The 110,956-nt window shown below is 65.7% G+C and carries 110 protein-coding genes and 2 pseudogenes (1 of these 112 cut by a window edge); 69 read left to right on the top strand and 43 right to left on the bottom strand.

The window, feature by feature from the left end; translation table 11 throughout:
- Positions 1-13, bottom strand: partial view of a polyamine export protein PaeA gene (paeA, locus tag ACYVH8_RS17445; RefSeq protein WP_460490087.1) — the start only. The gene continues 1,310 nt to the left of window position 1, outside the view; the window shows 13 of its 1,323 coding nt (coding positions 1-13); the start codon lies at positions 11-13; the stop codon falls past the left edge of the window.
- A 139-nt stretch (positions 14-152) separates the two neighbouring features.
- On the bottom strand, positions 153-476 hold the full coding sequence (grxD, locus tag ACYVH8_RS17440; protein WP_460490086.1) for a Grx4 family monothiol glutaredoxin: 324 nt from the start codon (positions 474-476) through the stop codon (positions 153-155).
- Between the two features lie 73 nt (positions 477-549).
- On the opposite strand from grxD, the gene ACYVH8_RS17435 reads away from it, so the two are divergent.
- The gene (locus ACYVH8_RS17435; protein ID WP_460490085.1) at positions 550-1,026 is read left to right on the top strand and encodes an FKBP-type peptidyl-prolyl cis-trans isomerase; all 477 of its coding nucleotides are present in this window, start codon (positions 550-552) and stop codon (positions 1,024-1,026) included.
- 94 nt (positions 1,027-1,120) lie between these two features.
- Here ACYVH8_RS17435 and ACYVH8_RS17430 read toward each other — a convergent pair whose 3' ends face one another.
- On the bottom strand, positions 1,121-1,498 hold the full coding sequence (locus ACYVH8_RS17430) for a homoserine dehydrogenase (RefSeq protein ID WP_460490084.1): 378 nt from the start codon (positions 1,496-1,498) through the stop codon (positions 1,121-1,123).
- Positions 1,499-1,614: 116 nt separating this feature from the next.
- Here ACYVH8_RS17430 and ACYVH8_RS17425 point away from each other — a divergent pair, with 116 nt between their 5' ends.
- On the top strand, positions 1,615-2,802 hold the full coding sequence (locus ACYVH8_RS17425) for an alkane 1-monooxygenase (protein ID WP_460490083.1): 1,188 nt from the start codon (positions 1,615-1,617) through the stop codon (positions 2,800-2,802).
- A gap of 22 nt (positions 2,803-2,824) precedes the next feature.
- Positions 2,825-3,346, top strand: coding sequence for a GNAT family N-acetyltransferase (locus ACYVH8_RS17420; protein ID WP_460490082.1), 522 nt, complete (start codon positions 2,825-2,827; stop codon positions 3,344-3,346).
- A gap of 29 nt (positions 3,347-3,375) precedes the next feature.
- Here ACYVH8_RS17420 and ureG read toward each other — a convergent pair whose 3' ends face one another.
- The 3 genes from ureG to ureE are packed head-to-tail and all read right to left on the bottom strand — an operon-like array spanning position 3,376 to position 5,423.
- Entirely contained in the window at positions 3,376-4,038 is a 663-nt protein-coding gene (ureG, locus tag ACYVH8_RS17415) for an urease accessory protein UreG (RefSeq protein WP_460490081.1), read from the bottom strand.
- A 58-nt stretch (positions 4,039-4,096) separates the two neighbouring features.
- On the bottom strand, positions 4,097-4,831 hold the full coding sequence (locus tag ACYVH8_RS17410) for an urease accessory protein UreF (protein WP_460490080.1): 735 nt from the start codon (positions 4,829-4,831) through the stop codon (positions 4,097-4,099).
- Positions 4,803-5,423, bottom strand: a complete 621-nt coding sequence (gene ureE / locus ACYVH8_RS17405) for an urease accessory protein UreE (RefSeq protein WP_460490079.1) — start codon at positions 5,421-5,423, stop codon at positions 4,803-4,805. The genes ACYVH8_RS17410 and ureE overlap by 29 nt, the downstream gene beginning before the upstream one ends.
- A gap of 63 nt (positions 5,424-5,486) precedes the next feature.
- Here ureE and ACYVH8_RS17400 point away from each other — a divergent pair, with 63 nt between their 5' ends.
- Both ACYVH8_RS17400 and ACYVH8_RS17395 read left to right on the top strand, forming a co-directional pair.
- Positions 5,487-5,711, top strand: coding sequence for an AbrB/MazE/SpoVT family DNA-binding domain-containing protein (locus ACYVH8_RS17400; protein ID WP_460490078.1), 225 nt, complete (start codon positions 5,487-5,489; stop codon positions 5,709-5,711).
- Positions 5,708-6,094: a type II toxin-antitoxin system death-on-curing family toxin gene (locus ACYVH8_RS17395; protein WP_460490077.1), complete on the top strand. Its 387-nt coding sequence runs from the start codon at positions 5,708-5,710 to the stop codon at positions 6,092-6,094. The genes ACYVH8_RS17400 and ACYVH8_RS17395 overlap by 4 nt, the downstream gene beginning before the upstream one ends.
- A 19-nt stretch (positions 6,095-6,113) precedes the next feature.
- On the opposite strand, the gene ureC is transcribed toward ACYVH8_RS17395, so the two are convergent.
- The 5 genes from ureC to ACYVH8_RS17370 all read right to left on the bottom strand — a co-directional run bounded on the left by ureC (position 6,114) and on the right by ACYVH8_RS17370 (position 9,382).
- Positions 6,114-7,856, bottom strand: a complete 1,743-nt coding sequence (gene ureC / locus ACYVH8_RS17390; RefSeq protein WP_460490076.1) for an urease subunit alpha — start codon at positions 7,854-7,856, stop codon at positions 6,114-6,116.
- 100 nt (positions 7,857-7,956) lie between these two features.
- Positions 7,957-8,262: an urease subunit beta gene (locus ACYVH8_RS17385; RefSeq protein WP_460490172.1), complete on the bottom strand. Its 306-nt coding sequence runs from the start codon at positions 8,260-8,262 to the stop codon at positions 7,957-7,959.
- A 22-nt stretch (positions 8,263-8,284) separates the two neighbouring features.
- Positions 8,285-8,449, bottom strand: coding sequence for a hypothetical protein (locus ACYVH8_RS17380; RefSeq protein WP_460490075.1), 165 nt, complete (start codon positions 8,447-8,449; stop codon positions 8,285-8,287).
- Positions 8,450-8,458: 9 nt separating this feature from the next.
- Entirely contained in the window at positions 8,459-8,761 is a 303-nt protein-coding gene (gene ureA, locus ACYVH8_RS17375; protein WP_460490074.1) for an urease subunit gamma, read from the bottom strand.
- 213 nt (positions 8,762-8,974) lie between these two features.
- Positions 8,975-9,382 (bottom strand): hypothetical protein, encoded by a 408-nt coding sequence (locus ACYVH8_RS17370; protein WP_460490073.1) that lies wholly within the window; start codon positions 9,380-9,382, stop codon positions 8,975-8,977.
- A gap of 81 nt (positions 9,383-9,463) precedes the next feature.
- Here ACYVH8_RS17370 and ACYVH8_RS17365 point away from each other — a divergent pair.
- The 10 genes and pseudogenes from ACYVH8_RS17365 to ACYVH8_RS17320 form a co-directional block, all read left to right on the top strand.
- A pseudogene (locus tag ACYVH8_RS17365) lies at positions 9,464-9,892 on the top strand (helix-turn-helix transcriptional regulator); the annotation flags it as partial.
- A gap of 66 nt (positions 9,893-9,958) precedes the next feature.
- Positions 9,959-10,270, top strand: coding sequence for a type II toxin-antitoxin system RelE/ParE family toxin (locus tag ACYVH8_RS17360; protein ID WP_460490072.1), 312 nt, complete (start codon positions 9,959-9,961; stop codon positions 10,268-10,270).
- Between the two features lies 1 nt (position 10,271).
- Positions 10,272-10,562, top strand: coding sequence for a NadS family protein (gene nadS, locus ACYVH8_RS17355; protein ID WP_460490071.1), 291 nt, complete (start codon positions 10,272-10,274; stop codon positions 10,560-10,562).
- A gap of 112 nt (positions 10,563-10,674) precedes the next feature.
- Positions 10,675-11,337, top strand: a complete 663-nt coding sequence (locus tag ACYVH8_RS17350; protein WP_460490070.1) for a dihydrofolate reductase family protein — start codon at positions 10,675-10,677, stop codon at positions 11,335-11,337.
- Positions 11,338-11,418: 81 nt separating this feature from the next.
- On the top strand, positions 11,419-11,904 hold the full coding sequence (locus ACYVH8_RS17345; RefSeq protein WP_460490069.1) for a VOC family protein: 486 nt from the start codon (positions 11,419-11,421) through the stop codon (positions 11,902-11,904).
- Between the two features lie 119 nt (positions 11,905-12,023).
- Entirely contained in the window at positions 12,024-15,623 is a 3,600-nt protein-coding gene (locus ACYVH8_RS17340) for a hybrid sensor histidine kinase/response regulator (RefSeq protein WP_460490068.1), read from the top strand.
- Positions 15,624-15,698: 75 nt separating this feature from the next.
- The gene (locus ACYVH8_RS17335; RefSeq protein ID WP_460490067.1) at positions 15,699-16,700 is read left to right on the top strand and encodes a response regulator; all 1,002 of its coding nucleotides are present in this window, start codon (positions 15,699-15,701) and stop codon (positions 16,698-16,700) included.
- A 135-nt stretch (positions 16,701-16,835) separates the two neighbouring features.
- Entirely contained in the window at positions 16,836-17,192 is a 357-nt protein-coding gene (locus ACYVH8_RS17330; protein ID WP_460490066.1) for a hypothetical protein, read from the top strand.
- Positions 17,193-17,265: 73 nt separating this feature from the next.
- Positions 17,266-17,826, top strand: coding sequence for a dihydrofolate reductase family protein (locus ACYVH8_RS17325; protein WP_460490065.1), 561 nt, complete (start codon positions 17,266-17,268; stop codon positions 17,824-17,826).
- 51 nt (positions 17,827-17,877) lie between these two features.
- Positions 17,878-19,371 carry an AMP nucleosidase gene (locus tag ACYVH8_RS17320; RefSeq protein ID WP_460490064.1) on the top strand — a complete coding sequence of 498 codons (1,494 nt, stop codon included), beginning with the start codon at positions 17,878-17,880 and terminating at the stop codon, positions 19,369-19,371.
- A gap of 253 nt (positions 19,372-19,624) precedes the next feature.
- On the opposite strand, the gene ACYVH8_RS17315 is transcribed toward ACYVH8_RS17320, so the two are convergent.
- The 4 genes from ACYVH8_RS17315 to ACYVH8_RS17300 form a co-directional block, all read right to left on the bottom strand.
- Positions 19,625-20,995 (bottom strand): ATP-binding protein, encoded by a 1,371-nt coding sequence (locus ACYVH8_RS17315; protein WP_460490063.1) that lies wholly within the window; start codon positions 20,993-20,995, stop codon positions 19,625-19,627.
- Positions 20,995-21,654 carry a response regulator transcription factor gene (locus ACYVH8_RS17310; protein WP_460490062.1) on the bottom strand — a complete coding sequence of 220 codons (660 nt, stop codon included), beginning with the start codon at positions 21,652-21,654 and terminating at the stop codon, positions 20,995-20,997. The genes ACYVH8_RS17315 and ACYVH8_RS17310 overlap by 1 nt, the downstream gene beginning before the upstream one ends.
- Positions 21,655-21,800: 146 nt before the next feature.
- The gene (locus ACYVH8_RS17305; RefSeq protein WP_460490061.1) at positions 21,801-22,580 is read right to left on the bottom strand and encodes a hypothetical protein; all 780 of its coding nucleotides are present in this window, start codon (positions 22,578-22,580) and stop codon (positions 21,801-21,803) included.
- Positions 22,581-22,650: 70 nt separating this feature from the next.
- Complete coding sequence (locus ACYVH8_RS17300; RefSeq protein ID WP_460490060.1) at positions 22,651-23,019, bottom strand: hypothetical protein; 369 nt, start codon at positions 23,017-23,019, stop codon at positions 22,651-22,653.
- Between the two features lie 317 nt (positions 23,020-23,336).
- On the opposite strand from ACYVH8_RS17300, the gene atzF reads away from it, so the two are divergent.
- Genes atzF through ACYVH8_RS17280 form a run of 4 tightly spaced genes read left to right on the top strand, consistent with a single transcriptional unit; the run spans position 23,337 to position 27,769 of the window.
- Positions 23,337-25,076 carry an allophanate hydrolase gene (gene atzF, locus ACYVH8_RS17295; protein ID WP_460490059.1) on the top strand — a complete coding sequence of 580 codons (1,740 nt, stop codon included), beginning with the start codon at positions 23,337-23,339 and terminating at the stop codon, positions 25,074-25,076.
- Between the two features lie 20 nt (positions 25,077-25,096).
- A complete protein-coding gene (locus ACYVH8_RS17290) occupies positions 25,097-26,113 on the top strand; it encodes an ABC transporter substrate-binding protein (RefSeq protein ID WP_460490058.1) in 1,017 nt (338 codons plus the stop codon).
- A 4-nt stretch (positions 26,114-26,117) separates the two neighbouring features.
- Complete coding sequence (locus tag ACYVH8_RS17285) at positions 26,118-26,951, top strand: ABC transporter permease (protein WP_460490057.1); 834 nt, start codon at positions 26,118-26,120, stop codon at positions 26,949-26,951.
- On the top strand, positions 26,948-27,769 hold the full coding sequence (locus ACYVH8_RS17280) for an ABC transporter ATP-binding protein (protein WP_460490056.1): 822 nt from the start codon (positions 26,948-26,950) through the stop codon (positions 27,767-27,769). Before ACYVH8_RS17285 ends, ACYVH8_RS17280 begins: the two co-directional genes overlap by 4 nt.
- A gap of 14 nt (positions 27,770-27,783) precedes the next feature.
- Here the strand turns inward: ACYVH8_RS17280 and ACYVH8_RS17275 are convergent, their stop codons facing one another.
- Genes ACYVH8_RS17275 through ACYVH8_RS17265 form a run of 3 tightly spaced genes read right to left on the bottom strand, consistent with a single transcriptional unit; the run spans position 27,784 to position 30,433 of the window.
- On the bottom strand, positions 27,784-28,452 hold the full coding sequence (locus ACYVH8_RS17275; RefSeq protein ID WP_460490055.1) for a TetR family transcriptional regulator: 669 nt from the start codon (positions 28,450-28,452) through the stop codon (positions 27,784-27,786).
- On the bottom strand, positions 28,449-29,636 hold the full coding sequence (locus ACYVH8_RS17270) for an amidase (RefSeq protein ID WP_460490054.1): 1,188 nt from the start codon (positions 29,634-29,636) through the stop codon (positions 28,449-28,451). Before ACYVH8_RS17270 ends, ACYVH8_RS17275 begins: the two co-directional genes overlap by 4 nt.
- Positions 29,636-30,433 (bottom strand): cysteine hydrolase family protein, encoded by a 798-nt coding sequence (locus tag ACYVH8_RS17265; RefSeq protein WP_460490053.1) that lies wholly within the window; start codon positions 30,431-30,433, stop codon positions 29,636-29,638. Before ACYVH8_RS17265 ends, ACYVH8_RS17270 begins: the two co-directional genes overlap by 1 nt.
- 179 nt (positions 30,434-30,612) lie before the next feature.
- Here ACYVH8_RS17265 and ACYVH8_RS17260 point away from each other — a divergent pair, with 179 nt between their 5' ends.
- From ACYVH8_RS17260 to ACYVH8_RS17220, 9 genes are all read left to right on the top strand, one after another.
- Positions 30,613-31,593: a BMP family protein gene (locus ACYVH8_RS17260; RefSeq protein ID WP_460490052.1), complete on the top strand. Its 981-nt coding sequence runs from the start codon at positions 30,613-30,615 to the stop codon at positions 31,591-31,593.
- 5 nt (positions 31,594-31,598) lie between these two features.
- Positions 31,599-33,206, top strand: coding sequence for an ABC transporter ATP-binding protein (locus tag ACYVH8_RS17255; protein WP_460490051.1), 1,608 nt, complete (start codon positions 31,599-31,601; stop codon positions 33,204-33,206).
- Entirely contained in the window at positions 33,203-34,282 is a 1,080-nt protein-coding gene (locus ACYVH8_RS17250; protein ID WP_460490050.1) for an ABC transporter permease, read from the top strand. Before ACYVH8_RS17255 ends, ACYVH8_RS17250 begins: the two co-directional genes overlap by 4 nt.
- Positions 34,279-35,202: an ABC transporter permease gene (locus tag ACYVH8_RS17245; RefSeq protein WP_460490049.1), complete on the top strand. Its 924-nt coding sequence runs from the start codon at positions 34,279-34,281 to the stop codon at positions 35,200-35,202. Before ACYVH8_RS17250 ends, ACYVH8_RS17245 begins: the two co-directional genes overlap by 4 nt.
- A gap of 230 nt (positions 35,203-35,432) precedes the next feature.
- Positions 35,433-35,639, top strand: coding sequence for a DUF4089 domain-containing protein (locus tag ACYVH8_RS17240; RefSeq protein ID WP_460490048.1), 207 nt, complete (start codon positions 35,433-35,435; stop codon positions 35,637-35,639).
- Entirely contained in the window at positions 35,636-37,018 is a 1,383-nt protein-coding gene (locus ACYVH8_RS17235) for an AtzE family amidohydrolase (protein ID WP_460490047.1), read from the top strand. Before ACYVH8_RS17240 ends, ACYVH8_RS17235 begins: the two co-directional genes overlap by 4 nt.
- Entirely contained in the window at positions 37,015-37,674 is a 660-nt protein-coding gene (locus tag ACYVH8_RS17230) for a cysteine hydrolase family protein (RefSeq protein ID WP_460490046.1), read from the top strand. Before ACYVH8_RS17235 ends, ACYVH8_RS17230 begins: the two co-directional genes overlap by 4 nt.
- An 84-nt stretch (positions 37,675-37,758) precedes the next feature.
- The gene (locus tag ACYVH8_RS17225) at positions 37,759-38,409 is read left to right on the top strand and encodes a GntR family transcriptional regulator (RefSeq protein ID WP_460490171.1); all 651 of its coding nucleotides are present in this window, start codon (positions 37,759-37,761) and stop codon (positions 38,407-38,409) included.
- A 241-nt stretch (positions 38,410-38,650) separates the two neighbouring features.
- A complete protein-coding gene (locus ACYVH8_RS17220; RefSeq protein ID WP_460490045.1) occupies positions 38,651-39,130 on the top strand; it encodes a hypothetical protein in 480 nt (159 codons plus the stop codon).
- Between the two features lie 164 nt (positions 39,131-39,294).
- On the opposite strand, the gene ACYVH8_RS17215 is transcribed toward ACYVH8_RS17220, so the two are convergent.
- Complete coding sequence (locus ACYVH8_RS17215; protein ID WP_460490044.1) at positions 39,295-39,642, bottom strand: single-stranded DNA-binding protein; 348 nt, start codon at positions 39,640-39,642, stop codon at positions 39,295-39,297.
- A gap of 159 nt (positions 39,643-39,801) precedes the next feature.
- Positions 39,802-41,520, bottom strand: a complete 1,719-nt coding sequence (locus ACYVH8_RS17210) for a hypothetical protein (protein ID WP_460490043.1) — start codon at positions 41,518-41,520, stop codon at positions 39,802-39,804.
- 294 nt (positions 41,521-41,814) lie between these two features.
- Here ACYVH8_RS17210 and urtA point away from each other — a divergent pair, with 294 nt between their 5' ends.
- From urtA to ACYVH8_RS17175, 7 genes and pseudogenes are all read left to right on the top strand, one after another.
- A complete protein-coding gene (gene urtA / locus ACYVH8_RS17205) occupies positions 41,815-43,083 on the top strand; it encodes an urea ABC transporter substrate-binding protein (RefSeq protein WP_460490042.1) in 1,269 nt (422 codons plus the stop codon).
- Between the two features lie 50 nt (positions 43,084-43,133).
- A complete protein-coding gene (urtB, locus tag ACYVH8_RS17200) occupies positions 43,134-44,708 on the top strand; it encodes an urea ABC transporter permease subunit UrtB (protein ID WP_460490041.1) in 1,575 nt (524 codons plus the stop codon).
- Positions 44,705-45,928 carry an urea ABC transporter permease subunit UrtC gene (gene urtC, locus ACYVH8_RS17195; RefSeq protein ID WP_460490040.1) on the top strand — a complete coding sequence of 408 codons (1,224 nt, stop codon included), beginning with the start codon at positions 44,705-44,707 and terminating at the stop codon, positions 45,926-45,928. Before urtB ends, urtC begins: the two co-directional genes overlap by 4 nt.
- Complete coding sequence (gene urtD / locus ACYVH8_RS17190; protein ID WP_460490039.1) at positions 45,925-46,806, top strand: urea ABC transporter ATP-binding protein UrtD; 882 nt, start codon at positions 45,925-45,927, stop codon at positions 46,804-46,806. The genes urtC and urtD overlap by 4 nt, the downstream gene beginning before the upstream one ends.
- A 609-nt stretch (positions 46,807-47,415) precedes the next feature.
- Complete coding sequence (gene urtE, locus ACYVH8_RS17185; protein WP_460490038.1) at positions 47,416-48,108, top strand: urea ABC transporter ATP-binding subunit UrtE; 693 nt, start codon at positions 47,416-47,418, stop codon at positions 48,106-48,108.
- 185 nt (positions 48,109-48,293) lie between these two features.
- Positions 48,294-49,403, top strand: coding sequence for a patatin-like phospholipase family protein (locus tag ACYVH8_RS17180; RefSeq protein ID WP_460490037.1), 1,110 nt, complete (start codon positions 48,294-48,296; stop codon positions 49,401-49,403).
- A 158-nt stretch (positions 49,404-49,561) separates the two neighbouring features.
- Positions 49,562-49,855 (top strand): annotated as a pseudogene (locus tag ACYVH8_RS17175) (RNA polymerase subunit sigma-24); the annotation flags it as partial.
- Positions 49,856-49,948: 93 nt separating this feature from the next.
- Here the strand turns inward: ACYVH8_RS17175 and ACYVH8_RS17170 are convergent.
- The gene (locus ACYVH8_RS17170) at positions 49,949-51,787 is read right to left on the bottom strand and encodes a diguanylate cyclase domain-containing protein (RefSeq protein ID WP_460490036.1); all 1,839 of its coding nucleotides are present in this window, start codon (positions 51,785-51,787) and stop codon (positions 49,949-49,951) included.
- Positions 51,788-51,945: 158 nt separating this feature from the next.
- Between ACYVH8_RS17170 and ACYVH8_RS17165 the strand changes: the two genes are divergently transcribed.
- Positions 51,946-52,086 carry a hypothetical protein gene (locus ACYVH8_RS17165; protein WP_460490035.1) on the top strand — a complete coding sequence of 47 codons (141 nt, stop codon included), beginning with the start codon at positions 51,946-51,948 and terminating at the stop codon, positions 52,084-52,086.
- A 6-nt stretch (positions 52,087-52,092) separates the two neighbouring features.
- On the opposite strand, the gene ACYVH8_RS17160 is transcribed toward ACYVH8_RS17165, so the two are convergent.
- Together ACYVH8_RS17160 and ypfH are read right to left on the bottom strand one after the other, a co-directional pair.
- Complete coding sequence (locus tag ACYVH8_RS17160; RefSeq protein ID WP_460490034.1) at positions 52,093-52,875, bottom strand: dioxygenase family protein; 783 nt, start codon at positions 52,873-52,875, stop codon at positions 52,093-52,095.
- Positions 52,872-53,546: an esterase gene (gene ypfH, locus ACYVH8_RS17155; protein ID WP_460490033.1), complete on the bottom strand. Its 675-nt coding sequence runs from the start codon at positions 53,544-53,546 to the stop codon at positions 52,872-52,874. The genes ACYVH8_RS17160 and ypfH overlap by 4 nt, the downstream gene beginning before the upstream one ends.
- A gap of 138 nt (positions 53,547-53,684) precedes the next feature.
- Here ypfH and ACYVH8_RS17150 point away from each other — a divergent pair, with 138 nt between their 5' ends.
- Positions 53,685-54,581: a LysR family transcriptional regulator gene (locus ACYVH8_RS17150; protein ID WP_460490032.1), complete on the top strand. Its 897-nt coding sequence runs from the start codon at positions 53,685-53,687 to the stop codon at positions 54,579-54,581.
- Positions 54,582-54,705: 124 nt separating this feature from the next.
- Here the strand turns inward: ACYVH8_RS17150 and ACYVH8_RS17145 are convergent, their stop codons facing one another.
- Positions 54,706-55,536, bottom strand: coding sequence for an urease accessory protein UreD (locus ACYVH8_RS17145; RefSeq protein WP_460490031.1), 831 nt, complete (start codon positions 55,534-55,536; stop codon positions 54,706-54,708).
- A gap of 73 nt (positions 55,537-55,609) precedes the next feature.
- Between ACYVH8_RS17145 and ACYVH8_RS17140 the strand changes: the two genes are divergently transcribed.
- The 3 genes from ACYVH8_RS17140 to ACYVH8_RS17130 all read left to right on the top strand — a co-directional run bounded on the left by ACYVH8_RS17140 (position 55,610) and on the right by ACYVH8_RS17130 (position 57,338).
- Positions 55,610-56,326 carry a ProQ/FINO family protein gene (locus ACYVH8_RS17140; RefSeq protein WP_460490030.1) on the top strand — a complete coding sequence of 239 codons (717 nt, stop codon included), beginning with the start codon at positions 55,610-55,612 and terminating at the stop codon, positions 56,324-56,326.
- Positions 56,327-56,343: 17 nt separating this feature from the next.
- Positions 56,344-56,595, top strand: a complete 252-nt coding sequence (locus ACYVH8_RS17135) for a VF530 family protein (RefSeq protein ID WP_460490029.1) — start codon at positions 56,344-56,346, stop codon at positions 56,593-56,595.
- 197 nt (positions 56,596-56,792) lie between these two features.
- Positions 56,793-57,338 carry a hypothetical protein gene (locus ACYVH8_RS17130; RefSeq protein WP_460490028.1) on the top strand — a complete coding sequence of 182 codons (546 nt, stop codon included), beginning with the start codon at positions 56,793-56,795 and terminating at the stop codon, positions 57,336-57,338.
- 57 nt (positions 57,339-57,395) lie between these two features.
- Here ACYVH8_RS17130 and ACYVH8_RS17125 read toward each other — a convergent pair whose 3' ends face one another.
- Both ACYVH8_RS17125 and ACYVH8_RS17120 read right to left on the bottom strand, forming a co-directional pair.
- Complete coding sequence (locus ACYVH8_RS17125) at positions 57,396-58,766, bottom strand: MmgE/PrpD family protein (RefSeq protein WP_460490027.1); 1,371 nt, start codon at positions 58,764-58,766, stop codon at positions 57,396-57,398.
- A 149-nt stretch (positions 58,767-58,915) separates the two neighbouring features.
- Positions 58,916-59,881 carry a Bug family tripartite tricarboxylate transporter substrate binding protein gene (locus ACYVH8_RS17120; RefSeq protein WP_460490026.1) on the bottom strand — a complete coding sequence of 322 codons (966 nt, stop codon included), beginning with the start codon at positions 59,879-59,881 and terminating at the stop codon, positions 58,916-58,918.
- A 178-nt stretch (positions 59,882-60,059) separates the two neighbouring features.
- Here ACYVH8_RS17120 and egtD point away from each other — a divergent pair, with 178 nt between their 5' ends.
- From egtD to selD, 3 genes are read left to right on the top strand one after another with little or no spacing between them, the layout of a single operon-like run.
- The gene (egtD, locus tag ACYVH8_RS17115; RefSeq protein ID WP_460490025.1) at positions 60,060-61,034 is read left to right on the top strand and encodes an L-histidine N(alpha)-methyltransferase; all 975 of its coding nucleotides are present in this window, start codon (positions 60,060-60,062) and stop codon (positions 61,032-61,034) included.
- A 5-nt stretch (positions 61,035-61,039) separates the two neighbouring features.
- Complete coding sequence (gene senB / locus ACYVH8_RS17110; protein WP_460490024.1) at positions 61,040-62,002, top strand: selenoneine biosynthesis selenosugar synthase SenB; 963 nt, start codon at positions 61,040-61,042, stop codon at positions 62,000-62,002.
- Positions 61,999-63,081, top strand: a complete 1,083-nt coding sequence (selD, locus tag ACYVH8_RS17105) for a selenide, water dikinase SelD (protein ID WP_460490023.1) — start codon at positions 61,999-62,001, stop codon at positions 63,079-63,081. Before senB ends, selD begins: the two co-directional genes overlap by 4 nt.
- Here selD and ACYVH8_RS17100 read toward each other — a convergent pair.
- Positions 63,023-65,398, bottom strand: coding sequence for a putative bifunctional diguanylate cyclase/phosphodiesterase (locus tag ACYVH8_RS17100; protein ID WP_460490022.1), 2,376 nt, complete (start codon positions 65,396-65,398; stop codon positions 63,023-63,025). The genes selD and ACYVH8_RS17100 overlap by 59 nt on opposite strands.
- Positions 65,399-65,403: 5 nt before the next feature.
- A complete protein-coding gene (gene ftsY / locus ACYVH8_RS17095; RefSeq protein ID WP_460490021.1) occupies positions 65,404-66,363 on the bottom strand; it encodes a signal recognition particle-docking protein FtsY in 960 nt (319 codons plus the stop codon).
- A 29-nt stretch (positions 66,364-66,392) separates the two neighbouring features.
- Between ftsY and ACYVH8_RS17090 the strand changes: the two genes are divergently transcribed.
- From ACYVH8_RS17090 to ACYVH8_RS17045, 10 genes are all read left to right on the top strand, one after another.
- Positions 66,393-67,778, top strand: coding sequence for a M16 family metallopeptidase (locus ACYVH8_RS17090; RefSeq protein ID WP_460490020.1), 1,386 nt, complete (start codon positions 66,393-66,395; stop codon positions 67,776-67,778).
- A 153-nt stretch (positions 67,779-67,931) separates the two neighbouring features.
- Positions 67,932-69,260: a M16 family metallopeptidase gene (locus ACYVH8_RS17085; protein WP_460490170.1), complete on the top strand. Its 1,329-nt coding sequence runs from the start codon at positions 67,932-67,934 to the stop codon at positions 69,258-69,260.
- A gap of 33 nt (positions 69,261-69,293) precedes the next feature.
- On the top strand, positions 69,294-69,584 hold the full coding sequence (locus ACYVH8_RS17080) for a type II toxin-antitoxin system RelE/ParE family toxin (protein ID WP_460490019.1): 291 nt from the start codon (positions 69,294-69,296) through the stop codon (positions 69,582-69,584).
- A gap of 12 nt (positions 69,585-69,596) precedes the next feature.
- Positions 69,597-69,896 carry an addiction module antidote protein gene (locus ACYVH8_RS17075; protein WP_460490018.1) on the top strand — a complete coding sequence of 100 codons (300 nt, stop codon included), beginning with the start codon at positions 69,597-69,599 and terminating at the stop codon, positions 69,894-69,896.
- A complete protein-coding gene (gene rsmD, locus ACYVH8_RS17070; RefSeq protein ID WP_460490017.1) occupies positions 69,896-70,546 on the top strand; it encodes a 16S rRNA (guanine(966)-N(2))-methyltransferase RsmD in 651 nt (216 codons plus the stop codon). Before ACYVH8_RS17075 ends, rsmD begins: the two co-directional genes overlap by 1 nt.
- A 548-nt stretch (positions 70,547-71,094) precedes the next feature.
- On the top strand, positions 71,095-71,799 hold the full coding sequence (locus ACYVH8_RS17065; protein ID WP_460490016.1) for a P-loop NTPase family protein: 705 nt from the start codon (positions 71,095-71,097) through the stop codon (positions 71,797-71,799).
- 215 nt (positions 71,800-72,014) lie between these two features.
- A complete protein-coding gene (locus ACYVH8_RS17060) occupies positions 72,015-72,416 on the top strand; it encodes a PaaI family thioesterase (protein WP_460490015.1) in 402 nt (133 codons plus the stop codon).
- Between the two features lie 16 nt (positions 72,417-72,432).
- Positions 72,433-73,386, top strand: a complete 954-nt coding sequence (locus tag ACYVH8_RS17055; protein WP_460490014.1) for an alpha/beta fold hydrolase — start codon at positions 72,433-72,435, stop codon at positions 73,384-73,386.
- Between the two features lie 266 nt (positions 73,387-73,652).
- Positions 73,653-73,943 carry a type II toxin-antitoxin system RelE/ParE family toxin gene (locus tag ACYVH8_RS17050; protein ID WP_460490013.1) on the top strand — a complete coding sequence of 97 codons (291 nt, stop codon included), beginning with the start codon at positions 73,653-73,655 and terminating at the stop codon, positions 73,941-73,943.
- Complete coding sequence (locus tag ACYVH8_RS17045; RefSeq protein WP_460490012.1) at positions 73,943-74,248, top strand: addiction module antidote protein; 306 nt, start codon at positions 73,943-73,945, stop codon at positions 74,246-74,248. The genes ACYVH8_RS17050 and ACYVH8_RS17045 overlap by 1 nt, the downstream gene beginning before the upstream one ends.
- A 57-nt stretch (positions 74,249-74,305) precedes the next feature.
- Here ACYVH8_RS17045 and panC read toward each other — a convergent pair whose 3' ends face one another.
- The 10 genes from panC to ACYVH8_RS16995 form a co-directional block, all read right to left on the bottom strand.
- Entirely contained in the window at positions 74,306-75,145 is an 840-nt protein-coding gene (gene panC / locus ACYVH8_RS17040; protein ID WP_460490011.1) for a pantoate--beta-alanine ligase, read from the bottom strand.
- A 10-nt stretch (positions 75,146-75,155) separates the two neighbouring features.
- Positions 75,156-76,031: a 3-methyl-2-oxobutanoate hydroxymethyltransferase gene (panB, locus tag ACYVH8_RS17035; RefSeq protein WP_460490010.1), complete on the bottom strand. Its 876-nt coding sequence runs from the start codon at positions 76,029-76,031 to the stop codon at positions 75,156-75,158.
- Positions 76,028-76,162, bottom strand: a complete 135-nt coding sequence (locus tag ACYVH8_RS17030) for a hypothetical protein (protein ID WP_460490009.1) — start codon at positions 76,160-76,162, stop codon at positions 76,028-76,030. The genes panB and ACYVH8_RS17030 overlap by 4 nt, the downstream gene beginning before the upstream one ends.
- Before the next feature lie 11 nt (positions 76,163-76,173).
- Positions 76,174-77,199 (bottom strand): biotin synthase BioB, encoded by a 1,026-nt coding sequence (bioB, locus tag ACYVH8_RS17025; protein WP_460490008.1) that lies wholly within the window; start codon positions 77,197-77,199, stop codon positions 76,174-76,176.
- A 15-nt stretch (positions 77,200-77,214) separates the two neighbouring features.
- On the bottom strand, positions 77,215-77,640 hold the full coding sequence (gene panD, locus ACYVH8_RS17020) for an aspartate 1-decarboxylase (RefSeq protein WP_460490007.1): 426 nt from the start codon (positions 77,638-77,640) through the stop codon (positions 77,215-77,217).
- Positions 77,641-77,645: 5 nt separating this feature from the next.
- Positions 77,646-79,238, bottom strand: a complete 1,593-nt coding sequence (gene nadB, locus ACYVH8_RS17015) for an L-aspartate oxidase (RefSeq protein ID WP_460490006.1) — start codon at positions 79,236-79,238, stop codon at positions 77,646-77,648.
- Positions 79,239-79,263: 25 nt separating this feature from the next.
- A complete protein-coding gene (locus ACYVH8_RS17010) occupies positions 79,264-80,121 on the bottom strand; it encodes a segregation and condensation protein A (protein WP_460490005.1) in 858 nt (285 codons plus the stop codon).
- A gap of 31 nt (positions 80,122-80,152) precedes the next feature.
- Positions 80,153-80,362 (bottom strand): DUF3460 family protein, encoded by a 210-nt coding sequence (locus tag ACYVH8_RS17005; protein WP_460490004.1) that lies wholly within the window; start codon positions 80,360-80,362, stop codon positions 80,153-80,155.
- Positions 80,363-80,442: 80 nt separating this feature from the next.
- Positions 80,443-82,119 (bottom strand): SulP family inorganic anion transporter, encoded by a 1,677-nt coding sequence (locus ACYVH8_RS17000; RefSeq protein WP_460490003.1) that lies wholly within the window; start codon positions 82,117-82,119, stop codon positions 80,443-80,445.
- A 6-nt stretch (positions 82,120-82,125) separates the two neighbouring features.
- Positions 82,126-82,935 (bottom strand): YoaK family protein, encoded by an 810-nt coding sequence (locus ACYVH8_RS16995; RefSeq protein ID WP_460490002.1) that lies wholly within the window; start codon positions 82,933-82,935, stop codon positions 82,126-82,128.
- Between the two features lie 228 nt (positions 82,936-83,163).
- Between ACYVH8_RS16995 and ACYVH8_RS16990 the strand changes: the two genes are divergently transcribed.
- Positions 83,164-84,327, top strand: a complete 1,164-nt coding sequence (locus tag ACYVH8_RS16990; protein WP_460490001.1) for a GGDEF domain-containing protein — start codon at positions 83,164-83,166, stop codon at positions 84,325-84,327.
- Positions 84,328-84,330: 3 nt separating this feature from the next.
- Here the strand turns inward: ACYVH8_RS16990 and metG are convergent, their stop codons facing one another.
- Together metG and ACYVH8_RS16980 are read right to left on the bottom strand one after the other, a co-directional pair.
- On the bottom strand, positions 84,331-86,475 hold the full coding sequence (metG, locus tag ACYVH8_RS16985) for a methionine--tRNA ligase (RefSeq protein WP_460490000.1): 2,145 nt from the start codon (positions 86,473-86,475) through the stop codon (positions 84,331-84,333).
- 62 nt (positions 86,476-86,537) lie between these two features.
- Positions 86,538-87,803, bottom strand: coding sequence for a patatin-like phospholipase family protein (locus ACYVH8_RS16980; RefSeq protein WP_460489999.1), 1,266 nt, complete (start codon positions 87,801-87,803; stop codon positions 86,538-86,540).
- Between the two features lie 135 nt (positions 87,804-87,938).
- On the opposite strand from ACYVH8_RS16980, the gene apbC reads away from it, so the two are divergent.
- From apbC to ACYVH8_RS16940, 8 genes are all read left to right on the top strand, one after another.
- Positions 87,939-89,030: an iron-sulfur cluster carrier protein ApbC gene (gene apbC, locus ACYVH8_RS16975; protein WP_460489998.1), complete on the top strand. Its 1,092-nt coding sequence runs from the start codon at positions 87,939-87,941 to the stop codon at positions 89,028-89,030.
- Positions 89,030-89,983, top strand: a complete 954-nt coding sequence (locus ACYVH8_RS16970; protein WP_460489997.1) for a LysR family transcriptional regulator — start codon at positions 89,030-89,032, stop codon at positions 89,981-89,983. Before apbC ends, ACYVH8_RS16970 begins: the two co-directional genes overlap by 1 nt.
- A gap of 163 nt (positions 89,984-90,146) precedes the next feature.
- Entirely contained in the window at positions 90,147-91,964 is a 1,818-nt protein-coding gene (locus ACYVH8_RS16965; RefSeq protein ID WP_460489996.1) for an NADH-ubiquinone oxidoreductase-F iron-sulfur binding region domain-containing protein, read from the top strand.
- On the top strand, positions 91,961-94,945 hold the full coding sequence (gene fdhF, locus ACYVH8_RS16960) for a formate dehydrogenase subunit alpha (protein ID WP_460489995.1): 2,985 nt from the start codon (positions 91,961-91,963) through the stop codon (positions 94,943-94,945). The genes ACYVH8_RS16965 and fdhF overlap by 4 nt, the downstream gene beginning before the upstream one ends.
- Positions 94,946-95,086: 141 nt before the next feature.
- Positions 95,087-95,647 carry a DUF3305 domain-containing protein gene (locus ACYVH8_RS16955; protein WP_460489994.1) on the top strand — a complete coding sequence of 187 codons (561 nt, stop codon included), beginning with the start codon at positions 95,087-95,089 and terminating at the stop codon, positions 95,645-95,647.
- The gene (locus ACYVH8_RS16950) at positions 95,640-96,290 is read left to right on the top strand and encodes a DUF3306 domain-containing protein (protein WP_460489993.1); all 651 of its coding nucleotides are present in this window, start codon (positions 95,640-95,642) and stop codon (positions 96,288-96,290) included. Before ACYVH8_RS16955 ends, ACYVH8_RS16950 begins: the two co-directional genes overlap by 8 nt.
- Entirely contained in the window at positions 96,220-98,364 is a 2,145-nt protein-coding gene (locus ACYVH8_RS16945; RefSeq protein WP_460489992.1) for a 4Fe-4S binding protein, read from the top strand. The genes ACYVH8_RS16950 and ACYVH8_RS16945 overlap by 71 nt, the downstream gene beginning before the upstream one ends.
- 7 nt (positions 98,365-98,371) lie before the next feature.
- Positions 98,372-99,010 carry a TorD/DmsD family molecular chaperone gene (locus tag ACYVH8_RS16940; RefSeq protein ID WP_460489991.1) on the top strand — a complete coding sequence of 213 codons (639 nt, stop codon included), beginning with the start codon at positions 98,372-98,374 and terminating at the stop codon, positions 99,008-99,010.
- A 52-nt stretch (positions 99,011-99,062) separates the two neighbouring features.
- Here ACYVH8_RS16940 and ACYVH8_RS16935 read toward each other — a convergent pair whose 3' ends face one another.
- Together ACYVH8_RS16935 and ACYVH8_RS16930 are read right to left on the bottom strand one after the other, a co-directional pair.
- Positions 99,063-101,171, bottom strand: coding sequence for a sensor histidine kinase (locus ACYVH8_RS16935; protein WP_460489990.1), 2,109 nt, complete (start codon positions 101,169-101,171; stop codon positions 99,063-99,065).
- Positions 101,168-102,553: a sigma-54-dependent transcriptional regulator gene (locus tag ACYVH8_RS16930; RefSeq protein ID WP_460489989.1), complete on the bottom strand. Its 1,386-nt coding sequence runs from the start codon at positions 102,551-102,553 to the stop codon at positions 101,168-101,170. Before ACYVH8_RS16930 ends, ACYVH8_RS16935 begins: the two co-directional genes overlap by 4 nt.
- Positions 102,554-102,983: 430 nt before the next feature.
- Here ACYVH8_RS16930 and ACYVH8_RS16925 point away from each other — a divergent pair, with 430 nt between their 5' ends.
- The 7 genes from ACYVH8_RS16925 to ACYVH8_RS16895 all read left to right on the top strand — a co-directional run bounded on the left by ACYVH8_RS16925 (position 102,984) and on the right by ACYVH8_RS16895 (position 109,502).
- Positions 102,984-103,190, top strand: a complete 207-nt coding sequence (locus ACYVH8_RS16925) for a formate dehydrogenase (protein ID WP_460489988.1) — start codon at positions 102,984-102,986, stop codon at positions 103,188-103,190.
- 25 nt (positions 103,191-103,215) lie between these two features.
- Positions 103,216-106,176, top strand: coding sequence for a formate dehydrogenase subunit alpha (locus ACYVH8_RS16920; protein WP_460489987.1), 2,961 nt, complete (start codon positions 103,216-103,218; stop codon positions 106,174-106,176).
- An 11-nt stretch (positions 106,177-106,187) separates the two neighbouring features.
- Positions 106,188-106,814, top strand: coding sequence for a formate dehydrogenase FDH3 subunit beta (gene fdh3B / locus ACYVH8_RS16915; protein WP_460489986.1), 627 nt, complete (start codon positions 106,188-106,190; stop codon positions 106,812-106,814).
- Positions 106,811-107,032 (top strand): hypothetical protein, encoded by a 222-nt coding sequence (locus ACYVH8_RS16910; RefSeq protein ID WP_460489985.1) that lies wholly within the window; start codon positions 106,811-106,813, stop codon positions 107,030-107,032. Before fdh3B ends, ACYVH8_RS16910 begins: the two co-directional genes overlap by 4 nt.
- Positions 107,033-107,050: 18 nt before the next feature.
- Positions 107,051-108,223, top strand: a complete 1,173-nt coding sequence (locus tag ACYVH8_RS16905) for a formate dehydrogenase subunit gamma (protein ID WP_460489984.1) — start codon at positions 107,051-107,053, stop codon at positions 108,221-108,223.
- A 21-nt stretch (positions 108,224-108,244) separates the two neighbouring features.
- Positions 108,245-108,586: a hypothetical protein gene (locus ACYVH8_RS16900; protein ID WP_460489983.1), complete on the top strand. Its 342-nt coding sequence runs from the start codon at positions 108,245-108,247 to the stop codon at positions 108,584-108,586.
- A 70-nt stretch (positions 108,587-108,656) separates the two neighbouring features.
- Positions 108,657-109,502 (top strand): formate dehydrogenase accessory sulfurtransferase FdhD, encoded by an 846-nt coding sequence (locus tag ACYVH8_RS16895; protein ID WP_460489982.1) that lies wholly within the window; start codon positions 108,657-108,659, stop codon positions 109,500-109,502.
- A gap of 401 nt (positions 109,503-109,903) precedes the next feature.
- Here the strand turns inward: ACYVH8_RS16895 and ACYVH8_RS16890 are convergent, their stop codons facing one another.
- Complete coding sequence (locus tag ACYVH8_RS16890; protein ID WP_460489981.1) at positions 109,904-110,584, bottom strand: penicillin-insensitive murein endopeptidase; 681 nt, start codon at positions 110,582-110,584, stop codon at positions 109,904-109,906.
- Positions 110,585-110,956: the final 372 nt, after the last annotated feature.

Below are 110,956 nucleotides of genomic sequence, written 5' to 3'. Positions count from 1 at the left end.
GCGTGAGACTCATGGTGGGGTGGGGGGCGCATCCCCGTGAGGGACTTGAGGCTGAGTGTAGCGGCCAGCCGTTTTTCTGCGTTTCGTCCGGGCAAGAAAAAACCACCGGCAGCGCGGGGGCTGGCGGTGGTCGGGGCGGGCAGCGTCGGGGTTCAGGCCTGGGTGCCCAGCACCTTCTGCAGCTCACCGCTTTCGTACATCTCCATCATGATGTCGGAGCCGCCGATGAACTCGCCCTTGACGTAGAGCTGGGGGATGGTGGGCCAGTTGCTGTATTCCTTGATGCCCTGACGGATGCCGTCGTCCTCCAGCACATTGACGGTCTTGACCGTCTTGGGGTCCACGCCGCAGGCCTTGAGGATCTGGATGGCGCGGCCGGAAAAACCGCACATGGGAAAGCTGGCGCTGCCCTTCATGAAAAGGAGCACCTCGCTCTGTTTGACGAGGTCGTCGATGCGTTGCTGGGCGTCGCTCATATTTCGGTATCCTTGAAGTCGAATGCCGTAATTATTTCATTTTTGGCCCCAGGCCGCAGAATCCCATCCCATCATGAAGATCACCAAAGACACCGCCGTCACCATCCGCTACCGCATCAGCGACGCCACGGGCAAGCTGCTGGAGGACGGCAAGGAGCCCAACGCCTACCTGCATGGCGGCTACGGCAACACCTTTCCCAAGGTAGAGGAGGCGCTGGAGGGCCGCGAGGCCGGTTACCAGGCCAGCCTGGAGTTGCAGCCGGCCGACGCCTTCGGTGAGCGCAACGAGGCCCTGGTGCAGGTCATCCCCAAGACCCAGTTCCCGCCCGGGGTCAAGGTCGGCGGCCAGCTCGAAGGCCGGGGCGAAGACGGGCACACCCATGTCTTCACCGTGGTGAAGATCAAGGGCCCCGAGGTGCACCTGGATGGCAACCACCCCCTGGCTGGCAAGGCCCTGAGCCTGAGCGTCACGGTGGTGGACGTGCGTGCCGCCAGCGCCGAGGAAATCGCCCACGGCCATGTGCATGGGGCCCACGGCCACCATCACTGAGAACTTGCGATAAATCTACTGCGCTCCGTCCGCCTTGCGCTCGGGCCGCTCGCTACGATTTCTTCACAAGTTCCAAAGAACCATTCGGTCCGGCTCAGTAACCGGTCTTGCGGCCCTGGATGACGGGCAGGGCGTTCTGGCTGATCAGGGCCCAGATCACGCGCACGATGGTTTCCGAAGCGATCACCGTGTGTGCGTTTTTGGCTGCCACCAGCTTGTCGCGCAGTTCGCGGCGAACCTCGGGCAGGCCGGTCAGATCGAAGATCACGTCGATGCCGTTGCCCAGAGCCACGATGTCATCCAGCGATTTGATCGCGATGCCGGATTTGACCGCGAGTTGACGGCCGGGGGTGTCGGCCGCTTCGGCGGCGCAGACCAGCTCGATGCCCTGGCTGCGCTTTTGCAGCATCTGGCTCAGGAAGGCCGAGCCGATGCGGCCCAGTCCGATGATGGCAATGCGTTGCTGTTCCAAGAGATGTCCTTTCGGGGTTGGCCGGTGGCTGGTGCCAGCGCATACGGGCCATGCTAGCCCAGGCGACCGCCCTGTCTCATAATGGTTATCACCAAGGACCACCAAAGAGCAGACACATGTCGCAGGCGTATGTCGCAGACGATCCGCAGCTGGGCCGCGTGCAGTACCGCGACCGCAAGCGCGCCTGGTGGCTGCTCTCCGTGGTCTACCCCCTGCTGCCCTTCACCGGCATGGCCCTGCAGGCCTGGACCGGCGCGCAGATCGCCCTGGGCCTGCCCCTGCTCATCAGCTACGGCCTCATGCCGCTGCTGGATTTTTTCATCGGCGAGGACGAGAACAACCCGCCCGAAGCCATGGTGCCCCAGCTGGAGCAGGACCGTTACTATCGCTGGCTGACCTGGGCCACCGTGCCCCTGCACTTCCTGGCCTTGGTCGGCTGCGCGGGGTGGGTGGGCACGCACGACCTTTCATGGTGGGCCGTGCTGATGCTGGCCTACATCGCCGGCACCGACTCGGGCCTGGGCATCAACACCGGCCACGAGCTGGGCCACAAGTACACACGCACCGAGCAGTGGCTGGCGCGCCTGGTGCTGGCCGTGCCGGCCTACGGCCATTTCACCGTGGAGCACGGGCGCGGCCACCACCGCTGGGTCTCCACACCCGAGGACCACGCCAGCGCACGCATGGGCGAGAACATCTACCGTTTCGCCCTGCGCGAACTGCCCGGCGGCATCCGCCGCGCCTGGGTGCTGGAGAAGGAGCGGCTGCAGAAGGAAGGCCGTGGCGTCTGGAGCCTGCACAACACCATGCTGCAGTCCTACGCCATCACGGCCCTGCTGCAGCTCGGGCTCGTTGCGGCCTGGGGCTGGATCATGCTGCCCTTTCTGGCCGTGCACAACGTGGTGGCCTGGTGGCAGCTGACCTCGGCCAACTACGTGGAACACTACGGCCTGCTGCGCGATCGCCTGCCCAATGGCCAGTACGAGACGCCGCAGCCCTACCACTCCTGGAACGCCAACCACCTGGTCACCAATCTCGCGCTGTTCCATCTGCAGCGTCATTCCGACCACCATGCCCATCCTTCACGGCGTTACCAGTCCTTGCGTGATTTTCCGGACCTGCCGCAGCTGCCCAGCGGCTACTTCGGCATGTTCCCGCTGGCCTACCTCCCGCCGCTGTGGTTCAGGGTGATGGACCCGCGCCTGCTGGCGCTGCCGCATGTGCGGGGGGACCTGGGCAAGGTGAACATCGATCCGGCGCGGCGCGAGGAGATCGTGGCGCGGTATGGCGTGCCCCAACACTGATGTGGAAGTCATGGCGGCACGCATGAAACTGATCACCTGCACTTACGAGCAGCATGCGCAGCCCATCCTCGCCATCCTGAATGAAGCGATCGCCAATTCCACGGCGATCTACGACTACAAGCCGCGCACCCTGGAGAGCATGGCGGGGTGGTTCAAGGCCAAGGAGGCGGGCAACTTCCCGGTGCTCGGGCTGGTGTCGGATGCCGGGGAATTGCTGGGCTTCGCGAGCTATGGCAGCTTCCGGGCCTGGCCGGCGTACAAATACACGGTCGAGCACTCGGTCTATGTTCACCATCTGCACCGGGGCCGTGGTCTCGGAGAGCAGCTCTTGCAAGCCCTGGTGTCGCGTGCGAGGATGCAAGGGGTGCATGTGCTGGTGGGTGGCATCGACGCAGCGAACCAGGGCAGCATTGCACTGCACGCCAGGCTGGGCTTCGTGCACGCCGGCACCATACGGCAGGCCGGCTTCAAGTTCGGGCGCTGGCTGGACCTGGCCTTTTATCAGCGGGTGCTCGACACGCCGCTGGAACCTGTGGACGGCTAGGCGCTGCCCTCGCGCCGGGTGCGCGGACCTCAGGCCTTGAGCAGCCCGCGCGTTTCGATGAACTTCACCACCTCGTCCACCCCCGCCAGCGTCTTGAGGTTGGTCATCACGAAGGGCTTGAGCCCCTGTGCGTTGGTGCGCATGCGCTCGGTGTCGGCCTTCATCACGTCCAGGTTGGCGCCCACGTGAGGCGCGAGGTCGGTCTTGTTGATGACGAAGAGGTCGCTTTTGGTGATGCCGGGGCCGCCCTTGCGCGGGATCTTCTCGCCGGCGGCCACGTCGATCACGTAGATCGTCAGGTCGCTGAGCTCGGGGCTGAAGGTGGCGGCCAGGTTGTCGCCCCCGCTCTCGATGAAAACGACGTCGGCATTGGGGAAGTCCACCAGCATGCGGTCGATGGCTTCCAGGTTGATCGAGGCGTCCTCGCGGATGGCCGTGTGCGGGCAGCCGCCGGTTTCCACGCCCATGATGCGTTCGGCCGGCAGCGCGCCGCTGACGGTCAGCAGGCGCTGGTCTTCCTTGGTGTAAATGTCGTTGGTGATGGCCACCAGATCGTATTTCTCGCGCATGGCCTTGCAGAGCATTTCCAGCAGGGTGGTCTTGCCCGAGCCGACGGGGCCGCCGATGCCCACGCGCAGCGGGGGCAGGGGCTTGGAACGGTTGGCGATGTGGTGCAGGGCAGGTGCGTTCATGGTCTGTTCTTTCTGGCGTGGGCGTTTCGACAGGCTCAACGCGAACGGTGCTATTAATTCAGGAGCGGAAGAGTCTGGAGTACTGGGTTTCATGCCGGCTGCTGAGGATGGCCAGCATGGGGCTGAAGGCCTGGCGGTCTTCGTCGTGCAGGGCCAGAGCGTGCTCGACGGCGAGGGGAATCCCGGTGGACAGGCGCGCCAGGATGCGCTGGCCAGACGTCTGGCCCAGGGGCACGGCCTTGAGCGCGGCCTGCATCATGTTCTCGGCCCAGCCGAAGGCGTAGCTCAGCAGCACGTCGCGCGCACCGGCGCCGCTGCCCGAGGCGGCGAGTGCGAACAGAACGGGATAGCTGGGCACATCATCCGTTCGGGCTGAGCCGGTCGAAGCCCATGCGCGTGCGGGCCCTTCGACAAGCTCAGGGCGAACGGTCTTGAGGAGTTCCAGCAGCGAGCGGCCCATCTGCTCGGTCTGCAATCTCAATTCGGCGGTCTCGCGCGTCTGCAGCAGCCAGGCGTTGAGTGCGCGTACGCGCGCGTGGTCACCCTTGCGCCAGGCGATCAGGGCCTGGGCGATCACGGGCAGGTCGGCGCGCGCCAGGGTCAGGTGCAGTTGCTGCACCAGCCAGTCGCTGGCCGTGGCCTCGTTGCTCACCAGGCCGGCGTCGATGGCGGCTTCCAGCCCTTCCGAATAGGAGAAACCACCCACCGGCAGCGCCGGCGAAGCCAGCCAGATCAGCTGCAGCAGGCTGGAGGGCGAAAGCGGCTCAGTGAGGGTGTTTGTGCGCATGTCCATGGGAGTCTCCATGGTCGTGGCCGCAATCGGGACCGTGTCCATGGTCGTGCGGGTGTTCGTGGCCCTGTGCACGACTGTGGCCGTGTGCGTGCTCATGATCGTGTTCATGCGCGTGGCCATGATCGTGTCCGTGCCCGCCCGCGCTGTAGGCGCCGCCCTCGGGTTCGAAGGCCTCCTGTGCCTCGACCACGGTCAGGTGCATGGCGCGCAGCATGTCGGCCAGCACGTGGTCGGGTTCGATCTTCAGGTGATCGGGTTTGAGCTCGATGGGCACGTGTCGGTTGCCCAGGTGGTAGGCGGCGCGCGTGAGGTCGAAAGGCGAACCGTGCTGGGTGCAGGCCGTGATGCGCAGCACGGCTTGGGGCGCGGCGATCACGCGGACCAGCGAGCCGTCTTCGGCCACCAGCACATCACCCCCGCGTACCAGGGTGCCGCGCGGCAGGAAGACGCCGAGTTCACGGCCCAGGCTGTCGGTGGCGGCGAAGCGGCTTTTCTGGCGCACGTCCCAGTCGAGTTCGACGGAGGTGGCGCGCTTGAGTAGCACAGGGGCGAGGCCCTGGCCTTGCGAGAGAAGTTTGGAGGCTGTGATCACGTGGCTTGCCGGATGGGGTGGAAATCGTTAATATAACAACTGTTATAACAGAAGGGAAACGCCATGACCGCACTCAAACTGACCCAGATCGGCAACTCCGTGGGTGTCATCCTGCCCAAGGAGGTGTTGGCGCGCCTGAAGGTGGAAAAGGGCGACACGCTGTTCGTTACCGAAGCAGCCAACGGCGTGACCTTGACGCCTTATGACCCGGAACTGGAAGCGCAGCTCCAGGCCGGGCGTGAGTTCATGCGCGAATACCGTGACACCTTCCACCAACTCGCCAAATGAGTTCGTGGAAATGGGTGAACCGCAAGGTCCTGTTGCTGCTGCATGAAGAGAGTCTGGCTGAACATGGCGGTGCGAGCGGCTTGCGCGATGAAGGCCTGCTCGATTCGGCACTGGCGCGGCCGGTGAATCTGGCGCTGTACGAAACCCCCGATGTGGCTGCGCTTGCAGCGTCCTATGGCGTGGTTTTGGCCAAGAACCATTCCTTTGTGGATGGCAACACGCGTGCTGCTTTTCTGGCCGTCGGCCTGTTTCTGATGGCCAACGGTTACCGGCTACGTGCGACGCAGGCAGAGGCGACGCTGACGGTGTTGAGTGTCGCCGCAAGTGAAATGGATGAAACATCGTTCGCCGCATGGTTGCGAGCCCATATCCAAATGCGTTAAGCCAGGCCATGCCTCGACCTCAGAACAGGAAATAACGCTGCGCCATGGGCAGGCTGGTGGCGGGCTCGCAGGTCAGCAGCTGGCCGTCGGCGCGCACCTGGTAGGTCTGGGCATCCACTTCCATGGTCGGCACGTAGTGGTTGTGGATCATGTGGCGCTTGCTCACGCCGCGGATGTTCTTCACCGCGGCCAGTTGCTTGGCCAGGCCGTAGCGCTGGCCCACACCAGCGGCCAGGGCCGCCTGCGAGACGAAGGTCAGCGAGGTCTGGCGCAGCGCGCCGCCGTAAGCGCCGAACATGGGGCGGTAGTGCACGGGCTGGGGCGTGGGGATGCTGGCGTTGGGATCGCCCATGGCCGCGAAGGCGATGAAGCCGCCCTTGAGGATGAGCGTGGGCTTGACGCCGAAGAAGGCCGGTTTCCAGATCACCAGATCGGCCCACTTGCCCGGGGCGATGCTGCCCACCTCGTGGCTGATGCCGTGGGCGATGGCCGGGTTGATGGTGTACTTGGCGATGTAGCGCTTGACGCGGAAGTTGTCGTTGCGCGCGCCATCACCGTCGAGCTTGCCACGCTGCGCCTTCATCTTGTGCGCGGTCTGCCAGGTGCGGATGATGACCTCGCCCACGCGGCCCATGGCCTGGCTGTCGCTGCTCATCATGCTGATGGCGCCCAGGTCGTGCAGGATGTCCTCGGCCGCGATGGTCTCCTTGCGGATGCGGCTTTCGGCAAAGGCCAGGTCCTCGGCGATGGCCGGGTCCAGGTGGTGGCAGACCATGAGCATGTCCACGTGCTCGTCCAGCGTGTTCACCGTGTAGGGCATGGTGGGGTTGGTCGAGCTGGGCAGGAAATTGGCCTGGCCCACCACCTTCAGGATGTCGGGCGCGTGGCCGCCGCCCGCGCCTTCGGTGTGGAAGGCGCAGATGCCGCGGCCCTTCACGGCCGCGATGGTGTTCTCGACAAAACCCGACTCGTTGAGCGTGTCGGAGTGGATGGCCACCTGCGTGTCGGTGGCCTCGGCCACGTCCAGGCAGTTGTCGATGGCCGCGGGCGTGCTGCCCCAGTCCTCGTGCAGCTTCAGGCCGATCACGCCGGCGTCGATCTGCTCGTGCAGCGCGGCCGGCAGGCTGGCGTTGCCCTTGCCCAGGAAACCCAGGTTCATGGGGAAGGCGTCGGCCGCCTGCAGCATGCGTTCGATGTTCCAGGGGCCGGGGGTGCAGGTGGTGGCCAGGGTGCCCGTGGCCGGGCCCGTGCCGCCGCCCAGCATGGTGGTCACGCCGCTACATAGCGCCTCCTCGATCTGCTGCGGGGCGATGAAGTGGATGTGGCTGTCGATGCCGCCGGCCGTGACGATATTGCCTTCGCAGCTGATGATCTCGGTGCCCGGGCCGATGATGACGTCCACGCCGGGCTGCGTGTCGGGATTGCCGGCCTTGCCGATGACGGCGATGCGTCCGTCTTTCAGGCCGATGTCGGCCTTGACGATGCCCCAGTGGTCGATGATGAGCGCGTTGGTCAGCACCGTGTCCATGGCGCCCCCGGCCTCGGGGCCGGTTCCTTTTCCATCGCGCGTGCGCTGGCTCTGCGCCATGCCGTCGCGTATGGTCTTGCCGCCGCCGAACTTCACTTCCTCGCCGTAGCCGCCGGCCCGCAGGGTGTAGTCCTGCTCGACTTCGATGATCAGCCCGGTATCGGCCAGGCGCACACGGTCGCCTGCGGTGGGGCCGAACATTTCGGCGTAGGCGCGTTTGGTGATGAAGGACATGTCCGCCTCTTGCTCCGTTCGCCCTGAGCCTGTCGAAGGGCTGTTCATATGTTTGCACTCTGGGCTTCGACAGGCTCAGCCCGAACGGTATCTTCCTCGTCTACAGTTTTCCCCGGACCAGCGCGCGAAAGCCGTAGACCCTGCGCTCACCCGCGTAGTCCACCAGCTCCACCGTGCGCTGCTGGCCGGGCTCGAAGCGCACGGCCGTGCCGCTGGCGATGTTCAGGCGCATGCCACGCGCGGCCGCGCGGTCGAAGTCCAGCGCGCCATTGGTCTCGGCAAAGTGGTAGTGCGAGCCGACCTGGATGGGTCGGTCGGCGGTGTTCTGCACGACCAGGGTCAGCGTGCGCCGGTCCGGGTTGAGCGTGTGCGCGCCGTCGTCGATCAGCAGTTCGCCGGGGATCAGAGCGGGGGCCATGGCGTGCGACTTATTTGCGCAGGTGCCAGATCACCATGATCGCCAGCGCGCCGAAGACAACGAAGCCCCAGAGGTCGGTGGCGTGCCAGTGCATCTCGGTGGTGCCGTGGCCTTCATGGGCCAGCGAGGCGCTGCTGATGAGCAGGGAAGAGAGGGCGGTGCAGAGCTTGCGCATGGCGCTTCCTTAAACAATGGGTTGGTGCACGGTGACGAGTTTGCTGCCGTCGGGGAAGGTGGCTTCGACCTGGATGTCGGGGATCATCTCGGCCACGCCCTCCATGACGTCACTGCGCTTGAGCAGGGTGCGGCCCTCGCTCATGAGCTGGGCCACGCTCTTGCCGTCGCGTGCGCCTTCCATCACCGCGGCGCTGATGTAGGCCACGGCTTCAGGGTAGTTGAGCTTGAGCCCGCGCGCCATACGCCGTTCGGCCAGGAGGGCGGCGGTGAAGATCAGCAGCTTGTCTTTTTCACGGGGAGTCAGTTCCATATCGCTTCGTTTCAAAATCAGACCGTGCGGTCGCAACGGCAGGTCGAACGCGCGGCGTGAGTTCCATGGTCGTGCGTTGTGTCCTGCTCATGCAATAGCCGTGCCGTATTGCTCGCACGGTGGTCTGTCCAGATTTGTGCCTGGGCCCGGAGTTTCGCCTGTTTCGGGTGCGTCGTCATCCCTTTGTGCACCTGGAGGCGGCATTTTTCGGTTTCAAGCGCCTGAAAACCGTGCGTGCAAGGCGGCCAGCTGGCGCGGCAGCTGTTCCGGCCTTGCTGCGATCCGGTAGTTCTGCGCTCCGAAAATCTGACGCGCATAAGCGGCCGCGCCGGCGTCCACGGTCAGGCCACAGACCGGCAAACCCAGGCCTGCTGCGGCTTGTACGGCGGCCCGGGCGTCGGCGATCAGGTGGTGCCTGTCGTGCACATCCACGTCGGACGGTTCGCCGTCGGTGAGTACCAGCAGCGCGCGCCGCGCGGCCGGCTCGGCGGCCAGCAGGGCGGTGGCGTGGCGCAGAGCCGCACCCAGGCGGGTGGACCAGGCGGGCCGCACGGCGCGCAGCCGGGCCTCGGCCAAGGCGTCCAGCGGCGCGCCGAAATCCAGCAGCCGGTGGTAGCGCACCTGGGCGCGTGTGTCGGAACAGAAGCCGTGCAGGGCGATGCGCTCGCCGGCGGCCTGTGCGGAAGCCAGCGCATCGCCTAGCGCTCACCGCAGGCCATGCGCTGGCTGGGCCAGGCCCTGGGCCCGGAGCAGGACGACGCGGCCCAGCGCCAGTGGCTGCAGCAGGTCGTGCACCAGGGCGAGACCCTGGCCCCCCTGCCCGACGGCGGCCAGCTGCAGGCGCGCCACCTGGGCCAGGGCGGCCCGGGCGAGATCATGGTGCTGCTGCGCCGCGTGGCCCCCGCGTCCGACCCCGCGCAACGCCGCCTCTCCGTGGCCGCGCTCACCCCGCGCGAGACCGAGGTGCTCTCCTGGCTGGCCAAGGGCAAGACCAACCGCGACATCGGCGACATCCTGGGCATGAGCCCGCGCACGGTCAACAAGCACCTGGAACACATCTTCGAGAAGCTGGGCGTGGAGACGCGCACGGCGGCGGCGGCGATTGCGAGCAGTCTGTTGCAGGAGGGTTGATCACGTACAGCAGGCTGGTTTCGCTTCGTTTGCGCTATACGCCATTGGCGCATAGAATGACAGGCCATGGAGTTCATCGAGACGCCGACCTTCACGCGCCTGGTCACGGAATTGCTGACCGATGACGAGTACCGGGAAATGCAGAACGTCCTGGCGGACGACCCCGAACGGGGCGCTCTCATCAAGGGTGGGGGTGGCATCCGCAAGCTGCGGCATGCCGTGCAGGGGCGAGGGAAAAGCGGCGGGGTGCGCGCCATTTATTACTGGGTCAAGGACGACCACCTGATCTACATGCTGGTGGTCTACCCCAAGTCCAGCAAGGACAACCTGACGCAGAAGGAAGTGGCCGTCCTTCGGGAACTGGTCAAGGAGTTATGACATGGACAAGACACTGTTTGAAGACCTCAAGAAAAGCCTGCAGGAAGCGGGCGCCATCGCCAAGGGCAAGATGCCAGCCTCACGCCGGAAGGAAGTGAGCACCCCCGATGCCAAGGCGATTCGTGAACAGATCGGCTTGTCGCAGGGCGAGTTTGCACGGCTCATGCGTGTGAGCGTCAAGACCTTGCAGAACTGGGAGCAGCACCGACGCAGCCCCACCGGCCCAGCCGCCGCGCTGCTCAAGATCATGTCGACCGCGCCTGAGGTGGCGCTGAAGTCGCTGCACGTTTGAGCAGCTTGTGCTGGTGAGAACAAACAAGTTTACTGGGTTTGCTCGTGCTTGAGCCCCGCATGGCCTGTTGGGGAAAGGCTGAGCTAGGCGTCAACCAAAAGGAAGGCAAGCAATGACACGAGTTCGCGTTGAGGGCTTCACCATTTCGCTCGATGGATACGGCGCCGGTCCGGATCAGGACCTCAACCATCCGCTCGGCGTGGGCGGAACGGATCTGCACCAGTGGCTACTCCCCACACGCACGCTCCAGCGGGCCTTGTTCGGCAAGGACGGCGGTACCACCGGGGTGGACGATGATTTCGCCGCCCGTGGCTTTCAGAATGTCGGGGCCTGGATACTCGGAAGAAACATGTTCGGGCCCATACGTGGTCCCTGGCCCGACATGAACTGGAAAGGCTGGTGGGGCGACAGCCCGCCCTATCACGTTCCCACGTTCATCCTGACCCATCACGCGCGCGCGCCCATCGAGATGGAAGGCGGCACGACCTTCCACTTCGTCACGGGCGGCATCCACGAGGCGCTGGACCGGGCGCGCAACGCCGCCAAGGGCAAGGATGTGCGCATCGGCGGCGGGCCTGACACCATCCGGCAATATCTGCGCGAGGGCCTCATCGATGAGTTGCACATCGCCATCTCGCCGGTCCTGCTGGGCGGGGGAGAGCGATTGTTCGAGGGGGTAGACATGCGGGTCCAGGGATACGAATGCGTTCAGTTCGTCGCGTCGGAGAAGGCCACGCATGTGGTACTTCGGCGCCAAGGGAACCATGACGTCTAACCGGTTCCGTTGGCCGCCAAAAAGAAGTACCGTAGAGCCGACGTGCAGAAGCGGGAATTTCTGTCTCAATGGAGAAGTGACATGGCAACACCAGCAAAGAACACGATTTGCCTTTGGTACAAGGGCGGTGCAGAAGCAGCGGCACGGTTCTACGCCGATACCTTTCCAGACTCCTTTGTCGGCGCAGTGTTACGCGCGCCGGGAGATTTTCCGTCGGGGAAGAAAGGAGACGTGTTGACCGTGGAGTTCACTGTCATGGGCATCCCCTGTCTCGGGCTCAACGGTGGGCCTGCATTCACGCCAAGCGAAGCATTTTCTTTCCAGGTGGCAACCACGGATCAAGCCGAAACGGATCGTTATTGGAACGCCATCGTTGGCCATGGTGGCCAGGAAAGCGCTTGCGGCTGGTGCAAGGACAAGTGGGGGGTGTCGTGGCAAATCACACCGGTGGTGCTGACAAGAGCCATAAGCGACCCCGACCCGGCTGCCGCCAAGCGCGCGTTCGATGCGATGATGGAAATGACAAAAATCGACGTCAGTGCCATTGAGGCAGCGCTTCGCGGCTGAGTGGCGGTTAACCATACGCCGCAGGCCGACGTCCCTGAGGGGCCGCGGCCTCAACTCAAACGCCAGGCAGTTTCCGCCCCACCCCGGGGCATGGCACGGAATCTGCACTCTCCCGGGGCATGGACACCCCGGTACGCCCCTCCGCTGACCTTGCTGTGCCGCCGTATGCCCCGGCAGCCGTGCAGTCCATCGTCAAGATCCGGCGCGACTACAACTCCTGGGTCGGCCGCGAGACCATGGAGGATTACGCCTTGCGCTACACGCCGCAGCGTTTCCGCAAGTGGAGCGAATGGCGGGTGGCGAACACGGCCTTTGGCGCGGCCTCCTTCCTGATCCTGGAGGCGGTGGGCGCCACGCTGCTGGTGCAGTACGGCTGGGCCAATGCCTTCTGGGCCATCCTGGCCACGGGGCTCATCATCTTCCTGGCGGGCTGGCCCATCAGCGTCTACGCCGCGCGCTACGGGGTGGACATGGACCTGCTCACGCGCGGCGCGGGCTTCGGCTACATCGGCTCCACCATCACCTCGCTGATCTACGCGAGCTTCACCTTCATCTTCTTTGCGCTGGAGGCGGCGGTCATGGCCTATGCGCTGGAGTTGGCGCTGAATATCCCGCCCAGCTGGGGCTACCTCATCTGCGCGCTGGTGGTCATCCCCCTGGTCACGCACGGGGTCTCGGCCATCAGCCGCCTGCAGGTCTGGACGCAGCCGCTCTGGCTGCTCATGCTGGTCGTGCCCTTTGCCTTTGTGCTGTCCCTGGACCCCGCCGCGTTTTCGGGCGTTGTGCACTACAAGGGGGAGAAAGGCCATACCTCGGACTTCGCCCTGCCCCTGTTTGGTGCCGCTTTGACCGTCGGCATCGCCCTCATCACCCAGATGGGCGAGCAGGCCGACTACCTGCGTTTCATGCCCGCCAAGACTCCGGCCACACGCGGGCGCTGGTGGCTGGGTGTGCTGGCCGGCGGGCCGGGCTGGGTGATCCTGGGTGTGGTCAAGATGCTGGGCGGCGCGCTCCTGGCCTACCTGGCCATCACGCATTCGGTGCCCATCGACCGCGCGGTGGACCCGAACCAGATGTACCTGGCCGCCTACGAATACGTCTTCCCCAACTACGGCTGGGCGGTGGCGGCGACCGCCTTGTTCGTGGTGATCTCGCAGCTCAAGATCAACGTCACCAACGCCTACGCCGGCTCGCTGGCCTGGAGCAACTTCTTCTCGCGCCTCACGCACAGCCACCCGGGGCGTGTGGTCTGGGTGGTGTTCAACACGCTCATCGCCTTCATGCTGATGGAGATGAACGTCTTCCAGGCCCTGGGCGACGTGCTGGGCCTGTACAGCAACATCGCCATCGCCTGGATGATGGCCGTGGTGGCCGACCTGGTCATCAACAAGCCCCTGGGCCTGTCGCCCAAGGGCATCGAGTTCAAGCGCGCGCACCTCTACGACATCAACCCCGTGGGCGTGGGCGCCATGGCGCTGGCTTCCATCCTTTCGGTCACGGCCTACCTGGGCCTGTTCGGTCCGCTGGCCCAGGCCTTCTCGGCGCTGATCGCGCTGGGTACGGCCTTTGTCACCGCGCCCTTGATCGCCTGGGCCACACGCGGGCGCTACTACATCGCGCGCACATCCGATCCCTCCGTTCGGGCTGAGCCTGTCGAAGCCCTCGCGAGCCCTTCGACAAGCTCAGGGCGAACGGAAGCCTATGTCCGTTACGCCGTGCGCCGCTGCGTGATCTGCGAAGGCGAGTACGAGGGCCCGGACATGGCCCATTGCCCGGCCTACCAGGGCCCCATCTGTTCCCTGTGCTGCACGCTGGACGCGCGCTGCGGCGACCTGTGCAAACCGCACGCCAGCCTCTCGGCCCAGTGGTCGGCCACGCTGCAGCGCCTGCTGCCCAAAAGCCTGTGGCCGTATCTGGACACGGGCCTTGCGCATTTCCTGCTGCTCATGCTGGTCACCGTGCCGCTGCTGGCGGGCGTCTTCGGCCTGTTCTACCAACAGGAGCTGCAGGCCCTGGCCCGGGTCTACGCCGACAGCGAGTTGCCCGCTTTCGTGCAGGCCGCGCTGCGCGGCGGTTTCCTCAAAACCTATATGGCCCTGCTGCTCATCGCGGGCATGGTGGCCTGGTGGGTGGTGCTGGCACACAAGAGCCGGCAGGTGGCGCAGGAAGAATCCAATCGCCAGACCGCCCTGCTCATGCGCGAGATCGAACTGCACCAGCAGACCGACGCCGCCCTGCAGGACGCGCGCCAGATCGCAGAGCACGCGCGCATGCAGGCCGAACGCGCCCAGCAGCAGGCCGAGCAGGCCAACCAGGCCAAGAGCCGTTACATCAGCGCCATCAGCCACGAGCTGCGCACGCCGCTCAACAGCATCCTGGGTTACGCGCAATTGATGGGCGAAGACCCGCAGGTGCCCGCGCACCGCAAGCACGCGGTGCAGGTGATCCGCCGCGGGGGTGAACACCTGCTCACGCTGATCGAAGGCACGCTGGACCTGGCCCGCATCGAATCGGGCAAGCTCACGCTGGACCTCAAGCCCATGGACTTCGCCGCCTGTGTGAACGAGCTGGCCGCCATGTTCGAGCTGCAGGCTGCGGCCAAGGGCCTGGCCTTCCACTTCACGCCGCTCTCGGTGCTGCCCGAGCGCGTGCGCGCCGACGAGAAGCGCGTGCGCCAGATCCTCATCAACCTGCTGGGCAATGCCATCAAGTTCACCGCCCAGGGCGAGGTGACCTTCAGCCTGCGCTACGCGCGCGAGATGGCGCACATCGACATCCGCGACACCGGCCCCGGCATGACCCTGCAGGAGACCGAGCGCCTGTTCGAGCCTTTCACCCGCGCCGCTTCCTCGCAGGGCACACCCGGCGCCGGCCTGGGCCTGACCATCGCCAGGATGCTTACCGACCTCATGGGCGGCGAGCTCACCGTGCAGAGCACCCAGGGCCTGGGCTCGGTCTTCCACGTCAAGCTCTTCCTGCCCGAGGTGCATGCTGCGCTGCCCTCCGCCAAACCCGTGGCCCCCAAGCCGCCGCGCCGTGCATACGCGGGCGCACGCCGCCACGTGCTGGTGGTGGACAACGAAGAACCCGACCGCGAGATGCTGAGCCAGCTGCTGGTGCCCCTGGGCTTCGTGCTGCGCACCGCCGCCAGCGGGCATGACGCGCTGGACCTGCTGGCCGCGGGTTACCGCCCCGACGTGGTCTTCATGGACCTGGCCATGCCCGGCATCGACGGCTGGGAAACCATACGCCGCCTGCGCCGCCTGAATGGCCTGGCGAAACTGCCCGTGGCCGTGGTCTCGGCCAATGCCTTCGACCAGGGCCTGGAGAACGACGCCGGCATCACCCCCACCGACTTCATCACCAAACCAATCCGCCACAGTGAGCTGCTCGACTGGCTGGAGCGCCGCCTGCAACTGCAGTGGACCGTGCGGCCCGAGCCCGTGGCCGCGCCCACGCCACCGCCCACGCCTCTGGTGCCGCCGCGCAGCGAATGTCTGGCCGAACTGCGCGAGCTGGTGGCGCTGGGTTATTACCGCGGCATCGTGCGCCTGCTCGATGAGATCGAGGTGCAGAACCCCGCGCACCATAGCTGGGTGGAGCAGGTGCGACCACTCACACGCGCTTACCGCTTCGACGCCATCCTCGCGCTCATTGACAGCGCCGATCATGTTCCGCCGTTCGGGCTGAGGCGGTCGTTGCCCTCCCAAGGTGCTTGATAGAGTAGCGTGCGTTTCGACAGGCTCAACGCGAACGGACTTGTTCAGCAAATCTCTTTCTCAAGACACGGTCAAATGAACGACACCCTGGACCAGGCCCTCAACCGCGTGCACAGCGACGTGGTGCTGATCGTCGACGACGTGCCCGACAACCTTTCTCTGCTGCACGACGCGCTGGACGAATCGGGCTGCACCGTGCTGGTGGCGCTGGACGGCGCCTCGGCCCTGCAGCGCGCCGTGCAGGCCCGCCCCGACATCGTGCTGCTCGACGCCATGATGCCCGGCATGGACGGCTTCGAAGTCGCGCGCCGCCTCAAGGCCGACCCCGCCACCGCCCACATCCCCATCATCTTCATGACGGGCCTGACCGAGACCGAGCACCTGGTGGCCGCGTTGGAGGCCGGCGGCACCGACTACGTGACCAAACCCATACGGCCGAAGGAAGTGCTGGCCCGCATGCAGGTGCATTTGCAGGGCGCGCTCGAACGCCGCCAGGCGCGCAATGCGCTCGACGCCTTCGGTTACGCCAGCATCACCGTGCGCCTGGGCGACGGCCGCCTCATGTGGCAGACCCCGCTGGCGCGTGAGCTGCTGCAGCGCTACTACGGCGCCAGCGGCCCCAAGGTGCCCGAGCCCGTGCTGGCCTGGCTGCACCGCAGCGTGGCCCACCTGGCCGAGGTGCAGGCCCGCGGCGACACCCTGGCCGAGCCACCGCGCCTGTCGCTGGCGCAGGGCCCCAAGCGCCTGACCTTCCGCCTGCACCAGCGCAACGACGATGCCGGCGCGCCCGACACCGGTGGCGACTGGCTGCTCATCATGCAGGAGGCCTCGGACGAAAGCGTCATCGAGGCCATCTCCCTGAGCTTCCGCCTCACGGCCAAGGAGGCCGAGGTGCTCTACTGGGTCATCAAGGGCAAGATCAACCGCGACATCGGTGACATCCTGGGCAGCAGCCCCATGACGGTGAAGAAGCATCTGGAACGGGTCTACGCCAAGCTGGGCGTGGAGACGCGTACGGCGGCGGCGGCGCTGGCCCTGGGGCGGATACGGCAGTTGCATCCGCAGTTCGAGGGCTGAGGACTGTGGTGAGGTGACCCTTTTGGGGGATAGGCGCTGACTTGCCTTTCTCTAGAATCGGTGGCAGCTTTGCGGGGTTTCTTGCCTCGTTTTCAACCGCACATATGCGGTCCACATTAGGTCAGGCTCCCACCAATGACACCGACTTTCTATTCCAAGGCAGCAGAACGTCTCTTTCCTATTCGTTGGTGGTTCTTGGCGTTGGCCATCGCAGCAATGGTGGTCATTGTCGCAACAGTCAGCTTTTCCGGCTCCAAAGGCATCGCTGCTTTTGCGTTGGCTGGTCCGTTGGTCGGCCTTCCCTGGGCTGTCCTATGTGCATGCATTTGGTTTCACCCCGAGCGAGGCAATATGCGACCATCAAGCAAGCTGATTGGTTGGTTGCCACCGGTAATTCAATCCGGTATCCGCTGGTATGCAGCGCTGTTCCTCACGCTCTTTGCTGCTGTCTGCGGCGTGGTCTGGCCTCTTTTCACACTTTCAGCTCTCTAGAAGGTCGGGCGACTTAGCTCCCTCACATCAAACGTCCGGCGATTTATATTTCTTCGTTCCGTACTGCTGCCCCATGAAAACCCAGTACTACACCGCCACCAGCCTCGACGGTTTCATCGCCACTGAAGACAACTCCCTGGAGTGGCTGTTCCCCCTGGGCAATGTGAACGACACGAGTTACCCGGCCTTCATCACCGAAGTCGGCGCCCTGGCCATGGGTTCGTCCACCTACGATTGGATGCTGCGCCACACGCAGACCGTGACAGCCGAGACCGGCTCGCCCTGGCCCTACGCGCAGCCGACCTGGATCTTCTCCAGCCGCAAGCTGCCGGCCATCCCCGGCGCCAATTTGCATTTCGTGCAGGGGGATGTGCGCCCCGTGCATGCCGCCATGCTCAAGGCGGCGGGCGGCAAGAACCTCTGGGTGGTGGGCGGGGGCGATCTGGCGGGGCAGTTCTACGACGCGGGTCTGCTGGACGAAGTCATCGTCCAGATCGGCTCGGTGACGCTGGGCCAGGGCAAGCCCCTGTTCCCGCGCCGGCTCACGAGTCCGCCGCTGAAGCTGGAGTCCGTGCGCCAGGTCGGCACGGGTTTTGCCGAGTTGCGCTACACGGTGCCCAAGCCCGCGGCCTGAGCCGGGCCGTGCCGCGCCCCCTGTCTTTGGGCCAAGGCACAATGTTTCCGTATGCACCATCTCCCACCCCTGATCGCCCCGCAAGAGTTCACCGACGCGGCCGCCGCCCTGGCCCATGTGTACCGCATCTATGACAGCAGCATCGCCCACCTGCGCGCGGGCATGCAGCGTTTCGTGGCCGGGGACGACAGTGCCGGCCCGGTGCGCGCCTTCTACCCCCTGGTGCGCATCCGGACCGAGACCGTGCTGCGTCAGGCGGCCGGCGCGCAGGAACGGCTGAGCTACGGCTTCGTGGCGGGGCCGGGCGTGTTCGAGACCACGCTCACGCGGCCCGACCTGTTCAGCAACTATTACCTGGAGCAGTTCCGCCTGCTGCTGCTCAACCACGGCGTGAGGCTGGAGGTGACCACCAGCAAGCAACCCATCCCCGTGCACTTCTCCTTTGCCGAGAGCGACCACATCGAGGGCGACCTCAGCGCCGAGCGCCGGCAGATGATGCGCGACTGGTTCGACCTGCCCGACCTGGGCGCCATGGACGACGGCATTGCCAACGGCACCTACGAGCCGCAGCCCGGCCGGCCCTGGCCCCTGTCGCTGTTCACGGCGCAGCGCATGGACTATTCCCTGCACCGCCTGCGCCACTACACGGGCACGGTGCCCGGGCACTTCCAGAACTTCGTGCTCTTCACCAACTACCAGTTCTACATCGACGAGTTCATCCGCCTGGGCCATGAACTCATGCAGGACGCCCGGAGCGACTACAGCGCCTTCATCGAACCCGGCAATGTGGTGACACGCCGGGTGGGTGAGGCCGCGCAGCCGGGTGATGCCTTGGGCAAGGCCCCGCCGCGCCTGCCGCAGATGCCGGCCTACCACCTGGTGCGCCCGGACGGCAACGGCATCACCATGGTCAACATCGGCGTGGGCCCGGCCAATGCCAAGAACATCACCGACCACATCGCCGTGCTGCGCCCGCACGCCTGGCTCATGCTGGGCCACTGCGCCGGCCTGCGCAACGGCCAGCAGCTGGGCGACTACGTGCTGGCCCACGCCTATGTGCGCGAAGACCATGTGCTGGACGAAGAGCTGCCCCTGTGGGTGCCCATCCCCGCGCTGGCCGAGGTGCAGCTGGCCCTGGAGCAGGCCGTGGCCGACGTGACGCAGATGCGCGGCGCCGAGCTCAAGCGCATCATGCGCACGGGCACGGTGGCCACCACCGACAACCGCAACTGGGAGCTGCTGCCCGACAACCAGCCCCAGCGCCGTTTCAGCCAGAGCCGCGCCGTGGCCCTGGACATGGAAAGCGCCACCATCGCCGCCAACGGCTTCCGTTTCCGCGTGCCCTACGGCACCCTGCTGTGCGTGAGCGACAAGCCTCTCCACGGCGAGATCAAGCTGCCCGGCATGGCCAACCACTTCTACCGCGAGCGCGTGGACCAGCACCTGCGCATCGGCATCCGTGCGCTGGAGCTGCTGCGTGAAGGCGGCATCAACCAGCTGCACAGCCGCAAGCTGCGGAGTTTTGCGGAAGTGGCGTTTCAGTAGGTGGATCGGTCCCTTCAAGCACTCGGCTTAGATGTTCGCGTCGACTTCGCTGCCGAATCTTCGTTGCTGACTGCAGGGGCCGCGGCCTGCATTACGCCAGCGGATAGGCCTTGGCTTTTCGGAAGGAACGCTCGACGAAAGGAGCTCAAGAAACAGGGGCGTCTGCAAACTTATTCACATCCGAGTAGCCAAGCGCGTGAACAATCAGGTGACGCAATATTGAACATGTGCGGTGGCGTAGTCTGGGTGATGATCACACACGCTGCTGCTCAGAACTGCTATCCCAATACACTTCAACCCGCAGTCCGCCCAGATTGGGTGATGTCGATAAATTGATCCGTCCTTGAGTTTGTCGAGCAATCTTCGAAATGATCGACCAGCCCAGCCCACTGCCGATTGCTGGATTTCTTGCGCCGCGGAAGAATCGGGTTCCAAGCCGTGCCTGCTCCGCAAGTGATAGCCCCGGGCCGCTATCTTCAACCACGACAAACACATGCCCTCCAATTCTTCCGACTTCAAGCCGGATGGTTGCCTCCTTGCCAGCGTACTTGGAGGCGTTGTCAACGAGATTGCGGATGAGACTGGCCAAAAGTTCGGGCCGTCCCTTGACTACAAAACCCTCTTCATTCTCCGGACGGTCAAATGCCAGGTTCTGGCTCCACTCCCGCGTACGAGGCGTCAGCTCGACCGCGACATCTTCAACAGTGGCTATGAGATCTGTATCCCACGAGATCTGACCGTCTTGCTCGGCATCCAGCCTGCTGAGCTCAAGCAACTGGTCAATGAGCCTGATCGTGCGATGCATGCTCCGTTGGAGTGCTTTGACAACATTTGTGTTGGCGTCAGAGGACGCTAGCTGCGCTTCCAAGACATCCAAATTGATCTTGATGGCTGCAATCGGGGTTCTCAGCTCATGCGCCACGTCCGCAGTGAACTGGCGTTCGTGTTCAATTTTGTCTTGGAGTTGACTGAGCAAGCCATTCAACTCATCCACAAGTGGTCCGATTTCGCTAGGCGCATCCAGAAACTCGATTTGTCCGGCGCGCATAGACTTTCTTTGTGCGAGCGCTTCGCGCAGGCGCCTAAATGGTGACAGGGCGATCCGGACAGCCCACCAGCTGCCGCCAATCAAGACGGGCAACGCAATACCTATGGGCCACAAGATGCTCCTTAATACCGACATGAGGATATCGGCTCGTGCGGACAGTTGTTCGGCCACAAAGACTTGCATGTTGCCGTCGTTTCTGTTGCTTCCAAATACTCTCCACTGAGCGCCATCAGAAAGCACCACTGTGCTGAAACCACTGGCAACGTCAGATAGCGGTGCATGGGGTGCGTTCATAGAATGAACGGCAAGCGACTGGTTGATGAAAACCTGGAAGGCAATCTTCGGAGCCATGCGATGCAGGGAGGGGGCATCAACTTCATGGTCGGGGACTGATGCCGTTACTCCCGCTAGCAAGGTGGATGCAACAAGGGAAAGATGGCTGTCGAGAAGGTCATCCAATTCGTGCCGCGTATCAAACGTCGTCAAAACTGCCGCGGCCAGCCAGACGTAAACAGAGAGACTGAGCAGAATGAAGATCAGACGCGCATGAAGAGATCTCAGGATTTTCATTTTCATTACTTCATCATGTAACCGATGCCGCGAATGGTAAGGATGTAGTCAGACCCAATCTTTTTTCTTATGTTGTGAATGTGAACATCAACGATGTTGCTGTCTCGCTCATCGGACCATTTCTCAAGAGCTGAATGAATCGTTTCACGCGCCACCACCTTGCCCTGCGCTTTTGCGAGCATGAACAAGACGTCGAATTCCCTTGTGGTCAGGGAGACATCGCGGCCGCCTACGGTGACTGATCGGCTCTCGGTTGCAATCACCAATCCGTCAATGCTGATCAGGCTGGGCTCAACTTTCGCCGCTCTGCGAGAAACGGCCTGAAGTCTGGCGACCAACTCATCCAGTTCGACAGGTTTGACAATGTAGTCGTCGGCGCCAAGATTCAGGACCCGAACCTTTTCCCGTAGGGCATCACGAGCGGTAAGCGCAAGAATCGGCATTGATGAATCCAGATGTCGCAGATCGGGAATGATCGTTCCGCCATCAAGATCGGGAAGGCCTAGATCCAGTACGCAGGCAGAAAAACGCTGAGAGGACGCGGCGTTGATGGCCGCGGCGCCGCTCATTTCCCAGCAGACCCTATAGTGGTGCAACTCTAAAGCCCGCTTTAGACCGGCGCCCAAGTCCTCGTCATCTTCAACCAAGAGCAACTTGGATTTCATAAGAGTGTCTATTTATTAACCATCTATATTCGTGTGCTGTCCAGCTCGTTTATGGGGGTGAAGATTCAATGGCCAGCCGTCAAGTTGAACAACTCTGCTCAGATGCGAAATCCAAGTCGTCGTTGGGTTGGAAACGATCGACTCAATTAGAAGCTATTCAGTACATTGATTCCGACCCCTACCGCTGGGCTTGATGTGGTAAACCCCTTCATCACATACGGTTGCAAGCGAAGTTGCTGATTGACGCGATGCACGCCAAAAATGGTCAGCTCCTGGAGCGTGCTTCGACCGTCAAGCAGCTTGTCACGGTAGTCGAAAGATATGCCAGCGGAGTTCTGACCACTCAGTTGCTTCGACGCTCCCAGGCTGAAGTAGAGGGGGTTCCTGTAATCTATCGTTTGACCGCTAACCTCCGGCCTGCCCTTGTAAGTCCACCCCAAAGTACCAAAAAGACCTGCGCTATCGATTTGCTTGAATCCATCCATTTGGAGAGAAAAATCATTTTTTCCCGTGGAGAGGCACTTATCCACATTGCCGGTGGCAAATTTGACTTTCGCTCCTATATCGAACTGGAAGGACCCCGTATCCTGCACGTGCTTCATAAGCGAGACGGTCGTATCGCCAAGGCCTTGGACATCCTTGCTCGTGGATGCAGCATTCCCACAGGGAAGCGCCTCACCTTGTGCATTTGGATTGACGTTGGATACAGCTAAGAACGCAGTTGAGATTTTGGCATAACCAAAATTCGAGTCGTATTTCAAACCAACGGGGGCTGCCCATTGTCGGGTTGTTGAGTTTGTTCCGTATTCGCCCTGAGAGTAGTCAAGACCTAATATCCCAGTCACCTCTGCGGCTTTCGCATATGCAAGACAAGAGGCGCTCACGATCAGAAGTGAGAGGGCGTGTCGATTATTGAATGATCGCATGATCGTAGATTGTTTAAAAGAAAATGCCGATCACACTGGTGATCGGCATTTTCAAATGTTGGAGATGGCTTTAGCGCGCGGCTCGGTATTCCGAACGTTCGATCTTTTCCATGTGCTCAGGACGCTCGGCTTTTTCGAGACGTTCAGGGCGCTCGATTTTTTCCATGCGTTCAGGGCGCTCGGCTTTTTCGACACGTTCGTGGCGCTCATGACGCTCCATGTGCTCGGGGCGCTCGGTCTTCTCAACGTGCGCATCATGGCGTTCGTGCTTTTCCATCCGCTCCACTCGGTTCAGCTGTTGCGAATTTCTGGGAGCAACGACCACGTCAGCGCGAGGAGGGGTCGCCACAGGGGTGGTGGGAGTAGCCATCTGTGCTTGGGCAGTTCCAATGATTGCGCCAAGGGTGGCAATAGCTACAGTGATCAGCTTGGTTTTCATTTCAGTTCCTTTCAGAGTTATACCGTGCACAGCCGGTGACGGCCGACGGAATTGAAGCCAGCCAATAGCCAGCTCTGGTAGGGTAAATCTCTAGGATTAGATGGAAATTGGCGAAAGATTAATCTGAAATTAACTTTGAAACGGCTTGTGGGGCGTGCGCACGTCTCCGGTCTTGTTTCGAGCGTGTGCCATGGCTAATAAGGCTGCAGCCCCGATGGCCCTGGCGCCTTGGTTCTTTTTCCGTACAAGCCTTGCTGTTTCTCCGACTTGGCATACATGTTGCATGTCTACATGTATACAAGATCGAATGCAACAAGATGGTGCGGCTCACAAACCCAGTTCCCGGTGCCGAACGGCAGGCCCAGGCCCTTGGCGCAGCGCAGGCCTGGATCTCCCGTTATGAGACGGCGTTGCCGGGTGGGGCCGGGCCGCTGAGTGGTCTGCGCTTTGCCGTCAAGGACAACATCGACGCGGCCGGCCTGCCCACCACGGCGGCCTGCAAACCCTTTGCCTACCAGCCCGCCGGGCATTCGGCCGTGGTGCACAAGCTGCTCGCGGCTGGTGCATCGCTGCTGGGCAAGACCAACCTGGATCAGTTTGCCTGCGGCCTGAACGGCACGCGTTCGCCCTGGGGGCCGGTGCCCAATGCTTTCGATGCCTCTTATGTCTCCGGCGGTTCCAGCTCGGGTTCGGCTTATGTGGTGGCCACGGGGCAGGCCGATTTCTCGCTGGGCACGGACACCGCCGGTTCGGGCCGGGTGCCTGCGGGCCTGAACAACATCGTCGGGCTCAAACCCTCCAAGGGCCTGATCAGCACACGCGGTGTGCTGCCCGCGGCGCAGAGTGTGGACTGCGTGTCCATCTTCGCGCGCAGCGTGGGCCTGGCGGCGCAGGTGCTGGACGCCGCGCGGGGCTACGACCCGCTGGACCCGTACTCGCGCGAACTCACACTGGCATCGCAGCCTTTCCCTGCGGCCTTCCGCTTCGGTGTGCCAGACCAGCTGACCTTCCATGGCGATACCCAGGCGGCTGCGGCCTACCAGGCGGCGCTGGTGCGGCTGCGTGCGCTGGGCGGCGTGGAGGTGCGCATCGACTTCTCGCCCTTCGCGCAGACGGCCGCGCTGCTGTATGAAAGCGCCCTGGTGGCCGAACGCTACGCGGCCATCCGCCCCTTCTTCGACGCGCACGAGGCCGAGGTCATGGAGCCGGTGCGCGGCATCATCGGCAAGGGCAAGGCCTACAGCGCGGCCGATCTGTACGAAGCGCAGACCCGCCTGCGCGCCCTGGGCCAGCGCGCTGCCGAAGTCTGGAAGGGCATGGACCTGCTGTGCGTGCCCACGGCGCCCACGCACTACACGATCGCGCAGATGCTGGCCGACCCCGTGGTGCTCAACCGCAACCTCGGCGCCTATACCAACTTCGTCAATCTGCTGGACTACGCGGCACTGTCCGTGCCCAGTTGCATCCGCAAGGACGGCCTGCCCTTCGGCATCACGCTGATCGGCCCCTGCGCCAGCGACTGGCAGCTGGCCGAGCTGGGCCAGCGTTTCCATCACGCCACCGGTCTCACGCAGGGCGCCACCGGCGAACGGCTGCCCGCGCCCCTGCCCATCCCCGGCATCCGCCCGCGCGCCACGGTGAAAGTGGCCGTGGTCGGCGCCCACCTCTCAGGCATGCCGCTCAACAGCCAGCTGAGCGAGCGCGGCGCGCGCCTGCTCGCGGCCACCGAGACCGCGCCCGATTACCGTTTCTACGCCCTGGCCGGAACCGTGCCGCCCAAACCCGGCCTGCTGCGTGTGGCGCCGGGTGAGGGCGCGCGCATCAAGCTCGAGCTCTGGGAGATGCCCGTTGAACACTACGGCTCCTTCGTCGCCCTCGTGCCCGCGCCCCTGGGCATCGGCACGCTGCAGCTGGCCGACGGCAGCAGCGTGCAGGGCTTCCTGTGCGAAGCGCAGGCCCTGCAGGGCGCGCTGGACATCACGCATTTCGGCGGCTGGCGCGCCTACCTGGTATCGCTCCAGGCTGCGCAGGCCCCACTGACCCATCCCTTCCCTTAACCACTCTGCAGGAGCGCTCCATGAAAGCCACGACACCCACCCCCCTGTCCGCCACCACGACGCGCCGCAAGCTCATGCAGGCGGGCGGCGCCGGCCTTGCGCTGGCGGCACTGGGCGCACCGGCCCTGGTGCGCGCGCAGAGCGGCCCCAAGATCCGCATCGGCTACTGGCCGATTGCGGCCGGCCTGCCGTTTTACGCGGCGATCGAGAAGGGCTACTTCAAGGAAGCCGGCCTGGACGTGGAGGCCTTGCGCTTCGCGGGCGCCCAGCAGGTGATGGAAGCCGTGCTGTCCGACCGCGCCGACGGCACGGCCAACGGCACGGGCTCGGCCAATATCGCCATCGGTGAACTGGCGGCACCGGGCACTTTCAAGATCTTCTGCTCCAACCCCAGCAATGTGAAGAACGTGCTGGACGAGATCATCGTCCCGGTGGCCAGCCCGGCCAAGACCATGGCCGATCTCGCGGGCAAGCGCATCGGCTCCGGCCCTGGCATCCAGAACGTGACCCTGGCCAAGACCATCCTGGAGCGTGGCGGCGCCAGCGGCGCCACGGTGGTGGAGTTGCCCATCGGCCAGCACGTGGCCGCACTCGCCGCGGGCCAGCTCGACGGCTGCTACACCCTGGAGCCCACCGGCACCATCGGCCGCCTGAACGGTACCACGCGTGTGCTCGAAGCCGGGGTGATCTCGAAATATGTGCTGGGCGATGCCATGGCGCCCTGGTTCGGCGGCTCGGCCTCGCTGTCCTCGGCCTTCATCAAGAAGCACCCGGAAGAGGCCAGGAGGTTCATCGCCGCCTACGGCAAGGGCGTGGCCTATGTGCGCGCCCAGAACGTGGAAGCGCGCCAGTACCTCAAGGGCTACACCGCCATCGAAGGCGCGCTGACCGCCGAAGTGCCGCTGGCGGCCTACATGATGTACAACGAATTCAAGCCGGCCGACGTGGCCCACTTCCAGAAGTTCTTCGACCTGTTCGCCGAGAAGGGCATCTTCTCCTCGCGCCTGATGGTCGACACCATGCTCTACAAGGGCTGATGACATGAGCGCCCCCACCTCAGCCAGCGCGCCCGCAACGGCCGCCCCATGGGCGGCGGCCCCCGCGGCCCCCGCGCCCCGCAAGATCGCCTGGGGCAAGGCCCTGCCTTTCATCGGCCCGGTCCTGCTCTTCATCGTCTGGGACCTCACGGTGCGCTTCGGCGCCATCAAGGCCATCCTGCTGCCGCCCCCGGCCGAAACCGTGACCACGCTGATCAACGGCCTGGCCGGCGGCCCGCTGCTCAAGGACTTTGTGGTCACCCTGTGGCGCACCGCGCAGGCCTTCCTGATCGCGGCCGTGGTGGGCGTGCCCCTGGGCGTGGTGCTGGGCAGCGCGGAGAAGGCCTACCGCAGCGTGGAGTTTCTGATCGACTTCTTCCGCTCCACGCCGTCCTCGGCATTGATCCCGCTCTTCCTGATGATCTTCGGTGTGTCCGACATCAACAAGGTGGCCATCGCCGCCTTCGGCGCCCTGCTCATCGTGGTCTTCAACAGCGCCTACGGGGTCATCAACGCGCGCAAGCAGCGCGTGATGGCGGCCAAGGTCATGGGCGCCTCGCGCTGGCAGATCTTCAAGGACGTGCTGGTCTGGGAAAGCCTGCAGCCCAGCTTCGTGGGCCTGCGCTCGGCGGTGTCCATGGCCCTGGTGATCGTGATCGTGGCCGAGATGTTCATCGGCTCGGACAGCGGGCTGGGCAACCGCATCATCAATTCGCAGCAGGTCATGAATGTGCGTGACATGTACGCGTCCATCCTGTCCGCGGGCGTTCTGGGTTATGCGCTGAATATTTTGTTCCTGGTCGCTGAACGAAGAATTGTTCACTGGAGCGGAAGATGAGCGCTGTGCTGAATGCACCAGTTGTCGCCGACGTCCCGGTGCCGCCCTTCAAGCCCGGCCCGGCCGGCACCCACATCACCATCCGCGGCCTGAGCAAGTACTTCGCGGGCTGGCCGCTGTACGAGAACTTCGACCTCGACATCCCCAAGGGCAAGATCGTCTCGGTCTTCGGGCCCAACGGCTGCGGCAAGTCCACACTGATCAACATGATCGCCGGGCTCGTCCCCATCGACAGCGGCGAAATCCTGTTCGATGGCAAGTCGCTCAAGGACACCAAGATCGGCTACGTCTTCCAGAACTACCGCGAGGCCATGTTCCCCTGGATGCGCACCATCGACAACATCGCCTACCCGCTCAAGCTCGAAGGCAGGAGCAAGGCCGAGGTGGACCGGCGCATGGCCGAGTTGGTGGCGAGCTTCGACGTCAAGTTCGACCTGAACCGCTATCCGTATGAGTTGTCCGGTGGCCAGCAGCAGACGGCGTCCATCATGCGTGCGCTTGCACCCAAGCCCGAGGTGCTGTTCCTGGACGAGCCCTTCTCTGCGCTGGACTTCGAGATGACGCTGTTCATCCGCGAGAAGCTGCAGGAGGTCTTCATGCAGACCGGCACCACCATGCTGCTGGTCTCGCACGACCTCGAAGAGGCGGTGTACCTGGCCGACCAGGTGTTGCTGCTGACCAAGCGCCCCACCAGGGTGGCCGAGATCCTGCCCTACAACGATCTGCGGCCGCGCACCGTGGAAACGCTGAGCGAGCCGAGTTTCATCCGCACCAAGAGGCTCAGCCTCGAAATCTTCCAGCGCGAGGTGAGGCGCTGATGTGCATCGCCCGTTCAGTCTTCGGGTGCGAGGTAAGCCTCGACCATGGCGCGGGTGAGCTTGAGGTGCGCGCGCTGCCAGGCGGGTTTCTGCAAGTCCTTGTTGAAGATGCGTGTGAGGGTAAAGGCATGGGCGCGCCCGTAGTAGGACAGGCTGACCATGGCCACGTAGAGGTGCAGGGCGTCCACGCCCGCGCGCACCTCGCCCGTGGCCGCGCCGCGCGCGAGCAGTTTGCGGATCAGGTTCAGCACCGGCGAGGCCATCTGCGGTATCCGGCCCGAGCGCGCCAGGTGCCGGGCCTCGTTGAGGTTCTCGAAGGCCAGCAGCTTGCGCAGCTGCGGGTGGGCGGCGAAGTGGCCGGCCACGAAATCGAAGATGCGCAGCAGCCCCTCCATCGGGGGCAGGGCCTCGGCGTCGAGCTGCAGTTCGTCGTGCCGCAGATCGGCCAGCACGGTCTCCAGCACCACGACGTAGAGATCGTCCTTGCCGCCGAAGTAGTGGTAGAGCATGCGGATGTTGGTGCCGGCGCTCTGCGCGATGCGGTCGGTGCGGGCGCCGCTGTAGCCGTGCGCGGAAAACTCGTCCACGGCGGCTTGCAGCAGGCGCGTGCGTGCGGCCACCGGGTCCCGCCTGGCGGGTGTTTTTTTCTTGGCCGCTTGGCGGCCGGGTGAAACCAATGTCAAGGCATCCTCCCATGCGTTGGTGTGAGGGCCACGGCCAGGTCCAGCAGGCGTTCGTCCTGCCCGGGGCCGGCGATGAAGGAGACGCCCACGGGCAGGCCCTCCACCTGCAAGAGCGGCAGCACGATCTGCGGCAGGCCGGCGTGACCGGCCAGGGCGCCGAGGGCCAGGGCACGTTCGTAAAAAGCGCCGCGCTGCTCCCCGCTGGCATTGAGCGGCAGGGCCACACCGGGCGCGGCGGGCAGCAGCCAGGCTTCGTCCGGTCCGATACGCTGCACGAGTTCGCGCGTCATCTCGTCACGCCAGTAGCGCCAGGGTGCTTCCATGATGGGGTCGAGCGCCAGCGCAACTTCGAAGCGCGGGGCGATGGCGGGGCCGAAAGTCGGTCGCCGCTCGCGTATCCACGGGCCCAGCGCTGCGCAGATCTCGAGACCCTGCAGCAAGGAATAAGCCTCCTGCGTTTCGCGCCAGGGCCGCACAAAAGCCTCGCGCGTTGCCGTGATGCCTTTCGTCTGCGCCCAGGCGCGCAGGGCTTGCGCTACCGCGGGCTCGGTCAAGGCCAGCGCGTCTTCGGCCATGCACAGGCGCAGGGGCGGGGCATCAGCCTGGCCCTGCGTGCCGAGCAGCACCTCGCCGGCTTTACGCAGCAGGGCCGCATCCCGCGCGAACCAGCCCACGGTGTCGTAGCTCTCGGCGAAGGGCAGCACGCCGGCCAGAGAGATACGACCATGGGTGGGGCGCATGGCGTGCACACCGCAGAAGGAAGCAGGCACACGCACCGAGCCACCCGTGTCGGTGCCCAGGGCGAGGTCGGCTTCGCGCCAAGCCACCGCCGCGGCGGAACCGCTGGAGGAACCACCGGGCAAACGGTCCGGCGCCGCGGGGTTGCGCGGTGTGCCGTGGAAGGCGTTCTCACCTTCCAGGCTGAAAGCGAGTTCGTCGGTGACGGTCTTGCCGACGATGCGCGCGCCCGCGGCGCGCAGCATCGCCACGCAGGGCGCATCCTGTGTCGGTATCGCATGGCTGGCCGCCCAGTCGGGGTTGCCGCAGGTGGTGGGGGTGCCACCCACATCGATCAGGTCCTTGACGGCCAAGCGCAGCCCGTCCAGCACGCCCGCACCGCTGGGCTCGCGCAGCGCGCGCGGCCCGGGCACGAAGGTGCCAGAAGGGGATGACGATGCGAGCATCACTTGGGCAGCGCCTGCAGCACCTGTGTGGAGTCGGTCACGAAGCCGAAGCACTTCTTCACGTTCCAGACCGTGGCCTCGGCGCAGAAGGCAGGCGAGCTGGTGGCGCAGCAGTCTTCCAGCATCACGCAGCCGTAGCCCAGGAAGTTCGCGTCGGTCAGCGTGTGCAGCACGCACTGGTCGGTGTTGCAGCCTGCGAAGAGGATGCTCTTGATGCCCAGGTTCTTGAGCATGCTGTCCAGCGGCGTGTCCCAGAAACCGCTGATGCGGTGCTTGTCCACGCAGTAGTCGCCTTCGACCGGCTTGAGCTCGTCCACCACGGCAGCGGCCCAGGCATCTTTCTCCAGCACATTGCCGCCCCCACCGGGCAGGGGGTAACCCAGGCCCACGCCGGCGCCGCCGTTGTCGTAGAGATGGATCTGGTTGGGCGGCATATTGGCCAGGTCGGGGCGGTTGCCCCAGTTGACCCAGATCACGGGAACGCCGGCTTTGCGCAGCGCGGGCAGCAGCTTTTGCAAGGGCTCGATCGGCGTGCGGTCGGCCGTGTAGTCCAGGCCCAGGGAATCGACCCAGCCGCCCTTGGCGCAGAAGTCGTTCTGCAGATCGATGATGACGATGGCTGTGCGGCGCAGGTCCAGCACCACGTTTTGCGGCTGTGCAGCAATGTGCGCGCGCACCGGGGCGGGCGGCGCGACCGACATGTCGACTTCGCTTTCGTTCGCGACCCAGTAGTACTGGTGACCGAGGCCGAGGCTGCCCTTGGGGCGGTTGTCGGGCAGGTAGGGGTGACGTTTCATCGTGGCTCCTTTTGTGTGCGATCAACAGGCATGCACTGCCGCAATCTGGTGCGAACGCACCAATTGCGAGCCGTTCCCTGGCGCCAAAAGCGTCTTTTCACTGGCACTGTTATTGCAGGGCATGGTCGTGTAAGTAATTAATTAGTTACCTCACTCAACACTTAAGCGAAAGGTATGCCATGAAATCCACGTTCACGTCCCGTCGCCAATTCACCCTCGCCGCTGTCGCAGCGGCGGCCTTCGCGCTGGCGCCCCTGGCGCAAGCCGCCGACCCGCTGGCGGTCGGCATCCTGATCCCCGGCTCCAAGTCCGACAAGGGCTGGATGGAATCGGGCTACGACGGCCTGGTGGCCGCGCAGAAGGAGTTCGGCGACAAGATCAAGGTGCAGATGATCGAGAACATCAACTACGCCGACATGGAGCAGGCCCTGACCAACCTGGCCGGCAAGAACAAGCTGGTGATCGGCGTGGGCGGCCAGACGCAGGCGGCCGTGCTGAAGGTGTCCAAGCGTTTTCCCAACACCAGGTTCTCCATCGTCGGTGGCAACAAGGGCGAAGACCTGCCGAATGTGGCCGGTTACGACGTGAAGCAGGCCGAGATCGCCTTCGTGGCCGGTGCGGCCGCCGCCATGCTGTCCAAGAACGGCGCGGTGAGTTATGTGGGCGGCATGGAGATTCCCTCCATCGTGAACGCCGGCAAGGAGTTCGGCAACGGCGCCAAGTACATCAACCCCAAGATCAAGTACTTCGAGAACTACACGGGCGATTTCGACAACGTGGCCAAGTCCAAGGAAGCCACGCTCGCCGCCATCGCCCAGGGCGCCGACGTGCACTATCACATCCTGAACCTGGGCCTGCGCGGCATGGAGCAGGCGGCCAAGGAAAAGGGCACCAAGATCGTCGGCAGCTACACCGACCGTTGCGGCAGCGACCCGCTGTACCCGGCCTACAGCATCACGGGTGTGGGCTACCAGGTGCAGTACGCCATCGGTGAGGCCGTCAAGGGCAGCTGGAAGGCCGGTTACAAGCCCTTCGGCCTGGCCATGGGCCCCAAGGCCTCCGACATGGTGGTCTGCGGCGCCACGCCGGAGATGAAGTCCAAGCTTGAAGCGATCAAGAAGGACATCCAGAGCGGCAAGATCAAGGTGCTGGAAGGCTGATCGTCGTGCGCACCGAGGCTGCTCCGGGCCCAGGCGCGGCGTCTGCGGACGTCGCACCCCTGTTGCGGCTCGAGGGCCTCGGCAAGCGCTTCGGCTCCCTGCAGGCGCTGGCCGACGTCTCGCTGGCGCTGCTGCCGGGTGAGGTGCATTGCCTGCTGGGCGAGAACGGCGCGGGCAAGTCCACGCTGTGCAATCTGGTGTTCGGCGTGCACAGCCCGGACGCCGGGCACATGGCGCTGGACGGCGCGCCCTACACGCCGCATTCACCGGCCGATGCGCTGAACCACGGCATCGCCATGGTCCACCAGCACTTCAGCCTGGTGCCGGACCTGACGGTGGTCGACAACATGCTGCTGGGCCAGTCGCGCGGGGTGCTCGACCGCCGGGCCTGCGCCGCCAGGCTGGATGCCCTGCGTGAGCGCTACGGCCTCGCGCTGGACCCGTATGCGCGCATCCAGGATTTGTCCGTGGGTGAGCGCCAGCGCGTGGAGATCGTCAAATGCCTGGTGCGCGAGCCCCGGCTGCTGGTGCTGGACGAACCCACCGCCGTGCTGCTGCCCGCCGAGATCGAAGCCCTGCTCGCAGTGTGCGAGCGTGTGGCCGCGCAGGGCTGCGGTGTGGTGCTGGTCACGCACAAGCTGGCCGAGATCCGCCTGGTGGCGCGCCGCGCCACCGTGCTGCGCGGGGGCAGGGTGGTGGCGCGTTCCGATGCGCCGGCGCAGGAGATCGACATGCTGGTGCGTGCCATGATCCAGCGCGACCTGCAGGCGCCCGCGGGCACCATGCCGCAGGAGCGCAGCCTGAAGCAGGTGGCGCACGAGACCCTGCCGCCGCGCGAGATGGCGCTGCTGGCCGACGGGCTCACCGTGCGCGACGCCGACGGCGTGCTGCGCCTGGACAATTTCACGCTGATGGTGGCGCCGGGCGAGATCGTCGCCGTCGCGGGCGTGGAGGGCAATGGCCAGAGTGAACTCGGCGCCGTGCTCTCGGGCATGCTCAAACCCAGCGAAGGGCGTTTCCACATCTTCGGTGTAGAGATGACGGGCGAGAGCCCCAAGACTTTGACGGCCGCCGGCTGCGGCGTGGTGCCCGAAGACCGCCACGCCCTGGCCTGCGTCACGGGCATGAGCGTGGCCGAGAACATGATGCTGGACCGGCTGGGCCGCTTTCGAAAAGCCGGACTGCTGGACCGCGAGGCCTTGAACCGCGCGGCGCTTGAACTGATGCAGCGCTTCGACGTGCGCGCCGCGGGCCCCGAGGTGGCCTTCGGCGGCCTCTCGGGCGGCAACCAGCAGAAGGCCGTGCTGGCGCGCGAGCTCACGCTCGATCCCCTGCGTTTCCTGCTGGCCGCCCAGCCCACGCGCGGCCTGGACGTGGGCGCGGTGGAAGCCATCTATGGGCACATCCGCGCGGTGGCCGCGCGTGGGGTGGGGGTGCTGCTGATTTCGTCGGAGCTTGAAGAATTGCTGGCCGTGGCCGACCGCATCGTCGTGCTCTACCGCGGCCGCCTCATGGGCAGCTGCAAGGCCGACCCGGCCGAGCGTCCGCGCATCGGCGCCTGGATGGCCGGACAGGAAACACCGTCGACCGTGCCAGAGGAGGCCCTGGCATGAGCACCGCACTCACCCTGTGGCGCACCGTGCGGCCCGGCCCGGCGCTGGGCATGTCGGTGGCCGCCGTGGTCCTGGCACTCTTGATCGGCGCGCTGATGGTCGCGCTCATGGGTGTGCCCGTGGGCGAGGCAGTCGCCGCGTTCGCCGACGGCGCCTGGGGCTCGCCCTATGCCCTGGCGGCCTCGATCAACCGCGCGCTGGTCTTCATGCTGGTCGGCCTGGGTTTTGTGCTGGCCGAACGCGCCAGCCTGACCAATGTGGGCGGTGAAGGGCAGATTGCCGTGGGCGGCATCGCCGCCACGGCCTTTGCGCTCTGGCCGCCGGTGGCCGGCCTGCCTTTCGGCCTGGCCTTCATCGTGCCCATGCTCGGGGCCTGCCTGGCAGGCGCCCTGTGGGGCGGGATCGCGGGGGTGCTCAAGGTCAAGGCCGGCACCAACGAGGTGATCGCCACGCTGCTGCTGTCCTTCATCGCGGTGTGGATGGTCTACGGCAGCGTGCAGAGCGAGCAGCTGCTGCGCCGGCCCATGACGACTTCGGCGACGCTGCCCGAGTCGCTGGAGATTCCGCTGCCCACCCAGCTGCCGCTGCTGCTGGGCGACGCTTCGGTGCCGCTGCACGCGGGCCTGCCCATCGGCCTGGTGTTCGCCGTGGTCGTGGCCGTGGTGCTGGGTTTCACGGTGCTGGGCCTGCGCCTGCGCGCCACCGGCATGAACGCGCGCGCCGCGCGCCGCGCCGGCATGGCGGTGGACCGGCTCACGGTGGGGGTGCTCTGCGCTGCGGGTGCGCTGGGCGGCCTGGCCGGGGCCTGCATGCTGCAGGGCGAGCAGTACACACTGAAGGCGGGTTTCTCGTCCGGCTACGGTTTCGACGGGCTGGTCGTGGGCCTGCTCGCGCGCGGTTCGGTGCCGGGTGTGATCGCGGGCTCGCTGCTCTTTGGTTTCCTGCGCTCGGGCGGCATCAATATGGAAATGGTGGCGCAGGTGCCGACCGCGCTGGTGGTGGTGATCCAGGGCCTGATCATCGTGATCCTGGCCGGCGCGGCGCTCGCCATCCAGCGCATGGAGGCCCGCCGATGATCGAACCCGAACTCGCCACCGTCTTCGTCGGCTCCAGCATCCGCCTGGCCGCGCCCCTGCTGCTGGCCGCCACGGGCGAACTCGTGAGCGAACGCGCGGGTGTGCTCAATATGAGCGTGGAGGGCATGATGCTCACGGGCGCCTTTGCGGGCGCGGTGGGCTCCTGGGCCACGGGCTCGCCTGTCATAGGCCTGGCCCTGGGTGTCCTGTGTGTGCTGCCCATCGCCTGGCTGCAGGCTTTCCTGAGCATCACGCTGCGCGCCAACCAGATCGTCACCGGCATCGGCATCAACATCCTGGTGCTGGGCGCCACCACCCTGGGTTACCGCGCGCTTTTCGGCAGCCGCTCGCGTGCCGAGATCCCGGGCCTGGACAAGTGGGCGCCACCGGGCCTGGCCGATATCCCGCTACTGGGCGAGCACGTGTTTCACCAGACCTGGTTGCTCTACGGGGCCGTTCTGCTGGTGATCGCCGTGGCCTGGGTCATGCGCTCGACCTCGCTGGGCCTGGCGCTGCACGCGGCGGGCACGGCGCCGCAGGCGGCGGCGAATTCGGGGCTCAAGGTCACGCGCATACGCTACGGCGCGGTGCTCTTCACCGGTTTCATGTCGGCGCTGGCCGGCTGTTTTCTTTCGATCGGTGACATCCACACCTTCACCGAGGGCATGACCAGCGGCGCGGGGTACCTGGCCATCGCCGCGGTGATCTTCGGCAACTGGAAGCTGGGCCGCACCCTGCTGGCCTGCGGCCTCTTCGGCGCGGCCACGGCCCTGCAGTTCCAGCTGCCCGCCATGGGCGTGCAGGTGCCCAGCGCCCTGCTTATCATGCTGCCCTATGTGCTGGCGCTGCTGGCCGTGGGCGGCCTGGTGGGCCGGCAGATCGCGCCTGCCGCGCTGACCCGGCCCTACACCGGTCACTGAAATGAAGCACCCCCAGGCTACGCGCACTTCGTGTCGCTCCGCCAGACGTGCCAGCGCCGGAGGCGCAGGCTCTTTGGTCCGTCCAAGCCTGCACAGGCAGGCTTGGAGCCGCGGCCCTCAGCCCCTCAAGGGGGCAACGCCAGTGGCCCGGCAAAGCCGGTTCCACGGCGTTCCCCGGTTAGACCGTTTCACGCATCGCGGGTCTGGCATAGCTCGATGGAGTAACTGAGATGCAGGAACAGGACGTCCTCGCCTACGTACGCGCGACCGCGCGCGCGCTCGACTTGCCGCTGGACGACACACGCGCGCGCGCCGTGGCCCAGCACCTGGGGCGCACCGCGGTGCTGGCCAAGGCGCTGGAGGCCTATGCCCTGCCGCCCGAAGTGGAACCGGCCGAGGTCTATCGGCCCGCGCCTTTTCCGCAGGTGGGCTCATGAACAGCGCCGCACTGTTGCGCGCCATCGCGGCGGGTGAGGTCTCGGCCGCGCAAGCCTGCGAAAACGCGATCGCACGCATAGTGGCCACCGACGAGAAGGTCAACGCCTTCACCGACCGGACCTTCGCGCGCGCCCGCGCCGAAGCCGCGGCCGTGGACAAGCGCCGGGCCGCGGGGGAAGCCCTGCCACCGCTGGCGGGCCTGCCCTATGCGGTGAAGAATCTCTTCGACATCCGGGGGCTCACCACGCTGGCGGGCTCCAAGGTCAACCGCGGCCTGCCGCCCGCGCAGGAGGACGCCGTGCTGGTGCAGCGCCTGCAGGCCGCGGGTGCCGTGCTGCTGGGCGGGCTCAATATGGACGAGTACGCCTACGGCTTCACCACCGAGAACACGCACTACGGCCCCACGCGCAACCCCCATGACCTGGCCCGCACCTCGGGCGGCTCCTCGGGCGGTTCGGGGGCCGCCGTGGCGGCCGGCCAGGTGCCGCTGGCCCTGTGCTCGGACACCAATGGCTCCATCCGTGTGCCGGCTTCGCTGTGCGGGGTCTGGGGGCTCAAGCCCACCTTCGGCCGCCTGACACGGCGCGGCAGCTATCCCTTTGTGCACAGCATCGACCACCTGGGGCCCGTGGCCGACTGCGTGGAGACGCTGGCCCTGGCCTACGACGCCATGCAGGGGCCGGACCCGCTGGACCCAGGCTGTCATGCCCTGCGTGTGCAGCCGACCGCGCCCACGCTGCCCGCCGGTGTCCAGGGCTTGCGCATCGGCGTTCTCGGTGGCTATTTTCACGAGCACGCGAGCGAGCCGGCGCGCTCTGTCGTGGCCCAGGCCGCGCGGCTGCTGGGCGCGCGCGAATCGGTCGAGTGGCCGGACGCGGCGCTGGGCCGCGCGGCGGCTTTCATCGTCACGGCCAGCGAGGGCGGCAGCCTGCACCTCGAAGATTTGCGCCAGCGTGCCGATGATTTCGAGCCGGTGTCGGTGGACCGTTTCATCGCCGGTGCCTTGCAGCCCGCGCACTGGTATCTGCGCGCGCAGCGTTTCCGCCGCGCCTACCGCGACCGGGTCAACGCGCTGCTCGCCCAATGGGACGTGCTGCTGTGCGCGGCCACGCCGGTCAGCGCGACCCTGCTCGGGCAGGAGTTCATCGAGGTGAACGGCCAGCGTCATCCCACCCGGCCCTCCATGGGCCTGCTCACGCAGCCCATTTCTTTTGCGGGCTGCCCTGTGGTTGTGGTGCCGATGTGGCCCGAGGGCACCAGGGGCCTGCCCCTGGGCGTGCAGCTGATCGCCGCGCCCTGGCGCGAAGACCTCGCGCTGCGCGCGGCAGCTGCTCTGCAGGCCGCCGGTGTGGCCGGACCCAAGGAGCCCCTGCTGTGAAAAAGATAGCCGCCCATCCCTTTGTGTTCGAGTTCGAGACCGCGCACACGGCCCTGGTCATCATCGACATGCAGCGCGACTTCATCGAGCCCGGTGGCTTTGGTGAAACGCTGGGCAACGACGTGTCGCTGCTGGAAGCCATCGTGCCGGCCTGCCAGTCCGTGCTGAGCGCCTGGCGTCAAGCGGGCGGCCTGGTGGTGCACACGCGCGAGGCGCACCGGCCCGATCTGTCCGATTGCCCGCCGGCCAAGCGCAAGCGCGGCAACCCGAGCCTGCGCATCGGGGACCCCGGCCCCATGGGCCGCATCCTGGTGGCGGGCGAACCGGGCAACCAGATCATTCCCGCGCTGGCGCCGATCGCGGGCGAGCTCGTGATCGACAAGCCGGGCAAGGGGGCTTTCTACGCCACCGGCCTGCACGAGACACTGCAGGCCCGCGGCATCAGCCACCTGATCTTCATGGGCGTGACCACCGAGGTCTGCGTGCAGACCTCCATGCGCGAGGCCAACGACCGCGGGTATGACAGTCTGCTGCTGGAAGACTGCACCGAGAGTTACTTCCCGCACTTCAAGGCCGCCGCCGTGGAGATGATCCACGCGCAGGGCGCCATCGTGGGCTGGACGGCTGGCAGCGGCCAGCTGCTGGCCGCCCTCTGACGCTGCTAGAGTCTGGCCGTGCATACCACCAGCCGCCGTTCTGCCACCCACGCCGAAACGCCTGCCTTCCGCTCGCGCGCGGACATGGTCTACGAGCAGCTCAAGTGCGACGTGGCCGACTTCAAGCTGGTGCCGGGCGACCGCTTTACCGAGAACGAAGTCAGCGAGCGCCTGGGCGTGTCGCGCACGCCGGTGCGCCAGGCCCTGTTCCGCCTGCAGCAGGAAGGGTATGTCGAGGTGCTGTTCCGCAACGGCTGGCGCGTGCTGCCCTTCGACTTCGAGCAGTTCGAGCAGCTCTACGACCTGCGCATGGTGCTGGAGACCACGGCCGTGCAGCGCCTGTGCGCCGACGAGACCAAGGTCGACCGCGCCCTGCTGGACCAGATCGCGGCGATCTGGCTGGTGCCCGCGGCCGAGCGCAGCACCGACATCCGCCAGGTGGCGCAGTGGGACGAGGACTTTCACTGCAGTCTGGTGGCCGCGGCCGGCAATGCCGAGATGACACGCGTGCACCGCGACGTGACCGAACGCATCCGCATCATCCGACGGCTCGATTTCACCAAGCCCGCGCGCATCGACGCGACCTACGAGGAACACGCCAAGATCCTGCGCGCCATCCAGCGCAAGCGCAGCGACCCGGCCGTGATGCTCCTGCGCGCCCACATCCAGACCAGCCAGGCCGAGGTGCGCAAGATCACCCTGCACCAGGTGCACATGGCCCGGCGCGCCGCCTGAGCGCGCTGCGCATCATTTTCGAATTTCGCTCAAGCAGGGCCGCCATCATCACCTGAACCCGATGTCAGGCGCCACTGGCCGAGATCGAGACACACATGGCGAACCTTGCTTCGGTTAAGCCGTGAAGGCGCCCGGCAGGGCATGCTGTCGAGCCTGCCGGCCGAGGCCGGGCCATCGGCAGCGCGAAACGACCGGATGGCTAGAATGGGATGTCCTACCGGATATCACCTGGAGAAACAAGATGAACAGAACTTGCCATCAAGGCCATGAACATGTCCGCTCCCCGGCCTGGCGCGGCACGGGGCGTTTTCTCGCGCTGTCTTTGGCGAGTCTGACCCTCCTGCTGGCCAGCGTTGCGCATGCGCAGCCCTATGTGAACGTCACCGTTGGCGGCGAATTCGTTCCCGGTGTTTTTGGGCAGGTCTCGGTTGGCTCCAATCCACCGCCTCCGGTTTTCAATCCCCAGCCCGTCATTGTGGGTACCCCCATCTATGGCACCCAGCCTATCTATGTGCACGTCCCTGACGAAGATCGAGAAGACTGGGAGCGAAGCTGCCGTCGTTACAACGCCTGCGGCCGGCCCGTCTATTTCATCCGGGCGGATGAGCGTGACCGCTGGTGGGAACGCCGTGGGAAGCATCGGCACCATGATGACGACGACGATGACGATGACGATGAGCACCGAGGCGAAAAACGCGGCAGGCACGGGCATAAGGATTGACGGGGCGCGCTACCCGGGCGTATTGAGGTTTCTGCCGGCCTGAATCGGCCCTCGGACCGATTGCTCTCATTCATCGAGAACCGGTCGGCCCGCGTCCATCGAAGCCCCAGCGGCCCTTCGACAGGCTCAGGGCGTATGGGTATGTCTTTGAACGCGCAGTCGTATCAGGCCTCTGAACGGTTGGCGGCGCCACCCAGGGCCGCGCGCTTGCGCGCCACCTGGTAAACCGTTTGCACCTGGCTGGCCACCAGGTCCAGCGCGGGCCGCGTGTTGCCCTGCTTGTCGGTCCAGACCTTGGGCGTCAGCGCGCCGGAGAGCGCCAGCGCATCCCCCTCGTCCAGCGCCAGCAGGGCCGCGCCGGCCTCGGCCGCAAAGGCAATCACGTTGACGATCAGGCTCTCGCCTTCGCCAGTCGTGGCCTTCACCTTGGCGAGCACGAACGTGCTGTCGTTTTTGCCCTGGCGTTGTTCTGCCAGGCCCACCAGGGTGCCGGTTATCAGGCCTTCGATCATGGTGTTTCCGGGAGTTGTGGGGGGATTGTCACTGAATAGAAGGTCGTGCGAGTGGCGGGAAGCGGTTTCCGGCCAAGAGTGGTCCGCCAGACCACGCGCGCAAAGCAGTCGATCGAGACTTCTTCCGACAGTTTCCGCACATTGGCTTCTGATAGAGAATCAACAGCCCGGATCGATAGCGATGCCGAAGGCCTGCAGGATGGCTGCAAGTGCCTTGTCAGATTCTGCGGCGAGAGCTGTGAAGTGTGCCCGCAAGGTTCCATGATCGGACCTCGCCTGCTTCTGCGCGGCCTTGCGTTCATCGGTCGAGCCGTGGCCCTTGAGAGGGTTGCGCAGGGCATGCAACTTGGCAAGTGGTTCCATAACTGCCCGCGCCTCATCGGCACTCTGACCCTGAGCTTCCAGATAGTCTTGAAGGAGGCGAAGCGATTTCCACTGCTTGTCAACAGTCCGGCCCGCACCCTCGGCTAGCTTTTGCAGTGGCTTGGGAAGGAAACCTTCGTTCAGCAATTGATCGAGAGCAAGAATCTCATCAGCCCATTCGGAGACGGAATCGGTCGCCGGATATCGCGCGGCATCAGAGAGCTCCTTTCCGCGCGGCTTCCACCAAGCTGGCGGGTTCTCGTCGAGTTGGCGAATCTTGTATTTCAATGCCCGCAGCGGGTCGTATTCGCTACTGAATGCACCAAGGAAGTCATTCTCGTAAGCCCTGGTCGAGATTGGACTCTTCGGCCACTCATTGAACGACTGCCAGTAGCACTGCTCTTCATACGGCAGGCCGGCAAGGTACCCAATATAGGTATGGACCTGACCGGCCTCGTTGATGTCGTACGTTTTCAAGTACCAGGCGTTCCGGCAGCTGATCGAGCGATCCTGCAGATCGTACTTTTCAGGGTCGTTCTTGAAGCGCATCAAAACTTCGGGTCGGAAAAAGGCAGGGGAGATTTCGAACGGCTTGTCGGATTGTTGGAAATAGTTGGAGAGGAACTCGGGTGCGCATGAGGTTTCCGCGAGGCGCTTGTTCTTCCAATCGAGGACTTTGAAAGTCGCGTACTGCTTATTTTTTGGATCCTCTTCGTCCTTCCATTCCTGGATGAGGTCATCAACCGTCACTGCCGGTCTGAGAATCATGCAACCATTGGCATAGCTGGCGTTGGCCGAAATGCCTAGCGTGTAAAAGAGATCTGCTACGGAGGTTCTCTGTGATTGGCGGTCCTGATCCCACCCCCCGAAAGCCTTCGGTTCGAATCGCGTGAAATCGAATTTGATGACTAGCGACATACCTGCAACGGCCATAAAGGTCGCAAGATCCTTGATGAGAATGGTCACAACAACATCGCGCTCTTTCGTGTCTTGGCCTTTCAGCCAGATTACGCGAATTACATCCTCAATATCTCCGCGCTTGTCGAGGCGGCAATAGGCGCTGCGTTCCTCAACCCAGTAGAGATCGAGGCTATGCACGAGCTTTTGGCTGAGCTCGACTGGGGCGGGGCCATCGGCGAGGCCGGTGAATGACCGGCGGAAGATCAGCTTCTCGCCGCCAATGAGGGATCTACACCCCGGATGACTGAGCGGCGGCTCTAGGTAGATCCTATGTCCTTCGCCACCGCCCCATGCTCGCTGAATGCACCAACTGTTGTCCGGCATGATGTAAGCATTTAGGAGGTCCGTTTGGTCGGCCGGCGTGACCTGTTCTGTCGGGGCCAGCACGCCATGGATAAGGACGGCGTCTGCGATGGCATAGATCACGATCTCGTCGCGCTGCGTGTTGCCCTTCAGGAAGGCGATCGAGTCCTCCGCCCGGAGAAGCCATTCGGCCTTACCAGCATCCGGTGCCCCGGCGATCTCTCGGAATGCCCGTTCATCAAATTTTTGCATGTGCCTGGAGTTGAAGTTGCCCCGTGTTTGGTGGCACCCGATCCTTACAAAACGAGGGGCCTTGGTCAAGGGACATACTTAAGAGTTCAGCAATCGTCCGCGATGGGGCGCTGAGAGTCATTCATCCCCCGTTGCGCTGACCGACCCGCCCAGCCCACCCGGCCCCCGAATACGCCGTCCGGCGTATTCCCCCTTCCCCCTCTCATCCCTAGAGTGACTCCATCGCCGTTCCCAGGCCGTTTGCCCGGCCGGGCGCAGCGAGCGGGATTTGTTCAACCACCTGGAGTCACCCTCATGCAACGTCGATTTACCCTCAAGGCGCTGGCTGCCGCCACCGCTGTTTCCACACTGGGCCTGGCCGCGCTGCCAGCCCATGCCGCCGACACCATCAAGGTGGGCGTGCTGCACAGCCTGTCGGGCACCATGGCCATTTCCGAGACGGTGCTGAAAGACACCGTGCTCATGGCCATCGAAGAGATCAACGCCAAGGGCGGCGTGCTGGGCAGGAAGCTCGAGCCCGTGGTGGTGGACCCGGCCTCCAACTGGCCGCTGTTCGCCGAGAAGACCAAGCAGCTGCTGGGCCAGGACAAGGTGTCGGTGATCTTCGGCTGCTGGACCTCGGTGTCGCGCAAGTCGGTGCTGCCGGTCGTGGAAGAAATGAACGGCCTGCTGTTCTACCCCGTGCAGTACGAGGGCGAAGAGTTGTCCAAGAACGTGTTCTACACGGGCGCCGCGCCCAACCAGCAGGCCATCCCCGCTGTGGACTACCTGATGAGCAAGGACGGCGGGGCTGCCCGCCGCTGGGTGCTGCTGGGCACCGACTATGTGTACCCCCGCACCACCAACAAGATCCTGCGCGCCTACCTTAGAGCCAAGGGCGTGGCCGACAAGGACATCGACGAGAAGTACACCCCCTTCGGCCACAGCGACTACCAGACCATCGTGGCCGACATCAAGAAGTTCTCGGCCGGTGGCAAGACGGCTGTGGTGTCCACCATCAACGGCGACTCCAACGTGCCCTTCTACAAGGAACTGGGCAACGCCGGCCTGAAGGCCAAGGACGTGCCGGTCGTCGCCTTCTCCGTGGGTGAGGAAGAGCTGCGCGGCGTGGACACCAAGCCGCTGGTGGGCCACCTGGCGGCCTGGAACTACTTCATGTCCATCAAGAACAAGGACAACGACGCCTTCATCAAGCAGTGGAGCGCCTACGCCAAGGCCAAGAGCATTCCGGGCCACAAGGACAAGCCGCTGACCAACGACCCGATGGAAGCCACCTACATCGGTATCCACATGTGGAAGCAGGCTGTCGAGAAGGCCAAGTCCACCGATGTGGACAAGGTCATCGCCGCCATGGCCGGCCAGACCTTCAAGGCGCCCTCGGGCATCGTGAGCAAGATGGACGAGAAGAACCACCACCTGCACAAGAGCGTGTTCATCGGCGAGATCAAGGCCGACGGCCAGTTCAACGTGGTGTGGAAGACCCCGGGCCCGGTCAAGGCCAAGCCCTGGAGCCCGTACATCGAAGGCAATGACAAGAAGCCTGATGAGCCGGTGAAGAAGTAAGCGGTATTCGCTCCCTCTCCCAGGGGGAGAGGGGATCAACGGCCCTATCCATGATCAGAAGTTTCTTGCTGTCACTCGCCGCGCTCCTGTGCGCGGCACCTACACAGGCCCTGACCCCCGCAGAGGCGCAGGCCATCGTCATCGGCGAGACCGATGGCCGCATCACGGCCCTGCAACAGGCCGTGTTGAACCCGGATGAGCGCAAGGCCGCGCTGCTGCAGGCCCTGGCCGATGACGCCGTCAAGGTGGCGGGTGGCAAGGTCTACATCGTGCGCGACGACAAGGCCGCGGACCCGGCCACGGGTGCGTCCGTGGCCCTGCCCGACGACGCCGAGGACGTCATCAACAACAACCGCATGCGCGGCGAGATCGACACCGCGCTGGCGGTGCTCAAGCTCTTCAGCCCCGACGCCAGGCTGCGCGGGGACGCGGCGCGCGCCATGCTCAAGGAGCCCGACGCCGGGCGCCTGCCCCTGCTCGACAAGGCCCTGGCTGGTGAACAGGACGAGCGCGTGCGCGCTGTGCTGGCGCTGGCGCGTGCAGCCGTGCTGCTGGCGAGCGAGGACAGGTCGCAACGCCTGACGGCCGCCGGTGCCCTGGCGCAAAGCCGCTCGCCCGACACCAAGCTGCTGCTCAACGAGCGGCTTTCGGTGGAAACCGATGCCGACGTCAAGGCGCAGATCAGCTCCGCCATCCGCCAGATCGACGACAGCCTGCGCTGGGGCGAGCGCCTGGGCGCCATGTTCACAGGCCTGAGCCTGGGCAGCATCCTGCTGCTGGCCGCGCTGGGCCTGGCGATCACCTACGGCCTCATGGGCGTCATCAATATGGCCCATGGCGAGCTCATCATGATCGGCGCCTACGCGACTTATGTGGTGCAGGGTGTGTTCCAGAAATACCTGCCCGGCGCCTTCGACTGGTACCTCGTGGCCGCCGTGCCCGTGGCCTTCATGGCGTCCGCTCTGGTGGGCGCGGCGCTGGAGCGCGGCGTGATCCGCTTCCTCTACGGCCGCCCGCTGGAAACGCTGCTGGCCACCTGGGGCATCAGCCTGGTGCTCATGCAGGCCGTGCGTTCGCTCTTCGGCGCGCAGAACGTGGCCGTGGAGAACCCGGCCTGGATGAGCGGCGGCTGGCAGCTGCTGGCCAACCTCACCTTGCCCTGGAACCGCCTGGTCATCATCGCCTTCGCGCTGGCCGTGCTGGCCGGCATGGCCCTGCTGATCGGGCGCACGCGCCTGGGCCTCTTCGTGCGCGGGGTCACGCAGAACCGGCCCATTGCCTCCTGCATGGGCGTGAACACGGCACGCATCGACACCTATGCCTTCGCACTCGGTTCCGGCATTGCCGGCCTGGCCGGTTGCGCGCTGAGCCAGGTGGGCAATGTGGGGCCGGACCTGGGCCAGAGCTACATCGTCGATTCCTTCATGGTCGTGGTGCTGGGCGGCGTGGGCCAGCTGGCCGGCACGGCCTATGCCGCGCTGGGCCTGGGCGTGCTCAACAAATTCCTCGAAGGCTGGACGGGGGCCGTGCTGGCCAAGATCACCGTGCTGGTTTTCATCATCATCTTCATCCAGAAACGTCCGCAGGGCATCTTTGCGATGAAGGGTAGGAGCGCGGAAGCATGAGTACCCTATCGACTCCCGAGCCGAAACGGCATACACCCTCCCCCGCTGGGGGAGGGCAGGGTGGGGGCGAGGTGCGCGGTGCCCCCACCCCAACCCTCCCCCAGCGGGGGAGGGAGTGTGGACTGCCCACGCGCCAGCCGCTGCTCACGCGCGGTGGCTGGGGCAGCTTCCTGGTTGCGCTGCTGCTCATCTGCGCGCTGGCGCCGCTGCTCAACCTGATCGTGCCTGCGGACAGCGTCTTCCACCTGAGCGACTACGCCGTGGCCCTGCTGGGCCGCATCATGTGCTACGCCATCTGCGCGCTGGCCATGGACCTGATCTGGGGTTACACCGGCATCCTCTCCCTGGGCCACGGCCTGTTCTTCGCGCTGGGCGGTTACGTCATGGGCATGTACCTGATGCGCCAGATCGGCCGCGACGGCAACTACAAGAGCGATCTGCCCGACTTCATGGTCTTCCTGGACTGGAAGGAACTGCCCTGGCACTGGGCCCTGTCCGACAGCTTCATCGCCACGCTCTTGCTCGTCGTGCTGGTGCCCGGTGTGGTGGCCTTCGTCTTCGGCTACTTCGCCTTCCGCTCGCGCATCAAGGGCGTGTACTTCTCCATCATCACGCAGGCCATGACCTTCGCGGCCATGCTGCTCTTCTTCCGCAACGAGACGGGCTTCGGCGGCAACAACGGCTTCACCGATTTCAAGCGCATCCTGGGCTTCGCCGTTGCCACGCAGAACATGCGCATGGTCCTCTTCGTGCTGACCGGGCTCACGCTGCTGGCCTTCTTCCTGCTGGCGCGCTGGCTGGTGCGCGCCAAGTTCGGCCGCGTTCTGCAGGCCATTCGCGACGCCGAGAGCCGCGTGATGTTCTCGGGCTACAACCCGCTGGGCTACAAGCTGGCGATCTGGACGCTGTCGGCCGTGATGTGCGGCATCGCCGGCGCGCTCTACGTGCCGCAGGTGGGCATCATCAACCCGGGCGAGATGAGCCCGGCCAACTCCATCGAAATCGCCATCTGGGCGGCGGTGGGCGGGCGCGGCACCCTGGTCGGCCCCATCGTCGGCGCCTTTGTGGTCAGCGGCGCCAAGAGCTGGCTCACCGTGGCGGCCCCGGAGTTCTGGCTTTATTTCCTGGGCGGCCTGTTCATCGTGGTGACGCTGTTCCTGCCCGATGGGGTGGTGGGGCTGGTGAAAAAACTCAAGAGCGTGCGGGGAGCGAAGAAATGACACCGGATCTGCTCGAACAGGGGGCGCAGCGTTATGCGGCCCGCATCGCGGCCCTGGACGCCGCGCGCCTGAACACCGTGGCCGGCGGCCAGACCGCGAGCTACGGCCGCGTGCAGGTGGCGGGCGAGGTGGACGTTACGCACGGCCGCATCCTCTACCTGGAAGACGTGAGCGTGAGCTTCGACGGCTTCAAGGCCATCAACCAGCTCAGTCTGGACATCGCGCCGGGGGAGCTGCGCTGCATCATCGGCCCCAACGGTGCGGGCAAGACCACGATGATGGACATCATCACCGGCAAGACCCGGCCCGACGAGGGCACGGTCTTCTTCGGCTCCACCATCGACCTGCTGCGCCACAGCGAAGCCGAGATCGCCCAGCTGGGCATCGGCCGCAAGTTCCAGAAGCCCACGGTGTTCGAGCACTTGAGCGTGTTCGAGAACCTGGAGCTCGCGCTCAAGACCGACAAGGGTGTCAAGTCCTCCATGTTCTTCCGCCTGGACTCGGGCCAGTCCGACCGCCTGGCCGAGGTGCTGCACACCATCCATCTGGCCGGCAGCCTGACGGCCCAGGCCGGTACGCTGAGCCACGGGCAGAAGCAGTGGCTGGAGATCGGCATGCTGCTGATGCAGGACCCGAAGTTGTTGTTGCTCGACGAGCCCGTGGCCGGCATGACCGACGAGGAGACCGCGCGCACGGCGGAGCTTTTCCTGAGTCTCAAGGGCAAGCATTCACTGATGGTCGTGGAGCACGACATGAGTTTCATCAAGGCGATCTCGGAGATCGTGACGGTGTTGTGTGATGGGTCTGTCTTGGCGCAAGGCACGCTTGAAGAGGTTCAGGCGGATGAGCGGGTGATTGAGGTTTATCTGGGGAGATGATCTTGTTCACATCTCTTCGCTTTGTTTGGCACCCGTACCAGCCTGCTTTGCCGGGTCTCGCCCCGGCGGGCGACTCACTTTCTCTTGCTTCGCCAAGAGAAAGTAAGCAAAGAGAAGGCGAGCCGGATTCGTCGACCCTCCGCTGCGCTACGGGCACGCTGCGTTGCTCGGGATCGGCGGGAAGCGCAGAAACTCGCCCTGCGGGCTCAGACATCTGCGCTTCTATCTCCGCCGCTCCCCGCGCTACTCGCCTCCTCATTACGGCGGTGGGAGCCAAATACCAATCCCCAATACAACAAGGACGCGCCATGGCGCGTCCTTGTGGGGTTCGGCTGTTGGGTTTTCGGGTTCCCTTGTGTATGTGCCGAGGAGCGGAGACTGGGCCGGATGAAGGGCTGCGCATGTTTGAGACCGCAGGGCGAGTTTGCGCAGACCCCGGACCAGTCGAGCACCGCAGGTTGCCCCGGCGAAGCCGGGGTCACAGACACCAGGGTCGCCTTTTCTTTGGTGACTTTCTTTTGGCGAAGCAAAAGAAAGTTACTGCCCTGCCGGGGGCACATCCCGGCAAAGCCGCCCTGTCAGGGCATCAAGCAGAAAGCCAGGTGTGACATGCTGAATGTCAAAAACATCAACCAGTATTACGGCGGCTCCCACATCCTCCGCGACGTCACCCTCAGCGCCGAAAAGGGCAAGGTCACCGTCGTGCTGGGCCGCAACGGCGTGGGCAAGACCACCCTGCTCAAATCCCTCATGGGCCTGGTGCCCATCAAGTCGGGTGACATCGAGTTCGAAGGCAAGGCCATCCAGAAGACCACGCCTTACGAGCGGGCCAGGGCCGGCATCGGTTTCGTGCCGCAGGGCCGCGAGATCTTCGCCCGCCTCACCGTGGAAGAGAACCTGCGCATGGGCCTGGCCAGCAAGCCGGGTGGTACGCCGATTCCGGCCGAGTTGTATGAGCTGTTCCCCGTGCTCAAGCAGATGATCAACCGCCGTGGGGGCGACCTCTCGGGGGGGCAGCAGCAGCAGCTGGCCATCGCCCGTGCGCTCGCGGCCGGCCCCAGGCTGCTGGTGCTGGACGAACCGACCGAGGGCATCCAGCCCAGCATCATCAAGGACATCGGCCGCGTGATCCGCATGCTGGCCGACCGCGGTGACATGGCCATCCTGCTGGTGGAGCAGTACTACGACTTCGCCCAGGAACTGGCCGACGAGTACGTGGTCATGGAGCGCGGCGCCGTGATCGCGGCCGGCCGGGGCAAGAGCATGGAAGCCGACGGCGTGCGCAAGCTCGTCGCGATTTGAACGCTAAATTCGCACCAGCGCTGCGCATGGGTGCACCATGCGACAGCCGCTGCAGCATTTCGCAACACTTGCGTGCCACAAAAGCCCGGTGTTTCATGCACGGTGCGTCTCATCCTCGTATGATGGCCTAGGGTTAACCCGACCCGACGATGTCGCAAGACATCCTGCCCCCACAAGGAGCTGACTTGGCCGAAAGTGAATCCATGCCCGCCGGCGCAGAGCCCGGCACCCCGCCCGCCAGCGGCCTGCTCGCGCAGTGGAGGCGGGCCCTGTCGGGTCAACGCACGACCACGCCGGCCAAATTGAATCTGGCCCTGCAGGGCGGTGGCGCCCACGGGGCTTTCACCTGGGGCGTTCTGGACGCACTGCTCGAAAACTCGCGCATCGAGTTCGAGGGCCTGAGCGGCAGCAGCGCCGGCGCGATGAACGCCGTGGTGTTTGCCCACGGCTGGCTGCAAGGGGGGCGCGAAGGCGCCAGAAAGGCGCTGGCGAAGTTCTGGACCGAGCTGGGCCGTCAGATGCCCTGGGGCCTGATGACCCGGCGCAAGGGCGACTCCATCGGCTTCACGCCCGCGGGCAAGCTCTTCTCCAGCTGGGCCGGCCAGTTCTCGCCCATGCAGCTCAATCCCTTCGACCTCAACCCCCTGCGCGACCTGCTGGTGGACCAGATCGACTTCGAACGGCTGCGCACCCACAGCCCCTTCAAGCTTTTCGTCGGCACCACCCAGGTCAGCACCGGCAAGCTGCGCGTGTTCCGAGAGAGCGAGCTCGACGTGGACGTCTTGCTGGCCTCGGCCTGCCTGCCCAAGATCCACCGCACCGTGGTGATCGACGGCGAGGCCTACTGGGACGGTGGTTACACCGCCAACCCGGCGGTGTTTCCGCTGTTTTACGAGTGCGAGGCACGCGACGTGCTGCTGGTGCTGCTCAACCCGCTGCGCCGCGAGGTCACACCCAGCACCGTGGCCGAGATCGAGACGCGCATCGCCGAGCTGGGTTTCAGCGCCAACCTCCTGCGCGAGATGCGCATGTTCACCCACGGCATCCAGTTTTCCTCCGCCGCGCGCTTCGGCCAGGGCCGGCTGGAGCAGCGCCTGCTGGACATGCGTTTCCACATGATCGACACCAGCCAGCTCGACAGCCTGGACCGCAGCGACAGCAAGCTGCTGCCGCATGGCCCCTTTCTGCAGCGTTTGCACCAGCAGGGCCGCGAGCGCGCCGCCCTCTGGCTGCAGGCCGATGCCTCGGCGCTCGGGCGGCGTTCGTCCATCGATCTGCAGGCCCTGTTCGGCTGAGCAGCGCCCCAGCCATGCCCTATATGCTGCTGATGGTCGAGCCCACCGGCCAGCGCCGCACGCGCACCGAGGCCGAAGGCCGTGAAGTCTATGGCCGCATGGTCCGGTTTTCCGAAGACCTGCGCGACTGCGGCCAACTGCTGGCGGTGGAGTCCCTGGGTTCTTACGCACTGCAGGCCTCCATCGCCGCCTGTCACGCACGCGCCGCGCAGGCGGCCAACACTGACTGGCCGCGCATCGCCGCACTGTACGAGGCCTTGGCCCAGGCCGCGCCTTCACCCGTGGTCGAGCTCAACCTGGCCGTGGCCATGGCCTACGGGCCCGAGGCGGGTCTGACCATCATTGACACCCTGCGCACCGACAAGGCCTTGCAAAGCTACCGGTGGCTGCCCGGCGTGCGCGGCGACCTGCTGGCCCGGCTGGGCCGCAATGCAGAAGCAAAAGCCGAGTTCGGCTGGTTTGAGATATACGTGAACGAGATGAGGCCGCACTACCGCGGCATGCGGCGCGGCCTGTGTCGGTCATCGCCAGCCAGGGCCTGAGCTTCAGCCCTCGTGCAGGTGCACGGTGTTCTTGCCGGCGCGCTTGGCCTGGTACATGGCCTCGCCGGCCTGGCGCATGAGCAGGTCCATATCGATTTCGGTCTGGTTGAACAGGGCGATGCCGATGCTGCCGCTGCTCCGGCAGATCCGGCCATCGAGGTCGTAGGGCTTGGCCATGGCCAGCAGGGCCTTGGCGGCGATCTGGCGGGCTTCGGTGCGGGCCAGCGCCGGGTCTTCGTTGAGATGCTCCAGCACGATCACGAATTCGTCGCCGCCGAGGCGCGCCACCGTATCGGACTCGCGCACCACGCGGCCCAGCCGGTCGGCGATTTCCTGCAGCAGCAGGTCACCCGTGTGGTGGCCGTGCGCGTCGTTGATGCCCTTGAAGTTGTCCACGTCCAGGAAAAGCAGGGCGCCGTGCTGGCCGTTGCGGCGTGCCAGCGTCAGGGCGCGCTGCAGGCGTTCGAGCAGCAGGCGCCGGTTGGGCAGGGCGGTGAGCGGGTCGTAGAAGGCAATGGCGCGGATCTTCTCCTCCTGCACCTTGCGTTCGGAGAAGTCGCTCATGGTCGCCACGTAGTGGGTGACGGTCCGGTGCTCGTTGCGCACCGCCGTGATCGTGGTCCACAGGAGGATGAGTTCGCCGTGCTTGTGCTGGTCCCAGATCTCGCCCTCCCATTTGCCGGTCTTCTGGATGCTGTCCCACATGGCTTCGTAGAAGGCCGCGTCCTGACGGCCCGAGCGCAGCATGCTGGTTTTGCGGCCGATGAGTTCTTCCCGGCTGTAGCCCAGCAGGTCCACGAAGGCCTGGTTTGCCTGCAGGATCACGGTGTCGGCGTCGCTGACCAGCATGGCCTGGCGCGATTCGAAGGCCACGGCGGCGATCCGGCGGTCCTGTTCGGCCGCCACGCGTTCGGTGATGTCGCGCGACACGAAGAGCACGGCGCGTTTGCCATCCACCAGGACGTCCAGCACCTGGGCCCGTCCTTCGAGCACATGCCGTCCGTCCATGCCGTCCATCTCGTATTCGATCCGCTGCGGCGCACCGGCCTGGATGGTCTGGCGCAGGAAGCCGTGCAGGCGCTGGGCTTCGTCCGCCGACAGCACCTCGTCCACGCGCTTGCCGATCAGCTGGTCGGGGCGACCCGAGAGCAGTTGTTCTTCCTGCGAGATCACCTCGAGGTAACGGCCGTCCTCGTCCAGCACCAGCAGCAGGTCGGGTGAGGCCCGGGTGATCGCGCGGCGCAGGGCTTCGCTGCGCGTCAGCGCCTCTTTGGAGCGGCGCTGCATCTGCAGGTCGTTGAGCAGCAGGGCCAGCAGGGCCGTGCTCGGGGCCAGCACGAAGAGGTAGGGGACGGCCACCGTGTCCAGCAGTTTTTGCAGATGCTGCAGCGGCAGCAGCAGGAACCAGCCCAGGCAGGCGATGTGCAGCAGCAGTCCGAACATCATGAAATCAAGCAGCTTGGGCTGGGCCCAGCCCCGGTGCAGCGCGCGTCGCATGGCCAGGCCGAAGAGCACGGAGGTGGCGATGACGGCCACGCCCACGGGGGCGCCGACGCCGCCCAGCCACAGTCGGTAAGCAGCGGCCATGAGGCCGGCGATCATGGCGGCGGGCAGGCCGGCAAAGATGCCGGCCACGCCGAGGATGGCCGAGCGCCCGTCGAAGATCACCCCGGGCGCCAGATTGGCCGGGTGCATCATGCCGAAGATGCTGATGGCCCCGAAAATCAGGCCGGCGGCCAGACCGGCGGCCAGATGGCGGCTGCCCCAGATGCGCACATTGAACTCGTAAAGTGCCGACAGAGCCAGCAGGAGCGCTGTGCTGTAGATGAGGTCCAGCGTCATGGGGCGGGTGGTTCCCTGGTCTGATGGCCGGAGGCGGGTCCGGGTGGTGGCTGGGGAGGGCTTGCGCCATCATAGCCAAGAGCGGCTTGAAATGGTGCACAGGACGGAGCGGGGTGCTGCAGCTCCGGGCCCGTTTCGTGAAGTCTTACCATTGCGGCATGAAAATGACTTACATCTTCGCCGCCATTCTCGTCTGCGGCGTCATCGGCGCGCTGGTCCCCACGCGCATGGTCAAGACCCTGCTGCTGGTGCTGTCCGGCGCGCTGGCCGCCTACGGCCTGTACCGGCTGCTGGGCTGAAGCGCCTCAGGCGCTTTCCATCGCAAACGCATCCATGGCCAGCATGCTGTACATGACCTCGCGGCTGAGGTAGTCGGGCCGCGCGCCATCGGCGGCCGCGCCCAGCGCGAAGAACAGCGGCAGGAAATGGTCCTCCGTCGGGTGCGCGCGTTGGGCGTGCGGGGCCAGGCGGCGGTAGTCCAGCAGGGCGGCGGTGTCGCCCCGCGTGATCTTCTCTTCCACCCAGCGGCTGAACTCGATGACGTAGGGCGCGGGCTCGCGCTCGCCGCCGAAGAATTCGCTGAGGTTGTGCGTCATGCTGCCCGTGCCCATGAGCAGCACATTGCGCTCGCGCAGGGGGCGCAGCGCGCGGCCCAGCGCGTAGACCTGGGCCGGGCCCCAGCCGGCGGGCAGCGCCACCTGCAGCACGGGCACGTCGGCTTCGGGGTACATGTGCAGCAGCGGCACCCAGGTGCCGTGGTCGAAGGGGCGGCGCTGGTCCAGGCCGGCCTCGATGCCGGCCGCCTGCAGCAGCGCCACCACCTCCTGCGCCAGCGCGGGCTGGCCCGGTGCGGGGTATTGCAGCTGGTAGAGCTCGGGCGGAAAACCACCGAAATCGTGCCAGGTCTGCGGCGCGGGCGTGCCCATCACCATGGGCGTGCGCGCCATCCAGTGCGGCGACATCACCACGATGGCGCTGGGCTTGCCATGCGCCTGCGCCCAGGCGCGCAGGGCCGGGCCGGTGCTGCCGGCATCCACGGCGAACAGGGGTGCGCCGTGCGAGACAAAAAGGCTGGGCAGGGTGTTCATGCGGGCTCCTCTCCGGGTTGTATCCATAGGCGGGCAGGGATATGGCTCTGCAGTTTCTCCACGGCCAGCGCCACCAGATCGGGGTGCAGCTCGTGGCCGATGAAGGGCAGCACATCGGCGGTGAAGTCCACGCCCAGCGATTTCAGGCGCATGGCGCCTTCGATGGCGTGGTTGTAGGGCATGACCGCGTCGGCCTTGCCGTGCAGCAGGTGGATGGTGCTGCCTTCGTGCAGCGGCTCCTCGGGCAGGCGCGCGAAACGCCCGCTCAGTGCCAGCACACGCGCCGCCACCGGTTCGGGCTGCAGCGCGGAGGCCAGGGTCATGATGGCGCCCTGCGAGAAGCCCACCAGCGCGGTGCCCGCGGCGTCCACGCCGGCGCGCTCCTGCCAGTGGCGCACGGCAAATTCAAAGGCGGGCAGGGCCGCGTCCACGCGCGTCGGGCGGTTCTCTTCCGTCACACCGGTCACGGAAAACCATTGCCGGCCACCGGGGGCGAGTTCGCTGGGGTGGGGCGCGTCCACCGCGACCACCATGGCCTGCGGGAAGGCCTGTACATAGGCCAGCCCCAGCCCGGTCAGGGACTGCGCGTTCGAGCCCACGCCGTGGAAGAGCAGGATGAGCTGCGCTGCCTTGCTGGGCTGCTGGAGGATGAGGGCTTGGGGCTGGTTCATGGTGCTTCCTGTCTGCGCCGCTGGGTGCGGCACTGGATCCACTGTATTGATTTCCAATAATTTGATAAATACCGCATTGATTGACTTATTGATCAATGAAATGAAACAATAAAGGCCAAAACCAGCGAAACAAGTGACATGGACCAGTTCAAAGAGATCGAATCCTTCGTGGCGGTGGCCCAGCTGGGCAGCTTCGTGAAGGCGGCCGACCGGCTGGACATTTCCAAGGCCATGGTCTCGCGCAACGTCAGCGAGCTGGAGGCCCGCCTGGGCGTGCGGCTGATGCAGCGCACCACGCGCCGGCTTGCGCTCAGCGACGCGGGGGCCGAGTACCTGCAGCGCTGCGTGCAGATCCTGGGTGAGCTGCACGACGCCAATGCCGCCGTCAGCGCCTCGGCCGTGCAGGCGCAGGGCCTGCTCAAGATCAGCGCGCCGCTGACCTTCGGCATCCGGCATCTGGCGCCGCTGTGGGGCGAGTTCCTGCGCATCCACCCGCGCGTGGAGCTGGAGGTGAACCTCAACGACCGCGTGGTGGACCTGATCGAGGAGGGCTACGACCTCGCGGTGCGCATCGGCCAGCTGGGCAGTTCCACGCTGATCGCGCGGCGCATCGCCGGCACGCGCCTGGTGCTGTGCGCCTCGCCGCGTTATCTGCAGCAGGCCGCGCCGATCCAGGTGCTGGACGACATCGCCGACCACGATGTGATCAGCTACACCTACCTGGCCACGGGTGAGCACTGGCATTTCACGGGGCCGGGCGGCGCACGTAGCATCGAGGTGCACCCGCGCCTGCGCAGCAACAGCGGCGACACCTGCCGCGCCGCGGCCCTGGCCGACCAGGGCATCGTGTTCCAGCCCGGCTTTCTGGTGGGGGAGGACCTGAAGTCCGGCCGCCTCGTGGAAATCCTGCCGCATTACGCGGGGCCGGAAATGGACATCAGCGTGGTCTATCCCAGCCGTCACCACCTGTCGCACAAGGTGCGCGCGATGGTGGAATTTTTGAGCGCAGCTTTCGCGCAGGTCGGGAGGGTCTGATACCGACTTGCGTTCATTCAACAAGAACCGCTCGGGCTGAGCCTGTCGAAGCCCCTGCAGCCCTTCGACAGGCTCAGGGCGGACGGGGCATACCTTTGAACGCGAAGTCGTTGAGGCGTCGCTCCTACATCGCCCAGATGCGCGGCGGCACAGCGTCCAGCTGCCAGAGCTGCCGGCGCCAGGCGGCGCGCAGGCGCTTGAGCAGCTCCATGGCGGGCTCCACCAGCGGGGCCAGCACGCGCGCCACCAGCACCTGCGGGTGCGGACTGGTGGCGCCGGCCGTGGCGCGCAGGGCGTGCGCGTCGATCAGCTCACGCACCACCTCGAGCGCGGCTTCGCGCCGGTCCCGTGGGATGGCCTCGCCGGCCACGAAAAACAGCGTGGCCAGGCAACGCTGGCCGGCCAGGCCCAGCGGGCCGTCCATCAGGCGTGCATCGTGGGCGGCGATGCAGCCCTGCTCCAGCCAGACGCCGGGCACTTCAAGGTGCTGGGCAAACGAGCCTTCGGTGAAGGGCTGGTTCGCTGCGGGCAGGCCCAGGGCTGTCACGTCCCAGCCCATGAGTTCGGCGCCCGGGGCCAGTTCGAACACGGCCTTGTTCTCGGCGCGGCACTGCCTGTAGGCCAGGGCCTCCAGCGGCAGCCACTCCAGGCGCGCGCCGGCCTCGATGCGCGCGTGCACCCACTGACGTGCGACTTCACCACTGCTGCGGTAAAAGCGCGTGGCGCCGGGTGTGGTGACCAGACCGTGCGCGCCGGGGCCGACGGTCAGCCTGATGTCCAGCGTATCGCCGCCGACCAGGCCGCCGGGCGGATGCACCAGCACGTTGTGGCAGATGCCGTCGCCTTCGGGGTAGAGGCTCTGCAGGATGCGCAGCGGGCCTTCATGGCGGTAATGCGCCAGGCTGCGGGTGTCGTCGCGGATGTAATCGAGTTGCAGCGAGGCGTGCCAGGTCATGCGGCAAGTCTACCTTTGCAAAGGGGCAGGCCCGGGTGACCGACAATGTGGCCTTCTCTGAAATTCGAAACCCATGACGACCAGCCCTTCCCTGTCTACCGAACTCCCGACCGAAACGCAGGCGGCCCCTGTGGATGCGCCTGCCGCCAAACCCGAGGGCAAGGCCAAGCTGGCCGAGCGCAAGCAGTCGGCGCTGCCCGTGCTGGAAAAGCTCTATACCTACTACCCCCACCTTTTCGGGGCCGAGTTCCTGCCGCTCAAGCGCGGCATCTTCCAGGACCTGCTGGCCCGGCACCCGGACGTGTTCCAGCGCGACAGCCTCAAGGCCGCGCTGGCTGTGCATGCGCGCTCCACGCGCTACCTGCAATGCGTGGCAGCGGGCAAGGCCCGGCATGACCTGGACGGTGCGATCGTGGAAGAGGTGGCGCCCGAGCATCTCTTCCAGACCGTGGTGGAACTGCACCGCCGCCGCCAGGCCCGCACCCAGGACGATCTGCTGCCGAAACTGCGGGCCCAGCTGTCCGTCGCCTTCGAGGCCTCGGGCCTGAGCCGCCAGGACTATCTGGAGCGCGTGCAGCCCCAGGACGACAAGATCGCCGCCCTGCTGGACGAAGCGATGAATGAAAGCACGCAGAAGATCGCGCGCCAGGAGGCGCTGTTCAAGGCCTTCGAGGCCAGCGGCAAGAGCGCGCGCGAGTTCGCCGACATGTATGGCGTGCACGAGCGCGACGTCATCAAGGCGGGGTTGGCCCACAAACGCCGCGCGCAGACCGGCGCAGCCGCGACCTGAAACCGGACGGGTCGCCCGTGTCCACGCCGCCACCCGCCCAGCCGCGCAACCCGCTGCACGGCCTGACGCTGGAGGCCATCGTCACGGCGCTGGTGGCCCAGTACGGCTGGCCGGGCCTGGCCGAGCGCATCCCGGTGCGCTGCTTCAGTGCGGACCCCAGCATCAAGTCCAGCCTCACCTTCCTGCGCAAGACGCCCTGGGCGCGCGCGAAGGTGGAGGGGCTGTACCTCTACATGCTGCGCGAGCAGCGGCGCGCCCCGCGGCCGTAACGTTGGCAACAAAGTATTTTTTTGCCGGGACCTGAGGCCGAAGGCGTTTAGTCTTCGGGCCTGTTCTCGATGCGCGGTGGCATGGAGCCCACCTGGACAGCCTGCCACCCGCGGGCACTGCGCCACGCCATCACCGCAGAATCTCCGCTCGGAATGGCCCCGGCTTGCGCGGGCCTTCAACCACCTTAGGAAGCAGCATGAAAAACGACGCCTTGTCCGTCACGATCCAGAAGGTTTTTGCCAAGGGCTTCACCTTCCTCTTCCTGGCGATTTCCGCGACCATCCTGCTCTCCACTCTGGGGACAGCGGTCGGCCAGCTCCTGCATGGGGAAGACATCACGCAGATCGTCATCAAGATCGTCAACGCCGGTGTCATCGCCATGGCGGTGTTCGAGCTGGCCATGGTGATCAGCAAGGAATACGGGGAAGAAGAGGGGCACGATGTGATCGTCATGCTCCGGCGCACGCTGCCGCGTTTCATCGGCACGGTCTGCGTGGCGCTGTCGCTGGAAGGCCTGATCATGGTCATCAAGTACAGCCAGCTGGAGCTGGCGGGCAATCTGCATTACCCGGTGGCCATCATCGTCAGTGCGGCCCTGCTGCTGACGGCCCTGGGCGCATTCCTGCGCCTGGCGCCGAACCGGGGCATGGAGATGCCCCTGCAGGCCTCAGAGGCAGCCTCCGTGTCCTCGCCGACGGGAAGGACAAGCGCCGTCCCCGCCGTCGCTGCCCGATGCTGTTGAGCGGCAGCGTGGCAGCGTGGCAGCGTGGCAGCGTGGCAGCGCGGACGGGGGTCTGTTTCAGGGCCGTGCCAGCGCCGTGAGCTGACGCACATCGCTCAGGCTGCCCAGCTTCCAGCAGGCGGCGATCAGTTCGCTGGTCTTGGCCTGGCCGATCACCGGGTCGGACAGGTCGTGGAACTTGGTCTCCAGCATGGTGTCGGTCATGGGGTTTTCCAGCGAACCGATGGCGTGCTTCACGAGCACATGCACACGGCGGCCGTCTTTCAGCACGGCGGTCACGTCGGCGCTGGCCTCGTCGATGCTGTCGTCCACCGTGGCCACCACCTTGCGGCGCAGCGCCGCCATGTCGGGGCGGTTGACGATGTCGTCGGCGTACTGGTCTTCGCCGGCCTTGCCGAAGATCAGGCCGCAGGCGCAGCCGTGGTACACGCTGAACTTCGCGCTCAGGCCGTCGGCCGGTTCCTTCTTGCCCGTGAGTTCCAGCACCAGCGAGTGCACCTTGAGCTCGATGCGCTCCACGTCGTCTGCCTTCACGCCTTGCGCGCGCAGTTGCGAGCAGGCGTCGATGCTGGGGTGGATCACGATGCCGCAGGCGAAGGGCTTGTAGCTGTTGAAGGAGATCTCGAAGCGCTGGCCCAGCTCGTCGCTGATCTCGTTCCAGGCGTACTTGGTGGAGATGGTCTGGACCATGCCGCGCGGCGCTTCCAGCGCCTTCGGGCTGGCCGTGAAGCCCTGGCTGGCCAGCAGCGCCGACATCAGCCCGGCGCGCGCCGCACCGCCCGGGTGGAAGGGCTTGGTCATGGTGCCGAACTGCTCGCGCATGCCCACGGGCTGCGAGGCGGCGATGCCCAGGGCCATGGCGGTCTGTTTTTCGTCCAGACCCAGCAGGCGCGCGCAACCGGCGGCCGCGCCCAGCATGCCGGTGGAGCCGGTGATGTGCCAGCCGCGGTCGTAGTGCTCGGGGTACATGGTGTTGCCCACGCGGCAGGAGACGTCGATGCCCAGCACCAGCGCGTCGATCACGGCGCGGCCGCTCAGGCCCCTGTGTTCCGCGAGCGCCAGGACTGCCGAGGCCACGGGGCCGGCCGGGTGGATGATGGTCTTGAGGTGGGTGTCGTCGAAGTCGAAGGTGTGCGAGGTGATGCCGTTGACCAGGGCTGCGCTGGCCATGTCCACCTTGTCGGTGCGGCCCAGCACGCTGGCCTGCGGCGCGGGTTGCAGCATGTTCACGGCCCCGAGCGCGGCATGGGCCGACTCGTGCTGCGCGGCGCCCACGGCGCAACCCAACCAGTTCATGAAGGTGCGGTGCGCTTCGTGGTCCACCGCGTCGCTCCAGCCGCGCGAGGGATGGCCGGCCACAAAACGGGCCAGGGTTTGCGTGACGGCGGGAGCGTTGTGGTCGGCGGTGACCTGGGTATTGCGGGCCATGGGAAAAGCTCTTTGGTGTATGAGGTCTAGAAGACGATAGAGGATAAATCCGTTCGCGTTGAGCTTGTCGAAACGCAGGCGCCTGCCAGGCAAGCACCTGCAAAGGGCTTCGACAGGCTCAGCCCGAACGGGGGAGCAGCAATGCTTTTCTAGCTGTCGAGCTGGATGTTGCGGTCCTTGGCCACCTTGGTCCAGCGCGCGATGTCCTCGCGCATGAACTTGGCGAAGGCTTCGGCGCTCATGGGCATGGGCTCGATGGCTTCGACCGAAAGCTTGTCACGCATGTCCGGCGCCTTGAGCACGCTGTTGAGGCTGTCGTTGAGCTGCTTGACGACGGGCGCCGGCATGCCGGCCGGACCCACCACGCCATACCACTGCATGGCGTCGAAACCCTTGTAGCCCAGCTCGTCCAGCGTCGGCGTGTCCTTGAGCTGCGGATGGCGCTGCGCGCCGGTCACGGCCAGGGCGCGCACGCGGCCCGAGCGGATGTGCGGCAGCGCAGCCGCCAGCCCCGGGAACATGGCCTGGGTCTGGCCGCCGATCAGGTCGGTGAAAGCCGGGGCGATGCCGCGGTAGGGGATGTGCACCATGAAGGAGTTGATCTGCTGCTTGAACAGCTCCATGGTCAGGTGGGTGAGCGAACCCGCGCCGGCCGAACCGTAGCTGACCTTGCCCATGTTGGCGCGCAGGTAGGCCACGAACTCCTTGACGTCCTTGGCGGGAATGGCGGCATTGACCACCAGCACATTGGGCGTGCCGCCGATCATGCCGATGGGCGTGAAATCCTTGATGGGGTCGTAGGGCAGCTTGCGCGTGGCCGGGCTGGTGCCGTGGGTGGCCACATAACCCTGCAGCAGGGTGTAACCGTCGGGCGCGGACTTGGCCGTGTTCTGGCAGGCGATCACGCCGCCGCCGCCGCCTTGGTTGTCCACCACGAAGGTCTGGTTCAGCAGCTTGCCCCAGCGCTCGGTCACGGTGCGGCCCACCATGTCACTGCCGCCGCCGGCGGCCACGGGCACGATGTAGCGGATGGGCTTGCTGGGATAGCTTTGCGCGTGCAGCAGGGTGGGGGCCAGCAGCAGGGGGCTTGCGCCCAGCAGGGTGCGTCGTTGCATGAAGAGTGTCTCCTGGTTTGTTAATTGTTTACACTTTGATCATTAATGTAAACATAATGACCGGGCATTGTGCGCCAAGGTGTCCTGCTGCGCCAGCCGTAAAAACCACAATGCCGGGGCGTCGCGCCCCGGGTCGTGCCCAGGGCGCTTGCTGAGGGGGCGCTGTTATATTGGCCGCATGCCAAGCACCGAACTGCCCCAGCCGCGTTTTGTCCAGCGCCACCGCGCAGAACCTGCGGCCTTGCGGCTGGAGCTGGTCGCGGGCCTGCAGGCCGGGCCCGCGCGCATCGCCCCCAAGTATTTCTACGATCCGCTGGGCTCGCGCCTGTTCGACGCCATCACCGAGCTGCCCGAGTACTACCCCACGCGCACCGAAGCGGCCCTGCTGGCCGTCCACGGCCCGGCCATCGCCGCCAGCGTGCCGCATGGCGCCACCCTGGTGGACCTGGGCGCGGGCAATTGCGAGAAGGCGGCGGGTCTTTTCGGCCTGCTGCAGCCGGCGCGTTATGTGGCGGTGGACATCTCGGCCGACCACCTGCGCCACGCCCTGCTGTCCCTGCAGCGCCGCTTCCCGGACCTGGACATGCTGGGGGTGGGGCTGGATTTCTCGGCGCAACTGGACCTGCCGCCCGAGGTGGGGCCGGGTCCGCGCCTGCTGTTCTACCCGGGCTCGAGCATCGGCAATTTCACGCCGGAGCAGGCGCTGATTTTCCTGCGCCAGGTGCGCGCGGCCGCGCAGGGCGGGGGCCTGCTGATCGGGGTGGACCTGCTCAAACCCCTAGAGGTGCTGGTGCCGGCCTATGACGACGCGCTGGGCGTGACGGCGGCCTTCAACCTCAATGTGCTGCTGCACCTGAACCGCCTGCTGGGCAGCGACTTTGCCGTGCAGGACTGGTCGCACCAGGCCTGCTTCAACGAGGCGGACTCGCGCATGGAGATGCACCTGCAGGCCCGGCGCGAGCTCACCGTGCGCTGGCCCGGTGGCGAGCGCCGTTTCGCGCGCGGCGAGCGCATCCATACGGAGAACTCCTACAAATACCGCCTGGGCGATTTCCAGGCCCTGCTGGTGGCGGCCGGTTTCGCGCAGGTCCAGGCCTGGACCGACGAACGCGGCTGGTTCGCCATGGTCTGGGCGCAGGCCCAGAGCGCGTGATCCCCATGTCCCGGCCGCTCGTGCTCATCGTCAGCCCGGCGCTGGCCGATGCCAACAATGGCAACTGGCAGACGGCCTGGCGCTGGTCGCGCCTGCTGGCCGGGCAGTTCCGCACGCAGATCGTCAAGGCCTGGCGGGCGGGTGAGCAGCCTGAAGCGGTGGCCATGCTGGCCCTGCACGCGCGCCGCAGCGCGGCGTCCATCGCCGCCTGGGCCCAGCTTCATCCTGGTCGTGGCCTGGCCGTGGTGCTGACCGGCACCGATCTCTACCGCGATATCCACGGGGACGCGTCCGCCCGGCGCTCGCTGGCCCTGGCGCAGCGGCTGGTCGTGCTGCAGGAACAGGGGCCGCAGGGCCTGCCGGCCGAGTACCGGGCCAGGACCCGCGTGATCTTCCAGTCCAGTTCCACGCGCCGCGCGCTGGACAAAACGGGCCATCATCTGCGTGCCGTGATGGTGGGCCATCTGCGCGAGGAGAAGTCGCCGCAGACCCTGTTCGAGGCCGCGCGCCTGCTGCGCGAGTGGCATGACATCCAGCTCGACCACATCGGCGAGGCGCTGGACCCGGTCCTGGGCGAGCAGGCGCGCGCCACGATGGCGGCCTGCCCGAACTACCGCTGGCTCGGTGGCCTGGCGCACGAGGCCACACGGCGGCGCATCCAGCGCGCCCACCTGCTGGTCCATGCCAGCCGCATGGAAGGGGGGGCCCACGTGCTGATGGAGGCTGTCTGCAGTGGCACGCCGGTGCTGGCCTCACGCATCCCCGGCAATGTGGGCATGCTGGGTGGGGACTACGGCGGCTACTTCCCGGTGGGCGACGCGGCGGCGCTGGCGGCGCTGCTGAGACTGTGCAGGGATGCGGCCGGCAGGGTTTCCGCCTTGCGGGCACAATGCCAGCTCCGCGTGCCCCTGTTCGCGCCGGCCGCCGAACGCGAGTCCCTGCTCGCACTGCTCCAGGACCTGATATGAACGCCAACACCTTCCCCGCCGAACCCCGCCTCACCTCGCTTTCGCACGGCGGCGGCTGCGGCTGCAAGATCGCGCCCGGTGTGCTCTCCGACATCCTCAAGGGCAGCAGCGGCCTGCCCATGCCGCCCGAGCTGCTGGTGGGCATCGAGACCGCCGACGACGCGGCCGTCTACCAGCTCAACGACGAGCAGGCCCTGATCGCCACCACCGATTTTTTCATGCCCATCGTCGACGATGCCTACGACTTCGGCCGCATCGCCGCGACCAACGCCATCTCCGACGTCTACGCCATGGGCGGCAAGCCCATCATGGCCCTGGCCCTGGTGGGCATGCCCATCAATGTGCTGTCCACCGACACCATCGGCCGCATCCTGGCCGGCGGGCAGGACGTGTGCAAGGCCGCGGGCATTCCCATCGCCGGCGGCCACACCATCGACTCGGTCGAACCCATCTACGGCCTGGTGGCCCTGGGCCTGGTGCATCCCAAGCGTGTCAAGCGCAATGCCGATGCACGCGTGGGCGACAAGCTCATCCTGGGCAAGCCGCTGGGCGTGGGCGTGCTCTCGGCCGCGCTCAAGAAGGAGAGGCTGGACGCGGCCGGTTACGCGCAGATGATCGCCACCACCACGAAGCTCAACACGCCCGGCCCCGAGCTGGCCGAGTTGCCTGGGGTGCACGCGCTGACCGACGTGACGGGTTTCGGCCTGGCCGGCCACGGCCTGGAGCTGGCGCGCGGCGCCAACTGCACCGTGCAGATCGAATGGAACAAGGTGCCCCTGCTGGCCGGTGTGCGCGAGCTGGCGGCCCAGGGTTTTGTCACCGGCGCCTCGGGCCGCAACTGGGCTGGTTATGGCGCATCGGTCACGCTGCCCCCGGGGTTTGCGGCCGTGGACCAGGCCCTGCTGAGCGACCCGCAGACCAGCGGCGGCCTGCTGGTGAGCTGCGCGCCCGAGAGCGTGGCGCAGGTTCTGGCCATCTTCCGCCGCCACGGCTTCGAGGCCGCGGCCGAGATCGGCGAGATCACGGGCGAAGCGCCGGGGCGCCTGGTGGTGCGTCAAGGACCCACTGCGCAGGGGTGATGACCGGCCAGCCCGGTCGCTGCGCCAGCTGCTCGAAGTCCTGCAGCGGCAGCGGCCGGCTGTACAGATAACCCTGGTAGGCATGGCAGCCCTGCGCCTGCAGGGCCTGCTGCTGCGCCAGGGTCTCCACGCCTTCGGCCATGACCTCCAGGCCCAGGCTCTCGGCCAGCACGATGACCATGCGCGCGATGGCCGCGTCGTTGGGGTCGATCAGGATGTTGCGCACAAAACTCTGGTCGATCTTGAGCTGGTCCAGCGGCAGACGCTTGAGATAGGACAGCGATGAGTAACCCGTGCCGAAGTCATCCAGCGAGAAACCCACACCCTGCGCCTTGATCATGCCTATCTTGGTGATCACGTCGTCGATATTGGCGATCAGCAGGCTTTCGGTGATCTCCAGCTTGAGCCGCTGCGCCGGCGCGCCGGTGCGTTCCAGCACGCCCAGCACCTGCTGCACAAAGTCCTCCTGCTGGAACTGACGCGCGCTCACGTTGACCGACAGCGTCAGATGGGCCATGCCCGGCTTGCCGGCCCAGCGCGCCAGCTGCTGGCAGGCCAGCTCCAGGATATAGACACCCAAGGGGATGATGAGGCCGCTTTCCTCGGCCAGCGCGATGAAATCGGCCGGCGCCACCATGCCGCGCTCCGGCTGATGCCAGCGCAGCAGAGCCTCGGCCCCGGACACCAGACCGCCGCGTTGCACCTGGGGCTGGTAGTGCAGGGTGAACTCCTGGCGCTGCAGGGCCAGGCGCAGGTCACGTTCCAGGTCGGCGCGCGCCGCGACCATGGCCTGCATGCGCGGATCGAAAAAGCGGATGGTGTTGCGGCCTGCCGACTTGGCCTGGTACATGGCCAGGTCGGCGCGCTTGAGCGGCTCCTCGATGTTCTCGTGCTGCGCGCCGAACAGGGTCACGCCCATGCTGGGTGTGCTGGGGAAACTCAGCGGCCCGATCGCGTAGCTTTCATTCAGCGCGGCCATGATCTTGCGCCCCACGATCTCGGCCTGGGTCGCCGCCTCGATGGCGTTGCTGCTGAGGTCTTCCAGCATGACCACGAACTCGTCGCCCCCCAGCCGCGCCACCGTGTCGCCTTCGCGCACGCAGCGCACCAGGCGCGCGCCCACCTGCTGCAGCAGCAGGTCGCCCTTGTCGTGGCCGTGGGTGTCGTTGAGGGTCTTGAAGTTGTCCAGATCGATGAAAAGCAGCGCGGCCTGGCGCTGGTGGCGCACGCTGGACACCATGGCCTGGTCCAGCCGGTCCATCAGCAGGCGGCGGTTGGGCAGCTCGGTCAGGGGATCGAAAAAGGCCAGGCGCTGGATCTGCTCCTCGGCGGCCTTGCGTTCGGTGATGTCGGTGGTGTAGGCCAGGATGCAGGGCTCTCCGTCGATCTCGATGATCTCGCCCGAGATGCTGATGTTGCGCAGCCCCCCGTTCTTGTGGCGCCAGACGGTTTCGTAGTTGACCGTGCGGCCGTGGCGGCTCAGCGTTTCGGCGAACTGCCGGCACAGCGTGGCGTCGGGCCACAGCCCGCTGGCCAGCGCGGTCTGGCCCTTGATTCCGGTCTGGCTCCAGCCGAAGTCGCGCTCGAAGTTGTGGTTGACCTCGATGATGCGGCCCTCGCTGAACGTGGCGATGGATGCAGCCACGGGGCTGGAGGCGAAGGCGGTGGCGAACTTGAGTTCGGACTGCTTGAGCACGGCGTTGGAGTGTTGCGCCGCATCGAGTTGCCGGCGGTAGGCCTGCACCAGGTGGGTCACCATGGCCCCTGCCTGGAGGCAGATGAAGACCTGCACGATGCCGTGCAGCAGCGGTGGGGCCGGCACCACCACGGGCAGCCAGCCGGCCAGATCGGCCGCGACCAGGGCGATGGTGGCGATCACGGTCAGGGCCGTCGTGATCAGCGCGGCACGCGCGCTGACCAGCCAGCCCAGCAGGAAGATCAGCAGGGGGTGGACGTAGTAGATAGGCACCTTGATGCCGCCGCGCATGATGGCCACGCCGAGCACGATCAGCCAGATGCCGGAGATCAGCAAAACGATGGCCCCATGCACATGGCCCCGGCGCAGCAGCCAGGCGGCGATCAGGGCGAGGAGGGACATCGCGATGGGCCCGTAGGTACGCTCCAGATGCTCGGGCGTGAAGCCGAAGACCGCCGCCACATAGCAGGCGGAGCCTACCAGGATGGTCAGGACGGCGTAGCGCAGGAAAGCCTGGGTGGGCTGCCAGGAGAGCGTGCTCGCGGTAATTTCCTGTTCGCGGTGTCTGGACGTGGCAGGTTTCAGGATGTCGGTTCCCGAGGTTCTTGTTGCAGTTGCCACTGTGTCTAATCCAGCAGGGCCTGCGCGAACTCGCGTGCGCTGAAGGTTTCCAGTTCGTCGAGTTTTTCACCGACGCCGATGAAATACACCGGGATGGGTCGCTCACGCGCAATCGCCGCCAGCACGCCGCCCTTGGCCGTGCCGTCGAGCTTGGTGACGATCAGCCCTGTCAGGCCCAGGGCCTCGTCGAAGGCGCGCACCTGGGCCAGCGCGTTCTGGCCGGTGTTGCCGTCGATCACCAGCAGCACCTCGTGCGGCGAACCGGCATCGGCTTTCTGCACCACGCGCTTGATCTTGCGCAGTTCTTCCATCAGGTGCAGCTGCGTGGGCAGGCGCCCGGCCGTGTCGACCAGCACCACGTCCTTGGCCCTGGCCTTGCCGGCGCTGACCGCGTCGAAGCAGACCGAGGCCGGGTCGCCGCCGGCCTGGTGCACGATCTCCACGGTGTTGCGTTCGGCCCAGACCATGAGCTGCTCGCGCGCCGCGGCGCGGAAGGTGTCGGCCGCGGCCAGCAGCACGCTGGCGCCGTTGCTGGAGAGGTGATGGGTGAGTTTGCCGATCGAGGTGGTCTTGCCCGCGCCGTTGACGCCGGCCACCATGATCACCGTGGGCTGGTGCGCGCCGATGGCCAGGGGCTTTTCCAGCGGCGCCAGCAGATCGGCCAGCGCGTTGATCAGCAGGCCCTTGACGGCCGCCGGTTCGGTGGTCTTGCTCTCTTTCACGCGGCGCTTGAGGTCGTCCAGCAGAAACTGCGTGGCCGCCACACCGGCGTCGGCCATCAGCAGGGCCTCCTCGAGCTGTTCGTAGAGGGCATCGTCGATCTGCGTGCCTGTGAAAACGGTGCTGATGCCGGCGCCGGTCTTGCGCAGACCCGCGCGCAGCTTGCCCAGCCAGCCCTGGCGCGCCGGCTCCGCGGGGCCGGGAATCACCTCAGCAGGGACTTTTTTCTTGAAAAAACTGAACATATCTCGGGTTCATAGAATCAGAGCATTCTATGAAACGCCTACTCCCCCTTCTTTGGCTCACTCTGGCGGTCCTGGCCGCCCCGGTTTACAGCCAATCCCGCGCCCAGCAATACACCCTCAAAAACGGCATGACGCTGATCGTGCAGCCCGACCGGCGCGCCCCCACGGCCGTGCACATGGTCTGGGTGCGTGTGGGCTCCATGGACGAGGTGGACGGCACCAGCGGCGTGGCCCACGTGCTGGAGCACATGCTGTTCAAGGGCACGCGCACACTCAAGGCCGGCGAGTTCTCGCGCCGTGTGGCGGCGCTGGGCGGGCGTGAGAACGCCTTCACCAGCACGGATTACACCGGTTATTTCCAGCAGATCCCGGCCACCCGCCTGGAAGACGTCATGAAGCTGGAGGCCGACCGCTTTGCGGGCAACCGCTGGCCCGACGCCGAGTTCAGGAAAGAGATCGAGGTCGTCAAGGAAGAGCGCCGCATGCGCACCGAAGACAACCCGCGCTCCCTGCTGTACGAGACGCTCAACGCCACGGCCTATATGGCCTCACCCTACCACCGCCCCATCGTCGGCTGGATGAGCGACCTCGACAGCATGACCCCCGACGACGCGCGTGCCTTCTACCGCAAGTGGTACGTGCCGGCCAACGCCGTGGTGGTCGTCGTGGGCGACGTGGACGCCGCGCAGGTCAAGCGCCTGGCCGATAAATATTACGGCCGCATCGCGCCGCGTGCGGTGCCTGTGCGCAAGCCGCGCATCGAACCGCTGCAGACCGGCTTGCGCCGTGTCGAAGTCAAGGCGCCGGCCGATCAGGCCTATGTGAGCCTGGCCTTCAAGGTGCCGGGCCTGCGTTCCTTGACCCAGGCCGACCCGGCCAACGACGACGCGCTGGCGCTCACCGTGCTGGCCGCCGTGCTCGACGGCTACAGCGGCGCGCGCCTGGAGCGTGCGCTGACCCAGGGCGCCGACCGCGTGGCCGACAGCGCGGGCGCCAGCCACGGCCTGATGGGCCGCGGCCCGCAGATGTTTGTGCTCGACGGTGTGCCCGCCCCGGGCAAGACCGCGGCGCAGGTGGAAGCCGCGCTGCGCGAGCAGGTGGCGCGCGTGGCCCGCGAGGGCGTCAGCGCCGCCGAGCTCGAACGCGTGAAAACACAGTGGATCGCCGGCGAGGTCTACAAACGCGACTCGCTCTTCAACCAGGCCCGCGAGATCGGCACCTACTGGGTGCTGGGTCTGCCGCTGGACACCAACGACCAGCTGCTGGCGCGCCTGCGCGCCGTCACGGCCGCCCAGGTGCAGTCCGTGGCCGCACGTTATTTCGGTGACGACCAGTTGACGGTGGCGCACCTGCTGCCGCAGCCGCCCGACCCCAACCGTCCGCGCCGCCAGCCCGCCGCCGGCAGCCGTCATTGAGCCGTCGCCATGGAAGCCAAGATGATTGCTATCAAAAATATAGCTGACGCGACTGATGATCGCGTTGCTCCGTTCGGACTGAGCCTGTCGAAGTCCTTGCCCGCATGGCTACAGCGTTTCGACACGCTCAACGCGAACGGAGTTGTGCGGCTACTGTCCCGCGCTGCGGTCGGGGCCTGTGCGCTCGCGTTCCTCAGCCTGGCCCAGGCCGGCATCCCCATCCAGCACTGGACCCAGGCCAGCGGCGCCGGCGTCTGGCTGGTGGAGAGCCCCACCGTGCCCATGGTGGACGTGCGCATCGACTTCGACGCCGGGGGCCGGCGCGACCCGGTCGCGCAGGCTGGCCTGGCCAGCGCCAGCGTGGGCATGATGAGCAAGGGTGTCCGCGCGGTGGGCGGTGATGTGGCCCTGGACGAAAACGCCCTGGGTGAAGCCTGGGCCGATCTGGGTGCCTCCTTCGGTGGCGGTGACAGCGGCGACCGCCTAAGCTTCTCCCTGCGCTCGCTCACCTACCCCGATCTGCTGGCCCGCGCCGTGGCCCTGGCCGCACGCCAGCTGGCCGAGCCGGCCTGGCCGGAGGCGGTGTGGACGCGTGAACGCGAACGCCTGGTGGCCGCCCTGCGTGAAGCCAACACCCGCCCGGCCACCATCGCTGCCCGCACCTTCAACCAGGCCGTGTTCGGCAGCCATCCCTACGGCTTTGATGCCAACGAACAGACCCTGGCGCGCATCGGCGTGGCCGACATGCAGGCCTGGCATGCGCAGTATCTGAAACCCTGCCGGGCGAAGGTGAGCATCGTGGGCGCCGTCACACGCGCGCAGGCCGATGCGCTGGTCACGCAATTGCTCGCGCGTCTGCCTGCCGGTGCTTGCGAGCCCCTGCCCCCCGTGGCCGAGGTGCAGGCGCTGGGCGCCGCAGTGGAAAAACACATCCCCTTCGAATCGGCCCAGGCCCATGTGCTGATCGGCCAGCCCGGCTTCAAGCGGGACGACCCGGACTTCTTCACGCTGACCGTGGGTAACTACATCCTGGGGGGCGGCGGTTTCGTCTCGCGCCTGACGGAAGAGGTGCGTGAGAAACGGGCCTTAAGCTACAGCGTCTACAGCTACTTCGCCCCCGGCCTGCACGCCGGCGCCTTCACCATCGGCCTGCAGACCCGCCCCGACCAGGCCGCCCGGGCCGTGCAGGTGGCGCGCGAGGTGCTGCGCCGTTTCGTCGCGGATGGGCCGACCGAGGCCGAGCTCAAGGCCGCCAAGGACAACCTTATCGGCGGTTTCGCCCTGCGCATCGACAACAACCGCAAGCTGCTGGACAACGTGGCCAATATCGCCGCGCATGGCCTGCCGCTCGATTACCTGGACACCTGGACCCGGCAGGTCGCCAAGGTCACCGTGGCCGACATCAAGGCCGCCTTTGCGCGCAAGCTGCAACCCGAGCGCATGGTGACCGTCATCGTCGGGGGTCGTGAAGCGAGTCGTTGACGATATGTATCCCAAAATATACAATCATCGTTAGTGAAGACGATCCACACCACCGAGACGTTCGATGACTGGTATGCCGGCCTGCGCGACAAGCAGGCGGAGAAGCGCATTCAGGCGCGCATCCGTCGGGCCGAACTGGGCAACTTCGGCGACTTTGCACCGGTCGGCGAAGGGGTGTCGGAGATGCGGATTCACTATGGGCCGGGCTATCGCGTGTATTTCGCGCAGCGCGGAATGGAGATCGTGATCTTGCTGGCTGGTGGCGACAAATCCACCCAGAGCAAGGACATCAAGACCGCGCTGGAGTTGGCGCGGCAACTGTAAAGAGAGGCCATCATGGGAACCGTCAAACTACGTAAGTGGGATACCGTCGAGTACCTCAAGACCGAGGAAGACATGGTGATGTACCTGCAAGCCTGCATGGATGAAGCGGGCGACGATGCGGCCTTCATCGCGGCGGCGCTGGGCGATATTGCCCGTGCGCGTGGCATGACCCAGCTGGCGCGCGACACAGGTTTGGGCCGCGAGAGCCTCTACAAGGCGCTGTCCGGTGAAGGCAATCCCAGCTTCGACACCATCCTCAAGGTCATGTCGGCGCTGGGCATCAAGCTGCATGCCGAAGTGGCGCACAACTGATGACCCGTGTTTCCAAGTCTTTCCCCTCCACCGCTCGGGCTGAGCCTGTCGAAGCCCTTGCTCGGATAAAGCAAACCGGCCGCCCGCTCACCGGTCAGCCCACAGGCGAGGTGCGCATCATCGGCGGCCTGTGGAAGCGCAGCAAGCTGCCGGTGGCCGACAAGCCCGGTCTGCGCCCCACGCCCGACCGTGTGCGTGAAACCCTCTTCAACTGGCTGGGCCAGGACCTCACGGGTTGGCGCTGTGTGGACGTCTTTGCCGGCACCGGCGCACTGGGCTTCGAGGCTGCCTCGCGCGGCGCGAAAGAGGTGACCCTGGTGGAGCAGGACACGGCCCTCGTGTTGCAACTCAGGAAGATCAAGGAGCAGTTGCAGGCGCAGATGGTGCTGGTGCAGCGCGGTGACGGCATAGGCGCGCTCAAGCAATGGCCCGCAGACAGTGCCGATCTGGTGTTTCTGGACCCGCCTTTTGATGCCGGCCTGTTCGAAGCGGCTTTGCGGGCTGCAGCGCGTGCGGTGGCTGAGCAGGGCCATGTGTATCTGGAAGCTCCCACGGCCTGGCGCGAAGAACAACTGGCGCCGCTGGGTTTCACGCTCTACCGCCACCTCAAGGCGGGTGCCGTGCATGCGCATCTCTTGCGTCGGCTTTGACGGCGCTGTTATGGCCAGACATAAAACAGGAGACGCACGCAAGTCCTTGTTTCAAGAGTTTTTTGCGCCATGCCAGCACCCCGTTCATGGGCGGGCGGCCTTGTTCATAGGGCAGGTTTGCGGGGTTTCGTGGTTTTGTTCATGGTTCCTTCGGTGATGCAAAACGTCGGAAAACCGATATATTTCAGGCACTTAAATTAAAAAACGGGAGAGACCATGAGCTTTGTTATGCCGACAGATTTGCGGCTTATATCAAGTTTGCGGGTGGCGACCCCGGCCTGCTGCGTGTCGCCTGGGCCGAGGCGCCCGTGACACAGCGGTCCAAAGGGTGCTGGCGCAGGCCGGCGGTGTGCTCGCAGTCATTGCACGCGGCGCAAAAGCTCACCATAATCATTGCGTACACGGGGGAGAAAAGATGAATCCCCTATCGCAGCTGCATCCTCAGGCGGTTCAGTCCAACGGGGTTTATCTGCCGCAGGAGGTGCTCTTGGTTTCTATCAGCTCGGCCTCGCGGCAGATAAACGCTGTTCGTTAGACCGACAGTGCCAATGCCGGCTGAATCGTCGACGCCCCGTCTGCTGATCTTCGAGGGCATCATGGGCTCGGGGAAGTCGACGGCGACTCGGAGGTTTGGTGAGCTCCTCGCTGCGTCAGGGGCTCCCGTAGCAGCGTTCACCGAGGCTGCAGACCCGCATCCGGTTCGGGCATCCGACGATCTCGCCGACTTCTTCCAGCCCTGGGCCGAAATCGACGGGCCCCTGCTTGCGAAGCGCGTGCGAGAGAAGTGGGCACGATACGTACAGCAACGCCTGAACGATCGCGTGTTTACTGTTATGGACGGGCAGCTCTTTCACGGCGACCTGACCAATCTTTTCATGATGGAAGCAGCACCGAGTGAGCTTTCCGAGCACACCGACGCACTGATGCGCGTGCTCGCCTCACTGAATCCGATGGTGGTTTACTTCCGTCCGGCCGATCTGCAGGAGGCAATACGCGAAGTGTTCGAAACTCGGGGGCCCGATTGGCAAACGTATCAGCTCCGTTGGAAACTGCGTTCGCCATACGCGACGAATCGTCAATTGACCGGGCGTGAAGGTCTCGCCACCATGTACACGGTATATCGAGCCCTGACGGATTCCCTCTTTGACGACCTTGACTGTCCGAAGCTCGCCATCGACACTGGTGCCGGTGAGTGGCAGGACTACTACAAGCAAACCCGTGAGTTGCTGGAGAAGGTGCATGTGCGGGTCTAACAGGTCGTATATGGACTCCCCCTCAAGCGCAAGAAACTGACCGAGTAGGGACCGTGGGGTAAAGCGCCTGCAGTCGTATATCCGGCATCTGAGGTGGACTCTGTTGAGGCCCGTACCGCCCTTCGGCAAGCTCAGGACAGGCCATGGAATCTGCATCACCGCCAAGACTATCGATGCAAGCGGCGGCTGAACCGTCGTCCCTTAAGATGCCAGCCATGCCCACCCTCGCCGAACTCTCCGCCTTCCTCGCCAAGGAATTCCCCCAGACCCCCTGCACCATCGTCGCCGTCGGCAACCAGGGCGCGACCATACGCCACACCGTGGGCGAGGCCGAGTTGAGGCCCGGCGGAACGGTGTCGGGGCCGGTGATGATGGCCACGGCCGATGTGGCGCTGTACGTGGCCATCCTGGGCGAGATCGGCATCGTGCCGCTGGCGGTCACCACCAGCCTGAGCTTCAACTTCATGCGCAAGCCCGCGGGCGACCGCGACATCCTCGGGGTCTGCAAGCTGCTCAAGCTGGGCCGCACGCTGGCTGTGGGCGAGGTGACGCTCTACTCCGAAGGCTCGGACGAGCCCGTGGCCCATGCGGTGGGCACTTACGCGATTCCGCGCTGAGCATCTGTCTCCCGCCATGAAAACCCTGCTGCGCATCTTCGCCGTCACCGTGCTGGTGATGGCCGCACTGACCGGTGCTTTCATCGCCTGGTCCTGGGCGCCCGACCTTCCGCTGGCGCAGCTCAAGGCACGCTGGGCCACGCCGCCCTCGCAGTTCATCGAGGTCGAAGGCCTGCAGGTGCATCTGCGCGACGAGGGGCCGCGCAGCGATCCCGCGCCCATCGTGCTGGTGCACGGCACCTCGGCCAGCCTGCACACCTGGGAGGGCTGGGCGGCGGAGCTGCGCAAGACGCGCCGCGTGATCCGCTTCGACCTGCCGGGTTTCGGGCTGACCGGGCCCAACGCCACGAATGACTACAGCCGGGACGTCTACGTGCGTTTTGTCGGTGCGCTGATGGACAAGCTGGGTGTGCAGCGTTTCGTGATCGGCGGCAATTCCCTGGGCGGCGACGTCGCCTGGACCGTGGCCTACGCCTATCCGCAACGCGTGCAGCGGCTGATCCTGGTGGACGCGGCCGGCTACCCCCTGGAGTCCCTGTCGGTGCCACTGGGTTTCCGCATCGCCGGCACACCGGCCCTGCGCGGCATCATGGCCAACATCCTGCCGCCCGGGTTGATGGCGCAATCGATGCGCAATGTCTATGGCGATCCCGCGCGCGTCACGCCCGATCTGGTGGCGCTGTACACCGACATGGCACGGCGCGTGGGCAACCGCCAGGCGCTGGGCGCGGCGCTGCACCAGCGCCTGGCGCAGCGCGACACCGGGCGCGAGCAGGACATCAAGGCCCTCAGGCTGCCCACGCTGATCCTCTGGGGCGGGCAGGACCGTCTGATCCCGCCGGTTTATGCGCAGCGTTTTGCGGCGGACATCGCCGGATCGAAGCTGGTGATGTTCGAGCAACTAGGTCATGTGCCGCAGGAGGAAGACCCGGCCGCCACGGTGGCCGCGGTGCAGGCCTTTTTGCCATAAGTCAGGGCGTGGCTGGGTTTTCGAGGCACATTGGCTGGTGACCTTGATGTCGGCACTTGGGGTGTGCTGCTTGCCTGGGGCAAGAGACCTATCCCACGAAGGGGGATATCAACGCTGAAGACAGCTTGATCAAGTTTGCAGCATGAACACCCCGTTCATCTTCACGCTCCCCCAAACTTCCCGTTTCGTCACCACGGTCTGCTTGGTTCTCAATGCTGTTGTAATCCATGGTTGACACAATTGCTGGCGATAACCATAATTCACATATGCTCACGGTCATCGAAACCGAGGCATTCAGCGACTGGCTGGCGAGTATCAAGGATCGCCCGACGCGGATACGGTTGCAAATCCGTTTGCGCAAAGTCTCGCTGGGAAATCTGGGGGATGTGAAACCGGTGGGTCAGGGGGTGTTCGAGATGCGCGAGTTCTTCGGGCCCGGCTGGCGCATGTATTACGTGGAGCGCGCGGGGACGATCATCGTGATGCTGGGCGGAGGCGACAAGTCCAGTCAGACGCGTGACATCGAGCGGGCCCAGCGCATGGCCAAGGAGTTGTGATGAGCAAGACCAGGATCAAGACCCGGCCATTCGATATGGCCAACTATCTGCAGAGTGAAGAAGACATTGCCGAGTACCTCCGTCAGGTGCTGGAAGAAGGCGATGCGGCCTTGCTCGCCGCAGCATTGGGTGACGTGGCACGTGCCAGCAATATGGCGCAGCTGGCGCGTGACACGGGCTTGTCTCGCGAGGGGCTTTACAAGGCGTTGTCAGCGGATGGCAACCCCAGCATGGCCACCGTGATGAAGGTGATGAAAGCCATGGGGCTGAAGCTCAGCGTGGAGTCGATGGAAACTCACGCCTGAGACTTCGGCATCACAAACCCTGCGGGCAGATGCAAGTCCGCGCCGCAATCCCGGAGTTCACACTTCGAGGTTGTCAATCAACCGCGTGGTGCCGAGCCGTGCTGCGCCGAGCACGACCAGTGTGTCCGGATGCACAAGGTCGCCGGCCTGCGGGGGCTGCAGGTCGTGGCGGCGGCGCACGGTCAGGTAGTCGGGGTGCCAGCCGCGGTCGGCCAGGGTTTTCATGGCGTGCTGCTCGATGGCGGCGACGTTGCGCTCACCGTTCTGCAGCGCGACGATCATGCCCTTGAGCGTGCGCGAGAGCTGCACGGCCTCGGCGCGTTCAGCGGGGCTCAGGTAGCCGTTGCGCGAGGACAGGGCCAGGCCGTCGTCGGCGCGCAGGGTGGCGCCGGTGACGATCTCGATGGGCAGGGCCAGCTGGGCCACCATGCGGCGGATCACCATCTGCTGCTGGTAGTCCTTGGCGCCGAAGAGGGCCACACGCGGCTGCACGCAGTTGAAAAGCTTGAGCACCACGGTGCACACGCCGGTGAAGAAACCGGGGCGGAAGTGGCCCTCCAGGATGTCGGCGAGTTCCGTGGGGGGGGTCACCTTGTAGCCCTGGGGTTCGGGATAGAGATCCTGCTCGCCGGGCGTGAAGACCACATCGCAGCCGGCGGCCTCCAGCTTGGCGCAATCCGCTTCCAGCGTGCGCGGGTAGGTGCCGAAGTCCTCGTGCGGCAGGAACTGCAGGCGGTTGACGAAGATGCTGACCACCGTGACGTCGCCCAGGGTCTTGGCCTGCTTGACCAGGGCGATGTGGCCGTCATGCAGATTGCCCATGGTGGGCACGAAAGCCGGGCGCTGGTAGTTGGCGAGGTGCGCGCGCAGTTCGGTGATGGTGCGGATGACTTTCATCGGCGCGTCTTCACCAGGCGTGCTGGGCGTTCACGGGGAAGGTGCCTTCCTTCACGGCCTTTACGTAGGCTTCCATGGCGCCGCGCACGCTGCCGGCGTCCGCCATGAAGTTGTGCACGAACTTGGCCATCTTGCCCAGGTTCATGCCCAGCATGTCGTGCAGCACCAGCACCTGGCCGGCGCAGTCCACGCCGGCGCCGATACCGATGGTGGCGCAGTGCGGCATGGCCTGGGTGATGTCGGCCGACAAGGCCGCGGGCACCATCTCCAGCACCAGCAGGGTGGCGCCGGCATCCTGCAGTTCGAGTGCGTGGCGCTTGAGCGTGGCAGCGGCTTCGTCGCCGCGGCCCTGCACACGGTAACCGCCGAGTGCGTGCACGGTCTGCGGCGTCAGGCCCAGGTGGGCGCAGACGGGGATGCCGCGGTCCACGAGGAAACGCACGATCTCGGCCGTCCAGCCGCCGCCTTCGATCTTGACCATGTGGGCGCCGGCCTGCATCAGCACGGCGGCGTTGCGGAAGGCCTGCTCCTTGGACTCATGGAAGGTGCCATAGGGCATGTCGCCGATGATCCAGGCCGTGCCCTGCACGCGGCGCACGCCGCGCGTGACGCTCTCCACGTGGTAGCGCATGGTCTCCAGCGTCACACCCACGGTGCTGCTCAAACCCTGGCAGACCATGCCCAGCGAGTCGCCGATCAGGATGCACTCCACGCCGGCCGCGTCGGCCGTGGCCGCGAAGGTGGCGTCGTAGGCGGTGAGCATGGTGATCTTCTCGCCGCGCGCGTGCAGTTCCTGCAGGCGGGGCAGGCTGATGGGCTTGCGTGTGGCCGGCGCCGAGGCCGGGGGCAGGGTGCCGTAGGGCGAGGCGCCGCTTTGCTGTGTCACGGATGTCTCCTTGGTGTGCGGATAACGACGCCTGCGGCGTCATGACCTCGTTGCTGCGCAACATCGATGACGGCGCTGCGCGCCATGACTTCAGTCATTTCGTCATCGATGCCGCGCAGCGGCGAGGTCATTCTGTCATCCCTCAGGTCTTGCCGGGCGGCTGGTGGGCCGGGCTCAGCCCCAGGCGCTTCATCAGCTGCATGTCGGCTTCGGTGTCGGGGTTGCCGGTGACCAGCAGCTTGTCGCCGTAGAAGATGGAGTTGGCGCCGGCCAGGAAGCACAGGGCCTGGATGGCCTCACCCATCTGCTGGCGGCCGGCCGAGAGGCGCACGCGCGCCTTGGGCATGGTGATGCGGGCCACGGCGATGGTGCGCACGAACTCGAAGGGGTCCAGCGGCGCCTGGTCGGCCAGGGGCGTGCCTTCCACGCGCACCAGGTTGTTGATGGGCACGGACTCGGGGTAGGGGCTCAGGTTGGCCAGCTCGGCGATCAGGCCGGCGCGCTGGCGGTGGGTTTCGCCCATGCCGACGATGCCACCGCTGCAGACCTTCACGCCGGCATTGCGCACGCGGGCCAGGGTGTCCAGGCGGTCCTGGTAGTCGCGCGTGGTGATGATGTCGCCGTAGAAATCGGGGGCGGTGTCGAGGTTGTGGTTGTAGAAGTCCAGGCCGGCGTCGCGCAGCTGCTCGGCGTGGCCCTCTTCGAGCATGCCCAGGGTGGCGCAGGTTTCCAGCCCCAGGTCTTTCACGCCGCGCACCAGTTCGGCCACCTTCTCGACGTCGCGGTCCTTGGGGGCGCGCCAGGCGGCGCCCATGCAGAAGCGCGTGGCGCCGGCATCCTTGGCACGCTGGGCGGCGAACAGCACTTCGTCGAGCTCCATGAGCTTGCTGGCCTTGACGCCGGTCTCGAAGGAAGCCGATTGCGGGCAGTAGCCGCAGTCTTCGGGGCAGCCGCCGGTCTTGACCGAGAGCAGGGTGGCGAACTCGACCTGGGTGGGGTCGAAATTTTCCCGGTGCACGGTCTGCGCGCGGAACAGCAGTTCGGGGAAGGGCAGCTGGAACAGGGCCTCGATGGCGTCCACGCTCCAGCGCTCGGCCTTCGGGGCTGCTGCGGGCGCTGCCGCCCTGGGGCGGTGCAGGGTGATGGTTTGTTCGGTGGCGGTTGTCATGTCGGCTTCCTTGGGTCAGGCGCTGTCGCCGCCGTGGTGATCGGCATGCACCTGCACATGCGATGCCTCCTGCACCGGGATGTGGCTGCGCTGTTCCTTGATGCGGTTCTGGTCGTCCACGAAGACCAGCTTGGGCTGGTAGCCCTTGCACTTCTCTTCCGGCACCTGGCCGAAGGCCGCGATGATGAGCAGGTCGCCCACGGCGGCGCGGCGCGCGGCCGAGCCGTTGACCGAGATGATGCCGGAGCCGCGCTCGCCGCGGATGGCGTAGGTGATGAAACGCTCGCCGTTGTTGATGTTCCAGATGTGAACCTGTTCGTTCTCCATCAGGTTGGCGGCTTCCAGCAGGTTCTCGTCGATGGCGCAGGAGCCCTCGTAATGCAGCTCGCAGTCGGTGACGGTGGCGCGGTGGATCTTGGATTTGAGCAGGGTGCGGTACATGGCGATCAGTGCGCGGGCGGCACCAGGAGGGTGGGTTGGGCAGTGGCGTTGGTCTGCGGGTAATCGCGGCTGAAATGCAGGCCGCGGCTTTCATGGCGTGATTGTGCGCTGCGCACGATCAGGTCCGCAACCTGCACGAGGTTGCGCAATTCCAGCAGATCGCGCGTGACGTGGAAGCTGGAATAGAACTCCTGGATTTCCGAGCGCAGCAGCTCGATGCGGTGCGCCGCCCGCTCCAGGCGCTTGTTGGTCCGGACGATGCCCACGTAGTCCCACATGAAGCGGCGCAGCTCGTCCCAGTTGTGCGAGATCACCACGGCCTCGTCGGCGTCGGTCACGCGGCTGTCGTCCCAGGCCGGCAGGGCCGGTACGGCAGCGGGTTTTTCCCGGGCGATGGACTGGGCCGCGGCGCGCGCGTAGACCATGCACTCGACCAGGGAGTTGCTGGCCAGACGGTTGGCGCCGTGCAGGCCGGTGTAGGCGGTCTCGCCCACGGCGTACAGGCCGGGCAGGTCGGTGCGGCCGTCCAGGTCGGTGACCACGCCGCCGCAGGTGTAGTGCGCGGCCGGCACCACGGGGATGGGCTGCGTGGCCATGTCGATGCCCAGCGCCAGGCAGCGCGCGTAGATGTTGGGGAAATGCTCCAGCAGGAAGTCCTTGGGCTGGTGCGAGATGTCCAGGTAGACACAGTCCAGTCCGTGCTTTTTCATCTCGAAGTCGATCGCCCGGGCCACCACGTCGCGTGGCGCCAGTTCCTCGCGTTCGTCGTGCGCGGGCATGAAGCGGGTGGCCCCCGCCGATGCCGGCAGCAGCAGCTTGCCGCCCTCGCCGCGCACCGCTTCGCTGATCAGGTAGGACTTGGCGTGCGGGTGGTAGAGGCAGGTGGGATGGAACTGGATGAATTCCATATTGCCCACGCGGCAGCCGGCGCGCCAGGCCGCGGCGATGCCGTCGCCCGTGGCGGTGTCGGGATTGGTGGTGTAGAGGTAGACCTTGCCGGCGCCGCCCGTGGCCAGGATGGTGTGCGGCGCGCTGAAGGTGTCCACCACGTCGGTGGCTTCGTTCAGTGCGTACAGGCCCAGGCAGCGCTGGCCGCCCAGCCCGAGCTTGGCGCTGGTGATCAGGTCCACCAGCATGTGGTGCTCGAACAGGGTGATGCTGGGCGTGGCCCGCACCCTCTTCATCAGCGTGTCCTGCACGGCCGCGCCGGTGGCGTCGGTCACATGCACGATGCGGCGTTCGCTGTGGCCGCCTTCGCGTGTGAGGTGCAGGTGGCCGTCTTCCTGCGAGAAGGGCACGCCCAGGTCCTGCAGCCAGCGGATGCTCTCGGGCGCCTGCTCCACGACAAAACGCGTGGCGTCCAGGTCGCACAGGCCGGCGCCGGCCACCAGGGTGTCCTGCACATGCGAGGCCAGCGTGTCGCCCTCGCCCATGACGGCGGCGATGCCGCCCTGGGCCCAGCGGCTGGAGCCGTCGTTGAGCGCGCGTTTGGTGATGACCGCCACGCGGTGCGTGGGCGCCAGGTGCAGGGCGGCGCTCAGGCCCGCCAGGCCGCTGCCCACGATGAGAACGTCAAAGGAATGGGATGCCGGCGACACGGGTGTTCAAAGGAGTAGGAGTGGGTCAGGCCGGTGTATAGGCCAGCCGCACGTAGATGGGGGCGAAGGCCTCGGCCTGGGTGATGTCGATCAGGGTTTCCTTGGCCAGCTCCAGCAGGGCGATGAAGGTCACCACCAGCACGGGCACACCCTTGGAGGCATCGAACAGGTGTTCGAACTCGACGAACTTCTGGCCCTGCAGCTGGCGCAGCACGATGCTCATGTGTTCTCGTACCGAGAGCTCTTCGCGCGAGATCTTGTGGTGCTGCACGAGCCTGGCGCGTTTGAGGATGTCGGCCCAGGCTTCCTGCAGGTCGACCATGTGCACGTCGGGAAAACGCGGCTGCAGCGATTGCTCGATATAGACCTGCGCCTTGAGGAAGTCGCGCCCGTACTGCGGCAGATTGCCCAGCTGGGCCGCGGCGATCTTGATCTGCTCGTACTCCAGCAGGCGGCGCACCAGCTCGGCGCGCGGGTCTTCGGCTTCCTCGCCCTCGGCCACCTTCTTGGGCGGCAGCAGCATGCGCGACTTGATCTCGATCAGCATGGCCGCCATCAGCAGGTACTCGGCCGCCAGCTCCAGGTTGCGGTCGCGGACCTGGTCCACATAGGTGAGGTACTGGCGCGTGACCGCGGCCATGGGGATGTCGAGGATGTTGAAGTTCTGCTTGCGGATCAGGTAGAGCAGCAGGTCCAGCGGGCCTTCGAAGGCTTCGAGGAAAACCTCCAGCGCGTCCGGCGGGATGTACAGGTCCTGCGGCATCGTGAACAGCGGCTCGCCATACAGGCGTGCCACGGCCACGTGGTCCACCACCTCGGGCATGACCGCGGCGTGCGGGGCCCCGGCGGCTTGCAGGCCGGCGCTGTCGTGGGGATCGCTCATCGAGTGCTTCGTCGCGGGCGCGGCCCGGCGATCACTTGGTGCCGCTGGTCTGGTAGACGTAGGGTGTCTGCGCCACGCGGGCGGACTGGTAGCCCTCCTGCGCCTGGCGGTCCACCGCCTTGTCCCAGAGCAGCTCGCGGCCCTGGCGCTGGCGGGCTTCCAGGTCGGGTTGGGTCGTCTTGAGCTGGTTGATGAACTGGGTGGCGTCGGACTGGTAGTCAGGGCGGCGGAAGAGATGCATGGGGCTAAACCTTGTCGACAGGAACCGGCCATTTTAGCCACTTGCCCCAGGGCGCCCTGTCGCCAGGGGCGGTGGGGTATTCAGGGAACTGAAGCCGGGGTGATGGCGGCGGCCAGCCCGGTGGCCAGGTCCGGGCAGATGTCCTGTGCCGGCAGCAGCTCCAGCAGGCCGCTGCGCCGGGCGATGTCCAGGGGCTGGTGCGCCAGGCCGCACAGGATCAGGCGCACGCCGCGGCGCTGGCAGCCGTGCGCCAGGTCCATCAGGGTGTCGGCGCCCGAGGAATCCACATAGATCAGGTTCTTCAGGTCCAGCACCAGGGCCTGGCCCGGCAGCTGGTGCTCCATGGTCTCGACCAGCTTGACGGCGCCGAAGAACAGGGCGCCGTAAAGCCGCCAGGCCTGCACCCGCCCGTCCTGGCCGGGGAGGCTGACGGCCTCGGCCCGCGTCAGGCTGGAGATGCGGTAGATGAAGGTCAGGCAGGCCGCGAGCAGCCCCACCTCCACCGCCACCGTCAGGTCCACGATCACGGTCAGGCCGAAGACCGCGAGCAGGGTCAGCCGATAGGGCAGGCGGTACTGGCGCAGTTGCAGGAAGGCGCGCCATTCACCCATGTTCCAGGCCACGTAGACCAGGATGCCGGCCAGCGCGGCCAGCGGGATGTGGCTGGCCAGGGGCGCGGCCAGCAGGACCACAAGCAGCAAAGTGAGCGCATGCACCATGCCGGCCACCGGGCTACAGGCCCCGCTCTTGGCGTTGGTGACGGTGCGCGCGATGGTGCCGGTGGCGGGCATGCCGCCGAAGAAGGGCGTGATGAAGTTGGCCACGCCCTGGGCCATGAGCTCCTGGTTGGGGTTGTGGCGGTCTTCGGTCAGGCCGTCGGCGATGCGCGCGCACAGCAGGGACTCGATGGCGCCCAGCAGGGCCAGGGTCAGGGCGGGCATGAGCAGGAACTGCACCGTGCTCCAGCTGAATTCGGGCCAGACGAAGGCCGGCAGGGCGGCCGGGATGCCGCCGAACTTGCTGCCGATGGTCTCCACTGGCAACTCCAGCGTCCAGCTGACCCCCGTGGCCAGTGCCAGGGCCACGATGCTGCCAGGCACCACGGTGAGCCTGCCCGTGAAAGGCAGCCCGGCCGGGCCCAGGCGCGGCATGACCTGCTGCCAGACCACCACCAGCCCCAGCGAGCCCAGGGCCAGGGCCAAGGCGGCCAGATTGGCGGTGTGCAGCGCGCCGCCCAGCGCCTGCAGCATGGCGAAGAAGCTGGCCGGCACGCTGGCCAGCGCCAGGCCCAGGAAGTCCTTGACCTGGGACAGCATGATGAGCACGGCGATGCCATTGGTGAAGCCGATCACCACGGCCACGGGGATGAAGCGGATCAGCGTGCCCAGGCGGAACAGGCCCATGAGGAAGAGCAGCACCCCCGACATGGCCGTGGCGATGATCAGGTTGGCCAGGCCGTAGCGCTCCAGGATGCCGTAGACGATGACGATGAAGGCGCCGGCCGGCCCGCCGATCTGCACGCGGCTGCCGCCCAGGGCGGAGATGATGAAGCCGGCGATGATGGCGGTGAACAGGCCGGCCTCGGGCTTGAGCCCGGAGGCGATGGCAAAGGCCATGGCCAGCGGCAGGGCCACCACGCCCACCGTGAGGCCGGCGCCCAGGTCGCGGGCGAAATGCGTGCGTGTGTAACCGGGCAGGGTGTCGAACAGCTTGGGGCGGAAGGCGGCCAGTGTTCGGGCGGATTCGGCTGCAGGCATGGCAGATCAGTGTACGCCCGGCCTGCCGGCTTCGGCGCTTTCTCGGCCGGGAGTGGCGGGCGGCGCCAGCCGACCGTGGCGCAGGTCGTACAGCAGCGGTCCCGAAACCAGCAGGCCCAGCAAAGCGGCCAGCGGCAGGGTGGTGAGGTAGCCCCAGAACTTGAAGCCCAGGGCGCCCAGCACGCCGCCCACGAAAAAGGCCGTCACCAGCGAGAGGTGAATGGACAGCTTGCGCCGGTTGGCCAGCACCTTGGTTGGGGCTGGGGACCGGTTGAAGTAGACCAGCTTGCCCAACTCGATACCGATGTCGGTGACCAGGCCCGTCACGTGGGTGGTGCGGATCTCGGCGTTGGAGACCTTGGTGATCACCGCGTTCTGCAGGCCCATGATGTAACAGAGCAGCAGCACGGTCAGCGGCGCGAACAGCTCGGCATGCCGGTTGATGGCCGCGCCGAAGAGGCCGAAGACCAGCAGCAGGCTGGTTTCCAGCAACAAGGGCCGGGCAAAGGCGCTGCGCAGCTGGCGGCGCAGGCCCCAGTTGACCATCAGGGCGGTGGTCATGGCCCCGCCCACAAAGGCGGCCATGGCCGCCAGGCTGGCCGCCACCAGGGCGAACTGGCCCAGCACCAGGTGGTCGGCCACCGATGACAGCAGGCCGGTCATGTGGGAGGTGTACTGGCCGATGGCCAGGAAGCCGCCGGCGTTGGTCGCGCCGGCGACGAAGCTCAGGCAGATCCCTAGCCGCAGGTTGGCGAGCGGGGAGCGGTGGACATCGGTCCACCAATGGGGGTGGAATGCAGGCCGGGGGCGGGGCATGTGTCCAGTTTAGCGGCAGCCTCGGGGGCCTCTTTTTCGCCTGGCGAGATGGAATGTGTTGTCCTATGACCCTTTTGGGGGATAGGCAGACCGGCTACGCCTGCCTATATTGGAGGGGCTGCTGTCACAGCCATCAGGTAAGGGGCACACCGGCAAGGAGTCGGTCGGTGTGCCCTGCAGGTTTTTTTGGGGTGACAAACCCCTGTTACTCCACTCATCAGGCTCCCGGTGAAGCATCTGGCGGATTTCGTGGGCATGACGGGCCATCGCTGGCTGACGTCATTGGCTGTGCTCGTCCTGCTGGCTGCGGCAGGGCTGACCGGCAGCCTGATGCTGCTGGCTCCACCCGGCCTCCCGACCGCGATGGCCATCGTCCTGGGCCTGGTCTTGATTCTGGGGCTGGTGCTGCTGGGCCGGGCGGTCGTGCGCCATGTGCTCGACGGCGAGTACGAGCGCCAGGCCCTGGAAATGAGCTACCAGTGTTTGCAGGAGGCCATCGAGGCCCTGCCTCTGGGTGTGGCGGTTTATGACCAGCACGACCGGCTGGTGCTCTACAACCGATCGGCGGCCGAAATGGCGCCTTACCGCTACGGTGGTGAACTCATCGGGCAGACCTTCGAAACCATCATCCGCCGCGCACTGGCGCACGGCGCCATCCCCGACGCCCTGGGCCGCGAAGAGGACTGGCTGCGCGAGCGCATGACCGGGCGCGGCAAGCTCAACCGGCCCCTGCTGCGCCCGCGTCCCGATGGGCGCTGGATGCACCTCTACGAAATCAGCACGTCTTCGGGTTGCCTGGTCATGGCGCGGCTGGATGTGACCGAGCTGGTGCAGAAGAGCATGGCGCTGGAACGCAGCAACCAGCAACTGGAGCGGCTGTCCGCCACCGACGGCCTGACCGGCCTGGCCAACCGCCGCCAGTTCGACCAGCATCTCTACACCGAGTGGCAGCGCAGCATGCGCAGCCGCCAGCCGATTTCCCTGCTGCTGCTCGACATCGACCACTTCAAGCGCTACAACGACCGTTATGGTCATCTGGCCGGTGACGCCTGCCTGCGTCAGGTGGCTTCCATCCTCTATGACTGCGCGCAACGCTCGGGCGAACTGGTGGCCCGTTACGGCGGCGAGGAGTTTGCGCTGCTGCTGCCGGCCGCTGACGGCGATGTGGCGATGACAGTGGCGCAGCGCTGCATGGACGAGATCGCCCAGGCCCGTATCCCGCACGAGGATTCACCTGTGGCCGAGTACCTGACCTGCAGCATCGGCATAGCCACCGTCGTCGCCACGCAGGACCTGGTGGCCGAGAGCCTGGTGCGCTGCGCTGATGAGGCGCTGTACCGGGTCAAGAGCAGCGGCAGAGCCCACTATATTGTGGCGCCCTGTCCAGCTTGATCTTCAGCGCACCCGCATGCCCGGCTGCGCGCCTGGCCAGGGGTTGAGCACATAGATGCCGGGTTCAGCCTTCTCGTCGGCGTGGCTGGCGGCGAGCACCATGCCTTCCGATACACCGAACTTCATCTTGCGCGGGGCCAGGTTGGCCACCATCACGGTGAGTTTGCCGACCAGCTCTTCGGGTTTGTAGGCGCTGGCGATGCCAGAGAAGACGTTCCGGGTCTTGCCTTCGCCCACGTCGAGCGTGAGGCGCAGCAGCTTGGTCGAGCCTTCCACCGCTTCGCATTTGACGATCTGGGCAATGCGCAGGTCGATCTTGGCGAAGTCGTCGATGCTGATCGCGGGGGCAATTTCTTCACCGCCCGGTGTGGTTCTTTCTGCCACAGGCTTTGGCTGCGCCGGTGGCTCAAAAAGTGCATCAAGCTGCTTGATGTCAACGCGCTGCATCAGATGCTGGTATGGTGCCAGCGCGGTTGGGAAGACACCCAAATCATCCCAAGTAAATGAATGATCTTGTTTAAATAGTTCTAAAGCAACTCTGGTTGTGAGGGATGGCAGTATTGGCGAGAGAAAAATACTTAAATGTCGAAAGGCTATAACAGCAACAGAACAAACTTCATGGAGGACCTGCTGAGTTAGTTCGGATGGTTCGACCTTCAATTTTTTAGCCAAATCCCATGGTTTATGGGAGTCAAAGTAAGCATTAATTTCATCTGCGTACTTTGTTATTAGTCTGACTGCAAGACCGTATTCTCTGTCTTCAAAATACTGTCGTATCGATCCAGCGTAAGTCATTCCACGCTCAAGCAATAGATTCCCTTCTCCTGCGTATGCGGAGAACGGAATTCGATTGTTTCCTTGAATCAAAAACATTTCAGTACCTTGACTGATTTTTCCGTCAAAAGACTCGGATAGAAACTTCGCCGCACGGCTGGCGATGTTGACGTACTTGCCAATCAAGTCCGAATTCACCCGCGCCATGAAGTCGTCGGCGTTGAAGTCGATGTCCTCGTTGCGCCCGCTGAGCTTGGCGGCCAGGTAATACCGCAGCCACTCGGGGTTCATGCCCAGCGAGAGGTATTTGAGCGGATCCAGGCCGGTGCCGCGGCTCTTGCTCATTTTCTCGCCGTTGTTCACGGTCAAAAAACCGTGAACAAAGACATTGTTGGGCGTCTTGCGGCCGCTGAAATGCAGCATCGCGGGCCAGAACAGGGTGTGGAAGGTGACGATGTCCTTGCCGATGAAGTGGTACTGCTCCAGATCGGGGTTGGCCATATAGGCATCAAAATTCTCGCCGCGCTTTTCCAGCAGGTTCTTGAGGGACGCCAGGTAGCCCACCGGCGCGTCCAGCCACACATAGAAGTACTTGCCCGGCGCATCGGGAATCTCGATGCCGAAGTAGGGCGCATCGCGCGAGATGTCCCAGTCGCCCAGGCCTTCGCTCTTGCTGCCGTCCGGGTTGCTGCGTACCGTGAACCATTCCTTGATCTTGTTCGCCACCTCGGGCTGCAGTTTGCCGTCTTGTGTCCAGTTCTCCAGAAACTCTACGCAGCGTGGGTCGGACAGTTTGAAGAAAAAGTGTTCGGAGTTTTTGAGTTCAGGCTTGGCGCCGGACAGGGCCGAGAACGGATTGATCAGGTCGGTGGGCGCGTAGACCGAGCCGCACACTTCGCAGTTGTCGCCGTACTGGTCCTTGGCGTGGCATTTGGGGCACTCGCCCTTGATGTAGCGGTCGGGCAGGAACATGTTCTTCGCGGGGTCGAAGAACTGTTCGATGGTGCGCACCTCGATCAGGCTGCCATCGGCACGGTCACGCAGGTCGCGGTAGATCTGGCGCGCCAGTTCGGTGTTCTCGGGCGAGTGGGTGCTGTGCCAGTTGTCAAAGCTGATATGAAAGCCATCCAGGTACTGTTTGCGGCCTGCGGCAATGTCGGCCACGAACTGCTCGGGCGTTTTTCCGGCCTTCTCGGCGGCGATCATGATGGGCGCGCCGTGCGTGTCGTCGGCCCCGACGAAGTTCACCTCGTGGCCCAGCATGCGCTGGAACCGCACCCAGATGTCGGCCTGGATGTACTCCATGATGTGGCCGATGTGGAAGTTGCCGTTGGCGTAGGGCAGGGCGGTGGTGACGAAGAGCTTGCGGGTCATGAAAAGGCTTTTTTCGCAGGGCAACCCGCAATTTTAGTCGGCCTGCGCCCCGGAGCGCAGATTCAGATGCGCAGCGGGTCGCGCCGGCGCTCTTCCCTCGGTTGTGCGGGCGCCAGGTCCCAGCCGAAGAAACGGCAGACCTCGTCTTCCTGGCGCAGGGTGTCGGCGTGGCCCATGGCCATGAGTTCGCGGGTGTAGGCGGCTTCGAACAGCAGGTAGCTGGCCAGCGCGCCGCCCTTGATGTCGGCCTTGCTGGACGAAACGCCCAGGCCACCCAGCAGGCTGCGCACCGCGTGCGGCAGGGCGCTGGCATGTTTGGCGGCGATCTGGTCGATGCGCTCGGAGGGCGAGATCACCAGCAGTTCCACCGGGCGCAGGGCGCTGGCCTGGCGGGCTTCGCGCGGGATCAGGTTGAGCGTCTGGTTGATGCGGCGGATGCGCTCGATGTCCACGGCCAGCGCGTCCAGGAAGATGCTGGACATGGCGTGGCCGGCGATCTGCGCCAGCGAGGGGTAGCTGGTCGGGGCGCTGCGCAGCAGGGTGTCGCGCGGCTCGCTCATGCGGCCGGCGCCCACCACCACGATGCGCTCGGCCCCCAGGTGGATGGCGGGCGCTACCGGCGCGGTCTGGCGCATGGAGCCGTCGCCGAAGTACTCGATGCCCTCGTTGATGGGCAGTGCCTTGGCCGGGAAGACGAAGGGAATGGCCGAGGAGGCCAGCAGGTGTTCGTGGGTGATGCGGTCGCGCACGGCCAGGCGTTGCGAGCGCACCCAGGGCTGCAACTGCTCGTTGCCCTGAAAGAAGGTGACGTGGCGTCCCGAGCTGTAGCTTGAAGCCGTGATGGCCAGTGCGTGCAGATGGCCCTGAGCGATCAGGGTCGGCAGGCGTTCGAGCGGCACCATCTCATGCAGCAACTCCTCGAGCGGCGAGTTGTCCAGCAGCGAGCGTGGCTTGATACGGCGCCAGCGCGCGATCAGCCAGCCCAGTGACAAGAGGCTCATCCAGCGCGCGCCGCTGCGCAGCACGCTGAGCAGGTCGGCCTCGTAGACCTGACCCGCCTCGATGTCCTGCCAGACCGAGACGATGCGCTGCACCGCGAGATCGAAGTCGTCGGCGCCGCAGGCCAGCGAGGCCGCGTTGATGGCGCCGGCCGAGGTGCCGGTGATGATGGTGAAGGGGCTGGAGGGTGGCGCCCCGGGCGCGCGGGAGCGGCGCAGTTCGGCCAGGGCCTGCAGCACACCCACCTGGTAGGCCGCGCGTGCGCCGCCGCCGGTCAGCAGCAGGCCGATGCGCGGCGGGCTCGTGTCGGCGGGGGCATCGTTGACCATGTGGCCATTATGCGGCGGGGTCCGCACCCGCGTCACCCGGGAACGGCGCGGAAAAGCCCGGTACTTATGCAATTTGCCCACACCTGCGGGGAAATCGCCGCCACGGCTAGACTATGCGCACTTCAGGAGTTATGAATGGCAGTGACAGAACAGGCCTTGATGGAGGCGCTCAAGGCAGTGGTGGACCCGAACACGGGCAAGGATTTCGTGAGTACCAAGTCCGTCAAAAGCTTGGTCATCCAGGATGGCGACGTGTCTTTCGACGTCGAGCTCGGCTACCCGGCCAAGAGCCAGATCCCCGGTTTTCGCAAGGCGCTGATCGCCGCCGCCAAGGGCGCGGCCGGTGTCAACAACGTTTCGATCAACATCACCACCAGGATCGTCGCGCACGCCGTGCAGCGCGGCGTGGCCCTGCTGCCCAAGGTGAAGAACATCGTGGCCGTGGCCTCGGGCAAGGGCGGCGTGGGCAAGAGCACCACGGCCGTGAACCTGGCCCTGGCCCTGGCGGCCGAGGGCGCCAGTGTCGGCATCCTGGACGCCGACATCTACGGCCCCAGCCAGCCCATGATGATGGGCATCGACGGCCGCCCCGAGAGCGACGACGGCAAGACCATGGAGCCGCTGGAGAACTACGGCGTGCAGGTCATGTCCATCGGCTTCCTGGTGGCCCAGGACGAGGCCATGATCTGGCGCGGCCCCATGGCCACGCAGGCGCTGGAGCAGCTGCTGCGTCAGACCAACTGGAAGGACCTGGACTACCTGATCGTCGACATGCCCCCGGGTACCGGCGACATCCAGCTCACGCTGTCCCAGCGTGTTCCCATGACGGGCGCGGTGATCGTGACCACCCCGCAGGACATCGCCCTGCTGGACGCCAAGAAGGGCATCAAGATGTTCGAGAAGGTGGGCGTGCCCATCCTGGGCATCGTGGAAAACATGGCGGTGCATGTGTGCGGCAACTGCGGCCACATCGAGCACATCTTCGGCGCCGACGGCGGCAAGAAGATGGCGGCCGAGTACGGCATGGATTACCTCGGCGCGTTGCCGCTGAACATGCAGATCCGCGTGCAGGCCGACAACGGCAAACCCACCGTGGTGGCCGATCCCGACGGCGAAGTGGCCGGCATCTACAGGGCCGTGGCGCGCCAGGTGGCCGTGTCCATCGCCGCCAAGAACAAGGACTTCTCCGGCAAATTCCCGAGCATCAAGATCTCGAAGGAAACCTGATGAACCTGCTCGTCTCCATGCGCTACCTGGTAGCTCTGGACGAGCACAAGCACTTCGCGCGCGCGGCCCAGGCCTGCTTCGTCACCCAGCCCGCGCTTTCCAACGCCCTGCGCGCACTGGAAGAAGAGTTCGGCTCCTCCATCGTCAAGCGTGGGCGCACCTTCGTGGGTTTCACACCCGAGGGGGAGCGCCTGCTGGAGAGCGCGCGCCTCATGCTGCGCGAGGAACAGCTGCTCAGGCAGGACTTGAGCAGCGTGGGCGGCCAGCCGCAGGGGCGCCTGGGCATCGGCGTCGTGCCCTCGGCCGAGCCGGTGGCCGCGCGTTTTGCCGCCATGCTGCAGGGGCGCCACCCGGGCATCACGCCCGTGGTGCGTTCCATGAGTTCGCAGGAAATCGAGGCCGGGCTGGAGGAGCTCACGCTGGACATGGGCCTGGGTTTCATCGAGCGGGTGCGTCCGGGTGCCGGCGGGCTGCAGTCCCTGCCGCAGTACACCGAACACTACTTCCTGGTGCGCAAGGCCGCTGTGCCGCCGGATCCGCAGGGGCCGGGCATGCGCTTCGGGCCGCCCATGCCCTGGTTGGAGGCGGCCACGCTGCCTTTGTGCCTGATGACCTCGGAGATGTACAACCGCCACATCGTGGACGGCGCCTTCATCGAGGCGGGCGTCAAGGTGCAGCCCGTGCTGGAAACCAATTCCCTGCTGACCCTGGCGCTCAGCGCCGTGGGCGGTGCGGTCTGCTGTGTCATGCCCGGCGCCCTGGTCGGCGCCGTGCGGGCCTACCGCGAGCTCGAAGCCCGGCCTTTGAACAGTCCCGAAGTGCGCACTCCCATCGGTTTCATGGTGCAAACGGCCGAGCGCCATTCCCGCCCCCTGGAGGCCGCCCTGACCCTGGCACAGGACGCGGCCTGGCTGCGCCACGCAGCTGCCCACAGCGGTTTGTTGCACGCCTGAGCCTCCGGCCGGGGCCGGCATCCGGTCCAGTTCAATAAGAATTAATGCTATTTATCGCAGGGCATCATTTATTTTTTGAATGGTGACATGTCGCGATCCAATTTGACCGGGGCAGGCCCCGGGCCGACACTGCGCGCATAGTTATGAACCGAGGGACAACCCCATGAACCATCCCGGCCGCAAAGGCGAAATCCAGGCCGTGGTCGTCGCCACCGTCGACGACCTGCGGGAGCGCATCCGCCGCAAGAGCAAGCTCAAGGGCCGCCAGGCCGACGACAGGTCGCTGGCCGAAGTCGTGACCCTGATCGGCGCCAGGCCGGTCAACGGCCACCGCCGCGATCTGCTGATCGAGCATCTGCACAAGCTCAACGACGCCTACCGCTGTCTGCACGACCGGCACCTGGTGGCGCTGGCCAGGGAAATGAACATTCCCATGGCCGAGGTCTATGAAGTGGCCACCTTCTATCACCACTTCGAAGTGGTCAAGGGCGAGGACAAGGCCCCCGGCCTGACCGTGCGCGTCTGCGACGGCCTGAGCTGCGAGATGCATGGCGCCCAGAGCCTCATGAGCAAGCTGCAGACCACCCTGGGCGGTGATGTGCGCGTGCTCCATGCGCCCTGCGTGGGCCGCTGCGAGCAGGCCCCGGTGGCCGTGGTGCACCAGAACCCGGTGCTGCGCGCCACGCCCGAGTCCGTGGCCAAGGCCGTGAAGTCCGGCACCAGTACCCAGCCCAAGTCCTCCGGCAAGGCCGCCTTCGATCCGGCGGCCCTGGCGCTCAAATCCATTTCCCCCGCACCGAGCCAGCAGCAGGTTTCGCCTGACTACGTCGGCTACGAAGCCTACAAGGCCAAGGGTGGCTACAAGCTGGCGGCCGACCTGCTCAGTGGCCGGCAGGAAGTGGAAACCGTCATCAAGGCCATGGAGGACTCGGGCCTGCGCGGCCTGGGCGGCGCCGGTTTTCCGGCCGGCCGCAAGTGGCGCATCGTGCGCGACCAGCCCGCGCCCAAGCTGATGGCCGTGAACATCGACGAGGGCGAACCCGGCACCTTCAAGGACCGCACCTATCTGGAGCGTGATCCGCACCGTTTCCTGGAAGGCCTGCTGGTGGCCGCCTACGCCGTGGGCGTGGGCGCCTGTTATATCTACCTGCGCGACGAATACCACGGCGCCCGCGCCCTGCTGGAGGCCGAACTGGCCGCCCTGCAGGCCAACCCGCCCTGCCCGCTGCCGCTGATCGAGCTGCGCCGCGGCGCCGGCGCCTACATCTGCGGCGAAGAGTCCGCGATGATCGAGAGCATCGAAGGCAAGCGTGGCGAACCCCGCATGCGTCCGCCCTACATCGCCCAGGTCGGCCTCTTCGGCCGGCCCACGCTGGAGCACAACTTCGAGACGCTCTACTGGGTGCGCGACATCGTGCAGAAGGGCCCGCAGTGGTTCAGCAGCTTCGGCGCCAACGGCCGCAAGGGCCTGCGTTCCTTCAGCGTCAGCGGCCGGGTCAAGCACCCGGGCGTCAAGCTGGCGCCGGCCGGCATCACCATCCGCGAGCTGGTGGACCAGTATTGCGGCGGCATGCTCGACGGGCATGAGCTCTACGCCTACCTGCCGGGTGGCGCCTCGGGCGGCATCCTGCCGGCCAGCATGGGCGACATCCCGCTGGACTTCGACACCCTGCAGCCCTACGGCTGTTTCATCGGCTCGGCCGCCGTCATCGTGCTGAGCCAGAAGGACACGGCGCGTGAAGCCGCCGTGAACATGATGCGTTTCTTCGCCGACGAGAGCTGCGGCCAGTGCACACCCTGCCGCGTGGGCACGGTCAAGGCGGTCAAGCTCATGGAAGCCACGACCTGGGACAAGGAGACGCTGGAAGACCTGTGCCAGGTCATGGCCGACGCCTCCATCTGCGGCCTGGGTCAGGCCGCACCCAACCCCATCCGCTCTGTCCAGAAATACTTCCCGCAAGAACTGGGAGCCCAAGCATGAACGCACCCGCCAAACTCAACGAACTCGCCCCCCAGGTCGTCGAGTTCACGCTCGACGGCAAAAAGGCCCAGGCCTATGGCGGCGAAACCATCCTGACCGTGGCCAAGCGCATGGGCATGGAGATCCCGCACCTTTGCTACAAGGAGGGCATGCGAGCAGACGGCAACTGCCGCGCCTGCGTGGTCGAAGTCAAGGGCGAGCGCACGCTGGCCCCCAGCTGCTGCCGCAGCGCCACCGCCGGCATGGAGGTGCAGAGCCAGAGCGAACGCGCCGTCAAGAGCCAGAAAATGGTGCTCGAAATGCTGCTGTCCGACATGCCGGATGTCGGCTACAAGTGGAATGACGACAGCCACCCTCACCCTAACCCTCTCCCAGGGGGAGAGGGGACAAGTCCCGGTGTTGGGCCGTCTTCACTCCCTCTCCCTCCGGGAGAGGGTGGGGGTGAGGGTGTAGGTCAGCACGGTGAACTCTCGATGTGGGCCAAGAAGACGAACGTCAGCGTGCGCCCCGCACTCAAGGCCCTGCGCCGCGAGCAGCCTGTGGCCGACATTTCGCACCCGGCCATGGCCGTCAACCTCGACGCCTGTATCCAGTGCAACCGTTGCGTGCGCGCCTGCCGCGAAGAACAGGTCAACGACGTGATCGGCTACGCCATGCGCGGCAGCCACAGCGAGATCGTGTTCGACCTGGGCGACGCCATGGGCGACAGCACCTGCGTGGCCTGCGGCGAATGCGTTCAGGCCTGCCCCACGGGCGCCCTCATGCCCAAGACACGCGTCGGTTCGCAGCAGGTCGACAAGAAGGTCGACTCGGTCTGTCCCTTCTGCGGCGTCGGTTGCCTGCTGACCTACAACGTCAAGGACAACAAGATCATCAGCGTGGACGGGCGCGACGGCCCGGCCAACCACAGCCGCCTGTGCGTCAAGGGCCGTTTCGGTTTCGACTACGCGCACAACCCGCAGCGCCTGACCCAACCCCTGATCCGCAAGGCCGGCGTGCCCAAGGACCCGGAAGCCATCGACGAGCTGAACCGCCAGATGAGCGAGGATCCCTCGGTCATCTTGAGCATGTTCCGCGAAGCCACCTGGGACGAGGCGCTGGACCTGGCCGGTGGCGGCCTCAAGGGCCTGCGCGACAAATACGGCCTCAAGGCCCTGGCCGGTTTCGGCTCGGCCAAGGGCAGCAACGAAGAGGCCTACCTTTTCCAGAAGCTGGTGCGCACGGGTTTCGGCAGCAACAACGTGGACCATTGCACGCGCCTGTGCCATGCCTCCAGCGTGGCGGCCCTGCTCGAGGGCGTGGGCTCCGGTGCCGTGTCCAACCAGGTCAATGACGTGGAGAACTCGGGCCTGATCATGCTGATCGGCTCCAACCCCACGGCCAACCACCCGGTGGCGGCCACCTGGTTCAAGAACGCTGCCAAGAACGGTACCAAGATCGTGCTGGCCGACCCGCGCATCACGGACATCGGAAAACACGCCTGGCGCACCCTGCAGTTCAAGCCCGACACCGACGTGGCCATGCTCAACGCCATGATCTACACGGTGATCGAGGAAGGCCTGGTCGACAAGGAGTTCCTCAAGAAGCGCGCGAACAACTTCGAAGCCCTCAAGGCCAACGTCAAGGGCTACAGCCCCGAGGCCATGGAGCCCATCTGCGGCATTCCCGCGCAGCAGCTGCGCGAAGTGGCGCGCGAGTTCGCCACCTCCAAGGCCTCCATGATCCTGTGGGGCATGGGCGTGAGCCAGCACGTGCACGGCACCGACAACGCGCGTTGCCTGATCGCCCTGTGTGCGGTGACCGGCCAGATCGGCAAGCCCGGTTCCGGCCTGCACCCGCTGCGCGGCCAGAACAATGTGCAGGGCGCCAGCGATGCCGGCCTGATCCCCATGATGTTCCCGAACTACCAGCGCGTGGACAACCATGACGCGCACCAGTGGTTCGAGAAGTTCTGGAACACCAAGCTCGACAACCGCCCCGGTTACACCGTGGTGGAGATCATGCACAAGGCCCTGGTGGACGACAGCGATCCGCACAAGATCCACGGCATGTACGTCGAGGGTGAGAACCCCGCCATGAGCGACCCGGACCTGAACCACGCCCGCCACGCGCTGGCCGAGCTCAAGCATCTGGTGGTGCAGGACATCTTCATGACCGAGACCGCCTGGCTGGCCGACGTGATCCTGCCCGCCACCGCCTGGCCAGAGAAGACCGGCACCGTCAGCAACACCGACCGCATGGTGCAGATGGGCAAGCAGGCCGTCACGCCGCCCGGCGAGGCCAAGCCCGACCTCTGGATCATCCAGCAGATCGCCAAGCGCATGGGCCAGAACTGGAACTACCCTGGCGAGCACGCCGGCGTGGCTGCGGTCTACGAGGAGATGCGCCAGGCCATGCACGCCGTCATCTCGGGCATCACCTGGGAGCGCCTGGAGAGGGAATCCAGCGTGACCTATCCCTGCCTGAGCGCCGACGACCCGGGCCAGCCCACCGTCTTCATCGACAGGTTCGACACCAAGGACGGCAAGGTCAGGCTGGTGCCGGCCGACATCATCCCGGCCAACGAACGCCCCGATGCCGAGTTCCCCTTCGTGCTCATCACGGGCCGCCAGCTCGAACACTGGCACACCGGCAGCATGACGCGCCGTTCGGGTGTGCTCGACGCCATCGAGCCCATCGCCACCGCTTCCATGTGCGGTGACGACATGAACGAACTGGGCCTGAAACCCGGCGACGTGGTGACCGTGGCCTCGCGCCGTGGCCAGGTGGCCATCCACCTGCGCCGCGACGACGGCACGCCGCGCGGCGCGGTCTTCATCCCCTTCGCCTACTACGAGGCGGCGGCCAACCTGATCACCAACGCCGCGCTGGACCCGGTCGGCAAGATCCCGGAGTTCAAGTACTGCGCGGTGGCCATCCGCCGCGGCGGCACGCCGGCCAAGACGCAGGGCTTCGGCGCGGCGGAGGCCATGCTGGGCTGACCACTGCCAACGGGACAAGACAAGGGCCTTGCGGCATGCTGCAAGGCCCTTTTTTATTCGGTGCGCAAGGGTGGCCGTGCGACAAATTGTCGCAACGGCCTCTTAGGCAGGGTCTTTCCTATCCGCTACAGTGGCGGCTGTATGAATAGCAATCAGCCTACCCTGCAGGTCGCCGTCATCATGCGCAAGGTGCGCATCGATGGGCCCATGAGCCGCTGGCAGACCTGGCGCTGGGAGCTCGCCGATGTGGTGGCGCACGAACCGGCCTTCGGTGATCAAGCGCGCCTGCTGCGCAAGGACGAGAACGGCGAACATTGGTTGCACCCGAACTTCACGGTGGAGTTGTTCCGCGACGATGCCGAGGGCTATTACCTCAACGCCACCACGCCGGCGCCCTGCTGGTTCGTGCTCTGGCGCATGGAGGAGGAAGCCAGCGTGGCGGACGAGCCCATTCCCCGCCCGGCGGCCGTTTCGGTGAGTTACCACGACGCCGGCCGCTGGCTCGACGCGCAGGAAACCGTGGAGCAGGTGCCCGCACCGCCCGAGGTCGTGGCCTGGTTCCAGGCCTATGCCGATGAACACCGTGTGATCGAGCCCAAGCGCCGCAAGCGGCCTGACAGCTTCAAGCCGCTGACGGACCGTTTCGGCAACCCGGCCTCGGTGAGCACGGAGAAGAAATTCGGCGGGGGTGAACATGGCTGACGGCTTCCTGGGCCGCTGGGCGCAGCGCAAGCAGGCGGTGCGCGAGGGCAAGCCTATTGAAGAGCCGGCGACGGTTGCCGTTCGCCCTGAGCCCGTCGAAGGGCTTGTGCCTCAGTCTGAGCGAGGGCTTCGACAAGCTCAGCCCGAACGGACTGAGATCGTATCGCCCTCTATGCAGTCGGAAGCACCACTACCGCCACCCACGCTGCAGGATACGCAGTCCTTGACGCCGCAGTCCGACTTCAAACGTTTTGTCGCCGCCGACGTGGACCCCGAGGTCAAGAACGCGGCCATGAAGAAGCTCTTCACCGATCCGCACTTCAATGTGATGGACCGTCTGGACATCTACATCGACGACTACTCCCTCCCCGACCCGCTGCCGCAGTCCATGCTGCGCCAGATGGCCAGCGCGAAATTCCTGAACCTGTTTGAGGATGAGGAAGAAAAAGACAAAAAGGCCGGGGCAGGGCTGACCCCTAGCCCGGCACCTGCCGTGCAAACCGATAATCCGGCCGTGCTGAAGGCGATTTCCGAACCGCCACCCACCGCTGCCAACCTGAACGATCAAGACCATGCCGACCCTGATTTGCGACTGCAACAAGACCATGCCGCTGGACCCCAAAGGTCTGGGGGCGGTGCTTGACGAAACGCTGACGCAGCACAGCACCCTGTGCCGGCGCGAGGCCGGCGCCTTCCAGCAGGCGCTGGGGCAGGGTGATGACGTGGTGGTGGCCTGCACGCAGGAGGCCCGCCTCTTCAGCGAGATTGCCGAGCAGACAGCGGGCGCGCAGGCGGTGCCCATCCGCTTCGTCAATATCCGCGAGACCGGAGGCTGGAGCAAGGACGCGGCCAAGGCGGGCCCGAAGATGGCCGCGCTGCTGGCCGCCGCGCGCCTGCCCGATCCCGAGCCCGTGCCCACCGTGACCTACAAGAGTGCCGGGCGCCTGCTCGTCATCGGTCCGCTGGACGCGGCCGAGCGCGCCGCCGATCTGCTGGCCGACACCCTGGACGTGAGCCTCTTCAGCACGGGCGCGGGTACGGACGGTGGCATGCAGGAGCGCCGTTATCCTGTGATGACCGGCAGGATCGAGGCCTTGAGCGGCTGGCTGGGCGCCTTCGAGCTCAAGTGGCAGCGCACCAATCCCATCGACCTGGACCTGTGCACGCGCTGCAATGCCTGCATCGACGCCTGCCCCGAAAGCGCCATCGGCTTCGACTATCAAATTGACAGCAATTTGTGCAAATCGCACCGCGCCTGCGTCAAGGCCTGCGGCGTGGCCGGGGCGATCGACTTCACGCGCGAGCCGCAGCCCGACAGCGAGACCTACGATCTGGTGCTGGATTTGCGTGCCACACCGGCTTTCACGCAGCATGCCAAACCCCAGGGTTATTTCTCCGTTCGGGCTGAGTCTGTCGAAGCCCCGCAGAGCCCTTCGACAGGCTCAGGGCGAACGGATCTGATGAGCGCCATCATTCAGCTGCGGGGCCTGGTCGGCGAGTTCGAAAAACCCAAGTTCTTTGTCTACAAGCAGAAGCTTTGCGCGCACAGCCGCAATGAGAAGACGGGCTGCAATGCCTGTATCGAGGTCTGCTCGGCCTCGGCCATCGCTTCTGACTACAAGCACCAGCAGATCAAGGTCAATCCCAGTCTCTGCGTGGGCTGCGGCGCCTGCACCACGGTCTGCCCCAGCGGCGCATTGACTTTCGCCTACCCGCGGGCCGGCGAGCAGGGCGTGAAGTTCAAGACCCTGGTCTCCACCTACCTGCGCGCCGGCGGCAAGCAGCCCGCGCTGCTGCTGCACAGCCAGCAGGCCGGCGCCCGGTTGATCGGCGATCTGGGTCGCGCTGCGCGTGTGGACCGGGATGTGCTGGGCGTGCCGGCCCGTGTGCTGCCGGTGGCGGTCTGGCACACGGCTTCGCTGGGTCTGGACGTCTGGCTATCGGCCGTGGCCTATGGCGCGGCCAATGTCTGGGTGCTGATGACGGGCGAGGAAGCGCCGCAGTACCGGGAAGCGGTGCGCGCGCAGATGGATGTGGCGCAGGCCATCCTGAACGGGCTGGGGTACACGGGCCAGCACTTCCGCATCCTGAGCGCGCGCGATGCGCGTGACCTGTCCGAGCTGGACGCCGACCTGCAGGCCCCCGCCGCGCAAGGCGTGGCCAAGCCCGCCGGTTTTGCCGTGCAGGCCGACAAGCGCGCCACGCTGGAACTGGCGCTGGACCATCTGCTGACCCACGCGCCCCTGGCCGAGCCCAAACCGGAAGTGATCGCCTTGCCCGCCCAGGGCTCGCCCCTGGGCGCGCTGGCCATCAACAAAGACAGCTGCACCCTGTGCCTGAGCTGCGTGAACGCCTGCCCGGCCAGCGCGCTGCAGGACAACCCGAACGCGCCGCAGCTGAAATTCATCGAGAAAAACTGCGTGCAGTGCGGCCTGTGCGTGAAGACCTGCCCGGAGCAGGCCTTGTCCCTGATCCCCCAGCTGCGCCTGACCCCGCAGCGCAAGGAGGCCGTGGTGCTCAACGAGATGCAGCCCTATGCCTGCGTGCGCTGCGGCAAACCCTTCGGCACGCTCAAGGCCATCGAGGGCATGCTGGGCAAGCTGGCAGGACACGCCATGTTCCAGGGCGAGGCCCTGGAACGCCTGAAGATGTGCGGCGACTGCCGCGTGATCGACATCTACAGCAACCCGAACGAATCCAAAATCACCGACCTCTGAGCCGCCCATGAGCCATCCACCCGAATCCAACGACGTCCTGCTGGCCCAGGGCGGCACGCTCGACGAGGAAACCGCCCGCGCCGAGGTCTATGGCCTGCTGGCCGCGCTCTACTACGCCCCCCCGGGCGCCGAACTGCTGGAGCAGCTGCGCGTGGCCGCCACCGAGGCGCCGGCCGAAGGCGGTTTCCTGGAGGAGCCCTGGCGCGGTCTGGTGAGCGCGGCGCGTGATCTGGACCTGCAGACCGTCACGACGGAATACAACACGCTCTTCGGCGGCGTCGGCAAACCCGAGATCTACCTCTTCGGCTCGCACTACCTCAGCGGTTTTCTCAACGAGAAACCCCTGGCCAAGCTGCGCGATGACCTGGCCGCGCTGGGCCTGGCGCGCGACGAGACCATGCCCGAGACGGAGGACCACATCGCCTACCTCTGCGAGGTCATGCGTTACCTGATTGCCGGTGACGACGTGGCCGTGGCCAACCTGACGAAACAGCGCGAGTTTTTCGCTGCGCATCTGCAACCCTGGGTCAACCCCATGTGCGATGCGATCGAGGGCAACCCCTCGGCGCGCTTCTACGCGGCGCTGGCCGGTTTCACGCGCGCTTTCCTCAGCGTCGAGATGCAGGGCTTCGACATGCTCGCTTGAACAGGCCTGCTTCCTCGCCCCTTTGGGGAGAGGGCAGGGGTGAGGGGCTTGCTCAGGCCCGGCGTGCTTCCATCGGCCCTGTCGGCCCATCCTGCGGCGCCATGGGCTCCGTCAGCAGCCAGACGCGGAATGTCGCGCCCGTCACGTCCTCGCCCAGGTCGCGGCGGTTGCGGCCCTCGATGCTGCCGCCGTAGCGCTCCACCAGGCCCACGCTGATCCACAGGCCCAGGCCGTTGCCGTCGTTCTTGGTGGTGAAGAAGGGGCGGAACAGGCGTTCCTTGACGCGTTCACTCAGGCCCGGCCCGCTGTCGCTGATCTCCAGCAGCACGCCGGTCTTGCCGTCCTCACGGTTGCGCGTGCGCAGGCGCAGGCGACCGCCCTCGGGCATGGCCTGGATGGCGTTGATCATGAGGTTGATCACCACCTGCTGCAGCTCCTGGCGGTTCACGCCGGCGCGCGCCGTGGTCTGCAGGTCCCGCTCCACCTCGATGCGCGTGCGCGCCAGCAGGTGGGCCACCAGCACCAGGGAGTTCTCCAGCGTCTGGTTGATGTCCACCGCTTCCACATAACCCGCGTATTCGGTGGGGCGTGCGTACTGCAGCAGCTGCGTGACGATCAGGCGCATGCGCTCGACCTGCTGGTCCAGCAGCGTGAGTTCGGCCTGCACCGGCATGGCCTGCGCGCCCAGGGTCTCGCGCATCAGGTCCAGGTTGCCCTGGATCACGGCGATGGGGTTGTTGATCTCGTGCGCCACGCTGGCGGTGAGCTGGCCGATGGCGGCGAGTTTTTCCGACTTGACCAGTTGCTGCTGCGCCTGCTGCAGTGAGGCATTGCTCTGCGCCAGTTCCTGCGTGCGCGCGATCACCTTGGCGTCGAGCTCCTCGGCCCAGCGCTGCAGGGCGCGGGTCTTGTCGTCGATCACGTTCAGCAGCTGGTCCAGGTGGCCGGCCAGGGCGCCGATCTCGTCGCGCGCGCTCACCGGCCCCACACGCGCGCCGGTGTTGCCGTCTTCCACGCGCTGCATGGTCAGGTTCATCTGCTCCAGGGGGCGGAAGATGCTGCGTGCCCAGCGCAGCGAAAACAGTGCGGCCAGCACCATCACCACCATGAAGATGCCGACGATGAGCGCCAGCATGCCGTACTTGACGTAGCGGAAAGGCTGTTCCAGATAACCCACGTAGAGCATGCCGGTGCGCTCGCCGGCGGCGTCCAGCAGCGGCTCGTAGGCCGAGACGTACCAGTCGTTGACCACGAAGGCGCGGTCCAGCCAGGTCTCGCCGCGCGTGAGCACGGCCTCGCGCACGGCCTGCGAGACGCGGGTGCCGATGGCACGCTCGTCCTGGAACAGGCGCACATTGGTGGTGATGCGCACGTCGTCCATGAAGAGCGTGGCCGTGCCGTGGCTGCCGAAGGGCAGGGAGCCCTCGGGGTAGACGATGCGGTTGATGTGGTCGATGAAAGGCAGGTTCTGGTTGAGCAGCACGCCGCCGCGCAGCAGGGCCACGATGCTGCCGTCGGCGCCGCGCACCGGCGTGGTGGCCAGCATCACGAGGGCGCGGTCTTCCACGCTGCGTTGGGTGGGGGCTGCACCACGTGTGTCGATCAGCGGGATGTGGATGCGCGGCGCCAGGTGCGGGGCCAGGGCCAGCAGCTCGGCCGCGTCGAGCCGCGCCAGGTGGGCCTGGTCGGTGCTGACGCGTGCATGGATGGCGGCCGGGCCGCTGGCCGGCGCGTGCAGGGCCGTGGTGGGCGTCCCGGGCGAGAGCCAGCCGGCGGTGAGCAGACGGCCGTCGAGCTGGTAGAGGTTGAAGAAATCGAAACCCAGGCGCTGGCGTTCGCGCGCGAGCAGGTTCTGCACCGACGCCAGGTCGCGCCGCTGCAAGGCCTGGTGCAGGCTCAGGGAACCGGCCACGGCATGCGTGCCGGAGCCGATCTCGGCCAGCACCTGCTCGAAATAACCGCGCGCCACGGCCAGGTCGCTGCGCACCTTGGTGATGAGCAGGCGGTCGTAGGCGGCATTGCCCCAGATGACCAGCGCGCCGACCAGCAGCGGCAGCACCACCAGCAGCGGCAGCAGCGCCATGGCCAGCAGCTTGTTGCGGATGGAATGCGTGAGCCAGCGCGGCGCGAGCGCCGCTGGGGACACGCGCGGCAGGTTCACGACAGGGCCCACTCGGCGCAGCGTCGTTCCAGCGTGCGGCGCGAGATGCCCAGCAACTGGGCGGCCTGGGTCTTGTCACCCTGCACCGAGTCCAGCACGGTGAGGATGTGCTGCTTCTCCAGCGTGTGCAGGTCGGTCGGCAGGGCGGCTGTGCTGGCAGCGCTGCGCCGCTTGTCCATGGCGTAGAGGGCCGAGACGTTGAGCGTGCCCAGGATCAGCGAGCGTTCGACCAGGTTGCGCAGCTCACGCACATTGCCGGGCCAGTCGTACTGCATCAGGTAGTCCATCTCGGTGGGCGTGATGTCCAGCGGGGCGGCGCCCAGCACCGGGGCCAGGCGCTCGATGAAATGCTGCACCAGTTCGGGAATGTCCTGCTTGTGCTCGCGCAGCGGCGGCAGTGTCATCTCCACCACCTGCAGGCGGTAGTACAGGTCCTTGCGGAAACGCCCCTCCGTCACCTCCTGCTGCAGTGAGCGGTTGGTGGCGGCGATGATGCGCACATTGACCGGCAGCAGCTGCTGGCTGCCCACGGGGCGGATCTTGAGGTCTTCCAGCGCGCGCAGCAGCGTGGCCTGCAGCGCCAGCGGCAGCTCGGCCACTTCGTCTAGGAACAGCGTGCCGCCCTGGGCGTAATAAAAGAGGCCGTCGCGCGCGCGCGTGGCGCCGGCAAACGCACCCTTGGCGTGGCCGAAGAGTTCGCTCTCCATGTGTTCGGGCGAGACCGAAGCGCAGTTCACCGGCACGAAAGGCCCCTGCGCGCGCGGGCTCAGGGCGTGCAGGGCGCGCGCCACCAGCTCCTTGCCGGTGCCGGACTCGCCCTGCAGCAGCACCGTGCTGTTGACCGGGGCCACGCGCCGCACCGAAGCGGAGAGTTCGGTCATCTGCGCCGAGCTGCCGACCAGGCCGTTGTCGGCGAACTGGCTGCGCGAGAGCGCGTGGCGCAGCACGAAGTTCTCGCGCGACAGGCGCGCGCTCTCGAAGCAGCGACGCACTGCGTTGAGGATCTGCGGCACGCGAAAGGGCTTGAGGATGAAGTCCGAGGCGCCCGCGCGCAGCGCCTCGATGGCGGTGTCCAGGTCGGCGAAGGCGGTGATCAGGATCACCTGGCCGGTGTAGCCGTGCTCGCGCAACTCCTTGAGCCAGGCCACGCCGTTGCGTCCGGGCAGGGCGATGTCCAGGATGATGAGGTCGACGTGGTGGCTGCGCAGCAGTTCGGCGCCGTCCTCGGCGCTGCCGGCTTCCATCACGGTCTGGCAACGCGGCGCCAGGGTCTTGACCAGGAAGTTGCGCATGCCGGGCTCGTCGTCGACCACCAGGATGGACCAGTAGGGCCAGCCCTCGGCCGTCCTGGTGCTGTCGGGGGTGTGCGGCGTCTGCGTCACGGTGTGCTGTCCAATGTTGGGCCGATTCTATCGATCGCGCTTGAGTGATTTTCTCGGGAATACTGGGTATGACGCCGGCACAACAGACCCGGCCCTGTCGTATTGGGACGCATTCTTGTTTGAGTGGGCGATTTTTCCGACAACTTGTCGCAAGTGTGGCGTCAAGCTGTCTGGATCGCACGACCTATTGCGGAGCAGCAATGATGCAAGCCCATGATCCATGGGGCAACGCCTGCCCGAGGCGATGCCTGAAGTGTCGGGTTGTATATCAGCGCTGGATGAATTAATGATTTCTCCCGGAGACGAAGAGGGCGGCGTGTCGCGGTGACCGGGGGAAGACTCGCTTGCTGAAACCAGAACACGTTGCTAAATTCAGCGCAGGTTTGTTATGTAGTTCTGTTCCTATGTGGAACCATCCAGGAGATCCCGCATGAGTCAACCCCAAGGCAAATTGTCACGACGCACCCTCTTCGCAGGTGCAGGCACCGCGGGCGCCGTGGCTGCGGTGGCCGGCCTGATGTCGGCCCCCAAGCCGGCCGCGCAGGCCGCCCCCGAACTCAAGCCCGCTCCTGCCAAGGGCGGCGGCTACCAGCTGACGGATCACGTCAAGCAGTACTACCAGACCACCCGCCTGTAATCCAAGAACAACGTTGGAGAGAGACATGTTGCTCACCAAGAAATCCCCGGCGACCGAGACCACGGCCCGCTCGCCCTTTGTGCACAGCCTGCGCCGCGGCCTGTCGCAGGCCCTGCCCACCATGGACCGCCGCGCCTTCCTGCGCCGATCGGGCCTGGGCCTGGGTGTCGGCCTGGCCGCCTCGCAGCTCACGCTGGTGAAGAAGGCGAACGCCGCCAGCAGTGTCGCCGTCGGCGACGGCAAGATCGAAGTCAGGCGCACCGTCTGCACGCACTGCTCGGTGGGTTGCGCCATCGATGCCGTGGTGGAAAACGGCGTGTGGACACGCCAGGAGCCGGTGTTCGATTCCCCGATCAACCTGGGCGCGCACTGCGCCAAGGGTGCTTCGATCCGCGAGCACGGCCACGGCGAGTACCGCCTGCGTTACCCGATGAAGCTGGTCAACGGCAAGTACGAGCGCATCAGCTGGGACACGGCCCTGAACGAGATCACCGCCCGCATGATGGAGCTGCGCAAGGCCAGCGGACCGGACAGCGTCTACTTCGTCGGCTCCTCCAAGCACAGCAACGAGCAGGCCTACCTGATGCGCAAGTTCGTGAGCTTCTGGGGCACCAACAACTGCGACCACCAGGCGCGCATCTGCCACTCCACCACGGTGGCCGGCGTGGCCAACACCTGGGGCTACGGCGCGATGACCAATTCGTACAACGACATGCAGAACAGCAAGGTCGCCCTGTACATCGGCTCCAACGCCGCCGAAGCCCACCCGGTCAGCCTGCTGCACATGCTGCACGCCAAGGAGACGGGCTGCAAGATGATCGTGGTCGACCCGCGCTTCACGCGCACGGCGGCCAAGGCCGACGAGTTCGTGCGCATCCGCTCCGGCTCCGACATCCCCTTCCTCTTCGGCCTGCTGCACCACATCTTCAAGAACGGCTGGGAAGACAAGAAGTACATCAACGACCGTGTCTACGGCATGGAAGAGGTCAGGAAGGACGTGCTGGCCAAGTGGACCCCGGCCGCCGTGGAAGAGGCCTGCGGTGTGCCCGAGGCCCAGATGGCCAAGGTCGCGAAGATGCTGCACGAGAGCCGTCCGGGCACCATCGTCTGGTGCATGGGCCAGACCCAGCACACCATCGGCAACGCCATGGTGCGCGCCTCCTGCATCCTGCAGTTGGCCCTGGGCAACGTCGGCAAGTCCGGCGGCGGCACCAACATCTTCCGCGGCCACGACAACGTGCAGGGCGCGACCGACGTGGGCCCCAACCCGGATTCGCTGCCGGGCTACTACGGCATCATCGAAGGCGCCTGGAAACATTTCGCCAACGCCTGGGGCGTGGACTTCGAGTGGATCAAGAAGCAGTTCGCCTCGCCCGCCATGATGAGCAAGCCCGGCATCACCGTGTCGCGCTGGATCGACGGCGTGCTCGAGAAGAACGAGCTGATCGACCAGGACAGCAACCTGCGCGGCGTCTTCTACTGGGGCCATGCGCCCAACTCGCAGACCCGTGGCCTGGAAATGAAGCGCGCCATGGACAAGCTGGACCTGCTGGTGGTGGTGGATCCCTATCCGTCGGCCACCGCCGCCATGGCGGCCATGCCCGGCAAGCCCGAGGACCTCAACCCCAACCGTGCGGTCTACCTGCTGCCGGCAGCCACCCAGTTCGAGACCAGCGGTTCCTGCACCGCCTCCAACCGCTCCATCCAGTGGCGCGACAAGGTCATCGAGCCGCTGTGGGAGAGCCGCAGCGACCACATGATCATGCACCAGTTCGCCGAGAAGCTCGGCTTCGCCAAGGAGCTGTCCAAGAACTACAAGATGCAGAAGGTCAAGGGCATGGACGAGCCCATGCCCGAGGACATCCTGCGCGAGATCAACAAGTGCGTCTGGACCATCGGCTACACCGGCCAGAGCCCGGAGCGCCTCAAGGCCCACATGCGCCACATGGACGCCTTCGACGTGAAGACGCTCAAGTGCAAGGGCAAGGTGGTGGACAAGGAAACCGGCTACGACATGTCGGGTGACTACTTCGGCCTGCCCTGGCCCTGCTACGGCACGCCCGAACTCAAGCACCCGGGCTCGCCCAATCTGTACGACACCTCCAAGCACGTCATGGACGGCGGCGGCAACTTCCGCGCCAACTTCGGCGTGGAGCGCGAGGGCAAGAGCCTGCTGGCCGAGGACGGCTCCTATTCCAAGGGCGCCGACATCACCACGGGCTACCCGGAACTCGACCACGTGCTGCTCAAGAAACTGGGCTGGTGGGGTGAACTCACCGAGGCCGAGGCCAAGGCGGCCGAGGGCAAGAACTGGAAGACCGACCCTTCGGGCGGCATGATCCGCGTGTTCATGAAGAACCACGGCTGCCACCCCTTCGGCAACGCCAAGGCGCGCGCGGTGGTCTGGAACTTCCCCGATCCCGTGCCCCAGCACCGCGAGCCGCTGTACGGCACCAAGCCCGAGCTCATGGCCAAGTACCCGACGCATGACGACAAAAAGGCTTTCTGGCGCCTGCCCACGTTGTACAAGACGCTGCAGACCAAGAACATTGCCGACAAGCTGCACGAGAAGTTCCCGCTCATCATGTCCTCGGGCCGTCTGGTCGAGTACGAGGGCGGCGGCGAGGAAACCCGCTCCAACCCCTGGCTGGCCGAGCTGCAGCAGGAAGCCTTCGTGGAGATCAACCCGAAGACGGCAGCCGAGCGCGGCGTCCGCGACGGCGAGCGCGTCTGGCTGCACAGTCCGACCGGCGCGAAGCTCAACGTGCAGGCCCTGGTGACGGAGCGCGTCGCGCCCGACACGGTCTGGATGCCCTTCCACTTCTCCGGACGCTGGCAGGGTGCGGACATGCTGGCCTATTACCCCAAGGGCGCGGCACCCATCGTGCGCGGCGAAGCGGTCAACACGGCGACTACTTATGGTTATGACAGCGTGACCATGATGCAGGAAACCAAGACCACGATCTGCCAGATCGAGAAAGCATAAGGAGACACGTCATGGCACGTATGAAATTTGTCTGTGACGCCGAGCGCTGCATCGAGTGCAACGGCTGCGTCACCGCCTGCAAGAACGAACACGAAGTCCCCTGGGGCGTGAACCGCCGCCGTGTGGTCACCCTCAACGATGGCGTGCCCGGCGAGAAATCCATCTCGGTGGCCTGCATGCACTGCAGCGACGCGCCCTGCATGGCCGTCTGTCCGGTCAACTGCTTTTACCGCACCGATGAGGGTGTGGTGCTGCACGACAAGGACATCTGCATCGGCTGCGGCTACTGCTCCTACGCCTGCCCCTTCGGCGCACCGCAGTTCCCCTCGCAGGGCACCTTCGGCGTGCGCGGCAAGATGGACAAGTGCACCTTCTGCGCCGGCGGCCCCGAGACCAATGGCAGCCAGGCCGAGTTCGAGAAATACGGGCGCAACCGCCTGGCCGAGGGCAAGCTGCCGGCCTGCGCCGAGATGTGCTCGACCAAGGCCCTGCTCGCCGGTGACGGCGACATGGTGGCCGACATCTTCCGCACCCGTGTGCTGCAACGCGGCAAGGGCGCCGAGGTCTGGGGCTGGGGCACCGCCTACGGCTCGCGCCAGGCCGGCAAACCCGCCGCACCCGCAGGAGCCAAGTCATGAAAAAAGCACTGACCATCATTTCCGCCACGCTGCTGCTGGCCGCCTGCGGCGAAGCCCAGCAGACCATCGGCGGCGCCAAGCATGACGCGGGCGCCTACACCGGCACCGGCAAGGCCTACACCGACCCGGGCTGGAAGTCCGGTGACAAGGCCAGCTGGGAGTCCAAGCTGAAGGCGCGCGGCCAGTACGGCCAGAACGAGTACAACCGGGTCAACTAAGAAGAACGGGGATTCCGCATGAAAAAAGTTCTTGCCCTGGCCCTGTGCCTGGCCCTGGGCTGGGCCGCACCGGCCCTGGCCCAGCAGGACAAACTCAAGCTTGATACACCGCCTGCCAAGGCGGCGCCGGCCCAGGCTGGCGGTATCAAGGGTCAGAACATCTTCGACGTCAAGCCCGACGCCAGCGAGGAGCCGGGCTACGCGACGCAGACCAATGCCGAGCGCGCCCGGGTGCAGCCCGGCAACAATGCGCCCGTATGGCGCCAGGTCGGCGCCGGGGTGACGGGCTACAGCAGCCTGCCGAAAGATCAGGCGCCGGAAGCCGGCAACCTGATCCAGCCCTTCGTGCAATACCCGGGCTCCCTGCTCACCAACGCCGGCGAAGCCTGGCGCCAGGTGCGCAACCAGTGGATCATCCCCTACGGTGGCGCGCTGATCCTGATCGCGCTGGGCGCGGTGGGCATCTTCTACTGGCGCAAGGGCAGCATCCGGCTGCACGGCTCGGAAACCGGCCGCAAGATCGAACGTTTCACCGCCTTCGAGCGTTCGGCCCACTGGGCCAATGCCATCGCCTTCTGCATCCTGGCCATCTCGGGCCTGGTCATGGCCTTCGGCAAGTTCTTCCTGCACCCCGTCATCGGCGGCACCCTCTACGGCTGGCTGACCTATGTGCTGAAGAACCTGCACAACTTCGCCGGCCCGGTGTTTGCCGTCTCTCTGGTGGTGGTCTTCATCACCTTCTTGCGCGACAACCTGCCGCGCAAGGAAGACATCACCTGGCTGCTCAAGGGCGGCGGCCTGTTCTCCGGGCAGGAGGTGCCTTCGCACCGCTTCAACGCGGGTGAGAAAGTCATTTTCTGGGGCGGCGTGTTCCTGCTCGGCATCATCGTCGTGGCCTCCGGCCTGTTTCTGGACAAGCTGCTGCCTGGTTTCGTCTACGAGCGCGGCAGCATGCAGATCGCGCACATGGTCCACGCCGTGGCCACCGTGCTCATGATGGCCATGTTCATCGGCCATATCTACCTGGGCACCATCGGCATGGACGGCGCCTACAAGGCCATGAAGACCGGTTATGTCGACGAAACCTGGGCCAAGGAACACCACGAGCTCTGGTACGACGACGTCAAGGCCGGCAAGATCCCGGCCCAGCGCACCCAGCCGGCTGCGCCCGGCGCCCCCGTCAAAGCCTGACAAGAAAGAAGAGAGGCTCACATGAAATCCATCGCCCTGTTCATCACCGCCTGCGCCCTGAGCATTTCCGCCCTGGCCAAGCTGCCCGCACCGAGTGACGATGCCAAGGCCAAGGCCGCCGAGGCTGCGGCCAAGACCGCGCACGCCGGCAAGGTCGACGGCTATCTGCTGTGCAAATCGCAGGACAGGGTGGCCGCGCATTACCGCAAGTCGGGCAAGGTCGGCAAGGACGCCAAACCCGTGACGACGACGCCCTGCACGAACCCGGGCCCCTTTGTCTATACGGCTGCCAGTCCGGCACCCGCAGCGGCGCCTGCCGCCGCCGCACCGGCTGGCGACAAGAAAAAAGCCAAGAAGTCCTGATCCGCGCAAGCGTTGAGGTCTCACGGGCCGGGCTGCAAAGCCCGGCCCGTTTTGTTGTACGCTGCCATCCATGTCCCCTCACCTCACCCGGGCCCAGGCCCCGCTCACGCGCGAAGTCACGGCCATCAACGAGCACGGTGAGGCCACGCCCCTGTCCATCCCGGCGGAGCGGGCGCTGACCGTCTACGTGGACAAGCGTGAGCTGGTCACACTGATGACCCTGGGCGGTTATCCCGAGTTGCTGGTGCTGGGTTTCCTGCGCAACCAGCGCTTGGTGCGCTCGGTGGACGAGATCGAATCCATCACCGTGGACTGGGACGTGGGCGCGGCTGCCGTCAAGACCCGCGCGGGCATTGCCAATGTGGAAGAGCGCACCGCCAAGCGCGTGGTCACCACGGGCTGCGGCCAGGGCAGCGTGTTCGGCGACATGATGGATGAGGTGGACCAGATCCAGCTGCCCCAGGCCACGCTCACCCAGGCCCAGCTCTACGGCATCGTCAACGCCATCCGCCTGCAGGAGAGCACCTACAAGTCGGCCGGCTCGGTGCACGGCTGCGCGCTGTTCCGGGGCGAGGAGATGCTGCTCTTCGTCGAGGACGTGGGCCGCCACAACGCCATCGACACCATCGCCGGCTGGATGTGGCTGCAGGATGCGGCTGTGATGGAGGGCGGGGACAAGGTGTTCTACACCACCGGGCGCTTGACCAGCGAGATGGTGATCAAGTCGGCGCAGATGGGGGTGCCGATTGTCGTGTCGCGTAGCGGGATTACGCAGATGGGGCATGCTGTTGCTGAACGCGTGGGGCTTTGTGCGATTGGGCGGGCTACTGGCCGGCATTTCTATTGCTACACGGCGGCGCAGAGGTTGGTGTTGCAGCCGGAGTTGGCTGGGCCTAAGTTGCGGGCGGCGGCTTAGCTTCTTTCTGTTCGAAGCTTCAGTGAGCAAGCCCTGCCGTTCGGCCTGAGCTTGTCGAAGGCCTTGGTGTTTTGGCTTGATTTTCTCTTGAGTGGCAAGCCGGGTCTCGCCCCGGCGGGCGAGTTACCTTTCTTTGTCTCGCCAAAGCAAGGTAACCGAAAGAAAGGCGACCCTGGTGTCTGTGACCCCGGCGATGCCGGGGCAACCTGCGGTGCTCAACTTGGCCGGGGTCTGCGCAAACTCGCTACGCTCAAACATGCGCAGCCCTTGACCCGTCCAAGTCTGCGCTCCTCGGCACAGACACAAGGGTGGGCATACCGAAAACCAAATGCAAATACAAGAAGGGCACGCTATCGCGTGCCCTTCTTGTATCGGTTGCAGGAAATTGGATGAGTAGGCGTTCAACCCGCTTTGGGCTTGCAGGGGATAGCGAAATCAACGTGGTAGTGCTCATCATGACGTACCCACGGCTTACCTTTCATGAAAGGCAGGTTCTGCTGCAAGTAAGCACCGCGTGGCGTGGCGAACAGCTTGGGGAGGTACTGCGTGTCGAAGATGACCAGTGCGATGCCCACACCTTGAGCCTTGGCAGCTTGATGCAGGTGGTACAGGTGTTCTGCGGTTGCGATGAAGTCGATGGTGTAGTCGCCGTACTTGGCGGAACTGTCGAACTCGATGTCGTAGCCGAAGCGGGTGAGGGGGCTGGTTGGCAGCGGGACGGAAACCGCAGCGGTATTGCGTACGGGGACAAAGAAGTCGATCGACAGGCCATTCTGGTGGGTGCGATGCGGCCGAAAGCGACCGCCCGAGGGCCATCCGGTCTCGCCGTACACGTAGACCGTTGAAGGATGCGCTGCATGAAGTGCGCCATACGCAGCAGTGATGACCGCGGCAACCTTGGAGTGCACGTGTGTTCTGCCGGCAGCAGCAGCGAGGCCGCTGTACGCAGTGAAGTTGGGGCCGCTCGTGGGGAGCTTGACGCTGTCTTCGATGCGCCCATTGCTGACCGTACCATAGCACTGACTCTCGCCAGCGATGGCGAACTGAGTGAGCAGAAGAAGAGACGCCAGGAGCCGTTGCATGCGTAGAGTTTGTGGGTGACGTTAGGTCCCATCATCTGGATACAACCAATCGATTACCTGCAGCCTAAACCGTTCCAGTTCCATGGCAGCCGATCCGAGGCGCTGCAAATCGCTGTCAAACGCTTCCGGTTGAAGTTCTTCTTCCAGCTCCTCGCGTTCCCCCTTTTTCGCGCTAAGCCGCGAGTTCGTTCGCAGAAGACCCCGTCTTCCTTCGATGTTGATCCAGTCGTTGTATCGCGAATGGACTAGGGCGTGTTAACACTAATTGTGTCGAGAGTCATCGAATGCGAAACTGCAGGCATGGAGATCACACCCGAGCAATTCAAACGCATCGAACACTGCTTGCCCGTGCAGCGCGGCAACGTCAGCCTG

The sequence above is a fragment of the Curvibacter fontanus genome, from assembly GCF_054780335.1.
The sequence above is the reverse complement of the archived record's forward strand: the minus strand, read 5'-3'. Positions and strand labels throughout refer to the sequence as shown.

What these genes read in the sequence shown, in the direction of transcription:
- grxD (WP_460490086.1), bottom strand. Translation starts at nt 476, where the DNA reads ATGAGCGACGCCCAGCAACGCATCGACGACCTCGTCAAACAGAGCGAG.
- ACYVH8_RS17435 (WP_460490085.1), top strand. Translation starts at nt 550, where the DNA reads ATGAAGATCACCAAAGACACCGCCGTCACCATCCGCTACCGCATCAGC.
- ACYVH8_RS17425 (WP_460490083.1), top strand. Translation starts at nt 1,615, where the DNA reads ATGTCGCAGGCGTATGTCGCAGACGATCCGCAGCTGGGCCGCGTGCAG.
- ACYVH8_RS17420 (WP_460490082.1), top strand. Translation starts at nt 2,825, where the DNA reads ATGAAACTGATCACCTGCACTTACGAGCAGCATGCGCAGCCCATCCTC.
- ureG (WP_460490081.1), bottom strand. Translation starts at nt 4,038, where the DNA reads ATGAACGCACCTGCCCTGCACCACATCGCCAACCGTTCCAAGCCCCTG.
- ACYVH8_RS17410 (WP_460490080.1), bottom strand. Translation starts at nt 4,831, where the DNA reads ATGGACATGCGCACAAACACCCTCACTGAGCCGCTTTCGCCCTCCAGC.
- ACYVH8_RS17400 (WP_460490078.1), top strand. Translation starts at nt 5,487, where the DNA reads ATGACCGCACTCAAACTGACCCAGATCGGCAACTCCGTGGGTGTCATC.
- ACYVH8_RS17395 (WP_460490077.1), top strand. Translation starts at nt 5,708, where the DNA reads ATGAGTTCGTGGAAATGGGTGAACCGCAAGGTCCTGTTGCTGCTGCAT.
- ureC (WP_460490076.1), bottom strand. Translation starts at nt 7,856, where the DNA reads ATGTCCTTCATCACCAAACGCGCCTACGCCGAAATGTTCGGCCCCACC.
- ACYVH8_RS17380 (WP_460490075.1), bottom strand. Translation starts at nt 8,449, where the DNA reads ATGCGCAAGCTCTGCACCGCCCTCTCTTCCCTGCTCATCAGCAGCGCC.
- ureA (WP_460490074.1), bottom strand. Translation starts at nt 8,761, where the DNA reads ATGGAACTGACTCCCCGTGAAAAAGACAAGCTGCTGATCTTCACCGCC.
- ACYVH8_RS17360 (WP_460490072.1), top strand. Translation starts at nt 9,959, where the DNA reads ATGGAGTTCATCGAGACGCCGACCTTCACGCGCCTGGTCACGGAATTG.
- nadS (WP_460490071.1), top strand. Translation starts at nt 10,272, where the DNA reads ATGGACAAGACACTGTTTGAAGACCTCAAGAAAAGCCTGCAGGAAGCG.
- ACYVH8_RS17350 (WP_460490070.1), top strand. Translation starts at nt 10,675, where the DNA reads ATGACACGAGTTCGCGTTGAGGGCTTCACCATTTCGCTCGATGGATAC.
- ACYVH8_RS17345 (WP_460490069.1), top strand. Translation starts at nt 11,419, where the DNA reads ATGGCAACACCAGCAAAGAACACGATTTGCCTTTGGTACAAGGGCGGT.
- ACYVH8_RS17340 (WP_460490068.1), top strand. Translation starts at nt 12,024, where the DNA reads ATGGACACCCCGGTACGCCCCTCCGCTGACCTTGCTGTGCCGCCGTAT.
- ACYVH8_RS17335 (WP_460490067.1), top strand. Translation starts at nt 15,699, where the DNA reads ATGAACGACACCCTGGACCAGGCCCTCAACCGCGTGCACAGCGACGTG.
- ACYVH8_RS17330 (WP_460490066.1), top strand. Translation starts at nt 16,836, where the DNA reads ATGACACCGACTTTCTATTCCAAGGCAGCAGAACGTCTCTTTCCTATT.
- ACYVH8_RS17325 (WP_460490065.1), top strand. Translation starts at nt 17,266, where the DNA reads ATGAAAACCCAGTACTACACCGCCACCAGCCTCGACGGTTTCATCGCC.
- ACYVH8_RS17320 (WP_460490064.1), top strand. Translation starts at nt 17,878, where the DNA reads ATGCACCATCTCCCACCCCTGATCGCCCCGCAAGAGTTCACCGACGCG.
- ACYVH8_RS17315 (WP_460490063.1), bottom strand. Translation starts at nt 20,995, where the DNA reads ATGAAAATGAAAATCCTGAGATCTCTTCATGCGCGTCTGATCTTCATT.
- ACYVH8_RS17310 (WP_460490062.1), bottom strand. Translation starts at nt 21,654, where the DNA reads ATGAAATCCAAGTTGCTCTTGGTTGAAGATGACGAGGACTTGGGCGCC.
- ACYVH8_RS17305 (WP_460490061.1), bottom strand. Translation starts at nt 22,580, where the DNA reads ATGCGATCATTCAATAATCGACACGCCCTCTCACTTCTGATCGTGAGC.
- ACYVH8_RS17300 (WP_460490060.1), bottom strand. Translation starts at nt 23,019, where the DNA reads ATGAAAACCAAGCTGATCACTGTAGCTATTGCCACCCTTGGCGCAATC.
- atzF (WP_460490059.1), top strand. Translation starts at nt 23,337, where the DNA reads ATGGTGCGGCTCACAAACCCAGTTCCCGGTGCCGAACGGCAGGCCCAG.
- ACYVH8_RS17290 (WP_460490058.1), top strand. Translation starts at nt 25,097, where the DNA reads ATGAAAGCCACGACACCCACCCCCCTGTCCGCCACCACGACGCGCCGC.
- ACYVH8_RS17285 (WP_460490057.1), top strand. Translation starts at nt 26,118, where the DNA reads ATGAGCGCCCCCACCTCAGCCAGCGCGCCCGCAACGGCCGCCCCATGG.
- ACYVH8_RS17280 (WP_460490056.1), top strand. Translation starts at nt 26,948, where the DNA reads ATGAGCGCTGTGCTGAATGCACCAGTTGTCGCCGACGTCCCGGTGCCG.
- ACYVH8_RS17270 (WP_460490054.1), bottom strand. Translation starts at nt 29,636, where the DNA reads ATGCTCGCATCGTCATCCCCTTCTGGCACCTTCGTGCCCGGGCCGCGC.
- ACYVH8_RS17265 (WP_460490053.1), bottom strand. Translation starts at nt 30,433, where the DNA reads ATGAAACGTCACCCCTACCTGCCCGACAACCGCCCCAAGGGCAGCCTC.
- ACYVH8_RS17260 (WP_460490052.1), top strand. Translation starts at nt 30,613, where the DNA reads ATGAAATCCACGTTCACGTCCCGTCGCCAATTCACCCTCGCCGCTGTC.
- ACYVH8_RS17250 (WP_460490050.1), top strand. Translation starts at nt 33,203, where the DNA reads ATGAGCACCGCACTCACCCTGTGGCGCACCGTGCGGCCCGGCCCGGCG.
- ACYVH8_RS17245 (WP_460490049.1), top strand. Translation starts at nt 34,279, where the DNA reads ATGATCGAACCCGAACTCGCCACCGTCTTCGTCGGCTCCAGCATCCGC.
- ACYVH8_RS17240 (WP_460490048.1), top strand. Translation starts at nt 35,433, where the DNA reads ATGCAGGAACAGGACGTCCTCGCCTACGTACGCGCGACCGCGCGCGCG.
- ACYVH8_RS17235 (WP_460490047.1), top strand. Translation starts at nt 35,636, where the DNA reads ATGAACAGCGCCGCACTGTTGCGCGCCATCGCGGCGGGTGAGGTCTCG.
- ACYVH8_RS17225 (WP_460490171.1), top strand. Translation starts at nt 37,759, where the DNA reads ATGGTCTACGAGCAGCTCAAGTGCGACGTGGCCGACTTCAAGCTGGTG.
- ACYVH8_RS17220 (WP_460490045.1), top strand. Translation starts at nt 38,651, where the DNA reads ATGAACAGAACTTGCCATCAAGGCCATGAACATGTCCGCTCCCCGGCC.
- ACYVH8_RS17215 (WP_460490044.1), bottom strand. Translation starts at nt 39,642, where the DNA reads ATGATCGAAGGCCTGATAACCGGCACCCTGGTGGGCCTGGCAGAACAA.
- ACYVH8_RS17210 (WP_460490043.1), bottom strand. Translation starts at nt 41,520, where the DNA reads ATGCAAAAATTTGATGAACGGGCATTCCGAGAGATCGCCGGGGCACCG.
- urtA (WP_460490042.1), top strand. Translation starts at nt 41,815, where the DNA reads ATGCAACGTCGATTTACCCTCAAGGCGCTGGCTGCCGCCACCGCTGTT.
- urtB (WP_460490041.1), top strand. Translation starts at nt 43,134, where the DNA reads ATGATCAGAAGTTTCTTGCTGTCACTCGCCGCGCTCCTGTGCGCGGCA.
- urtC (WP_460490040.1), top strand. Translation starts at nt 44,705, where the DNA reads ATGAGTACCCTATCGACTCCCGAGCCGAAACGGCATACACCCTCCCCC.
- urtD (WP_460490039.1), top strand. Translation starts at nt 45,925, where the DNA reads ATGACACCGGATCTGCTCGAACAGGGGGCGCAGCGTTATGCGGCCCGC.
- urtE (WP_460490038.1), top strand. Translation starts at nt 47,416, where the DNA reads ATGCTGAATGTCAAAAACATCAACCAGTATTACGGCGGCTCCCACATC.
- ACYVH8_RS17170 (WP_460490036.1), bottom strand. Translation starts at nt 51,787, where the DNA reads ATGACGCTGGACCTCATCTACAGCACAGCGCTCCTGCTGGCTCTGTCG.
- ACYVH8_RS17165 (WP_460490035.1), top strand. Translation starts at nt 51,946, where the DNA reads ATGAAAATGACTTACATCTTCGCCGCCATTCTCGTCTGCGGCGTCATC.
- ACYVH8_RS17160 (WP_460490034.1), bottom strand. Translation starts at nt 52,875, where the DNA reads ATGAACACCCTGCCCAGCCTTTTTGTCTCGCACGGCGCACCCCTGTTC.
- ypfH (WP_460490033.1), bottom strand. Translation starts at nt 53,546, where the DNA reads ATGAACCAGCCCCAAGCCCTCATCCTCCAGCAGCCCAGCAAGGCAGCG.
- ACYVH8_RS17150 (WP_460490032.1), top strand. Translation starts at nt 53,685, where the DNA reads ATGGACCAGTTCAAAGAGATCGAATCCTTCGTGGCGGTGGCCCAGCTG.
- ACYVH8_RS17145 (WP_460490031.1), bottom strand. Translation starts at nt 55,536, where the DNA reads ATGACCTGGCACGCCTCGCTGCAACTCGATTACATCCGCGACGACACC.
- ACYVH8_RS17140 (WP_460490030.1), top strand. Translation starts at nt 55,610, where the DNA reads ATGACGACCAGCCCTTCCCTGTCTACCGAACTCCCGACCGAAACGCAG.
- ACYVH8_RS17130 (WP_460490028.1), top strand. Translation starts at nt 56,793, where the DNA reads ATGAAAAACGACGCCTTGTCCGTCACGATCCAGAAGGTTTTTGCCAAG.
- ACYVH8_RS17125 (WP_460490027.1), bottom strand. Translation starts at nt 58,766, where the DNA reads ATGGCCCGCAATACCCAGGTCACCGCCGACCACAACGCTCCCGCCGTC.
- ACYVH8_RS17120 (WP_460490026.1), bottom strand. Translation starts at nt 59,881, where the DNA reads ATGCAACGACGCACCCTGCTGGGCGCAAGCCCCCTGCTGCTGGCCCCC.
- egtD (WP_460490025.1), top strand. Translation starts at nt 60,060, where the DNA reads ATGCCAAGCACCGAACTGCCCCAGCCGCGTTTTGTCCAGCGCCACCGC.
- senB (WP_460490024.1), top strand. Translation starts at nt 61,040, where the DNA reads ATGTCCCGGCCGCTCGTGCTCATCGTCAGCCCGGCGCTGGCCGATGCC.
- selD (WP_460490023.1), top strand. Translation starts at nt 61,999, where the DNA reads ATGAACGCCAACACCTTCCCCGCCGAACCCCGCCTCACCTCGCTTTCG.
- ftsY (WP_460490021.1), bottom strand. Translation starts at nt 66,363, where the DNA reads ATGTTCAGTTTTTTCAAGAAAAAAGTCCCTGCTGAGGTGATTCCCGGC.
- ACYVH8_RS17090 (WP_460490020.1), top strand. Translation starts at nt 66,393, where the DNA reads ATGAAACGCCTACTCCCCCTTCTTTGGCTCACTCTGGCGGTCCTGGCC.
- ACYVH8_RS17075 (WP_460490018.1), top strand. Translation starts at nt 69,597, where the DNA reads ATGGGAACCGTCAAACTACGTAAGTGGGATACCGTCGAGTACCTCAAG.
- rsmD (WP_460490017.1), top strand. Translation starts at nt 69,896, where the DNA reads ATGACCCGTGTTTCCAAGTCTTTCCCCTCCACCGCTCGGGCTGAGCCT.
- ACYVH8_RS17065 (WP_460490016.1), top strand. Translation starts at nt 71,095, where the DNA reads ATGCCGGCTGAATCGTCGACGCCCCGTCTGCTGATCTTCGAGGGCATC.
- ACYVH8_RS17060 (WP_460490015.1), top strand. Translation starts at nt 72,015, where the DNA reads ATGCCCACCCTCGCCGAACTCTCCGCCTTCCTCGCCAAGGAATTCCCC.
- ACYVH8_RS17055 (WP_460490014.1), top strand. Translation starts at nt 72,433, where the DNA reads ATGAAAACCCTGCTGCGCATCTTCGCCGTCACCGTGCTGGTGATGGCC.
- ACYVH8_RS17050 (WP_460490013.1), top strand. Translation starts at nt 73,653, where the DNA reads ATGCTCACGGTCATCGAAACCGAGGCATTCAGCGACTGGCTGGCGAGT.
- ACYVH8_RS17045 (WP_460490012.1), top strand. Translation starts at nt 73,943, where the DNA reads ATGAGCAAGACCAGGATCAAGACCCGGCCATTCGATATGGCCAACTAT.
- panC (WP_460490011.1), bottom strand. Translation starts at nt 75,145, where the DNA reads ATGAAAGTCATCCGCACCATCACCGAACTGCGCGCGCACCTCGCCAAC.
- ACYVH8_RS17030 (WP_460490009.1), bottom strand. Translation starts at nt 76,162, where the DNA reads ATGACCTCGCCGCTGCGCGGCATCGATGACGAAATGACTGAAGTCATG.
- bioB (WP_460490008.1), bottom strand. Translation starts at nt 77,199, where the DNA reads ATGACAACCGCCACCGAACAAACCATCACCCTGCACCGCCCCAGGGCG.
- panD (WP_460490007.1), bottom strand. Translation starts at nt 77,640, where the DNA reads ATGTACCGCACCCTGCTCAAATCCAAGATCCACCGCGCCACCGTCACC.
- ACYVH8_RS17010 (WP_460490005.1), bottom strand. Translation starts at nt 80,121, where the DNA reads ATGAGCGATCCCCACGACAGCGCCGGCCTGCAAGCCGCCGGGGCCCCG.
- ACYVH8_RS17005 (WP_460490004.1), bottom strand. Translation starts at nt 80,362, where the DNA reads ATGCATCTCTTCCGCCGCCCTGACTACCAGTCCGACGCCACCCAGTTC.
- ACYVH8_RS17000 (WP_460490003.1), bottom strand. Translation starts at nt 82,119, where the DNA reads ATGCCTGCAGCCGAATCCGCCCGAACACTGGCCGCCTTCCGCCCCAAG.
- ACYVH8_RS16995 (WP_460490002.1), bottom strand. Translation starts at nt 82,935, where the DNA reads ATGCCCCGCCCCCGGCCTGCATTCCACCCCCATTGGTGGACCGATGTC.
- metG (WP_460490000.1), bottom strand. Translation starts at nt 86,475, where the DNA reads ATGACCCGCAAGCTCTTCGTCACCACCGCCCTGCCCTACGCCAACGGC.
- ACYVH8_RS16980 (WP_460489999.1), bottom strand. Translation starts at nt 87,803, where the DNA reads ATGGTCAACGATGCCCCCGCCGACACGAGCCCGCCGCGCATCGGCCTG.
- apbC (WP_460489998.1), top strand. Translation starts at nt 87,939, where the DNA reads ATGGCAGTGACAGAACAGGCCTTGATGGAGGCGCTCAAGGCAGTGGTG.
- ACYVH8_RS16970 (WP_460489997.1), top strand. Translation starts at nt 89,030, where the DNA reads ATGAACCTGCTCGTCTCCATGCGCTACCTGGTAGCTCTGGACGAGCAC.
- ACYVH8_RS16965 (WP_460489996.1), top strand. Translation starts at nt 90,147, where the DNA reads ATGAACCATCCCGGCCGCAAAGGCGAAATCCAGGCCGTGGTCGTCGCC.
- fdhF (WP_460489995.1), top strand. Translation starts at nt 91,961, where the DNA reads ATGAACGCACCCGCCAAACTCAACGAACTCGCCCCCCAGGTCGTCGAG.
- ACYVH8_RS16955 (WP_460489994.1), top strand. Translation starts at nt 95,087, where the DNA reads ATGAATAGCAATCAGCCTACCCTGCAGGTCGCCGTCATCATGCGCAAG.
- ACYVH8_RS16950 (WP_460489993.1), top strand. Translation starts at nt 95,640, where the DNA reads ATGGCTGACGGCTTCCTGGGCCGCTGGGCGCAGCGCAAGCAGGCGGTG.
- ACYVH8_RS16945 (WP_460489992.1), top strand. Translation starts at nt 96,220, where the DNA reads ATGCCGACCCTGATTTGCGACTGCAACAAGACCATGCCGCTGGACCCC.
- ACYVH8_RS16940 (WP_460489991.1), top strand. Translation starts at nt 98,372, where the DNA reads ATGAGCCATCCACCCGAATCCAACGACGTCCTGCTGGCCCAGGGCGGC.
- ACYVH8_RS16925 (WP_460489988.1), top strand. Translation starts at nt 102,984, where the DNA reads ATGAGTCAACCCCAAGGCAAATTGTCACGACGCACCCTCTTCGCAGGT.
- ACYVH8_RS16920 (WP_460489987.1), top strand. Translation starts at nt 103,216, where the DNA reads ATGTTGCTCACCAAGAAATCCCCGGCGACCGAGACCACGGCCCGCTCG.
- fdh3B (WP_460489986.1), top strand. Translation starts at nt 106,188, where the DNA reads ATGGCACGTATGAAATTTGTCTGTGACGCCGAGCGCTGCATCGAGTGC.
- ACYVH8_RS16910 (WP_460489985.1), top strand. Translation starts at nt 106,811, where the DNA reads ATGAAAAAAGCACTGACCATCATTTCCGCCACGCTGCTGCTGGCCGCC.
- ACYVH8_RS16905 (WP_460489984.1), top strand. Translation starts at nt 107,051, where the DNA reads ATGAAAAAAGTTCTTGCCCTGGCCCTGTGCCTGGCCCTGGGCTGGGCC.
- ACYVH8_RS16900 (WP_460489983.1), top strand. Translation starts at nt 108,245, where the DNA reads ATGAAATCCATCGCCCTGTTCATCACCGCCTGCGCCCTGAGCATTTCC.
- ACYVH8_RS16895 (WP_460489982.1), top strand. Translation starts at nt 108,657, where the DNA reads ATGTCCCCTCACCTCACCCGGGCCCAGGCCCCGCTCACGCGCGAAGTC.
- ACYVH8_RS16890 (WP_460489981.1), bottom strand. Translation starts at nt 110,584, where the DNA reads ATGCAACGGCTCCTGGCGTCTCTTCTTCTGCTCACTCAGTTCGCCATC.